The organism is Streptomyces eurythermus (assembly GCF_014649115.1).
GTDB classification, from domain to species: domain Bacteria; phylum Actinomycetota; class Actinomycetes; order Streptomycetales; family Streptomycetaceae; genus Streptomyces; species Streptomyces eurythermus.
In genome coordinates this window covers 1-109,822 of record NZ_BMSK01000003.1, presented here as the reverse complement: position 1 = coordinate 109,822, position 109,822 = coordinate 1, and the positions used below count along the sequence as shown (strand labels likewise).

General features: G+C 71.3%; 113 protein-coding genes, 1 tRNA gene, 1 rRNA gene and 2 pseudogenes (1 of these 117 cut by a window edge). 57 read left to right on the top strand and 60 right to left on the bottom strand.

Annotated elements, in window-relative coordinates; genetic code table 11:
* On the top strand, positions 1–1,890 hold the 3' portion of the coding sequence (locus IE251_RS05985; RefSeq protein ID WP_189751846.1) for a SpaA isopeptide-forming pilin-related protein. It extends 1,371 nt beyond the left edge of the window; the window shows 1,890 of its 3,261 coding nt (coding positions 1,372–3,261); the start codon falls outside the window, past its left edge; it ends in the stop codon at positions 1,888–1,890.
* A 66-nt stretch (positions 1,891–1,956) separates the two neighbouring features.
* Here the strand turns inward: IE251_RS05985 and IE251_RS05980 are convergent, their stop codons facing one another.
* Positions 1,957–2,457, bottom strand: a complete 501-nt coding sequence (locus tag IE251_RS05980; protein ID WP_189751845.1) for a hypothetical protein — start codon at positions 2,455–2,457, stop codon at positions 1,957–1,959.
* A 283-nt stretch (positions 2,458–2,740) separates the two neighbouring features.
* Between IE251_RS05980 and IE251_RS05975 the strand changes: the two genes are divergently transcribed.
* A complete protein-coding gene (locus tag IE251_RS05975) occupies positions 2,741–3,112 on the top strand; it encodes a beta/gamma crystallin domain-containing protein (protein ID WP_051815512.1) in 372 nt (123 codons plus the stop codon).
* 81 nt (positions 3,113–3,193) lie between these two features.
* On the top strand, positions 3,194–4,585 hold the full coding sequence (locus IE251_RS05970) for a M1 family metallopeptidase (protein WP_189751844.1): 1,392 nt from the start codon (positions 3,194–3,196) through the stop codon (positions 4,583–4,585).
* Positions 4,586–4,608: 23 nt separating this feature from the next.
* Here the strand turns inward: IE251_RS05970 and IE251_RS05965 are convergent, their stop codons facing one another.
* The 3 genes from IE251_RS05965 to IE251_RS05955 all read right to left on the bottom strand — a co-directional run bounded on the left by IE251_RS05965 (position 4,609) and on the right by IE251_RS05955 (position 7,485).
* Entirely contained in the window at positions 4,609–5,301 is a 693-nt protein-coding gene (locus IE251_RS05965) for a pentapeptide repeat-containing protein (RefSeq protein ID WP_189751843.1), read from the bottom strand.
* A 113-nt stretch (positions 5,302–5,414) separates the two neighbouring features.
* The gene (locus tag IE251_RS05960) at positions 5,415–6,821 is read right to left on the bottom strand and encodes an NAD(P)/FAD-dependent oxidoreductase (protein WP_189751842.1); all 1,407 of its coding nucleotides are present in this window, start codon (positions 6,819–6,821) and stop codon (positions 5,415–5,417) included.
* Positions 6,822–6,831: 10 nt separating this feature from the next.
* Positions 6,832–7,485 (bottom strand): rhomboid-like protein, encoded by a 654-nt coding sequence (locus IE251_RS05955; protein WP_189751841.1) that lies wholly within the window; start codon positions 7,483–7,485, stop codon positions 6,832–6,834.
* Here IE251_RS05955 and IE251_RS05950 point away from each other — a divergent pair.
* Entirely contained in the window at positions 7,484–8,395 is a 912-nt protein-coding gene (locus IE251_RS05950; protein ID WP_189751840.1) for an aminoglycoside phosphotransferase family protein, read from the top strand. The genes IE251_RS05955 and IE251_RS05950 overlap by 2 nt on opposite strands.
* Before the next feature lie 40 nt (positions 8,396–8,435).
* Here the strand turns inward: IE251_RS05950 and IE251_RS05945 are convergent.
* Positions 8,436–8,509 (bottom strand) — tRNA-Thr (locus IE251_RS05945).
* 207 nt (positions 8,510–8,716) lie between these two features.
* On the opposite strand from IE251_RS05945, the gene msiK reads away from it, so the two are divergent.
* From msiK to IE251_RS05930, 3 genes are all read left to right on the top strand, one after another.
* The gene (gene msiK / locus IE251_RS05940; RefSeq protein WP_189751839.1) at positions 8,717–9,853 is read left to right on the top strand and encodes a diacetylchitobiose ABC transporter ATP-binding protein MsiK; all 1,137 of its coding nucleotides are present in this window, start codon (positions 8,717–8,719) and stop codon (positions 9,851–9,853) included.
* A gap of 176 nt (positions 9,854–10,029) precedes the next feature.
* Complete coding sequence (locus IE251_RS05935) at positions 10,030–10,491, top strand: hypothetical protein (protein WP_189751838.1); 462 nt, start codon at positions 10,030–10,032, stop codon at positions 10,489–10,491.
* 126 nt (positions 10,492–10,617) lie between these two features.
* Positions 10,618–11,349 (top strand): nucleotidyltransferase family protein, encoded by a 732-nt coding sequence (locus IE251_RS05930; protein ID WP_189751837.1) that lies wholly within the window; start codon positions 10,618–10,620, stop codon positions 11,347–11,349.
* A 102-nt stretch (positions 11,350–11,451) separates the two neighbouring features.
* Here IE251_RS05930 and IE251_RS05925 read toward each other — a convergent pair whose 3' ends face one another.
* From IE251_RS05925 to IE251_RS05895, 7 genes are all read right to left on the bottom strand, one after another.
* A complete protein-coding gene (locus IE251_RS05925; RefSeq protein ID WP_189751836.1) occupies positions 11,452–13,143 on the bottom strand; it encodes a DoxX family protein in 1,692 nt (563 codons plus the stop codon).
* 150 nt (positions 13,144–13,293) lie between these two features.
* Positions 13,294–14,235: a 23S rRNA (guanosine(2251)-2'-O)-methyltransferase RlmB gene (gene rlmB, locus IE251_RS05920; RefSeq protein WP_189751835.1), complete on the bottom strand. Its 942-nt coding sequence runs from the start codon at positions 14,233–14,235 to the stop codon at positions 13,294–13,296.
* 88 nt (positions 14,236–14,323) lie between these two features.
* Positions 14,324–15,727 carry a cysteine--tRNA ligase gene (gene cysS / locus IE251_RS05915; protein ID WP_189751834.1) on the bottom strand — a complete coding sequence of 468 codons (1,404 nt, stop codon included), beginning with the start codon at positions 15,725–15,727 and terminating at the stop codon, positions 14,324–14,326.
* A 58-nt stretch (positions 15,728–15,785) separates the two neighbouring features.
* The gene (locus IE251_RS05910; RefSeq protein ID WP_189751833.1) at positions 15,786–16,190 is read right to left on the bottom strand and encodes a PPOX class F420-dependent oxidoreductase; all 405 of its coding nucleotides are present in this window, start codon (positions 16,188–16,190) and stop codon (positions 15,786–15,788) included.
* 56 nt (positions 16,191–16,246) lie between these two features.
* Positions 16,247–16,741: a 2-C-methyl-D-erythritol 2,4-cyclodiphosphate synthase gene (gene ispF / locus IE251_RS05905; protein ID WP_030779667.1), complete on the bottom strand. Its 495-nt coding sequence runs from the start codon at positions 16,739–16,741 to the stop codon at positions 16,247–16,249.
* Complete coding sequence (ispD, locus tag IE251_RS05900; RefSeq protein WP_189751832.1) at positions 16,731–17,483, bottom strand: 2-C-methyl-D-erythritol 4-phosphate cytidylyltransferase; 753 nt, start codon at positions 17,481–17,483, stop codon at positions 16,731–16,733. The genes ispF and ispD overlap by 11 nt, the downstream gene beginning before the upstream one ends.
* A gap of 279 nt (positions 17,484–17,762) precedes the next feature.
* Complete coding sequence (locus IE251_RS05895; protein WP_003953493.1) at positions 17,763–18,245, bottom strand: CarD family transcriptional regulator; 483 nt, start codon at positions 18,243–18,245, stop codon at positions 17,763–17,765.
* Positions 18,246–18,860: 615 nt separating this feature from the next.
* Here IE251_RS05895 and IE251_RS05890 point away from each other — a divergent pair.
* Positions 18,861–19,565: a copper chaperone PCu(A)C domain-containing protein gene (locus IE251_RS05890; RefSeq protein ID WP_189751831.1), complete on the top strand. Its 705-nt coding sequence runs from the start codon at positions 18,861–18,863 to the stop codon at positions 19,563–19,565.
* A 124-nt stretch (positions 19,566–19,689) separates the two neighbouring features.
* On the opposite strand, the gene phoP is transcribed toward IE251_RS05890, so the two are convergent.
* The gene (gene phoP / locus IE251_RS05885; RefSeq protein ID WP_465195177.1) at positions 19,690–20,361 is read right to left on the bottom strand and encodes a two-component system response regulator PhoP; all 672 of its coding nucleotides are present in this window, start codon (positions 20,359–20,361) and stop codon (positions 19,690–19,692) included.
* A gap of 5 nt (positions 20,362–20,366) precedes the next feature.
* Positions 20,367–21,662, bottom strand: a complete 1,296-nt coding sequence (gene phoR / locus IE251_RS05880; RefSeq protein ID WP_189751830.1) for a two-component system sensor histidine kinase PhoR — start codon at positions 21,660–21,662, stop codon at positions 20,367–20,369.
* A 238-nt stretch (positions 21,663–21,900) separates the two neighbouring features.
* On the opposite strand from phoR, the gene phoU reads away from it, so the two are divergent.
* The 3 genes from phoU (at position 21,901) to IE251_RS05865 (ending at position 23,270) form a co-directional block, all read left to right on the top strand.
* Positions 21,901–22,590, top strand: a complete 690-nt coding sequence (phoU, locus tag IE251_RS05875; protein WP_030779678.1) for a phosphate signaling complex protein PhoU — start codon at positions 21,901–21,903, stop codon at positions 22,588–22,590.
* A gap of 148 nt (positions 22,591–22,738) precedes the next feature.
* Entirely contained in the window at positions 22,739–22,897 is a 159-nt protein-coding gene (locus IE251_RS05870) for a hypothetical protein (protein WP_167346036.1), read from the top strand.
* Between the two features lie 124 nt (positions 22,898–23,021).
* Positions 23,022–23,270: an SCO4226 family nickel-binding protein gene (locus tag IE251_RS05865; RefSeq protein WP_189751829.1), complete on the top strand. Its 249-nt coding sequence runs from the start codon at positions 23,022–23,024 to the stop codon at positions 23,268–23,270.
* A gap of 10 nt (positions 23,271–23,280) precedes the next feature.
* Here the strand turns inward: IE251_RS05865 and IE251_RS05860 are convergent, their stop codons facing one another.
* The gene (locus IE251_RS05860) at positions 23,281–23,745 is read right to left on the bottom strand and encodes a nuclear transport factor 2 family protein (RefSeq protein ID WP_189751828.1); all 465 of its coding nucleotides are present in this window, start codon (positions 23,743–23,745) and stop codon (positions 23,281–23,283) included.
* 708 nt (positions 23,746–24,453) lie between these two features.
* Between IE251_RS05860 and IE251_RS05855 the strand changes: the two genes are divergently transcribed.
* Both IE251_RS05855 and IE251_RS05850 read left to right on the top strand, forming a co-directional pair.
* A complete protein-coding gene (locus tag IE251_RS05855) occupies positions 24,454–25,443 on the top strand; it encodes a ParA family protein (RefSeq protein WP_189751827.1) in 990 nt (329 codons plus the stop codon).
* Entirely contained in the window at positions 25,373–26,419 is a 1,047-nt protein-coding gene (locus tag IE251_RS05850) for a PIN domain-containing protein (RefSeq protein ID WP_229896651.1), read from the top strand. Before IE251_RS05855 ends, IE251_RS05850 begins: the two co-directional genes overlap by 71 nt.
* Before the next feature lie 36 nt (positions 26,420–26,455).
* Here IE251_RS05850 and IE251_RS05845 read toward each other — a convergent pair whose 3' ends face one another.
* Positions 26,456–27,553 (bottom strand): DUF1152 domain-containing protein, encoded by a 1,098-nt coding sequence (locus tag IE251_RS05845; protein WP_189751825.1) that lies wholly within the window; start codon positions 27,551–27,553, stop codon positions 26,456–26,458.
* Positions 27,554–27,626: 73 nt separating this feature from the next.
* On the opposite strand from IE251_RS05845, the gene IE251_RS05840 reads away from it, so the two are divergent.
* The 4 genes from IE251_RS05840 to IE251_RS05825 all read left to right on the top strand — a co-directional run bounded on the left by IE251_RS05840 (position 27,627) and on the right by IE251_RS05825 (position 30,402).
* Entirely contained in the window at positions 27,627–28,367 is a 741-nt protein-coding gene (locus IE251_RS05840; protein WP_189751824.1) for a GntR family transcriptional regulator, read from the top strand.
* A gap of 183 nt (positions 28,368–28,550) precedes the next feature.
* Positions 28,551–28,988: an ATP-binding protein gene (locus tag IE251_RS05835; RefSeq protein WP_030612306.1), complete on the top strand. Its 438-nt coding sequence runs from the start codon at positions 28,551–28,553 to the stop codon at positions 28,986–28,988.
* A 48-nt stretch (positions 28,989–29,036) separates the two neighbouring features.
* Positions 29,037–29,534 (top strand): hypothetical protein, encoded by a 498-nt coding sequence (locus IE251_RS05830; RefSeq protein WP_189752154.1) that lies wholly within the window; start codon positions 29,037–29,039, stop codon positions 29,532–29,534.
* A 70-nt stretch (positions 29,535–29,604) separates the two neighbouring features.
* On the top strand, positions 29,605–30,402 hold the full coding sequence (locus IE251_RS05825; protein WP_189751823.1) for a DUF1963 domain-containing protein: 798 nt from the start codon (positions 29,605–29,607) through the stop codon (positions 30,400–30,402).
* 225 nt (positions 30,403–30,627) lie between these two features.
* Here IE251_RS05825 and IE251_RS05820 read toward each other — a convergent pair whose 3' ends face one another.
* Positions 30,628–31,389, bottom strand: coding sequence for a phosphoglyceromutase (locus IE251_RS05820; RefSeq protein ID WP_189751822.1), 762 nt, complete (start codon positions 31,387–31,389; stop codon positions 30,628–30,630).
* 139 nt (positions 31,390–31,528) lie between these two features.
* On the opposite strand from IE251_RS05820, the pseudogene IE251_RS05815 reads away from it, so the two are divergent.
* Positions 31,529–32,836: pseudogene (locus IE251_RS05815) on the top strand (MDR family MFS transporter); the annotation flags it as partial.
* A gap of 101 nt (positions 32,837–32,937) precedes the next feature.
* Entirely contained in the window at positions 32,938–33,411 is a 474-nt protein-coding gene (locus IE251_RS05810; protein ID WP_030779717.1) for a carboxymuconolactone decarboxylase family protein, read from the top strand.
* Positions 33,412–33,707: 296 nt separating this feature from the next.
* On the opposite strand, the gene IE251_RS05805 is transcribed toward IE251_RS05810, so the two are convergent.
* On the bottom strand, positions 33,708–34,184 hold the full coding sequence (locus tag IE251_RS05805) for a DUF2000 domain-containing protein (protein WP_189751820.1): 477 nt from the start codon (positions 34,182–34,184) through the stop codon (positions 33,708–33,710).
* Here IE251_RS05805 and IE251_RS05800 point away from each other — a divergent pair.
* Complete coding sequence (locus IE251_RS05800) at positions 34,183–34,983, top strand: helix-turn-helix transcriptional regulator (protein ID WP_189751819.1); 801 nt, start codon at positions 34,183–34,185, stop codon at positions 34,981–34,983. The genes IE251_RS05805 and IE251_RS05800 overlap by 2 nt on opposite strands.
* Before the next feature lie 80 nt (positions 34,984–35,063).
* The gene (locus IE251_RS05795) at positions 35,064–35,687 is read left to right on the top strand and encodes a hypothetical protein (RefSeq protein WP_189751818.1); all 624 of its coding nucleotides are present in this window, start codon (positions 35,064–35,066) and stop codon (positions 35,685–35,687) included.
* Positions 35,688–35,705: 18 nt separating this feature from the next.
* Here IE251_RS05795 and IE251_RS05790 read toward each other — a convergent pair whose 3' ends face one another.
* On the bottom strand, positions 35,706–36,206 hold the full coding sequence (locus tag IE251_RS05790; RefSeq protein WP_189751817.1) for a type III secretion system chaperone family protein: 501 nt from the start codon (positions 36,204–36,206) through the stop codon (positions 35,706–35,708).
* Positions 36,199–37,533: a D-inositol-3-phosphate glycosyltransferase gene (mshA, locus tag IE251_RS05785; RefSeq protein ID WP_189751816.1), complete on the bottom strand. Its 1,335-nt coding sequence runs from the start codon at positions 37,531–37,533 to the stop codon at positions 36,199–36,201. Before mshA ends, IE251_RS05790 begins: the two co-directional genes overlap by 8 nt.
* 201 nt (positions 37,534–37,734) lie before the next feature.
* On the opposite strand from mshA, the gene IE251_RS05780 reads away from it, so the two are divergent.
* The 3 genes from IE251_RS05780 to IE251_RS05770 all read left to right on the top strand — a co-directional run bounded on the left by IE251_RS05780 (position 37,735) and on the right by IE251_RS05770 (position 41,378).
* Positions 37,735–38,529 (top strand): class I SAM-dependent methyltransferase, encoded by a 795-nt coding sequence (locus IE251_RS05780; RefSeq protein WP_189751815.1) that lies wholly within the window; start codon positions 37,735–37,737, stop codon positions 38,527–38,529.
* A gap of 194 nt (positions 38,530–38,723) precedes the next feature.
* On the top strand, positions 38,724–39,803 hold the full coding sequence (locus IE251_RS05775; protein ID WP_189751814.1) for a C40 family peptidase: 1,080 nt from the start codon (positions 38,724–38,726) through the stop codon (positions 39,801–39,803).
* Between the two features lie 270 nt (positions 39,804–40,073).
* A complete protein-coding gene (locus tag IE251_RS05770) occupies positions 40,074–41,378 on the top strand; it encodes a PP2C family protein-serine/threonine phosphatase (protein ID WP_189751813.1) in 1,305 nt (434 codons plus the stop codon).
* A 92-nt stretch (positions 41,379–41,470) separates the two neighbouring features.
* Here IE251_RS05770 and IE251_RS05765 read toward each other — a convergent pair whose 3' ends face one another.
* From IE251_RS05765 to IE251_RS05750, 4 genes are all read right to left on the bottom strand, one after another.
* Entirely contained in the window at positions 41,471–41,827 is a 357-nt protein-coding gene (locus IE251_RS05765) for a DUF2516 family protein (RefSeq protein WP_037655358.1), read from the bottom strand.
* Between the two features lie 95 nt (positions 41,828–41,922).
* Positions 41,923–42,522: a hypothetical protein gene (locus tag IE251_RS05760; RefSeq protein ID WP_189751812.1), complete on the bottom strand. Its 600-nt coding sequence runs from the start codon at positions 42,520–42,522 to the stop codon at positions 41,923–41,925.
* Between the two features lie 80 nt (positions 42,523–42,602).
* Positions 42,603–43,091 (bottom strand): helix-turn-helix domain-containing protein, encoded by a 489-nt coding sequence (locus tag IE251_RS05755; RefSeq protein WP_189751811.1) that lies wholly within the window; start codon positions 43,089–43,091, stop codon positions 42,603–42,605.
* Between the two features lie 131 nt (positions 43,092–43,222).
* Positions 43,223–44,080, bottom strand: coding sequence for a GNAT family N-acetyltransferase (locus IE251_RS05750; RefSeq protein WP_189751810.1), 858 nt, complete (start codon positions 44,078–44,080; stop codon positions 43,223–43,225).
* Positions 44,081–44,188: 108 nt separating this feature from the next.
* Between IE251_RS05750 and IE251_RS05745 the strand changes: the two genes are divergently transcribed.
* Positions 44,189–44,833 carry a DUF6461 domain-containing protein gene (locus IE251_RS05745; protein ID WP_189751809.1) on the top strand — a complete coding sequence of 215 codons (645 nt, stop codon included), beginning with the start codon at positions 44,189–44,191 and terminating at the stop codon, positions 44,831–44,833.
* A 101-nt stretch (positions 44,834–44,934) separates the two neighbouring features.
* Positions 44,935–47,328: an ATP-binding cassette domain-containing protein gene (locus IE251_RS05740; RefSeq protein ID WP_229896626.1), complete on the top strand. Its 2,394-nt coding sequence runs from the start codon at positions 44,935–44,937 to the stop codon at positions 47,326–47,328.
* Positions 47,329–47,381: 53 nt separating this feature from the next.
* Here the strand turns inward: IE251_RS05740 and IE251_RS05735 are convergent, their stop codons facing one another.
* The 3 genes from IE251_RS05735 to IE251_RS05725 are packed head-to-tail and all read right to left on the bottom strand — an operon-like array spanning position 47,382 to position 50,726.
* Positions 47,382–49,436, bottom strand: coding sequence for a HelD family protein (locus IE251_RS05735; protein WP_189751808.1), 2,055 nt, complete (start codon positions 49,434–49,436; stop codon positions 47,382–47,384).
* Between the two features lie 49 nt (positions 49,437–49,485).
* Positions 49,486–50,100, bottom strand: a complete 615-nt coding sequence (locus IE251_RS05730) for a TetR family transcriptional regulator (RefSeq protein ID WP_189751807.1) — start codon at positions 50,098–50,100, stop codon at positions 49,486–49,488.
* A gap of 35 nt (positions 50,101–50,135) precedes the next feature.
* Positions 50,136–50,726, bottom strand: a complete 591-nt coding sequence (locus IE251_RS05725; RefSeq protein ID WP_189751806.1) for an RsiG family protein — start codon at positions 50,724–50,726, stop codon at positions 50,136–50,138.
* Positions 50,727–50,884: 158 nt separating this feature from the next.
* Here IE251_RS05725 and dtd point away from each other — a divergent pair, with 158 nt between their 5' ends.
* Positions 50,885–51,310, top strand: coding sequence for a D-aminoacyl-tRNA deacylase (gene dtd, locus IE251_RS05720; protein WP_189751805.1), 426 nt, complete (start codon positions 50,885–50,887; stop codon positions 51,308–51,310).
* An 83-nt stretch (positions 51,311–51,393) separates the two neighbouring features.
* On the opposite strand, the gene ygfZ is transcribed toward dtd, so the two are convergent.
* From ygfZ to IE251_RS05690, 6 genes are all read right to left on the bottom strand, one after another.
* Entirely contained in the window at positions 51,394–52,359 is a 966-nt protein-coding gene (gene ygfZ, locus IE251_RS05715) for a CAF17-like 4Fe-4S cluster assembly/insertion protein YgfZ (protein ID WP_189751804.1), read from the bottom strand.
* 9 nt (positions 52,360–52,368) lie between these two features.
* A complete protein-coding gene (locus IE251_RS05710; protein ID WP_030792035.1) occupies positions 52,369–52,806 on the bottom strand; it encodes a Fur family transcriptional regulator in 438 nt (145 codons plus the stop codon).
* Positions 52,807–52,822: 16 nt separating this feature from the next.
* Positions 52,823–53,398, bottom strand: coding sequence for a heme-binding beta-barrel domain-containing protein (locus IE251_RS05705; protein WP_181794626.1), 576 nt, complete (start codon positions 53,396–53,398; stop codon positions 52,823–52,825).
* A 210-nt stretch (positions 53,399–53,608) separates the two neighbouring features.
* Positions 53,609–54,526: a hypothetical protein gene (locus tag IE251_RS05700; RefSeq protein WP_229896625.1), complete on the bottom strand. Its 918-nt coding sequence runs from the start codon at positions 54,524–54,526 to the stop codon at positions 53,609–53,611.
* The gene (locus tag IE251_RS05695) at positions 54,523–55,236 is read right to left on the bottom strand and encodes a hypothetical protein (protein ID WP_189751803.1); all 714 of its coding nucleotides are present in this window, start codon (positions 55,234–55,236) and stop codon (positions 54,523–54,525) included. Before IE251_RS05695 ends, IE251_RS05700 begins: the two co-directional genes overlap by 4 nt.
* Positions 55,237–55,313: 77 nt before the next feature.
* A complete protein-coding gene (locus tag IE251_RS05690) occupies positions 55,314–55,997 on the bottom strand; it encodes a hypothetical protein (protein ID WP_189751802.1) in 684 nt (227 codons plus the stop codon).
* A gap of 238 nt (positions 55,998–56,235) precedes the next feature.
* Between IE251_RS05690 and IE251_RS05685 the strand changes: the two genes are divergently transcribed.
* Entirely contained in the window at positions 56,236–56,598 is a 363-nt protein-coding gene (locus IE251_RS05685; protein WP_030792016.1) for a DsrE family protein, read from the top strand.
* Between the two features lie 16 nt (positions 56,599–56,614).
* Here IE251_RS05685 and IE251_RS05680 read toward each other — a convergent pair whose 3' ends face one another.
* Positions 56,615–56,878, bottom strand: coding sequence for a DUF3099 domain-containing protein (locus tag IE251_RS05680; protein ID WP_189751801.1), 264 nt, complete (start codon positions 56,876–56,878; stop codon positions 56,615–56,617).
* A 137-nt stretch (positions 56,879–57,015) separates the two neighbouring features.
* Between IE251_RS05680 and IE251_RS05675 the strand changes: the two genes are divergently transcribed.
* From IE251_RS05675 to besA, 5 genes are all read left to right on the top strand, one after another.
* Positions 57,016–57,753, top strand: coding sequence for an LmeA family phospholipid-binding protein (locus tag IE251_RS05675; RefSeq protein WP_189751800.1), 738 nt, complete (start codon positions 57,016–57,018; stop codon positions 57,751–57,753).
* A 220-nt stretch (positions 57,754–57,973) separates the two neighbouring features.
* Positions 57,974–58,081 carry an Ms5788A family Cys-rich leader peptide gene (locus tag IE251_RS42050; protein ID WP_348273507.1) on the top strand — a complete coding sequence of 36 codons (108 nt, stop codon included), beginning with the start codon at positions 57,974–57,976 and terminating at the stop codon, positions 58,079–58,081.
* A gap of 127 nt (positions 58,082–58,208) precedes the next feature.
* A complete protein-coding gene (locus IE251_RS05670; RefSeq protein ID WP_189751799.1) occupies positions 58,209–59,054 on the top strand; it encodes a sulfurtransferase in 846 nt (281 codons plus the stop codon).
* Between the two features lie 34 nt (positions 59,055–59,088).
* Positions 59,089–59,376: a DUF1416 domain-containing protein gene (locus tag IE251_RS05665; protein ID WP_030792004.1), complete on the top strand. Its 288-nt coding sequence runs from the start codon at positions 59,089–59,091 to the stop codon at positions 59,374–59,376.
* Between the two features lie 216 nt (positions 59,377–59,592).
* A complete protein-coding gene (gene besA / locus IE251_RS05660; protein WP_189751798.1) occupies positions 59,593–60,987 on the top strand; it encodes an L-propargylglycine--L-glutamate ligase BesA in 1,395 nt (464 codons plus the stop codon).
* A gap of 59 nt (positions 60,988–61,046) precedes the next feature.
* On the opposite strand, the gene besB is transcribed toward besA, so the two are convergent.
* The 7 genes from besB to IE251_RS05625 form a co-directional block, all read right to left on the bottom strand.
* Complete coding sequence (gene besB, locus IE251_RS05655; protein ID WP_189751797.1) at positions 61,047–62,603, bottom strand: L-2-amino-4-chloropent-4-enoate dechlorinase/desaturase BesB; 1,557 nt, start codon at positions 62,601–62,603, stop codon at positions 61,047–61,049.
* A complete protein-coding gene (gene besC / locus IE251_RS05650; protein WP_189751796.1) occupies positions 62,600–63,367 on the bottom strand; it encodes a 4-chloro-allylglycine synthase BesC in 768 nt (255 codons plus the stop codon). Before besC ends, besB begins: the two co-directional genes overlap by 4 nt.
* A 77-nt stretch (positions 63,368–63,444) precedes the next feature.
* A complete protein-coding gene (gene besD, locus IE251_RS05645) occupies positions 63,445–64,200 on the bottom strand; it encodes an L-lysine 4-chlorinase BesD (protein WP_189751795.1) in 756 nt (251 codons plus the stop codon).
* 347 nt (positions 64,201–64,547) lie between these two features.
* Positions 64,548–65,171, bottom strand: a complete 624-nt coding sequence (locus IE251_RS05640) for a histidine phosphatase family protein (protein ID WP_189751794.1) — start codon at positions 65,169–65,171, stop codon at positions 64,548–64,550.
* 91 nt (positions 65,172–65,262) lie between these two features.
* Positions 65,263–66,570: a hypothetical protein gene (locus IE251_RS05635; protein ID WP_189751793.1), complete on the bottom strand. Its 1,308-nt coding sequence runs from the start codon at positions 66,568–66,570 to the stop codon at positions 65,263–65,265.
* Between the two features lie 2 nt (positions 66,571–66,572).
* On the bottom strand, positions 66,573–66,827 hold the full coding sequence (locus tag IE251_RS05630) for a MoaD/ThiS family protein (RefSeq protein ID WP_030612461.1): 255 nt from the start codon (positions 66,825–66,827) through the stop codon (positions 66,573–66,575).
* 57 nt (positions 66,828–66,884) lie between these two features.
* Positions 66,885–67,745: an alpha/beta hydrolase gene (locus tag IE251_RS05625; RefSeq protein ID WP_189751792.1), complete on the bottom strand. Its 861-nt coding sequence runs from the start codon at positions 67,743–67,745 to the stop codon at positions 66,885–66,887.
* Positions 67,746–67,927: 182 nt separating this feature from the next.
* On the opposite strand from IE251_RS05625, the gene IE251_RS05620 reads away from it, so the two are divergent.
* The 6 genes from IE251_RS05620 (at position 67,928) to IE251_RS05595 (ending at position 73,479) form a co-directional block, all read left to right on the top strand.
* Positions 67,928–68,707: a response regulator transcription factor gene (locus IE251_RS05620; RefSeq protein WP_189751791.1), complete on the top strand. Its 780-nt coding sequence runs from the start codon at positions 67,928–67,930 to the stop codon at positions 68,705–68,707.
* A gap of 84 nt (positions 68,708–68,791) precedes the next feature.
* On the top strand, positions 68,792–69,814 hold the full coding sequence (locus IE251_RS05615) for a LacI family DNA-binding transcriptional regulator (protein ID WP_189751790.1): 1,023 nt from the start codon (positions 68,792–68,794) through the stop codon (positions 69,812–69,814).
* A 122-nt stretch (positions 69,815–69,936) separates the two neighbouring features.
* Positions 69,937–70,923: a S1C family serine protease gene (locus IE251_RS05610; protein ID WP_189751789.1), complete on the top strand. Its 987-nt coding sequence runs from the start codon at positions 69,937–69,939 to the stop codon at positions 70,921–70,923.
* Between the two features lie 46 nt (positions 70,924–70,969).
* Positions 70,970–71,197 carry a hypothetical protein gene (locus IE251_RS05605; RefSeq protein ID WP_189751788.1) on the top strand — a complete coding sequence of 76 codons (228 nt, stop codon included), beginning with the start codon at positions 70,970–70,972 and terminating at the stop codon, positions 71,195–71,197.
* Positions 71,198–71,287: 90 nt separating this feature from the next.
* Positions 71,288–72,022, top strand: coding sequence for a response regulator transcription factor (locus IE251_RS05600; protein ID WP_030612487.1), 735 nt, complete (start codon positions 71,288–71,290; stop codon positions 72,020–72,022).
* On the top strand, positions 72,019–73,479 hold the full coding sequence (locus tag IE251_RS05595; protein WP_189751787.1) for a sensor histidine kinase: 1,461 nt from the start codon (positions 72,019–72,021) through the stop codon (positions 73,477–73,479). Before IE251_RS05600 ends, IE251_RS05595 begins: the two co-directional genes overlap by 4 nt.
* 1 nt (position 73,480) lies before the next feature.
* Here the strand turns inward: IE251_RS05595 and IE251_RS05590 are convergent, their stop codons facing one another.
* A complete protein-coding gene (locus tag IE251_RS05590) occupies positions 73,481–74,350 on the bottom strand; it encodes a helix-turn-helix transcriptional regulator (RefSeq protein ID WP_189751786.1) in 870 nt (289 codons plus the stop codon).
* Positions 74,351–74,494: 144 nt separating this feature from the next.
* Between IE251_RS05590 and IE251_RS05585 the strand changes: the two genes are divergently transcribed.
* Both IE251_RS05585 and IE251_RS05580 read left to right on the top strand, forming a co-directional pair.
* The gene (locus IE251_RS05585) at positions 74,495–75,274 is read left to right on the top strand and encodes an NAD(P)H-dependent oxidoreductase (protein ID WP_189751785.1); all 780 of its coding nucleotides are present in this window, start codon (positions 74,495–74,497) and stop codon (positions 75,272–75,274) included.
* 75 nt (positions 75,275–75,349) lie between these two features.
* Positions 75,350–77,401: a pectinesterase family protein gene (locus tag IE251_RS05580; RefSeq protein ID WP_189751784.1), complete on the top strand. Its 2,052-nt coding sequence runs from the start codon at positions 75,350–75,352 to the stop codon at positions 77,399–77,401.
* A 52-nt stretch (positions 77,402–77,453) separates the two neighbouring features.
* On the opposite strand, the gene IE251_RS05575 is transcribed toward IE251_RS05580, so the two are convergent.
* From IE251_RS05575 to IE251_RS05555, 5 genes are all read right to left on the bottom strand, one after another.
* On the bottom strand, positions 77,454–77,813 hold the full coding sequence (locus IE251_RS05575) for a hypothetical protein (protein WP_189751783.1): 360 nt from the start codon (positions 77,811–77,813) through the stop codon (positions 77,454–77,456).
* Positions 77,810–78,160, bottom strand: coding sequence for a hypothetical protein (locus IE251_RS05570; protein ID WP_189751782.1), 351 nt, complete (start codon positions 78,158–78,160; stop codon positions 77,810–77,812). Before IE251_RS05570 ends, IE251_RS05575 begins: the two co-directional genes overlap by 4 nt.
* 148 nt (positions 78,161–78,308) lie before the next feature.
* Positions 78,309–78,524: a DUF397 domain-containing protein gene (locus tag IE251_RS05565; protein WP_229896624.1), complete on the bottom strand. Its 216-nt coding sequence runs from the start codon at positions 78,522–78,524 to the stop codon at positions 78,309–78,311.
* On the bottom strand, positions 78,521–78,724 hold the full coding sequence (locus tag IE251_RS05560) for a DUF397 domain-containing protein (protein WP_189751780.1): 204 nt from the start codon (positions 78,722–78,724) through the stop codon (positions 78,521–78,523). Before IE251_RS05560 ends, IE251_RS05565 begins: the two co-directional genes overlap by 4 nt.
* On the bottom strand, positions 78,721–79,545 hold the full coding sequence (locus IE251_RS05555) for a helix-turn-helix domain-containing protein (RefSeq protein WP_189751779.1): 825 nt from the start codon (positions 79,543–79,545) through the stop codon (positions 78,721–78,723). The genes IE251_RS05560 and IE251_RS05555 overlap by 4 nt, the downstream gene beginning before the upstream one ends.
* 120 nt (positions 79,546–79,665) lie before the next feature.
* On the opposite strand from IE251_RS05555, the gene IE251_RS05550 reads away from it, so the two are divergent.
* On the top strand, positions 79,666–79,953 hold the full coding sequence (locus IE251_RS05550) for a hypothetical protein (RefSeq protein WP_189751778.1): 288 nt from the start codon (positions 79,666–79,668) through the stop codon (positions 79,951–79,953).
* 369 nt (positions 79,954–80,322) lie between these two features.
* Here the strand turns inward: IE251_RS05550 and IE251_RS05545 are convergent, their stop codons facing one another.
* Entirely contained in the window at positions 80,323–82,104 is a 1,782-nt protein-coding gene (locus IE251_RS05545; RefSeq protein WP_189751777.1) for a bifunctional metallophosphatase/5'-nucleotidase, read from the bottom strand.
* A 171-nt stretch (positions 82,105–82,275) separates the two neighbouring features.
* Between IE251_RS05545 and mshD the strand changes: the two genes are divergently transcribed.
* The gene (gene mshD, locus IE251_RS05540; RefSeq protein ID WP_189751776.1) at positions 82,276–83,202 is read left to right on the top strand and encodes a mycothiol synthase; all 927 of its coding nucleotides are present in this window, start codon (positions 82,276–82,278) and stop codon (positions 83,200–83,202) included.
* 226 nt (positions 83,203–83,428) lie between these two features.
* On the opposite strand, the pseudogene IE251_RS05535 reads toward mshD, so the two are convergent.
* Positions 83,429–83,932: pseudogene (locus IE251_RS05535) on the bottom strand (RNA polymerase sigma factor); the annotation flags it as partial.
* Between the two features lie 610 nt (positions 83,933–84,542).
* Between IE251_RS05535 and IE251_RS05530 the strand changes: the two are divergent.
* The 3 genes from IE251_RS05530 to IE251_RS05520 are packed head-to-tail and all read left to right on the top strand — an operon-like array spanning position 84,543 to position 88,497.
* Positions 84,543–86,909 (top strand): RNA degradosome polyphosphate kinase, encoded by a 2,367-nt coding sequence (locus IE251_RS05530; RefSeq protein ID WP_373301972.1) that lies wholly within the window; start codon positions 84,543–84,545, stop codon positions 86,907–86,909.
* Entirely contained in the window at positions 86,890–88,020 is a 1,131-nt protein-coding gene (locus IE251_RS05525) for a CHAD domain-containing protein (protein ID WP_189751774.1), read from the top strand. The genes IE251_RS05530 and IE251_RS05525 overlap by 20 nt, the downstream gene beginning before the upstream one ends.
* A 39-nt stretch (positions 88,021–88,059) precedes the next feature.
* The gene (locus IE251_RS05520; RefSeq protein WP_189751773.1) at positions 88,060–88,497 is read left to right on the top strand and encodes an NUDIX hydrolase; all 438 of its coding nucleotides are present in this window, start codon (positions 88,060–88,062) and stop codon (positions 88,495–88,497) included.
* A gap of 274 nt (positions 88,498–88,771) precedes the next feature.
* Here IE251_RS05520 and IE251_RS05515 read toward each other — a convergent pair whose 3' ends face one another.
* Complete coding sequence (locus IE251_RS05515) at positions 88,772–88,957, bottom strand: hypothetical protein (RefSeq protein WP_189751772.1); 186 nt, start codon at positions 88,955–88,957, stop codon at positions 88,772–88,774.
* A gap of 109 nt (positions 88,958–89,066) precedes the next feature.
* On the opposite strand from IE251_RS05515, the gene IE251_RS05510 reads away from it, so the two are divergent.
* Entirely contained in the window at positions 89,067–89,927 is an 861-nt protein-coding gene (locus IE251_RS05510; RefSeq protein ID WP_189751771.1) for an SCO4651 family lipoprotein, read from the top strand.
* A gap of 117 nt (positions 89,928–90,044) precedes the next feature.
* Entirely contained in the window at positions 90,045–90,206 is a 162-nt protein-coding gene (locus IE251_RS05505) for a hypothetical protein (protein WP_189752189.1), read from the top strand.
* A gap of 25 nt (positions 90,207–90,231) precedes the next feature.
* Here the strand turns inward: IE251_RS05505 and IE251_RS05500 are convergent, their stop codons facing one another.
* Positions 90,232–90,540 carry a metal-sensitive transcriptional regulator gene (locus tag IE251_RS05500; protein ID WP_030791897.1) on the bottom strand — a complete coding sequence of 103 codons (309 nt, stop codon included), beginning with the start codon at positions 90,538–90,540 and terminating at the stop codon, positions 90,232–90,234.
* A gap of 215 nt (positions 90,541–90,755) precedes the next feature.
* Between IE251_RS05500 and IE251_RS05495 the strand changes: the two genes are divergently transcribed.
* Both IE251_RS05495 and IE251_RS05490 read left to right on the top strand, forming a co-directional pair.
* Positions 90,756–91,376, top strand: a complete 621-nt coding sequence (locus IE251_RS05495) for a DUF47 domain-containing protein (RefSeq protein ID WP_030791894.1) — start codon at positions 90,756–90,758, stop codon at positions 91,374–91,376.
* 7 nt (positions 91,377–91,383) lie between these two features.
* Complete coding sequence (locus IE251_RS05490; protein ID WP_189751770.1) at positions 91,384–92,382, top strand: inorganic phosphate transporter; 999 nt, start codon at positions 91,384–91,386, stop codon at positions 92,380–92,382.
* A 153-nt stretch (positions 92,383–92,535) separates the two neighbouring features.
* Here the strand turns inward: IE251_RS05490 and pstB are convergent, their stop codons facing one another.
* From pstB to pstS, 4 genes are all read right to left on the bottom strand, one after another.
* Positions 92,536–93,312, bottom strand: coding sequence for a phosphate ABC transporter ATP-binding protein PstB (pstB, locus tag IE251_RS05485; protein WP_030612576.1), 777 nt, complete (start codon positions 93,310–93,312; stop codon positions 92,536–92,538).
* An 83-nt stretch (positions 93,313–93,395) separates the two neighbouring features.
* Positions 93,396–94,442, bottom strand: a complete 1,047-nt coding sequence (gene pstA, locus IE251_RS05480) for a phosphate ABC transporter permease PstA (protein ID WP_189751769.1) — start codon at positions 94,440–94,442, stop codon at positions 93,396–93,398.
* Positions 94,439–95,443, bottom strand: a complete 1,005-nt coding sequence (pstC, locus tag IE251_RS05475; RefSeq protein WP_189751768.1) for a phosphate ABC transporter permease subunit PstC — start codon at positions 95,441–95,443, stop codon at positions 94,439–94,441. The genes pstA and pstC overlap by 4 nt, the downstream gene beginning before the upstream one ends.
* Positions 95,444–95,562: 119 nt before the next feature.
* Positions 95,563–96,690 (bottom strand): phosphate ABC transporter substrate-binding protein PstS, encoded by a 1,128-nt coding sequence (gene pstS / locus IE251_RS05470; RefSeq protein ID WP_189751767.1) that lies wholly within the window; start codon positions 96,688–96,690, stop codon positions 95,563–95,565.
* Between the two features lie 327 nt (positions 96,691–97,017).
* Between pstS and IE251_RS05465 the strand changes: the two genes are divergently transcribed.
* A complete protein-coding gene (locus IE251_RS05465; protein ID WP_189751766.1) occupies positions 97,018–98,580 on the top strand; it encodes an FAD-binding oxidoreductase in 1,563 nt (520 codons plus the stop codon).
* Positions 98,581–98,662: 82 nt separating this feature from the next.
* On the opposite strand, the gene IE251_RS05460 is transcribed toward IE251_RS05465, so the two are convergent.
* The 3 genes from IE251_RS05460 to IE251_RS05450 form a co-directional block, all read right to left on the bottom strand.
* On the bottom strand, positions 98,663–99,358 hold the full coding sequence (locus IE251_RS05460) for a phosphatase PAP2 family protein (protein WP_189751765.1): 696 nt from the start codon (positions 99,356–99,358) through the stop codon (positions 98,663–98,665).
* Between the two features lie 230 nt (positions 99,359–99,588).
* Complete coding sequence (locus IE251_RS05455; RefSeq protein ID WP_189751764.1) at positions 99,589–100,590, bottom strand: C40 family peptidase; 1,002 nt, start codon at positions 100,588–100,590, stop codon at positions 99,589–99,591.
* A gap of 114 nt (positions 100,591–100,704) precedes the next feature.
* On the bottom strand, positions 100,705–101,475 hold the full coding sequence (locus IE251_RS05450; RefSeq protein ID WP_189751763.1) for a trypsin-like peptidase domain-containing protein: 771 nt from the start codon (positions 101,473–101,475) through the stop codon (positions 100,705–100,707).
* Positions 101,476–101,855: 380 nt separating this feature from the next.
* On the opposite strand from IE251_RS05450, the gene IE251_RS05445 reads away from it, so the two are divergent.
* The 6 genes from IE251_RS05445 (at position 101,856) to IE251_RS05420 (ending at position 109,081) form a co-directional block, all read left to right on the top strand.
* Positions 101,856–102,164: a DUF8827 family protein gene (locus IE251_RS05445; protein WP_014673544.1), complete on the top strand. Its 309-nt coding sequence runs from the start codon at positions 101,856–101,858 to the stop codon at positions 102,162–102,164.
* Positions 102,165–102,335: 171 nt separating this feature from the next.
* Positions 102,336–103,181, top strand: coding sequence for a DUF8175 domain-containg protein (locus IE251_RS05440; RefSeq protein WP_189751762.1), 846 nt, complete (start codon positions 102,336–102,338; stop codon positions 103,179–103,181).
* The gene (locus IE251_RS05435) at positions 103,171–104,526 is read left to right on the top strand and encodes a hypothetical protein (protein ID WP_189751761.1); all 1,356 of its coding nucleotides are present in this window, start codon (positions 103,171–103,173) and stop codon (positions 104,524–104,526) included. Before IE251_RS05440 ends, IE251_RS05435 begins: the two co-directional genes overlap by 11 nt.
* On the top strand, positions 104,523–106,079 hold the full coding sequence (locus IE251_RS05430) for an SCO6880 family protein (protein ID WP_189751760.1): 1,557 nt from the start codon (positions 104,523–104,525) through the stop codon (positions 106,077–106,079). The genes IE251_RS05435 and IE251_RS05430 overlap by 4 nt, the downstream gene beginning before the upstream one ends.
* 14 nt (positions 106,080–106,093) lie before the next feature.
* Positions 106,094–107,506 carry an ATP-binding protein gene (locus tag IE251_RS05425; protein WP_189751759.1) on the top strand — a complete coding sequence of 471 codons (1,413 nt, stop codon included), beginning with the start codon at positions 106,094–106,096 and terminating at the stop codon, positions 107,504–107,506.
* A 12-nt stretch (positions 107,507–107,518) separates the two neighbouring features.
* On the top strand, positions 107,519–109,081 hold the full coding sequence (locus IE251_RS05420) for a type IV secretory system conjugative DNA transfer family protein (protein WP_189751758.1): 1,563 nt from the start codon (positions 107,519–107,521) through the stop codon (positions 109,079–109,081).
* Here IE251_RS05420 and IE251_RS05415 read toward each other — a convergent pair.
* Both IE251_RS05415 and rrf read right to left on the bottom strand, forming a co-directional pair.
* Positions 109,078–109,644: a GNAT family N-acetyltransferase gene (locus tag IE251_RS05415; RefSeq protein ID WP_189751757.1), complete on the bottom strand. Its 567-nt coding sequence runs from the start codon at positions 109,642–109,644 to the stop codon at positions 109,078–109,080. The genes IE251_RS05420 and IE251_RS05415 overlap by 4 nt on opposite strands.
* 82 nt (positions 109,645–109,726) lie before the next feature.
* Positions 109,727–109,822: ribosomal RNA gene (gene rrf, locus IE251_RS05410) — 5S ribosomal RNA — on the bottom strand; the annotation flags it as partial.

Here is a 109,822-nt window from a genome sequence, read left to right as displayed (position 1 = left end):
GAGGCCAACGCCGACGACGGCGTACAGACCACCGCCGCGAACACCCGCACCGAGGAACCCCAGCCGGTCACCGGCGAGGTCCGCGTCGAGAAGACCGACGCCGAGACCGGTGATCCCCTCGCGGGCGCCAAGTTCGAGCTGTGGGAGGAGACCAACGGCATCCCGGGCCTCCAGACCGGCGGCGCCACCCCCGACAGCCAGGTCGGCGGTGTGTGCACCACCGGCGCGAACGGCCTGTGCGTACGGACGGTGGAGACCGGCACGTACTACTGGCGCGAAACGGCGGCCCCCGACGGCTACGACCTCCCCGACCCGAACGTCTTCGGCCCCCTGGTTCTGACCGAGGCCAACGCCGACGACGGCGTGCAGATCACCGCCGCGAACACCCCCACCGAAGAACCCCAGCCGGTCACCGGCGAAGTCCGCGTCGACAAGACCGACGCCGAGACCGGAGCACCGCTGGAGGGCGCGGTGTTCGAGCTGTGGGAGGAGACCAACGGCACCCCCGGCCTCCAGACCGGTGGGCTCGACCCCGACACCCGCGTCGGCGGCACCTGCACCACCGGCACGGACGGCGTGTGCGCGCGGACGGTGGAGCCGGGCACGTACTACTGGCGCGAGACCGCGGCCCCCGACGGCTACGACCTCCCCAACCCCAACGTCTTCGGCCCCCTGACCCTCACCGAGGCCAACGCCGACGACGGCGTACAGACCACCGCCGCGAACACCCGGACCGACGAACCCCAGCCGACCACCGGCGAAGTCCGCGTCAACAAGATCGACGCCCAGACCGGCCGACCCCTCGCCGACGCCGTGTTCCAGCTGTGGAAGGAGACCAACAACACCCCCGGCCTCCAAACCGGCGGCGCCAACCCCGACACCCAGGTCGGCGGCACCTGCACCACCGGCACAGCCGGCCAGTGCACACGGACCGTCACACCCGGCACCTACTACTGGCGCGAGACCGCAGCCCCCAACGGCTACGACCTCCCCAACCCCAACGTCTTCGGCCCCCTGACCCTCACCGAGGCCAACGCCGACGACGGCGTACAGACCACCGCCGCGAACACCCGGACCGACGAACCCCAACCGACCACCGGCGAAGTCCGCGTCGACAAGATCGACGCCCAGACCGGCCGACCCCTCGCCGGCGCCGTGTTCCAGCTGTGGAAGGAGACCAACAACATCCCCGGCCTCCAGACCGGCGGCGCCAACCCCGACACCCAGGTCGGCGGCACCTGCACCACCGGCACAGCCGGCCTCTGCACGCGAACGGTCACACCCGGCACCTACTACTGGCGCGAGACCGCAGCCCCCAACGGCTACGACCTCCCCAACCCCAACGTCTTCGGCCCCCTCGTCCTGACCGAGGCCAACGCCGACGACGGCGTACAGACCACCGCCGTGAACATCCGGGCCGAGGAACCGGACACAGAGGGCACCCTCAAGATCAAGAAGACCGATGCCCAGAACGGCAAGCCCCTCGCGGGCGCGGTCTTCGAGCTGTGGAAGGAGACCAACGGAACTCCCGGCCTCCAGACCTCCGGCACCGACGCCGACACCCGCATCGGTCAGCGCTGCTCCACCGACGCCCGGGGCACCTGCACCTTCGACGACCTCCCGCTCGGCGAGTACTACGTGCGCGAGGTCGCCGTGCCCGACGGCTACCGACTGCCCGACGACCCGGTCAGCGGTCCGCACGAGCTGACCGAGGACAACGCAGAGGACGGCATCACCGTCCGGCTCGGCAACCGCCGCTGCGAGCCCGGCCACCACGGCTACGGCGACGACGACGGCTACGGACACTCCGGTGGCTACGGCGACTCCGGCACAGGCTGCGGAGCCCCGGACGACCACGATGACTCCGGCAAGGAGTACGGAGACAAGTAGCGGCACGTTCCAACGCGCCCCCTCCGGATGCCGTGAGCCGGAGGGGGCGCTCTCATGTCCGGCGCCCTACGGCACCCGGGGGAAGCGGGCCTGGAGGGTCCAGATCACCGGGTTCTCCGCCAGGTCCTCGTGCATGTCGGTGAGGTCCGCCAGCAGGTCGTGCAGGAAGTCCCGGGCCTCCCGGCGCAGTTCGGCGTGGGAGAAGGAGAGCGGGGGCTCCTCGGCCGGGGTCCAGTCGGAGGTGATGTCGACCCAGCCGAAGCGGCGCTCGAACAGCATCCGGTCGGTGGACTCGGTGAAGTCCAGCTCGGCCCGCTGCGGCCGGGCGGCCCGGGAGCCCATCGGGTCCCGGTCCAGTTGCTCGACGATGTCGCACAGCGCCCACGCGAAGTCCAGCACCGGCACCCATCCCCAGGCTGTGGACAGCTCCCGGTCGGTCTCGGTGTCCGCGAGATAGACGTCCCCGCAGAACAGGTCGTGCCGCAGCGCGTGCGCGTCCGCGCGCCGGTAGTCGGTCTGCGGTGGGTCCGGGAACCGCTGGGAGAGGGCATAGCCGATGTCGAGCACGGAGAGATGGTGTCACGCCGGTCCCCCCGGAACCGCTGTCGGCCCTCCCGGACACCCCCACGCCCACCTGGGACCACCCGCCGTACACCCCACGGCCCCGCTCCACCGGACCCATATAAAGGGAAGGCAAAGAACATCACGTGCCGTTCCTGGCCGACACAGCGCTGAGCCAGGATTGAAGCGCACAAGGGCCGACTGCCCGCCCGACAGGGCAGTTGCCTCACCGTTCGGGATGAACCCCGGCTCACGCAGCGTGCCCGACCCCTCAGGGAGATGTCACATCGTGCCCACCGCCAGGAAGACCACCCGGAACCTGTTAGCCGTAGCGTTACTGACCGCGGGCCTCGCCGTCGCGACTCCGGTGAACGCCGCGCACGCCATGAACCAGACGCCTTGCACCAGTGACGACTTGTTGCACATCTGGGGCCACTACAGCCGTCCGATCATTGTCGGCCCCAACGGGCCCTTCGAATACTGCGCCGCCAACGCGGGAACCATGAGTCTCGGAGCCGGCGCCTGGGTGGACAAGATCTCCACCGGGAACAACGACATCCAGATGAACGACGCCAACGGCTCCACCGTCAAGATCAGCCGCTGGAACATCGTGACCTACCCCACCCGGCCGCCGAACATCACGTCCATTCAGATCTTCTGAGGCGCCGACACGTTCAGCGGAGGCACGCCCCACCCGCCGTACGCCCCACCGCCGTACCCCCGCCCGCCTAAGATCACTGGCATGTCCAGATCCGTACGCCTTGTCCCGGCCCTCGCGTCGCTGCTGGTCCTCGCCCTGACCGGCACCGCGTGCGACGCCGGTGTCCGGGGCGCCCCGGGCGGCTCCGGTGTGGGCGACCCGTACTTCCCGAAGGCCGGCAACGGCGGCTACGACGTCGGGCACTACAGCCTCGCCCTGGACTACACCCCGGCCAACCGCCGGCTCACCGGCACCGCGGTCATCACCGCCCGGGCCACCCGGGACCTGTCCGCGTTCGATCTCGACCTCGCCGGACTGCACGTCGAGTCGGTCGACGTGGAGGGCGAGAAGGCCCGCTGGAACCGCACCGGGCAGGAACTCACCGTCCGCCCGCACACCGACCTCAGCAAGGGCGAGACCTTCCGCGCGACCGTCCGCTACTCGGGCACCCCGCGCACCCTCACCGACCCCGACGGCTCGAAGGAGGGCTGGCTGCCCACCGCCGACGGCGCCCTCGCGCTCGGCGAACCCGTCGGCTCCATGACCTGGTTCCCCGGCAATCACCACCCTTCCGACAAGGCGACCTACGACATCGCGGTCACCGTCCCCCAGGGCCTCAAGGCGGTCTCGGTGGGCGAGCAGACGGACCAGACCTCGAAGGGCGGCCGCACGACCTACCGCTGGCAGTCGGCCCAGCCCATGTCGAGCTACCTCGCCACCGTCGCCGTCGGCCGCTTCGACATCGCCCGCACCACCGGCCCCCACGGCCTGCCGGTCGTCACCGCCGTCGACCCCCGCCAGGCCCGCGTGAGCGCCGGCGTGCTCGCGCGGATCCCGGAGATCCTGGACTGGGCCGAGACCAACTTCGGCCCGTACCCCTTCTCCTCCGCCGGCGCGATCGTGGACCGACCCGGCGACGCCGGTTACGCCCTGGAGACCCAGACCCGCCCCGTCTTTCCCGGCCCGCCCGACGTCTCCACCCTGGTGCACGAACTCGTCCACCAGTGGTACGGCGACTCGGTCGGTCCCGCGTCCTGGCGGGACATGTGGCTCAACGAGGGCTTCGCGACGTACGCGGAGTGGCTCTACGACGAGGACCACGACGGACCCACCGCCCAGGAGACCTTCACCAGCCTCTACGAGGACGGCCCAGACGACCTCTGGGCCTTCCCGCCGGCCCGGCCGACGAGCGCCGCGCACATCTCCGACGCGCCCGTCTACCAGCGCGGCGCGATGGTCGTGCACAAGATCCGCCAGACCGTCGGCGACGACACCTTCTACGACATCGTCCAGGGCTGGGCCGCCGCCCACCGCCACGGCACCGCCGACACCGCCGACTTCGTCCGTTACGTGGAGCGGAAGGCCCCGGGCAAGGACTTCCGCACCATCTGGAAGGACTGGCTGTACGGGGACGGCAAGCCCGCCCACGCCTGAGGCCCCGCCACGTCCGCCGTGGCTCAGTCCGTCACCCGTATGCCCAGCTCCGCCGCCAGCAGCGGGGCCAGGTCCAGCAGCTGGCCCGTGCCGATCACCGCGCCGGACAGGCGGTCCAGGCCCCGGGCGATCTCCAGCGGCGCGGCACCGCGCAGATCGACGTCCGCCAGCGTCGCGCTGCCGAAGTCGGCCCCCTTCAGGGCGCAGTCGACGAACTCCACCCGCTCCAGCCGCGCCCCCGCGAAGTCCGGCTCGACCAGCACACAGGACTCGAACACGACGTCCTTCAGCCGGGCCTCGCGCAGATTCAGGAAGTCGATCTTCCCGCCCCGGACCACGACCCGCTCCAGCACCGCCCCGTGCATCTGGGTGCCGCCCAACCGCGCGTCGACCAGCTCGACATCGCGGAACGTGGACTCCGCGAGCCCGGTGCCGACCCCGCGCAGGCCGGTCAGGACCGAGTCCAGCACCCGGGCTCTGCCCAGCGCCGTCTCGTCCAGGACGCAGCCCGTCAGCGCGCAGTCCATGAACCGGGCGCCCCGCGCGTCCTGCCCGGCCAGGTCCCGTTCCCGGAACTCCAGCCCGTCGTAGTCCCCGTCCGGCTCCAGTGCGCCGCCGTCCCAGGGGGCCAGGGCCGGCAGCCGCAGCTCCGGCCGCCGCGCGCCCCGCACCGCCGTCCGGCCCCCGGGCCGGCCCTCCGTCGCTCGCCTCACCATGCCCCCCATGCTGCACCCCGCCACTGACAATCCGCCCGAGCTGCGGAAACGCCGGAATGTCAGAGGCGGCGAGGCGCCGTACGCCGGATCCGCGCAAGGAGACGGAGGCCCGGTCAGTGGCGGCCCGCCACCCGGTCCGCCAGGCGGGCCAGCCTCGAGGACCGGGTGTCCGGGTAGCGGCGTTCGCGCCGGTCGGCCGCGCGGTAGGTGGCGTACATGCCCTGCACGCCCAGCCAGCGGAAGGGCTCCGGCTCCCACTTGCGGACCCGGTGGCCGACCCAGGGCAGCTCCGTCAGCTCGGTCCGCCCGCCCTGGCCGGAGTCCTGCCGGACCAGGTCGCGCAGGGTGCGGGCGGCCAGGTTGGCGGTGGCGACGCCGGAGCCGACGTAGCCGCCCGCCCAGCCGAGCCCGGTGGAGCGGTCCAGCGTGACGGTGGCGCACCAGTCGCGCGGCACGCCGAGCACCCCCGACCAGGCGTGCTCGATCCGCACGCCCGCCAGGGACGGGAAGAAGCGGGTCAGGATCTCGCGCAGCGCCGCGACGGTCGCCTCCTGCGTGCGGCCGTCGTTGTCGGTGCGCGAGCCGAACCGGTACGGCACCCCGCGCCCGCCGAGCGCGATCCGGCCGTCGGCGGTGCGCTGCGCGTACATGTAGGCGTGCGCCATGTCGCCGAGGGTCTCGCGGCCCGCCCAGCCGATCGCCGCCCACTGCTCCTCGGTCAGCGGCTCGGTCGCGATCATCGAGGAGTTCATCGGCAGCCAGGTCCGCCGCTGGCCCTTGAGCGCGGCGGTGAAGCCCTCGGTGCAGCGCAGGACATAGGGCGCGCGGACCGTGCCGTAGGGGGTGACCGCGTGCTTGGGGCGGATCTCCGTCACCGGCGTCGACTCGTGGATGGTCACCCCGAGCGCCTCCACGGCCGCCGCGAGCCCCTTCACCAGCTTCACCGGGTGCAGCCGGGCGCCGTGCGGGGTCCAGGTGGAGCCGACCGCGTCCGCGACCCGGATCCGCTCGGCGGTCTCCCGGGCACCGTACAGCTCCCGGTCCGTCTCGCCGTGGGCCAGCTCGTGCGCGTGGAACGCCTTCAGCCGCGCCAACTGCGCCGGTGTGGTGGCCACTTCCAGGACACCGCCCTGGTGGAGGTCGGCGTCGATGCCCTCCGCGCGGGCGACCGCGACCACCTCGGCGACCGTGTCGTTCATCGCCTTCTGCAGCCGTACGGCGGCCTCGTGGCCGTGCAGCCGGGCGTACCGGTCCCGGCCCGCGATGCCGTTGTACAGCCAGCCGCCGTTGCGGCCGGAGGCCCCGTAACCGCAGAACTTCTGCTCCAGCACGGTGATCCGCAGGAACGGCGCCGCCTTCTTCAGGTAGTACGCCGTCCACAGACCGGTGTACCCGCCGCCGACGATGACGACGTCCGCGGACGCGTCCCCAGTCAGCGGCTCGCGCACCGCCGGGAGCCCGTCGTCCGCGTACCAGAACGAGACGCCGCCGTTGACGGCACTGCTTGCCGAGCTGTTCATGGCCGGGACGTTAACCCCTGAGCCCGGCCGGTGTCTCCTTCGGATTCCATGCTTTTCCCCGCCCCCTGACCAGCGGAAAGCAGGCCAGACCGGACAGCGCCGCGAGGAGGTGGCCGACGTCCGTGACGGTCGGGCCGGCGGCCAGCGGCAGCGCGAACACGGCGAGCACCGCCGCCAGATACCCGTACCGCCAGGGCACCGCGATCCGGTAGCCGAGCACCGCGATCACCCCGGCCAGCGCGTAACTGACCCCGATGTCCAGGGTGTCGACGGCGGTGAGCGGGGCGCGGCCCGTGCGGATCGCCGCCAGCAGCAGGGCCTCGCTCGCCAGCGACGCCGGCACATGGGCCAGCGCGCACACCGCCAGCCAGCGGGCCGTGCCCAGCCAGCGCTCGGCCGGCGCGTGGAACACCGTGTACAGGAAGGCGTACGGCAGCCAGTGCCCGCTCTCGATCCACATCGCGCTCGCCACCAGCACCCGCACGGGGTCGCGCGACAGCTCGTGCAGGTTCGTCGACCGGTGCCGCAGGAAGTTCTCCTCGAACTCGGGCGGCATGGAGTGCAGCGCGACGGTCGTGGCGAAGAGCACCGCCAGCCACACATGGGTGCCGGGAGCGCCGCGGAGGTACGCCCACACCCCGCGCAGGCCCCGGTTAATTCGCATGAACCGATTGACGCACGCCGGTATCGTCCGGGTCGTGATCGACATCCCCGGGGAACTGGCCGAAGCGCAGGAGATGTACAACGGGGCGGCGGGCAAGGCGTTCATCGCCGCGCTGCCGGACCTCGCGGCCCAGTTCATGGACCGCTGGGGGCTCCGCCTCGACGGGCCCTCGATGAACGGCGTCAGCGCCCTGGTGCTGCCGGTGGTCCGCGCCGACGGCGTCCGCGCGGTCCTCAAGCTCCAGCTGCTCGACGAGGAGAGCGAGGGCGAGCCGGTCGCGCTGCGCGCCTGGGACGGCGACGGGGCCGTACGGCTCCTCGACCACGACCCGGCCACCGGCACCATGCTCCTGGAGCGCCTGGACGAGACCCGGATGCTGGCCCACCTCGCCGACACCCGCGAGGCGGTCCTGGTCATCGCCCGGCTGCTGGCCCACCTGACGTCCTTCCCTGCCCCGCCCGGCCTGCGCCGCCTCGGCGACATCACCGCGCGCATGCTGGAGCGGACCCCCCGGGCCCTGGACCGCATCCCCGACCCCGAGGCCCGCCGGATCGTCGCCGACTGCGCCGCCGCCGTCCGCGAGGTCGCCGACGAGCCCGGCGACCGGCTGCTGCACTGGGACCTGCACGACGAGAACGTGCTGGCCGCCGAGCGCGCCGACTGGCTCGCCATCGACCCCAAGCCGCTGGCCGGCGACCCCGGCTTCGAGCTGTGGCCCGCCCTGGACAACCGGTACGAGGCGACCGAGGTCCGCTGGCGCTTCGACGCGATGACCGACGTCCTCGGCCTGGACCGGGCCCGGGCCCGCGCCTGGACCTACGGCCGGCTGCTGCAGAACGCCCTGTGGGACGTGGAGGACGGCCGCCCCATCGACCCCCGCCAGCTGGAGATCGCCCGCCTCCTGGCATGAAAAGGCCCAGGTGGGAGCGGATCCCACCCGGGCTTGCCGGAGCCCCCTGTCGGATTCGAACCGACGACCTTCGCTTTACAAGAGCGGCGCTCTGACCAGCTGAGCTAAGGAGGCGCGCACCTGGGTGCTCGTGCAGTGTACCCAGGTCTGGGGGTGGGCCTGTCGAAAATTTCCGCGAAGTTCACCGGGGCCGGGGTACTGACAGGGCCGGTGATCGCCAGGTAGCGTCTCGGTCCAGTTCACCCCGGTGGACTACACCAACCACCTTCCTACAACGGATCGTCCGGCACGTTCCTGCCGGTAGAAGGGGGCCCATTCACCATGGCCACAGTCACGTTCGACAAGGCGACCCGGATCTACCCGGGTTCCGACAAGCCCGCCGTCGACGCACTCGACATCGCGATCGAGGACGGCGAGTTCCTTGTCCTGGTCGGCCCGTCCGGTTGCGGCAAGTCCACCTCCCTGCGGATGCTCGCGGGCCTGGAGGACGTCAACGGCGGCGCCATCCGCATCGGTGACCGCGACGTCACGCACCTGCCGCCCAAGGACCGGGACATCGCCATGGTGTTCCAGAACTACGCCCTCTACCCGCACATGACGGTCGCCGACAACATGGGCTTCGCGCTCAAGATCGCCGGCGTGCCGAAGGCGGAGATCCGGCAGAAGGTCGAGGAGGCCGCGAAGATCCTCGACCTGTCCCAGTACCTGGACCGCAAGCCGAAGGCGCTCTCCGGCGGTCAGCGCCAGCGTGTCGCCATGGGCCGCGCGATCGTGCGCGAGCCCCAGGTCTTCCTCATGGACGAGCCGCTGTCCAACCTGGACGCCAAGCTCCGCGTCTCCACCCGTACGCAGATCGCCTCGCTCCAGCGCCGGCTCGGCATCACCACCGTCTACGTCACCCACGACCAGGTCGAGGCCATGACGATGGGCGACCGGGTGGCGGTCCTCAAGGACGGTCTGCTCCAGCAGGTCGACTCGCCGCGGAACATGTACGACAGGCCCGCGAACCTCTTCGTCGCCGGCTTCATCGGCTCCCCCGCCATGAACCTGGTCGAGGTCCCGATCACCGACGGCGGCGTGAAGTTCGGCAACAGCGTCGTCCCGGTCAACCGGGAGGCCCTGAAGGCCGCCGCCGACAAGGGCGACCGCACGGTCACCGTCGGCGTCCGTCCCGAGCACTTCGACGTGGTCGAGCTGAACGGCGGCGCCGCCGCGTCCCTGTCGAAGGACTCCGCCGACGCCCCGGCCGGCCTCGCCGTGTCGGTCAACGTCGTGGAGGAGACCGGCGCCGACGGCTACGTCTACGGCACCGTCGAGGTCGGCGGCGAGCCCAGGGACCTCGTGGTCCGCGTCAACAGCCGCGCCGTGCCGGAGAAGGGCGCCACGCTGCACGTCGTGCCGCGTCCGGGCGAGACCCACGTGTTCTCCACCTCCACCGGCGAGCGGCTGTCCGACTGACGGTCCACAGCCCCGGGAAGGGCCCCCGCGCGCTCGGCGTGCGGGGGCCCTTCCCGTGCGATGGCGGTCTCCGACGGGTGGTTCGTCAACCCGCTACCCGGAAATCCCCGCCTTCCCATCCCCCAAAGGAGTGACGCAGTGTCTCCTTGTCATTACCGGGCGCTACCCTCACACGCGTGAAGCACTCCACCACCCCACAGACGCGACGCGGCCACCGGGGCGGCCCTGCCCGCCGGATCGGCCGTACTCTCGCCCTCGTCCTGCCCGTCTTCATGGTGCTCTCCGGGACCCTCGCGGTCACCCGGGTCAACTGGACGGGCAGCCCCGCCGACTCGGTCCTGGCCGCCTCCGACGTGACGACGGCGGCGATCCCCGCCCGGACGGCCGCCCGCGCGCCCGAGGAGGTGCTCCGCGAGCAGCTCATGGGCGAACTCCAGCACAAGGACCCCGGCGCGGTCCTCACCCACCTCCAGCGGGCCGTCAACGGACGCCCCTCGCTCGCCCGGCACTGCTCCTCCATCGCCCGCGCCCTCGGTACGGCCGCGGTGCGCATCTACGGCGCCTCCCGCGCCCAGTCCTACGCCCGCCCCGTGTGCGACACGTCCTTCGCCACAGGCGTCCTGGCAGCACACAGCTGACCCGCACCACCGCGCGTACACCCGCGCACCCCCAGGCGTACCCGACCGACCCGGCCGGCCGGCAGCGGCCCCGCGCGGGCCGCTGCCGCCGCCACACCGCGCCGGGGCGCCACGTACAGTGCGGTCATGACCCATCCGAGCGCCGCGTCGCGCCCCACTCAAGCCGTGGTCCTGGCCGGTGGCCAGGGCTCGCGGCTGCGTCCGTACACCGACGACCGGCCCAAGCCGATGGTCGAGATCCCCGGCACGGGCACGCCGATCATCGGCCACCAGCTCACCTGGCTCGCCGAGGAGGGTGTCACGGACGTGGTCGTCTCGTGCGGCCACCTCGCCGACGTCCTGCAGAAGTGGCTGGACTCGGCCGACCTGCCCGTCTCCGTCACCACCGTCGTGGAGAGCGAGCCCCTCGGCCGCGGCGGCGGCCTGCGCTACGCCGCCGCGCATCTGCCCCACCCCGACCGGCCCTGGTACGCCACCAACGGTGACATCTGGACCCGGTTCTCGCTGCGGGACATGGCCGACTTCCACACCGAGCGGGACGCCGTCGCCACCCTCGCGCTGGCCCGGCCGCGCATCCCCTGGGGCGCGGTGCAGACCGACGGGTTCGGGCACATCACCGACTTCATCGAGGCACCGCCGTCCACGTTCGAGATCAACGCGGGCGTGTACGTGTTCTCCCCGGAGTTCGCCACGCTGCTGCCGGAGCGCGGGGACCATGAGCGCACGACGTTCCCCCGCCTGGCCCGGGAGCACAAGCTGGCCGGGTTCCCCATCCCGCAGGGGGCGTACTGGCGGGCCATCGACACGGCCAAGGACCTGACCGAGGCGGCCAAGGAGCTGGCGGCACTGAGCCGGTAGACCGCCGGCGGCACCAGCCGGCAGGCCGTACGCCGAACCGCTGGACCCGTACGGCGAAGGGGCCCTGTACCTCCCCGGTACAGGGCCCCTTCGGCGTTTCCGTCAGCCCAGCAGGCCGCCCACCAGGCCCGGCTGGCCGGTGGCCGTGCTGCCGCCGCCGTCCGACGTGCTGCCGGTGGTGCCGCCGCCGGTCGACGTCGTGCCGCCGGTGCCGGTCGTACCGCCCGTGCTGGTCGGGCCCGCCGTGGTGCTGGGGGCGCCGCCCGTCGGCGCGGACCGGCGGGGCGGGACCTGGCCCGTGGTGCCCGTGGTCTGGGTCGGGGCCGCGGTGGTGGCACCGGCGGTGGCACGGCTGGTGCCGGACGGGGTCGCCGCTCCGGACGGGCTCGTGCCGGCCGTGGCGCCCTCCGTCGGCGCGGCCGAGGGCGACGCGGTCTTCTTGGGCCGCTTGCCGGGCTCCTGCGGCAGCGGGGAGCCGGGCAGGTGGTTGCGGGGGGCCTCGCCGGGGCCGGGGACGACCACGCGCCCGGAGTCCCGGACCGCGCCGCCCAGCAGGGAGCCGATCAGCAGGGTCAGGCCGACGGTGACCGCCGTGATCAGCGCGCCCCGGCGCAGCACGTAGCGGCGCAGCTCCCAGATGTCGGAGCGCGGGCCGAGCCGCCGCCAGGCGCTGCCCGCGAGCCGGCCGTCCACGGAGTACACGGGGGCGCCGGCGATGATCAGCGGGGACCAGGCGGCCAGGTAGATGATGTCCGGGGCGTCGTAGGCCGGGACCGTCTTCCAGCTGACGGTGACGATCAGCGAGGCCGAGAGCAGCGCGCCGACGACCGCGGCCACGCGCTGCCAGCAGCCCAGGATGGTCAGGACGCCGACGACGACCTGGAGGAAGGCGATCACCAGGCCGGAGCCGACCGGGTGCTGGAGGGCGAACTGGCGCAGCGGCTCGGCCACGTCCCACGGGTGCAGGGTGTTGAGCCACTTCACCATGGAGCCGCGCTCGCCGCCGTCGAAGTAGACGGGGTCGCACAGCTTGCCCATGCCGGCGTAGATGGAGATGAAGCCCAGGAAGATCCGCAGCGGGAGCAGGACCACGCCCAGGTTCATCCGGCGGCCGGGGTAGTAGGCGTGCCGGGACGGGTCGTCGCCCTGGCGGCGGGAGGGCCGCGGGTCGTCGGTGTCCTCGTCGTGACCGGGGTCCGCCGGGTACGTCTCGTACGGCCCGGTGTCGGCCTCGGGGTCGTCCGGGGGGTCGTAGGCGCCGGTGACCGTGCGCATGTGCGGCAGCAGCCGGGTGGCGCCGGCGGCGTCGGGAGCGGTGCGCTGGTGGCCCACGACGGGGGTCTCGACGGTCTGGTCGAGTCCGGTGCGGGTGTCGGCGTAGCCGGTCTGGACGCGCGGGATGACCTGGGTGGCGCCGGCCTCGGGCTCGTCGGCGTGGCGGACGCTGCTGCCCCGCACGGCCTGGAGGAGCCGGTGGGCGCCGGTGTCGTCGGGGGCCGACCGGCCGCTCCAGACGACGGGGCGGCGGCGGCCGGCGGCGTCGGCCGCCCGGCCCGCCGTGCCCAGGACCGGCTTGCGGGCGGTCTCCTGGCCGGTGGCGTGCAGATGCCGGGTGATCCGGGGGGACTGGGTGCCCTTCGCCGACGCGCCCAACTGCACGCGGAAGCTGGCGTGATTGACGATGACCTGCGCCGGATCGCTCGGCACCTTCACCATGCTCAGCGCGGGAGCGTCGTCGAAACCCGACGAGCGGTCCCCCGTGGGTGTGCGGGGTGTTCTGGTGTCCACACTCATCTAACCGAGTGACGTGGTGTTAGGACACTGCTTTGACCGCCCGGATGTGTCCGGACCCCGTCAAAGCCGTGCCCACCGCCGTACGGCCACCCGAATCACCCCGCAAGGGTGAGGCCCTGGACGGGTGTTCAGCCCGTCCGGGGCCGTCGGTCAGCTCCGCCTGCGCGCGGCCTCGTAGAGCACGATCCCGGCCGCCACGCCCGCGTTGAGCGACTCCGCGCCGCCCGGCATCGGGATGCGCACGCGGTAGTCGCAGGTCTCGCCGACCAGGCGGGACAGGCCCTTGCCCTCGCTGCCGACCACGATGGCCACCGGGCCCGCGAGGGCCTCCAGGTCGCCGAGTTCGACTTCGCCGTCCGCCGCCAGGCCGACCACCGTGAGGCCGGCCTTCTTGTAGGCCTCCAGCATCCGGGTGAGGTTGGTGGCACGGGCGACCGGCGTCCGGGCCGCCGTACCGGCGGAGGTCTTCCAGGCGCCCGCGGTCATGCCGGCCGAGCGGCGCTCGGGGACGATCACGCCGTGGCCGCCGAAGGCGGAGACCGAGCGGACGACGGCGCCGAGGTTGCGCGGGTCGGTGACCCCGTCCAGGGCGACGACCAGCGGGTCCTCGCCCTCCTCGGCGGCGGCGTCGAGGAGGTCCTCGGGGTGCGCGTACTCGTACGGCGGGACCTGGAGGACCAGGCCCTGGTGGTTGAGGCCGTTGGTCATGCGGTCCAGCTCGGGACGCGGGGCCTCCATCAGGTTGATGCCGCCGCGCTCGGCGGCGAGCTGGAGGGCCTCGCGGACGCGCTCGTCGTTGTCGATGAACTGCTGGACGTAGAGCGTGGAGGCGGGGACGCCCCCGCGGAGCGCCTCCACCACCGGGTTGCGGCCGACGACCAGTTCGGAGGTCGACCGGCCGGCACCCCGGCGCTGCGGCGCCCGGACCTGCGCGCGGCGGGCCTTGGCGGCGGCGGCGCGCTGCTTGGCGTGTCCCTTGCGCATCTCGGCGGGCGGGGTCGGGCCCTTCCCTTCCAGGCCCCGGCGCCGCTTGCCGCCGCTGCCGACCTGCGCGCCCTTCTTGCCGGACATGCGGCGGTTGTTCGCGGCCATGAGTTACCTGTCTCCGTGAGGCGTCGTACGTACGTCTTATGCAGTGTGCCGCCCGGAGGGCCGGGCGGCACAGTCGATCAGTCGCGGGTCAGCGCGCGCCGAGGCTCCAGCGCGGGCCCTGGGGGCTGTCCTCGATGACCAGCCCGGACTCCTTGAGCTGGTCGCGGATGGCGTCGGCGGTGGCCCAGTCCTTGCGGGCGCGGGCCGACTCGCGCTGGTCGAGGACCAGGCGGACGAGGCTGTCGACCACGCCCTGGAGGTCCTCGCCCCGGTCGCCGCTCTCGCCGGCCCAGTGGGCGTCGAGCGGGTCGAGCCCGAGGACGCCGAGCATGGCCCGCACCTCGGCGAGCCGGGCGACGGCGGCGTCCTTGTCGTCGGCGGCGAGGGCGCTGTTGCCCTGCCGGACGGTGGTGTGCACGACGGCGAGGGCCTGCGGGACGCCCAGGTCGTCGTCCATCGCCTCGGCGAAGGCGGGCGGGACCTCGGCGGCCGGCTCGACGGTCTTGCCGGCCAGCTCGGTGACCCGCTGGACGAAGCCCTCGATCCGCGCGAACGCGGACTCGGCCTCGCGCAGGGACTCCTCGCTGTACTCGATCATCGAGCGGTAGTGCGGGGTGCCCAGGTAGTAGCGCAGCACGATCGGGCGCCACTGCTTGACCATCTCGCTGACCAGGACGCTGTTGCCGAGCGACTTGGACATCTTGTCGCCGGCCATGGTGACCCAGGCGTTGTGCACCCAGTACCGGGCGAACTCGTCGCCGTAGGCCTTGGCCTGGGCGATCTCGTTCTCGTGGTGCGGGAAGATCAGGTCGAGACCGCCGCCGTGGATGTCGAAGGCGCTGCCCAGGTACTTGTGGGCCATCGCCGAACATTCCAGGTGCCAGCCGGGACGACCGGGTCCCCACGGGGTCGGCCAGCTCGGCTCGCCGGGCTTGACCGCCTTCCACAGGGCGAAGTCGCGCGGGTCCCGCTTGCCGGTCTCCCCCTCGCCGGACGGCTGGAGCAGGTTGTCCAGCTCCTGCCGGGACAGCTCCAGGTACTGGGGGAAGGAGCGGACGTCGAAGTAGACGTTGCCGTCGGCCGCGTAGGCGTGCCCGCGGTCGATGAGGCCCCGCATCATCTCGGTCATCTCGGTGATGTGACCGGTGGCGCGGGGCTCGTAGGTCGGCGGGAGGCAGCCGAGGGCGGTGTAGCCCTCGTTGAACGCCCGCTCGTTCTCGTAGCCGATCGACCACCAGGGCCGGTTCTGCTCGTGGCTCTTGGTGATGATCTTGTCGTCGATGTCGGTGACGTTGCGGATGAACGTCACCTCGTAGCCGCGGTAGGCGAACCAGCGGCGCATGATGTCGAAGTTCAGGCCCGAGCGGATGTGGCCGATGTGCGGGGCCGCCTGCACGGTGGCGCCACACAGGTAGATCGAGACACAGCCCGGCTTGAGCGGGGTGAAGTCACGGATCTGCCGGGCGCTGGTGTCGTACAGGCGAATAGTCACCACTCCAGAGTAGTGGGCGCATGGCGATGCCATGCGCCTTACCCGGCGGAACTCCCTCTCAGAGCGATCCGACGACCTTGCGCGGCGTGATCCGTACGACGACCCGCTGGGCGTCGTCCTTCGACGCCGGGTTGAAGTCGGCGTAATCCTTGCCGGTGTACTTGCGGCTGAGTTCGTCGATGAGCTCCGCGCCGCCCTCGGTCGTCATCTCGGCGGTGCCGCGGATCTCGGCGTACTCGTACGGGGACCCGGGGTTCAGGACGACGACGGTCACCCGGGGGTCGCGCTCGATGTTCAGGTACTTGCGGCGGTCGACCGTGGTGGAGAAGAGGAGGTCGTCACCGTCGCGCTTCACCCAGACCGGGGACAGCTGGGGGCTGCCGTCGGGCTGGAGGGTGCCGACGACGATGAACACCTTGTCGTCGAGGACGGACTTGAGCCGGTCGGACAGTGCGGCGGACATGGGTACCCTCCGAGTCCAGGGATGACTGGTGATCGTGAGGGTACCCTGGCACGCCGTCAGCGCACCCGCACCACCAGGGCCGTCGCCACCGCCATCAGTCCCTCGTCCCGGCCGGGGAAGCCCAGGCCGTCGGTGGTGGCGCCGGACACCGACACGGGGGCGCCGGCCGCCTCGGAGAGGATCTTCTGGGCCTCGTCGCGGCGCTTGCCGATCTTCGGGCGGGGGCCGATCACCTGTACGGCGATGTTGCCGACGGCGAAGCCGGCCGCGCGCACGATCCGGGCGGCCTCGGTGAGCAGGGTGACGCCGGAGGCGCCGGACCACTCGGGGCGGCCGGTGCCGAAGTGCTGCCCGAGGTCACCGAGCCCGGCGGCGGAGAACAGCGCGTTGCAGGCCGCGTGGGCGACCACGTCGGCGTCGGAGTGGCCGGCCAGTCCGGGTCCCTCGCCCTCCCACTTCAGGCCCGCGCACCACAGCTCGCGGCCCTCCTCGAAGGCGTGGATGTCGGTGCCGATGCCGACCTGGGGAAGCGGCGGTGCCTCAGAAGCCATCGGTGAGCCTCCTGCGGGCCAGTACCGCCTCGGCGAGGACCAGGTCCAGCGGGCGGGTGACCTTGAAGGCCTCCTCGTGGCCGGGGACGGCCACGACCGTGAGGCCCAGCTGCTCGACCATGCTCGCGTCGTCGGTGACGTTCTCGGTGACGGTCTCGTGGGCGCGGACCAGGGCCGCCCGGTCGAAGCCCTGCGGGGTCTGGACGGCGCGCAGCCGGGCCCGCTCGGGGGTGGCGACGACCGGCTCCGGGTCGCCGGCCGCGGCGGCGGGCTCGACCTCCTTGACCGTGTCGGCCAGCGGCAGCGCGGGCACCACGGCGGGGGCGCCGTCGCGTACGGCCTCCACGACCGCGTCGACCGTCTCGACCGGGACCAGCGGGCGGGCCGCGTCGTGGACCAGGACGACGCCGTACTGCGGCGGCAGGGCGTCAAGGCCGAGCCGGACCGACTCCTGCCGGGACTCGCCGCCGGGGACGACCAGGAAGTCCGTCCTCTCGGGCAGCGCGTGCGCGTCGAGCAGGGACTTGACCTCGGCGGCGCCGTCCGGCGGGGCCACCACGATCACCAGGGAGACATGGCGGGACGCGGCGAGGGCGCGGACCGCGTGGATGAGCATGGGCGTGCCGCTCAGCGCGCGGAGCGCCTTGGGGGCGCCCGGACCGAGGCGCACGCCCCGGCCGGCGGCGGGAATCACGGCGGCGACGGGGGTCTGCGCGGGCGTGGGGCGCGATTCGTCAGACATCGGTTCCTGTCAGGTTTGTGTGCTCGACCTACGTGGGTATGGCCTTCAGGAGTGCCGGGCGCGACGCCTTGACCGGACCCTTTCCGTGACCCTGGTCGAGCCTTCCGCCCGGGCCCGGCACGCCGAGTATCGGGGGGTCGAACCACAGGCTTCCCGGGGTGCGCCCCGCAGGGACGAACATGCCGCAGCGCCCGGCGACAGGGTCAGTGTCAACGGGCACCGCGGCATTTCACTGCTGTGCTGGGCGTGCCGGAAGCGATGGTTCGCTGCCTCTGCGCGTCAGGAGGCGAGCACCTCGTCGAGCAGGGCCTCGGCCTTGTCCTCGTTCGTGTTCTCCGCGAGCGCCAGCTCGCTCACCAGGATCTGGCGGGCCTTGGCGAGCATGCGCTTCTCACCGGCGGACAGTCCGCGCTCCCGCTCGCGACGCCACAGGTCGCGCACGACCTCCGCGACCTTGATGACATCGCCGGAGGCGAGCTTCTCCAGGTTTGCCTTGTAGCGACGGGACCAGTTCGTGGGCTCCTCGGCATACGGCGCGCGCAGCACCTCGAAGACCCGGTCCAGTCCGTCCTGACCGACCACATCACGCACGCCGACGAACTCCGCATTGTCCGCTGGCACACGTACCGTCAGGTCACCCTGGGCGACCTTCAGCACCAAGTAGGTCTTGTCCACGCCTTTGATCTGGCGAGTTTCGATAGCCTCGATCAGCGCGGCCCCGTGATGGGGATAGACCACGGTGTCGCCAACCTTGAACGTCATGTGACAGGTACCCCTTCCGTGGCTATCCAGGGTAACACGGATACGGCGTCTTCTGAATGGCGTTTTCGCAGGTCAGGGCATATCTCAGGGCTTGACAACAGCAACCGGGACGTGCTGCGAGGGCCTCACGGAAGCGGGTATTCGCAGGTCGGAGGGGCTCTCCGGGCGAGGTGAAACGCGTACGTTACACGCCCCGGGAGGCCACTCCAAGTGGCAGAACATCCCGGTTTGTCCGCCCTCGGGAGTGCGACTTCCGCTACTCCGTTCGGTGCCCACAGGTGGATGTGAGACGAATCCGAAATTGATCACCGGTCCCCGGACGGGCGCGCCGTGATCAATTTCGGGGGCGCGGCGCATTCCATCACGGAAATTTCGCGACGGTCGCCGAGAGGCGCGCACCGTCGCGTTATACGAATGGCAGACGAGCGCCTTCCCAATGTGACCGGCAGGTCACTTGTGCCCGCCGGGGTACCCCCACCTGGAGGGATGGACGGTGCTTGGGGGAGGGTCGGGTGCGGTGGCCCGGGAACGGCTCGGTAGCCTAAGGCCGCTGACAGACACTTAGGGCGGCTTTATAAGGGGAGCCGCCCGCGCGTTCAAGGAGTTGCCGCCGCCGTGAGCAGCAGCCTTCGACGCGGCGCCCTCGCCGCCTCCGCCATCGCATTCTCGATCGCCTCGCTCGCCGCCTGCGGCGCCGGCAATGACTCACAGACCCTGGAGATCAAGCCGGACAACGCGGCGACCAGCGTCGGCGCCATCAAGATCCAGAACGCCTTGGTCATCACCCAGCCCGACCTGAAGTCGACGGGTCCCGCGGTGATCTCCGCGACCTTCTTCAACTCGGGCGACACCGCCGAGACCCTGGAGTCCGTGACCCTCGAGGGCAGCGGCACGTCCGCCGACCTGAAGCCGGCCAAGGGCAAGAACGTGACCGTCCCCGCGGGCGGCTCGCTGGTCCTGGGCGGCAAGGGCAACGCCACCGCGACGCTGCCCAGCGGCCGCGAGGCCGTCAAGGACGGCGACGCCCAGAAGGTCACCTTCACCTTCAGCAAGACCGGCAAGGTGAGCCTGAGCGCCTTCGTGGTCCCGGCCACCAGCTACTTCGACAAGTGGGGTCCGTCCGAGGTCCCGTCCGGCAAGGCGTCGGCGCCGGCCTCGGCGTCCAAGTCCGGCGCGCCGGGCGCGAACCCGTCGGTGAGCGGCAAGCCCGAGAAGGGCGGCGAGCCGGTGAAGAGCGGCGAGCCGACCCCGTCGGGCAGCGCCTCCGGTGAGGCCGTCACCCCGAGCGACTCGGCCTCGCAGTCGGCCGCCGGTCACTGACCGTCGTAGACACACGCCGAGCCGACGGCCGCCGCAAGGCCACCGCCGAGCCGACGTGACGCCGAAGGGCGGCACCCCGTATCCCGGGTGCCGCCCTTCGGCATAGCCGCGTACCCGTCGCGGCCTACGGCTCGAACTTGTAGCCCAGCCCGCGCACCGTCACCAGGTAGCGCGGCGCGCCCGGGTCCGGCTCGATCTTGGCGCGCAGGCGCTTGACGTGGACGTCCAGCGTCTTGGTGTCGCCCACGTAGTCGGCGCCCCAGACGCGGTCGATGAGCTGCATGCGGGTGAGCACCCGGCCCGCGTTGCGCAGCAGCATCTCCAGCAGGTCGAACTCCTTCAGCGGGAGGTCGACCTTGGAACCGGCGACGGTGACCACGTGGCGGTCGACGTCCATGCGGACCGGGCCCGCCTCCAGGGCGGCCGGGGCGACCTCCTCCGGCTCACCGCGCCGGCGCAGCACCGCGCGGATGCGGGCGACCAGCTCCCGGGAGGAGAACGGCTTGGTGACGTAGTCGTCGGCTCCTATTTCGAGACCGACGACCTTGTCGATCTCGCTGTCCTTCGCGGTCACCATGATCACGGGGACGTTGGAGCGGCCGCGCAGCTGGCGGCAGACCTCGGTGCCGGGCAGGCCCGGCAGCATCAGGTCGAGGAGGACCAGATCGGCGCCGTTGCGCTCGAACTCGTCCAGACCGTCGGGACCGGTCGCCGCGACGGCGACCTCGAAGCCCTCCTTGCGGAGCATGTACGACAGGGCGTCGGAGAAGGACTCCTCGTCCTCGACGACGAGCACACGGGTCACGGAAGGACCTCCGGAGCGGGAAGCGAAGCGTACGGGGATGAGTCGATGGGGCCGGCCTCGTCGTCGAGGCCGGGGTGCTGCTGTGCGCGGTCGCGGGCCGCGCCCGCCTCCGGCAGCCTGAGGGTGAAGGTGGAGCCCTGGCCCTCGGCGCTCCAGACCGTGACCTCCCCGCCGTGCGAGGCGACCACGTGCTTGACGATCGCGAGACCGAGACCGGTGCCGCCGGTGGCGCGGGAGCGGGCCGGGTCGACCCGGTAGAAGCGCTCGAAGATGCGCTCCTTGTCCTTCTCGGAGATGCCGATGCCCTGGTCGGTGACGGCCAGCTCGATCATGTCGCCGCCGGGCGCGGAGACCCTGCGGGCGGCTATGCCGACGCGGGTGCGGGCCGGGGAGTAGTTGACGGCGTTCTCGACCAGGTTGCCGAGGGCGGCGGCCAGCTGTCCGCGGTTGCCCCACACGTGCAGATCGGCGATGCCGTCGTCGCGTCGCCCGCCCTGATCGGTCCCCTCGGGCGACCACACGTTCGAAGCCATCGTGATCTGCTTGGTGCCCGCCTGGTGGCGGCAGCGGTCGATGGCCTCGGCGACCAGCTCGTCCACGCGGACGGGCTCGGCGTCCTCCAGCGGGTCGTCGTTCTGCACCCGGGAGAGGTCGATCAGCTCCTGGACCAGGTTGGTCAGGCGGGTCGCCTCGATCTGCATCCGGCCGGCGAAGCGCTGTACGGCCTCGGGGTCGTCGGAGGCGTCCATGACGGCCTCGGAGAGGAGGGAGAGCGCACCGACGGGCGTCTTCAGCTCATGGCTGACGTTCGCCACGAAGTCGCGTCGTACCGCCTCGATCCTGCGGGCCTCCGTCAGGTCCTCGACCAGCAGCAGGACCAGGCGGGAGCCGAGCGGGGCCACGCGCGCGGAGACCGCGAGGGCCTCGCCGCGTCCGGTGCCGCGCCGGGGGAGATCCAGTTCGACCTGGCGTATCTCCCCGTCCCTGCGGGTGTCCCGGGCCATCTGGAGCATGGGCTCCACCGAGAGCGTGCCGCCGCGCACCAGCCCGAGGGCGTACGCGGCGGAGCTGGCCTTGACGACGGCGTCGGCCTCGTCGAGGACCACGGCGGAGGAGCGCAGCACCGACAGCACGGTGTCCACGCCGGGCGGGAGTACGGGATCGGTATGCAAAGAAGTCCTGGTCGGTCGCTTCTGGTCGCGTTCGCTCCAGCGGAACGCCAGCATGGCGATGACACCGGTGAGCACCCCGGCGATCGCTGCCGCTGCGGCGACCGCCGCGTTCACGTCCATGGCTCCAGGTTAGGCATGGGGTACGACATGCCCACAGCCGTCCGGGTGCGACCTCGAACACTCGTCGCCCAGAGTTCACCTTGGAGCCAGCATCGGTTCATTTGGGGTGGCGGAAAAGGACGCGTACGGGGCACAGCGTGGAACGTGGGGCACGTACCGCCGGTTTCGCCAGGGGGCGCACGTGTGATGTGACGGCCCCCGAGATCCCCGGACGACCACGCACGAGAGGGAACCCACAATGCGGGACGCGTACCACGAGGAACTGGACTCGATCGGCGACGGACTGGTGGAGATGGCCCGGCTGGTCGGGTCGGCCATCGGGCGCGCCACGACCGCGATGCTCGACGCGGACCTGAAGCTGGCCGAGAGCGTGATCGAGGCCGACCAGAAGGTGGACGAGCTCCAGCACGACCTGGAGGCCCGGGCGATAGCCCTGCTGGCCCGGCAGCAGCCGGTGGCCACGGACCTGCGGATAGTCGTCACGTCGCTGCGGATGTCCGCCGACCTGGAACGCTCCGGCGACCTCGCCCAGCACGTGGCGAAGCTGGCACGGCTGCGGTTCCCGCAGCGGGCGGTCCCGCAGGACCTGCACGCCACCATCCTGGAGATGGGCCAGCTCGCGCAGCGCCTGATGGCGAAGGCGGCCGAGGTGATCGTGACCAAGGACGTCGACCTCGCCCTCCAGCTGGAGCAGGACGACGACGAGATGGACCTGCTGCACCGCACCCTCTTCCAGCACCTCATCGACGACCGCTGGAAGCACGGCATCGAGACGGCGGTCGACGTCACACTGCTGGGCCGCTACTACGAGCGGTACGCCGACCATGCCGTTGCCGTGGCCAAGCGGGTGGTGTACCTGGTGACGGGCGAGCACGCGGACGAGCTGCAGCCGGACATCCAGGCGGTCACGGGGGTGGAGGGCGCGTAGCCCTCCGGGGGTTCCGCAGGGGTTCGGGGCCTGCGCGTGGACGGAGGGCCGGCGTGGCCGAACGCCTCCGTGCGCCGTTGATGCGCCCGGCCGAATGGGCATGAAATGGGCGAGGGCATCCCTGCCCCGAGGTATTAGGAGGGGACCCATGGCCGAATCCCTTGGCAGCACCACGCCCGACCCCACGCAGGAGCGCGAGACCGAGCAGCCCGCCGAGATCAGGAGCCTTCCGCTGGTAGCCGCGTGCGGCTGCGGCTCGGGCTGCGGCTGTGGGTGCCAGTCGGGCAACCCCTGCCAGTGCGGCTGAGCGACGACCGGGGCCGGCGCGAACACGCTTCGCGCCGGCCCTCCGCCGCTCCGGGTGCCCACCCCGCCGACGGGGCGCAGCATGGAGATGCGGAAAGCGCCGGGCGGGAAGGAGGCGCGGGATCATGGCCAGATTCATGGACATCCACCGCGGCATGCAGGGCATCACGGCCGACCAGCTGATGGCGGCCCACCAGGCCGACCTCGCCATCGAGCAGGAGGAGTCGGTCCACTTCGCACACGCGTGGGCGGACCCGGAGTCCGGCACGGTCTACTGCCTCTCCGAGGCCCCGTCGGCCGAGGCGGTCCAACGCGTCCACGAACGCGCGGGGCACCGGGCGGACGAGGTACATCCGGTGCCGTTCGAGGTCTGACCCCGTCGTCTCACTGATCCGGGGCGCATGCCTCGGCGATCGACAGACTGTTCTCGTAGAGGTGGTGCCGGACGATCCGCCCGTCCTCCACGGTGAGCCGCAACGCGAACGGCCCCTCGAAGGACTTGCCCGTGGCACGCACGGTCCCCGACAGGTGCCCCATCAGGACGGCGTCGGCCCCGTCGACAAGAAAGGCGTCGACGGAGGCCCGCGCGTCCTCGGGCACGGTGTACTCCATCAACTCCGAGAACTGGGCGGCACATTCGACACCGGTGCGCCTCGGCCGGATCCAGGGCACGCCCGGATTCTCGGCGAGCATCCAGTCGACTTCGTCGGCGAACAGCTCCACGAGTCGCGCGGTGTCCCCGGCGAGTCGGGCGGCGAGGAAGTCCTGGACTATGGCGCGGGTGACCTCGGCGTCGGAGCTAGGGGTGGCAGCTGAACTCGCCGTGCTGACGCGGGCCTTGTCGAACATGAAGCTCTCCTCACGACTGCGGGCCGGCTTCCCGGCGGGGGCCCGGATCGATGGGTTCGACCCTGCCAGGGTTGGAACGGGGCGGTCGATTACCCGGGAGGTAATGCGCAGCCAACAGCCACAGGATGACGGCCAGCATCTGGAGGACCATGGCGGTCGGCTACTTCGTGCGGAGGAGAGTGACTTGACGGACGGCATCGCGGGCGGCCGTTCATGGGTCCGTGGTCGCGTGTGGTGACAAAACGGCCCTCGTAACAACTAGAAGCTGCCGATCGCCGGTTACGCATCCACGACTCAAGTGAGTCCGCAAGTCGTTCGGCACCGACACCAGTCGGATCCTCGGTCCACGTCGATTCCCCTCAGGCCGATGGCTCAGGTCACTAGGACTCGGCACTTCCGTGCCACCACGGGAGAGAGGTGGTTCCCGCGCACCGTGCCCGTGACTGCGGCGGTTCGCGTGTCGGCGAGTGGCTGAAAACTGTGGGCAACTCTCTGTCCCGTCTCCAAGACAGCTCAGCCTGATCTTCTCTTTCTGGAGGTCGGCATTCCTGTCACCGGGGCACCAGCCGGTAGGCCCGGGCACTCCTCCTCGGCTCGGCCAGCCAACTGTTGCCCGCACTCCCCTCACTGGGTCAGATCCACCCCACGCTCTTCATTAAGCAAGAGAGATCCGCTAGGGTGTCACCCCCAGGACTTCGGAGAAAATGCGTGAAAATTGTCTCTTTCTTTAACCACAAAGGCGGGGTTGGCAAGACTACCCTTGTCTACAATATTGGCATCGCTTTGGCCAAGAAAGAACGAGTACTCTTCATTGATGCGGATGCTCAAGCAAATTTGACCAGCGCGGCAATTCCCGTCACAAATGTCGAATCACTCTTTGACACGGGAAAAACTATCTATTCTTGCCTTCGACCTGTAGTGGAAGGGTCGGGCGCACTGGAAGTGGTCGACCCGGTGCAGATTAGGAAGAATGCATGGATCCTTCCGGGTGATATCAGGCTGAGCGATTACGAAGAGTTCGCTCCTACAGGCTGGACAGAAGCTCTCGCCGGCATGCCGCGAGGATTTCAAGTGAGCACCGCCTTTTATCGGCTAATTCGAGAGACGGCATCCTTGGTCTCAGCGGACTATGTTTTTGTAGATCTCGGCCCGAACGTCGGGGCCTTGAACAGAAATGTAATAATCGGATCGACAGGATTTGTCGTCCCTCTCGCTCCCGACCTGTTTTCCCTGACCGCCCTCCCTAGCGTGGGAAAGAGCGTAGCGAATTGGATCGAAGAATGGGATACGGCCAAAAAGTCGGCAGAGAGGAGGGGGCTAGAATTCGATTTCGAACTCCCCCCGGGGCTTCCAAGTCCACTCGGTTATGTAAGTCAGCAATTCACCGTCTATCGCGATCAGCCCGCTGAGGCATATAAACACTGGAACGACCGAATGCCTCACGCCTATGAATCAGGAATCGTTGAAGCGTTGAAGCGGGTAGGGTCTCTACCTCCGTCGGGAGCAGCTTCCATTGGCGAGGTTCCCAACCTGTCAAGCCTTGTCCCTATCGCACAGAGAACACACAAAGCCGTGTTTGAGCTGAACGGCAGCGAGGCCCGGGGCGCCCACTACACGCGTGCCCGAAATGCAATCAACCTCTTTACTTCTCTTGCTGATCAAATTTCCTCGCGAGCTGACGAAGTTTCAGACAGGTGAAGAAACGATGCTTATTGTGCTGGACGCGAACCTGCTGCCGCGTCAAGGGAGGCTCCACAGTGTCGCGATCTCTACGCTACTTCGTGTTGCCGCAGCTCTTGATTCACAAGTCGCCATAACAAGCATCGTGCTTGCTGAATCCATTAATGCTAGGCGCCAAGATGCCGAAGAGGCACTTGACCGACACGGAAAGGCACTCTCCGACTTGTCAAAATATTGCCAGGTAGATTCTTACTACGTTCCATCACTGGATGCCATAGTCCAGCAGTGGGAGAAACAGCTGAGGGATACCTTTTTAATCCTAGAGCTAGATGGAAACGATGCCAAGGAGGCCCTAGAGCGAGAGGCTGCAAGGCAAAAGCCAGCTAAGGCTAACGGAACAGGCGCTCGCGACTCTGCTATTTGGCTTTCCGTCAAGAGAAGACACCTCAATAATCTCGATAGTACCCACTTCGCCTCGAACAATACGAATGACTTCGGCACAAAAAAGGGGGACCCTTCCCTTCACCCTGAATTGGCAAGAGAATTGGGCAGCCGCACTAGCGACTTCCACTATCACACAACGATCAACTCGGTAATCGACGCACTGTGCTCCAGTGTACAGATAAAGCTGATGCCGGAATCATTCCCTGAAGAGCTTTCACTGTCAATCATTGAACAAGTGATTGAACATGAAGACCTAGCCGAATTCCCGGACTTCTCAAACCGTAGCCCTGAAGACTTCGGCCCTATCGAGTCGCTGAAGTTGTCGGACATTAAGGTGCGCAGTGCCTACTCTGTTTCCGGAGTGACTGTTGGATTCGCGACAGCCTATTTCGACATGCCGCTCGCACCAGAAGTGCACGCAGCACTGGGAACCGCTGTTTCTGGCAGGCTAGGAGGGTGGTTCGAGGTGGCGGATAGCGAGAGAGTTATCCAGTTCGATGTCACCCTCCTGCGAGAACTGGCATATCAACATGAGGATCCGGCCGAGTGAGATGCGGATCGTTTGGCAAAATGCCATCTCGTCACGTCATCGCAGTGACGCCACGATGCGCCACAACGGCGCGTCGTTGTATCCCAAACCGCTGTTGATGAGTAGTTGGCATAGGGCATTGCGCTCGGTGCCATCAACATTCAAGGTCTCCGTGATACGGCGGAACGTCGTGTGGGTTACTCCGCGGCTGCGAGCCCTGACCTCAAAGCGGGCGAGTTGATGAAGCACGGACTCAGCGTCAAGCTTTGCCGGTGAACGGTCGTTTAGTCGCTTTGCCTTGTCACGCTCGTAGTCGACCTCCGAAAAACCGCAGATCTCGCGGCTGTGCGTCTCAGCCTCGTCCAGCGTGGTGGTGGCCATGAGGGCGAGGGCCAAGTTGTTGCGGCTCAACGCCTCACCCAAGTCGATCTCGTAGACCCTCGGAGCCTCGTCCGTGAGGGGCACTGGGAGGCCGGCGTCTCGAATTTCGCAGGTGCCTCGGACTCCCCGAGCTGTCGCGGCGAGCATCGCCGTGGCCTCGGAGGGGTGCCACTCCAGGATCGAGCTGATCGGTTCGACGTCCTTCGCTGTGAGGGTGTGTACCAGAGGGCCGAGGAGTGGGCGCAGTTCGTCCGGAGGTAGTTCGCCGTCCAGGCCGGGGCCGGCGATCAGGAGGCGTACGGGGGCGTTCACCTGGGAGGCGGCGGCCAAGGCGAGGGCGTCGGCGAGTGGACTCTTCAGCGTTGGCTCGTCCCCTCGCGCGAGGATGTCGCCGCCCACGTCCAGAAGGTCGATCGACACTGGTTCCAGGTGGCTGATCAACTCCTCCAACTGGCACGTGATCCCTACGGTGCCTTGGCCGGGATCCAGGAGCGCGAAGGTGTGCGGGAGCGCGGCAGCGAGAAGTGGGAGCGTGGATCCCGCCGGTGCGATCGGACGGGCCTCGGCCGGCACTGCTGAGACGGTCGGGGTAATCGGGCGGAGGCCGGTGAAGTCGCGGGCACCTCGCGGACCCGGTACCGGGTCGATGAGCAAGCGGTCCCAGGCGTACGTGAGGATCACCCCGGGTTCCTCGTCGCCGTACAGGGCGGCGTGCAGCATGGCGGCGGCTACCGCGTCGCCTCCTCCTCCGGCCGCAATGATCAACCGCTTCATGCCATCCAGCGTACGAGTTCGACGCTCACCCTATAGTGGCCAAAGGCCATAGCCACTTTGACAGGGAGGACGCATGCCTCAGATCGAGGAGGCACAGCCGAAGTATCTGCAGATCGCGCACTACATCCGCGACCAGATTCTTCGGGGTGACCTGCGGCCGGGGGACGAAGTCCCCTCGGAGCGGCAACTCGCGGCTGACTGGAACGTGTCCAGGCCGACCGCCGCTCGCTCACTGGAGGCCCTGAGCCATCAGGGCCTGGTCGAGAAGCGGCAGGGTTCGGGGACGTACGTCCGAAGCCTCGAAGTCAACCGGCGGGCGCGCGAGTTGTACGGCCGCGCCCGGCAGACCGGCAAGATTTACACGCCTGGTGAGTACGCGGTCATCACGTCGGCCGGCTGGCTGGAGGCCCCGGACTACGTCGCCGAGGCGCTGGGTCTGGGCAAGGATCGCCAGGCCGTGCACCGACGCCGCGTGACCAACAATCAGGACGGGCCCATCACGTTGTCCACCTCGTGGTTCGCTCCGGATGTCGGCCGAAAGGCGCCGAAGCTCATGGATCCCGAGCGGATTCAGGAGGGGACACTTCTGTACGTCGAAAATGTGACGGGACGGCGGGCAAGCTACGCCGAAGACCGCGTGTGCGCCCGAACCGCGACGGACGAGGAAGTGTCCGACCTTCAACTGGAGTCTGGTTCAGCCGTGTTGGTCGTACATCACGTCGTCTTCGATCTTCAGGACCGGGCTCTGGAGTTCGCCGAGGCCACCTACCCGCCGGAGCGCTGGGCGTTCGAACAGGGTTACCCACTGACTTAACCCTCGAGTGAGTTACTCCGAAGCGCTTGCACAGCACAAGTGGCCAATGCCACTATCCAGCAAGTGGCATTGGCCACTTGCTGGATAGTGGCAACGCGGGTCGGCACCAGGTGCAGCCGGGACCATGCCACGTCGAAGCGGCAGCGCCTCAGGCTGCCGACGGCACTCAAGGAGTGAGCGCTGATGATGTACACGGTCGATCGCGACCCGTCCCCCGAGTCGCCCCGGCTCGGAGCGATGACCCTGCATCCCGTTCCCGAGTCCGTACCCCGGGCCCGGCGCTGGTTCCAGAAGTTCATCGCGCCATACCAACCGGCTTGCTCTGTCGACGACTGCACGCTGATGATCTCCGAACTGGTGACCAACGCCATCCTCTACGGCCGGTCGGACGACTCGTGGCTGGTACGAGTGGAGTGGTTCCGCGAGGAGACGACGCTCCGAGTCGACGTGCACAATCCGGGCTTCCCCGTGAACGTACGACTCCGCCACCCCGACGCGGACGAGGCGCATGGAAGGGGTCTGCTCCTGGTCGACGCAATCGCTCACTCCTGGCGGTCAGGCCCGAGTGACTACGGCGGTACCGTCGTGTCGTTCGTGATGGCCGACGCATGGCCCGACTGACCTTCTTGATGCGACAGTTGCCGATCCTCAACGAGGAGGACCATGGCCGTGATGACCATCGCGGTGACCGGCCACATGGACCTGACCGAAGACACCATCCCCCTGGTCCGTGCCGCGCTGGACGACTTGCTGAAGCCGTACGCCTACGGCGGTGACCTCGTCGGAATCTCCTGTATCGCCAAGGGCGCCGACTCCCTGTTCGCCGAAGCCGTCCTCCGCGCCGGCGGGCGGTTCGCCGTCGTCATTCCCTCGCGGGACTACCGCCGGAAAAAGGTCAAGGCCGACCATGCGGCTCTCTTCGACCGGCTCGCCCAGGCGGCCGACGGGGTTCTCGTCCTCCCCGACCAAACCGTCGACCGGCAGGCCTACGATGCCGCCAGCGTCGTGCTCCTCCGGCGTACCGACCGGCTCGTTGCCCTACGGGACGGCACGCCGCCCAGCGGGAAGGGCGGCGGTACCGCCGACACCGTGGAGGAGGCGCGGGCCGCAGGCATCCCCGTATCCGTCGTCTGGCCGGCCGGGCCAGCCCGTCGGAGTGTCGGGTGACCACTCCATAGGCAGCCCCGGTACGCACAAGTCCGCTGCGTGCGGTCCGGATGGTTGGCAAGATCCTTACATGCAGTTCGACGATCCAGGCAGCTTGAACGACGCGTGCATCCAGCGGCTCGGCGAGAGGGCCGGTCGGCAGTTTGCTGCCATGGCGCGCCGCGGCTTTCGGCTGATCCGCTCAAGCGAGAAGGCCCGAGCAACCGGTCAGTGTCGGCTTGGGGGCCCTGCCCTCCTCGAACCGGAGACGCTCTGGCCCGAACACAACGGCGTTCCGCTGTCCCTGCACGCCGTGCTGGACACGGAAGCTCTCGCTTCCTGGCTGGGCACGGAACTGCCCGTACGACCCGGCCTGCTCAACTTCTTCTACCTGGATCCGGACTTGCCATACGAGGAGTACCGCAAACTGGACCTGTCCGACTCTGGGACATGGCGCGTCATCCCCGCCGACCCGGCACATGCGGTCATGGTGACCGCCCCCCGACCAGCGAGAAGTTACGGGGCGACGCCGGTCCACGCAGCTGAGGTGATCATGCTGCCCGACTGCTGGGACGTCGAGGACGATGACGTGGAGTTCGACAGAGGCCGGCACTGGGGAGCGGCATCACTGATCCTGAGCGAGATGGGAGATCTCGACGGAAACACCGCCGGCAGTCACTGTGCCTTCGGTTGGCCGGACACGTCGTACACGCTGAAGGTGTCGTCTCGCGACGCCGACGGCCCGGCCGTCCATCTGCTTCAGCTGGCCGAGGACACCGAACTCGGGTGGGGCTGGGGTGACGCTGGAACGTTGTATTTCACGATTCCGGCCAAGGCACTCGCGGCTGGCGACTTCGGCAAGGTCGTGGCACAGGTCCTCTGCTGCTGACGCGCAGAGCAGCAGATCATCGCTGGAACCGCACCCACGGTAGGGCCCCGTCCGGCACCACTGCCTCCACCGTGGTTCCCCGGCATTCCCTTGAGCGCCTGGCTGCCGCGCTGCTCGGGGCCGTCCGTGGCATCATCGCGCCTCACAGTCCGGGGAGCGTCCAGAGGCAGCGAAAAGCCCCCTCCCCACGGAAAAACCGCAGGCAGGGGGCCCTCTACAGCTCTGTTACTTCTTCTTGCCCTGGTTCTTGACCGCCTCGATGGCCGCTGCGGCCGCCTCGGGGTCCAGGTACTTGCCGCCGGGGGTGACCGGCTTGAAGTCGGTGTCCAGGTCGTAGGCCAGGGGGATGCCCGTCGGGATGTTGAGGCCCGCGATGTCGGCGTCGGAGATGCCGTCCAGGTGCTTGACCAGGGCGCGCAGGCTGTTGCCGTGGGCGGCGACCAGGACCGTGCGGCCGGTCAGGAGGTCGGGGACGATGGCGTCGTACCAGTAGGGGAGCATCCGGATGACGACGTCCTTCAGGCACTCCGTGCGCGGGCGCAGCTCCGGCGGGATCGTCGCGTAGCGCGGGTCGTGGGCCTGGGAGAACTCGGAGTCGTCCGACAGCGGCGGGGGCGGGGTGTCGTAGGAGCGGCGCCAGAGCATGAACTGCTCCTCGCCGAACTCGGCGAGCGTCGCCGCCTTGTCCTTGCCCTGGAGGGCGCCGTAGTGGCGCTCGTTCAGGCGCCAGGAGCGGTGGACCGGGATCCAGTGGCGGTCCGCGGCCTCCAGCGCCAGCTGGGCCGTGCGGATCGCGCGCTTCTGGAGGGACGTGTGGACCACGTCGGGCAGGAGACCGGCGTCCTTGAGAAGCTCGCCGCCGCGGACTGCCTCCTTCTCGCCCTTCTCGTTCAGGTTCACGTCCACCCAGCCGGTGAACAGGTTCTTCGCGTTCCACTCGCTCTCGCCGTGGCGGAGGAGGATCAGCTTGTACGGTGCGTCGGCCATGGTCCTGAGCCTACCTAAGGAAAATCCGGGATGGGACTCGGCCAGCCCTCGGCCACACCTCACCACCGGCTCTCGATTGACATGTTCCGCTAATTGAGTGGCGGGGCCGTCCCGGCGCTCGTAAGGTGTCCTCGCTGGTTGGGACACTTACAGCTGTGGGGGGACCTCGATGTCGTCAGGCCGTGTCGGACGTGCCGTCCGGGAGTCCGTCTCCGGGCTGCCGCGCGAGTTCTGGTGGCTGTGGACGAGTACGCTCGTCAACCGGCTCGGCGCCTTCGTCGCCACGTTCATGGCGCTCTACCTCACCCTCGACCGCGGCTACTCCGCCTCGTACGCCGGTCTCGTCGCCTCGCTGCACGGGCTCGGCGGGGTCGTCTCCTCGCTGGGCGGCGGAGTGATGGCGGACCGGCTCGGCCGTCGGCCCACGCTGCTGATCGCGCAGAGCGCCACCGCCGTCTCCGTCGCGCTGCTCGGGTTCATGACCCACCCGGTGGCCATCGCCGGTGTCGCCTTCCTCGTCGGCATGGCCTCCAACGCCTCCCGGCCCGCCGTGCAGGCGATGATGGCCGACATCGTGCGCCCCGAGGACCGGGTGCGCGCGTTCTCCCTCAACTACTGGGCGATCAACCTCGGGTTCGCCGTCTCCTCCACGGCCGCCGGGTTCATCGCCGAGTTCAGCTATCTCGCCGGGTTCCTGATCGAGGCCGGCATGACTCTGGCCTGCGCGGTCGTCGTCTTCGCGAAGGTGCCCGAGTCGCGGCCCGCGCCCACGGCCCGGCAGGCGGGGCCGGAGGTCGGCCTCGGCACGGTGCTGCGCGACGGGCGGTACATGGCCGTCGTCGGGCTGTCCTTCCTCGTCGCCCTCGTCTTCCAGCAGGGCTCGGTCGGGCTTCCCGTGGCCATGGGGCGGGCCGGGTTCTCCCCCGCCGACTACGGCCTGGCCATCGCCGTCAACGGCATCCTGATCGTCGCCCTGCAGATCCCCGTCACCCGGTTCATCGAGCACCGCGACCCGCGCACCCTGCTGGTCGTCTCCTCGCTCCTCGCCGGGTACGGCTTCGGGCTGACCGCCTTCGCCGGGTCGGTCGGCGTCTTCATGCTGACCGTGTGCGTGTGGACCCTGGCCGAGATCGTCAGCGCCCCGACCCAGACCGGCCTGGTGGTCCGGCTCTCGCCGGTGCACGGCCGGGGGCGCTACCAGGGCGTGTACACCCTGTCCTGGTCCGTCGCCGCGCTGGTCGCCCCGCTGATGGCGGGCGCGGTCATCGACCGTCTCGGCGCGGGCTGGCTGTGGGGCCTGTGCGCGGTGGTGGGGACGGGGGCCGGCCTCGGGTACGGCGTGCTGATGCGCCGGCTGCCGCCGGAGCGGCCCGTCGGTACCACGGCTGCGGCCACGGCCGGCACGGGGGCGGCGGCCGGAGCGGGGGCCGACGTCCCTGCCGCCTGAGCCGCACCCGGTGAGACCCACGTCACACCCACCCGTGTCACATCCCGGCGTTCGCGTCCGTCAGTGAGGTGGAAGCAGCCACTACCCACCAGGAGCACACCATGGACGCTCGCCTCAACCTCTTCGCCAACCCGGTCATCGGCAAGGTCATCCGTCACTTCAACGCCGCCGGGCAGGCGCTCGCGGAGTCCTCGCTGCCGGCCGCCACGCAGGAACTGGTGAAGATCCGCGCCAGCCAGATCAACGGCTGCGGGTTCTGCACCGACATGCACACCAAGGACGCGGCGGCGGCCGGGGAGAGCGCCACCCGGCTGCACCTGGTCGCGGTCTGGCGGGAGGCCACCGTCTTCACCGAGGCCGAGCGGGCCGCGCTGGAGCTGGCGGAGCAGGGCACCCGGATCGCCGACGGCTCCGGCGGGGTCCCGGACGAGGTGTGGGCGAACGCCGCCCGGCACTACGACGAGGAGCAGCTCGGCGCCCTGGTCGCCCTCATCGCCCTGATCAACGCCTACAACCGCGCGAACGTCATCGTCCAGCAGCCCGCCGGCGACTACGTGCCCGGCATGTTCGGCTGAGCACGAGCCGGACACCGGCCGAGGCCCGCTCACTGGTGCGCCCACGCGCTGCCGGCGCGTTCGGCCGGGCACGCTCACGGAGGCGCCCACGCGCCGCCCGGAGGTCCGGCCATCGCGCCCTCACGGCTGCGGCCCGGCAGGTCCGGCCGTCGTCCGCGCACGGGTGCGCCCACGCTCCGCCCGGAAGGTTCCGCCGAGGCACGCTCACGGGTGCACCCCCGCGCCACCAGGCAGGTCCGGCCATCGCCCGCTCACGGGTACGCCCGCTCCGCCCGGCAGGCTTTGCCGAGGCCCGCTCACGGATGCATCCGCGCGCCCTTCAGGACCTTGTCCACCGCGTTCTTCGGGCCGTACACCGCGAGTCCCACCAGGTCCAGGCCGTCCGTCGGGACGGCCCGGACCGCCGCGCGGTTGTCGCGGTCGTTGCCCGTGGCGAACAGGTCCGAGGTGAACACCGCGCGCGGCAGGGCGCGGCTCAGCGACCTGCCGTGGGCCGCCTTCAGGGTCTCCTTCGCGCCCTCGAAGACCAGCACGGGCTGGCGGAACATCGGCAGGTACGGCACGGCGTCCGCGTCCTCGTAGGGCTCCCCGATCACCTCGGGGGAGGCGGTGCCCAGGCCGCTGACCAGGAAGGCGGTGACGTTCAGGCGCTGCCAGGGCTCCAGGTCCTCGCGCAGCAGTACGGCGATCTTCGTGTCGAAGCGGAGGGGTTCGGTGTTCATGGACCGAGACTCGCCTCCGGAGCGCGGCCGGGTCTTGTACGTTTTTTGCATGGCCGCCGGTCAGGACCTCGTCACCGCGTGGCGCCCCGTGGTGCCGGGCGTCACCGAGGTCTTCCACGCCCGCTTCACCGAGTACGCCTATCCGATGCACGTCCACGACGCCTGGACGCTGCTGATCGTGGACGACGGGGCCGTACGGTACGACCTCGACCGGCACGAGCACGGCACCCCGCACGACACCGTGTCGCTGCTGCCGCCGCACGTGCCGCACAACGGCTCCCCCGCCACACCGGGGGGTTTCCGCAAGCGGGTCGTGTACCTCGACGCCGGCCGGCTCGGGGAGGAGCTGATCGGTCCGGCCGTGGACTCCCCCGATCTGCGGGATCCCGTGCTCCGGGTGCGGGTCGCCCGGCTGCACTCCGCGCTCGCCCGGCCCGGTGACGAACTGGAGGCGGAGAGCAGGCTGACGCTGGTCGCGGAGCGGCTGCGGCTCCACCTGCGGCCGCGCGCCGGTGCTCCGCGCCGGTTCCGGGACCCGGTACTGGCCCGTCGGCTGCGGGAGTTGCTGGACGCCCGGGTCGTACCCGGCGTCTCCCTGGAGGAGGCCGCGCGGTCGCTGCACGCCCATCCGGCCCATCTGGTACGGGCGTTCAGCGGTGCGTACGGCATCGCGCCGCACCAGTACCTGACGTCCCTGCGGGTCGGGCGGGCCCGGCGGCTGCTGCTCGACGGGGTGCCGCCGGGCGAGGTCGCGCCCGCCACCGGCTTCTACGACCAGGCTCATCTGACCCGGCACTTCCGGAAGTTGGTCGGCGTCACCCCGGGGCGCTACCGCGGCAGCGCCCGCTGAGCCCCGGGGACGCGCGGCGGTGTGTGAAGGGTTCGGCGGAAGCCTCCCGTCCGCCGATCACCGATGGTTAGCCTCCCCGCATGGCTGACACACCTGAAGCACAGGACACACAGACCTCCGGTGAATCCCCCGTAGCCACCCGCGCGTTGCGGCTCAGACGCGTCTCGGTCGCCGTCGCGGGTGCCGCGGCCCTGGTCGCCGTCGGCGTCGGCGTGGCGCTCGCGGCCCCTTCGGACGAGGCCCCCCGTCAGGGACGCGGCGTCGCGGCCACCGTCCCGCCGGACTCGGACACCGGGGGCACGTCCGGCGGCGTCATCTCCTCTGGCGGCACGTCGACCGACGGCGGCACGTCCGACGGCAGTTCGTCCGACGGTGGCAGTACGTCCGACGGCGGCAGTACGTCCGACGGCGTCCCGGAGGACGGCTCCGTCGCCGGCTCCGGCAGCACCGGCGGTCTCGTCGACGGGGGCAGCACCGGCGGAAGCACCGACGCGGGCGCCGACGGCGGCACCGAACCGAACCCGGGCGATACCGGCTCCACCGGGACGGCGGGCCTGGAGGAGCTGAACCGGCGCATCACGGAGCTGGACAAGAAGGTCGACCAGCTGCCGACCAAGAAGGAACTGGCCGATGCCCTGCGGGCGTTCGCCGACGAACTCGACCACGGGGCCGGGACGCCGACCCCTTCGCCCGAGCCGTCCTGAGCCCCCGGGCCGATCCGGTCAGCCCTCCGGGCGTTCGATCAGGTGCGTGAACGCCGCCAGGTTCCCGGTGGACTCGCCGCGGGCCACCCGCCAGGCGTACTCCTTGCGGATCGAGGAGGCGAAGCCCAGCTCCAGCAGCGTGTTGAAGGCGCCGTCGGCCGCTTCCAGGACCTGGCCGAGGAGGCGGTCGACCTCGTCCGGGGTGACCGAGGCGAGCGGCAGACGGGCGGTGACGTAGATGTCGCCGAGGCGGTCGACGGCGTAACTCACGCCGTACAGCTTGAGGTTGCGCTCCAGCAGCCAGCGGTGGACACCGGGCTCGTTCTCGTCGGGGTGGCGGATGACGAAGGCGTTCAGCGACAGGGAGTGGCGGCCGACGAGGAAGGAGACCGTCGTGGACAGCTTGCGGGTGCCGGGGAGGCGGACGACGTAGTTCCCGGGCGCGGGGCTTTCCCACTCCAGCTCCGCGTCCTCGAAGACGCCCTCCAGGACCTGCCCGGCCTTCTCGACATCAGCCATGGTGGGAGCGTACGCGACGGCGGTGGGACTGGGTCGCGGCCGTGTAGACGTCGGCGGTGGCGGCGGCGGCCGTGTCCCAGCCGAAGGACTGGGCGTGCCGGGCGGCGGCCCGGCCCATGCGCTCGGTGAGGTCGGGGTGGTCGGCGAAGCGGCCGAGCACACGCGCGTAGTCGGCCGGGTCGTGGCCCTGGACGAGGAAGCCGGTCTCGCCGTCGCGCACGGCCACCGGCAGACCGCCGACCGCGGCCGCGAGCACCGGCGTGCCGGCGGCCTGCGCCTCGATGGCGACCAGGCCGAAGGACTCGCTGTGCGACGGCATGACCAGCACGGACGCGGCCCGGAACCAGTCGGCCAGCTGCTCCTGCCCGACCGGCGGCCGGAACCGGACCACGTCGGTGATGCCCAGCCGGGCCGCGAGCTTCTGCAGCCCCTCCGGTTTGGCGAGCCCGCTGCCGCTGGGGCCGCCGACGACCGGGACGACCAGCCGGGAGCGCAGTTCGGGGCGGTGCTCCAGCAGCACGGCCACGGCGCGCAGCAGCACGTCCGGCGCCTTCAGCGGCTGTATGCGGCCCGCGAAGAGCGGGACCAGGGCGTCCTGGGGCAGGCCGAGGCGGGCGCGGGCGGCGGCCCGGCCGTCGGCGGCACAAAAGCGCCGGAGGTTGACACCGGGGTGGACCACGGCGACCTTCGCGGGGTCGGCCGCGTAGTGCCGGACCAGTTCGCCGGCCTCCTCCTCGGTGTTGGCTATGAGCCGGTCGGCGGCGGCCACGATCTGGGTCTCGCCGATCACCCGGGCGGCGGGCTCGGGGGTGTCGCCCTCGGCCAGGTTGGCGTTCTTGACCTTGGCCATGGTGTGCATGGCGTGCACCAGGGGAACGCCCCAGCGCTGGGCGGCGAGCCAGCCGACGTGCCCGGAGAGCCAGTAGTGGGAGTGGACCAGGTCGTAGTGGCCGGGGCGGTGGCCGGCCCACGCCTGCATCACCCCGTGGGTGAAGGCGCACAGCTGGGCCGGGAGGTCCTCCTTGGCCAGGCCCTCGTAGGGGCCCGCGTCGACGTGCCGGACGAGGACGCCGGGGGCCAGCTCGACGGCGGGGGGCAGGCCGCCGGTCGTGGCCCGGGTGAAGATCTCGACCTCGATGTCGATCTCGGCGAGCCGCTGGGCCAGCTCCACGATGTAGACGTTCATGCCGCCGGCGTCGCCGGTGCCGGGCTGGTGGAGGGGGGAGGTGTGCACGGAGAGCATGGCGACCCGCCGGGGTCTGCGGTACAGCCGGAGCCGGGAGGCCGACGGGGAGCGTCGCCCGAGCCTGCTGACGTACTGGCTCACGTGGCGGACCTCCTTGATGCGGGCATGCCGTAGGAGGGCCCACCTGCGCCCTCCCCAGGACTCCAACAGCGCGCGGGTGCCCTGCCATTTCCCGATCAAGCGGCTTTGCCGAATCATTACCTTTTATCGCTCAACGGTTCGATTACGGGCCGCGTCGGCCGGGTCGGTTCCAAAGGAGCGGCGCCCCTTACCCTCGTACCCATGAGAACCCCCGCAGCGTCCCGGCCGGTGGGCACGGTGACGCGCGGGACCACCAACCCCAACCGGCTGCGCCGCATGGACCGCTGGATCGCGGCCACGCACGGCGCCGCACTGCGCCGCGCGAGCGACCCCCTGGCCGTCGACCTGGGCTACGGGGCCGCGCCCTGGACCGCCGTGGAGCTGCTGACCCGGCTGCGCACGGCGGCGCCCCGCACCCGCGTGGCCGGCGTCGAGATCGATCCCGTACGGGTCGCGGCGGCGCGGCCCTACGAGCGCGAGGGCCTGGTCTTCCGGCACGGCGGCTTCGAGGTGCCAGTGCCCGGGCGGCCGGTGCTGATCCGGGCCGCGAACGTGCTGCGCCAGTACGACGAGGCCGAGGTCGCCCCGGTGTGGCGGCAGCTGTGCGCGCGGCTCGGCCCGGGCGGGCTGCTGGTGGAGGGCACCTGCGACGAGATCGGCCGCCGGCACGTGTGGGTGGCGCTCGGCCTCGAGGGCCCCCGCACGGTCACCTTCGCCGCCCGGCTGGGCTCCCTCGAGCGCCCCTCCGACCTGGCCGAGCGGCTGCCGAAGGCGCTGATCCACCGCAACGTGCCGGGCGAGCCGGTGCACGCCTTCCTGCGCGACTTCGACCGCGCCTGGGCCGCCGCCGCGCCCTACGCCTCCTACGGCGCCCGCCAGCGCTGGATGCGCGCGGTGCGGGACCTGACCGCCGACTGGCCGGTGACGGACGCCCCGGCCCGCTGGCGGCAGGGCGAAGTCACCGTGGCCTGGGCGGCGTTGGCACCGGCGGGCTGACGGCCGGACGGACACGCGCGCCGGGGAACGCTTCCCGCGTCCCGTTCGTCACACCGGCGAGGCGATCACCGTCCCCGGCGGCCCGCCGGGGGCATCCGCTGCCCGACGGCCCCTGTCGCTTTGCGCGCGACCGTGGCACGATCCCTCAGACGACCGTAAGTTACTGACGGTAAATCAGTTTGGGGGAAACAGGTATGGGTTCGGGCAAGCGCGGCCTGCTCACGGCCGCCCTGACCGTGGTCTGCGCGGTGACCGTCCTCGCGGCACCCGGCACGGCGTTCGCCGCCCCCGCGCCGATACCCACGCCCACACGGACACCGGCCCCGACTCCCCTGCCGGACAAGGACCTCGAGGAGGTCCGCGCCGAGCTCGACAAGCTCTACCACGACGCTTCCGTGGCCACCGACGCCTACAACGCGGCCGAGGAGAAGGCCGAGAAGCAGTCCGCCGAGATCGTGGAGCTGGCCCGGAAGATCGACCAGGGGCAGCGGCGGCTGGACGAGCTGAAGGACCGGGCGGGCGCGGCGGCCCGGGACCAGTACCGCACGGGCGGCCTGTCCTCCACCGCCCGGTTCCTGCTCACCGACGACCCGGGCCGCTTCCTCGACGGCACCGGCCGGATGCTCCAGGGCCAGCGGGCGGCGACCGGGCTGGTGGCCGACATGTCCCGCACCCAGAAGGAGTTGCGGGCCTACGCCGACGACGCCTCCGCGCAGTGGAAGCGGCTGGAGGTCAACCGCAAGGCCAAGGCCGCCGCCAAGAAGAAGATCGAGGAGCAGATCGACGCGGCGGAGAAGCTCCAGTCCCGGCTGGAGAAGGAGGAGAAGGAGCGCCTCGCCGAGCTGGAGCGGGAGGCCGCGCGGAAGGCGCAGACCGCCTGGCTGGACACCGGCGTCCTCAAGGACGCCCACGACCAGGCCTCCGCGCCGGGCGAGAAGGCCGTGAAGTTCGCCACCGCGCAGCTCGGCAAGCCGTACGTGTGGGGCGCCGAGGGCCCGGACTCCTTCGACTGCTCCGGCCTGACCTCCCAGGCGTGGGCCGCGGCCGGGCACCCCGTCCCGCGCACCTCGCAGGAGCAGTGGCGGCAGCTGCCGCACGTGGACGTCAAGGACATGCGCCCCGGCGACCTCGTCATCTACTTCGACGACGCCAGCCATGTCGCGCTGTACATCGGCGACGGCACGATCATCCACGCCCCGCGCCCCGGCCGTACGGTGACGGAGGCGGGCGCCGGTTCGATGCCTATCCTCGGCGTCGTACGACCGGACGCGTGACGGGCGCCGCACCCACGCGGCGCCCCGGTGACCCGCGTCACGTGACCCACCGCACGGCCAACTCCCGCCGGACGTGAGCTTCGTCATCCCGGGCGGTCCGCCACCGTGTCCAACTGCGGTACGGAACGCGGCATATGACGACCGCGGGCGGCGGAGCGACCCGGCTCACACCATTCCGCCGGGGCGGTCCCAGCCGCTATGGTCACCGGTCGGTGGGTCGAGACCCTCGATGCCGCCGTGCCCTCGGGGGGAGGGAAGGAACCCAAGACGATGCCCGTACCCGTACCGCGGCAGAGAGCGATCCCGGCCGTGGAGAGTGGTCAGGCGCAGGCCCCGCAGACCGTCGGCGGCCCCCTCAAGGAAGAGGCGCACCGCGCCGCCACGCCCGCGCACGGCACCGGCGCCGCCACTCTCACCCTGCTGCTGATCGAGGACGACCCGGCCGGCTCGCCGATCGTGCCCGACCTGCTGGACTCGGCCGGCAAGCCGATCCGCGTGCGCACCGCCCGCAACCTCACCGAGGCCGAGCGGCTGCTCACCGACGACGTCCACTGCATCCTGCTGGACCTGGCGCTCCCGGCGCCGGGCGGCGACGACACCGACGACGAGCTGGCCGTGCTCCGGCACGTGCTGCGGCTCGCGCCCCGGCACGCCGTGCTCGCGCTGACCGCCTCCGGCGACGCCGAGCGCGGCGCCGAGGCCGTGCGCGTGGGCGCCCAGGACTATCTGTTCCGGGACGAGCTGGACGGCCGGCTGCTCAGCCGCGCCATCCGCTACGCCGTGGAGCGCAAGCGTTCCGAGACGGCCGAGCGGCGGCTCGCCGAGGGCCGGCTGCGCGCGCAGGAGAACCGCCGTCTGGAGCGCGGACTGCTGCCCACCCCGCTGCTGGACGGCTCCTCGCTGCGGTTCGCCGCCCGCTACCGGCCGGGCCGCTCCCGGGCCCTGCTCGGCGGCGACTTCTACGACGCCGTCCGCACCCCGGACGGCACCGTGCACGCCATGATCGGCGACGTCTGCGGGCACGGCCCGGACGAGGCCGCGCTGGGCGTGGAGCTGCGCATCGCCTGGCGGGCGCTGACCCTGGCCGGGCTGTGCGGGGACGAGCTGCTGAACACCCTCCAGCAGGTGCTGGAGCACGAGCGCGCCGACGAGGAGATCTTCGCGACGCTGTGCACGGTGGACATCGCCCCCGACGGCCGCCGCGCGGGCCTGTGCCTGGCGGGTCATCCGGCGCCGCTGATCGCCCGCCCCGGCCGGGCGCCGCGGCTGCTGCCCTACGAGAACAACGGCCCCGCCCTCGGCCTGCTGCCCGGCGCCCGCTGGCCCCGGATGCAGGTGGAGCTGGGCGCCGAGTGGAGCCTGATGCTCTACACCGACGGCCTGATCGAGGGCCGGGTCGGCGTGGACGGGGAGCGGCTCGGGCAGGACGGCATGGTGGAGATGATCCGCCGGCAGCTGGCCGAGGGGCTGCGCGGGGAGGAGCTGCTGCGGGCCGCGGTGCACGAGGTCCGGGAGCTGAACGGGGGCGAGCTGACGGACGACGTGGCCGTGGTGCTGCTGGACCGGGCGGCGTAGGGGCTCCGCCGCGGGGCCGGCGCGCCGTTGCCGGGTGCGGGTGGAGAGCGGCGAACGGCCCCGGCGCCCCGCGGGCGCCCTTCGGGTCGCCGCTACCGGCCGCCGTTCCACGGCCCGTACGGACCGTCGCTGCTGCTCCCCCGGCCGCGGCGGCCCCAGCCGCGGCCGCCGCCCACCTGCTGGAGGGCGGGGCGGACGTCGACGAGGTAGACGATGCTGGCGACCGCGCCGGCGATCGGCAGGATGGACAGGATCGAGAACAGGTAGCTGACCACGAGCGCGATGCCGAGGATGATCAGCCAGAAGACCTTGTTCTGCTTGTCGGCGGCGCGGAAGGCGTCCTCCCGCCGGAAGGCGGCGTCGAACAGCCCGACCGCGGCCAGGGCCATGAGGATGATCTTCAAGATGCCCATGAACCCCGCGAAGCCCAGCATCAGCATGTCGCCCACCATCCGTTGATTCGCGAACCCCTGCTACGCCGCCACCGTACCCATAGAACGGGCCGGACACCCCCAAGGTGCCCGGCCCGTGACCGTCCGGCCGGTCACTCTCCCTTGGCCGACGGCGTGGTCTTCTTCGCGGTGGTGGTCCTGCGGGCGGCCGGCGCCTTCTTCGCCGCGGGCTTCTCCTCCGCGGCGGGCTCGGCCTCCGCTCCGGCCGGCTTCGGCTCGTCGTCGCGGACCTCGACCGGCTCCGGCTTGCCCTCGACGGCGATCGCCAGCTCCTCGATCTCCTCGGCGGCCTCGCCGCGCCAGGTCTTCACGGCCTGTTCGCCGTGCTCGGCGACCTTCTCGTAGGTCTCGCGGGCCTTGACGGCGTACTCGGCGGCGACGCCGACCCCGCGCAGGGCGAGGTCCTGGGCGGTCTCGCCCAGCTTCTTCACGTCGAGGGCGCCGATGAACTCGCCGACCTTGGCCTGAAGGGTCGCCTGCGCCTCCTTGGCGCGGGAGGCGGCCTTCTCCTGCACGGCCTTGGGGTCGGTGTTGCGTACGGCGTCGATACGGGCCGGGGCCTCGGCGCGCAGCTGCTCGACCAGGGCCGGCACCTTCTTGGCCTGCTGAAGCGCCAGGTCGGCGGTGCCGGCGGCGAAGTAGAGCGGGGTCGGGTCGCTGAGGGTCTTGCGCAGGTCGTCGGTGATGGCCATGGTGGTGATCCTCCCGGATCGGATTCGCGTTCGGCTGGGTTGACGAGGTCCGCGGCGGGCGTCCGAGCCCTGGTCCGGCTTTATCCGGCCGTCCGCCGCCGGCCTGCGCCGGTGTCGCTTCCGGCGGCATCGCCTCCGCCGGGCGTACTGCTGCCGCCGCCGGTCGCCTGGTCCGCGGTGCCGTCCCCGTCCCGCGCCGGCCCGGCCGCCTCTCCGGTCCCGAATCCGTTCTCCTTGCGGAAGGACTCGTAGATCTGGAGCAGCACCTGCTTCTGCCGCTCGTTGAGCGAGGGGTCGGCGAGGATGACGGCGCGCGTCTCGGCCTCGTCCCGGTCCCGCTCGGCGTCGAGGATGCCGGCGCGGACGTACAGCGTCTCGGCGGAGATGCGCAGGGCCTTGGCGACCTGCTGGAGCACCTCCGCGCTGGGCTTGCGCAGTCCGCGCTCGATCTGGCTCAGGTACGGGTTGGACACCCCGGCGGCGTCGGCGAGCTGCCGCAGCGACAGCTGGGCGTTGCGCCGCTGCTCGCGCAGGTACTCACCGAGATTGCCGACGTTCAGCGATGCCATGCCTCCACCTTGCCCGCCCTCGCTAACTTTTGCAAGCACCCGCTTGCAAAAGTGTGTCGCGCCCGGCGGGCGGGAGCGGACGACCGGGTGATGAGCCGGGTGCCGGGCGGGCTGGGGGGCCGGGTCCGGTCTCACGTGAAGTCGTGCACCGTGAACTCGGCGACCGGGTCGTAGCCGAGGCGCTGGTAGAGCGCGGTGCTGGTGGGGTTGGCCGGGTCCGCGAACAGGACGACCGTGTGCGCGCCCGCGGCCAGCGCGGCCCGGCCCACCTGCGCCGTCACCGCGCCCGCGTAACCGCGACCGCGCAGGGGGGCGGGCGTGTAGACGGGGTCCACCCGCACGTGACCGGCGACGATCGGGGTCGCGCCGGCCATGGAGACGGGTGTGCCGTCCGGGGTCTCCCAGAAGGTGAAGCGCTTGGCGGCGAAGCGGGTGGCGGGCCAGTCGGCGTCGTCCGCGGGGAAGTCCTCCCCGACGTCCGCCGTGAACGCGCGGCACCAGCGCACGAGGTGCTCGTGGTCCCGCTCGCCGACGGCCCGGGCCCGGCCCTCCGGGTGCGGGTCCGGCGGGGCCGGGGTGCCGAGCCGGTACAGCCGGACCCGCTGTGCGCGCAGGGCCGGGGTGGCGCCCGTGCGCCGCCGCCACGCCTCGGCGAAGGCCGCGGAGGTGTGCTGCTCGGCGCTGACCCCGGGGAGGACAGGGCGGAGTCCGGCCAGCCGGGCGGCGAGGCTGTCGGCCTGCTCCGGGGTGAGGACGGTGGGGCTCAGCAGACCCCGCGCCCCGCGGTGGAAGGCGGCACGGACCTCGCCCGACTCCTCCAGGTATCCGAAGAGCGGAACCGTGGACGAGGGCGGCGAGGGCGGCGAGGTCCGGGACGCGGTCACCGTCAGCGCCATGGTGTGCAGATCCGGGCGCGAGCGCAGGAAGTCCCCGGCCCGGGCGAGGAAGGCGTCGACGTCTTCGGTGAGGTGCCAGTCATCCGGTCGCATGCCGGAAACTTCCGCCGCGCGCCCCGCCCCAAACCCGCCCCGCCCCACCTCTCCGGGCCGGGCCGGACCGGAGAAGGAGTGTCAGTGGCATGCGCGAGGATCTCCCCCATGACCACGACGACCGCCGCCGACTACACCTGGTTCGAGGAGCGCTTCCCCGACCTCGCGGAGGCGTACTGCTTCACGCTGGTACGCGGCCTGCGGCCCGCCGAGCTGCTGGACCGCCTGGCCGGGCGCGCCGAGCCCGCGCTGACCGGCGCGTACGCGGTGGTCGAGGCCGCCTTCGACCTCGCCCGCGCGTCGGACGGCGGGCGGCAGCTGCTCGCCATGACGTCCGTCGGTGCCTGGACCCTGCTGATCGAGCCCAACGGCTACACCGGCGTCACCGAGGACCGGGCGCTGCCCGCCTCGGCCGGGACCCGCTGGGTGTCGCACTTCGTCAACATCAACGGCCTCGACGCGTTCCTGTGGGCCGAGGACACCGTGCGGCGCCTCTGGTTCGAGCCCGGGTTCCCCGACGAGCGCTGGGGCACCACGCCGGACGAGCTGCTGGACGCGATGCACGGCGCCGGCTTCCGCTTCGGGGACGCCGAGGTAGCCGAAGACGACGGGGTAGCCGAGGACGACGACCCCGGGACCGACCTGTCCGCACCGGCCGCCTTCGCCCTCGCCGAGCACCTGACCGGCGTCGCCGTCACGCCGGAACTGCTGGAGAGGACCACCTTCACCTGCGGCAGCGTCGGGACCCGGTGATCCGGGCGGCACGCCGGGCTCCCGTAACAGGGTCAGGAATGGAGAAGCGGGCGGGCGGGGCGCGCCGCTAGCGTGGCGGGGGTTTCACGGACGGAGAGGCGATGAGCATGACCACGAGGACGGACGACGCGCCGGTGCAGGCGCCGCACGCCGCCGACAGCCACGAGCTGATCCGGGTCCACGGCGCACGGGAGAACAACCTCAGGAACGTCACCGTGGAGATACCCAAGCGCCGGCTGACGGTGTTCACGGGCGTCTCCGGCTCGGGCAAGAGCTCCCTGGTGTTCGACACCATCGCCGCGGAGTCGCAGCGGCTGATCAACGAGACGTACAGCGCGTTCGTCCAGGGGTTCATGCCCACCCTGGCCCGGCCCGACGTGGACGTGCTCGACGGGCTGACCACCGCGATCATCGTGGACCAGCAGCGCATGGGCGCCGACCCGCGTTCCACGGTCGGCACCGCCACCGACGCCAACGCGATGCTGCGCATCCTGTTCAGCCGGCTCGGCACCCCGCACATCGGCTCGCCCAAGGCGTTCTCCTTCAACGTCGCCTCCATCAGCGGGGCCGGCGCGGTCACCGTGGAGCGCGGCGGGAAGCAGGTGAAGGAGCGCCGCGAGTTCAGCATCACCGGCGGCATGTGCCCGCGCTGCGAGGGCCGGGGCACGGTCACCGACATCGACCTGACGCAGCTCTACGACGCGGACAAGTCCCTCAACGAGGGCGCGCTCACCATCCCCGGCTACAAGCCCGGCGGCTGGAACCACCGCCTCTACACCGAGTCCGGCCTCTACGACCCGGACAAGCCGGTCCGCACCTTCAGCAAGCAGCAGCTGGACGACTTCCTGTACCGCGAGCCGACCCGCATGAAGATCGCGGGCATCAACATGACGTACGAGGGCCTCGTCCCGCGCATCCAGAAGTCCATGCTCGCCAAGGACCGGGAGGCGATGCAGCCGCACATCCGGGAGTTCGTGGACCGCGCGGTCACCTTCACCACCTGTCCGGACTGCGCCGGCACCCGGCTCAGCGAGGCCGCCCGGTCCTCGAAGATCAAGGGGATCAGCATCGCCGACGCCTGCGCGATGCAGATCAGCGACCTGGCCGCGTGGGTGCGGGAGCTGGACGAGCCGTCCGTGGGGCCGCTGCTCGCCTCGCTGCGCGACACCCTCGACTCGTTCGTGGAGATCGGCCTCGGCTATCTCTCCCTGGACCGGCCCGCGGGCACCCTCTCCGGCGGCGAGGCGCAGCGTACGAAGATGATCCGCCATCTCGGCTCCTCGCTGACCGACGTCACGTACGTCTTCGACGAGCCGACCGCCGGTCTGCACCCGCACGACATCCGGCGGATGAACGACCTGCTGCTGCGGCTGCGGGACAAGGGCAACACGGTGCTCGTGGTGGAGCACAAGCCGGAGGTCATCGCGATCGCCGACCATGTGGTGGACCTCGGCCCGGGCGCGGGTACGGCGGGCGGCACCGTCTGCTTCGAGGGCACCGTCGCCGGGCTGCGCGCGGCCCGTACGCTCACCGGCCGCCATCTGGACGACCGGGCCGCGCTGAAGGACGAGGTGCGCGAGCCGTCCGGCGCGCTGGAGATCCGCGGCGCCACGACCCACAACCTGAAGGGTGTCGACGTCGACCTCCCGCTCGGGGTGCTGACCGTGGTGACGGGGGTGGCGGGTTCCGGCAAGAGTTCGCTGGTGCACGGGTCGGTGCCGGCCGGCGCGGGCGTGGTCTTCGTCGACCAGGCCCCGATCCGCGGTTCGCGGCGCAGCAACCCGGCGACGTACACCGGGCTGCTGGAGCCGGTCCGCAAGGCGTTCGCCAAGGCCAACGGGGTGAAGCCGGCGCTGTTCAGCGCGAACTCGGAGGGCGCCTGCCCGGCCTGCAACGGCGCCGGAGTCGTCTACACCGACCTGGCGATCATGGCCGGGGTGGCCACGACGTGCGAGGAGTGCGAGGGCCGGCGGTTCGACGCCTCGGTGCTGGAGTACCGGCTCGGCGGCCGGGACATCAGCGAGGTGCTGGCGATGACGGTGGAGCAGGCCGAGGAGTTCTTCGGCAGCGGTGAGGGCCGTACCCCGGCCGCGCACCGGATCCTGCGGAACCTGGCCGACGTGGGCCTCGGCTACCTCACCCTCGGCCAGCCGCTCACCACGCTGTCCGGCGGCGAGCGGCAGCGGCTGAAGCTGGCCACGCACATGACCGACAAGGGCGGGATCTACGTCCTGGACGAGCCGACCACCGGCCTGCACCTGGCCGATGTGGAGCAGTTGCTCGGCCTGCTGGACCGGCTGGTCGACGCGGGCAAGTCGGTGATCGTCATCGAGCACCACCAGGCGGTCATGGCGCACGCGGACTGGATCATCGACCTGGGTCCGGGCGCCGGCCACGACGGCGGCCGGATCGTCTTCGAGGGCACCCCGGCGGAGCTGGTCGCGGCCCGCTCCACGATCACCGGCGAGCACCTGGCGGAGTACGTCGGCCGCTGAGCCCGTCCGGGTCCCGGAACGGCGTACGCCGGCCGCTGAGCCCGTCCGGGGTCTCAGAACGGCAGCGGGCGGGCGTGCACCACGTCCAGGCGGGACACCGCCCGGGTCAGCACCACGTACAGCCGGTGCGCGCCCCGCTCCTCCGCCTCCGCCACGGCGGCCGGTTCCACGGCGACGACGTGGTCGTACTCCAGGCCCTTGACCAGGCTCGCCGGGACGACGGCCAGCCGGGCGCCGAGCGCCTCGGGGCCGGCCGCGGCCAGGCCGGCCCCGGTCAGGGCCGCCCGTACCCGGCCGGCGTCGGCGTCCGCCGTGATCACGCCGACCGAGCCCTCCCGGGCGAGGGCCTCGCGGACGGCGGTCACGGTGGCGGCGAGCACGTCCTCGGCGGGCCGCAGGGTCAGCTCGCCGTCGGCGCGCAGCGAGGTGGCCGGGGGGACGGCGACACCGAGGCGGGCGAGCAGCCGGTTGGCCAGGTCCAGCACGGCGGCCGGCACCCGGAACCCGGTGGTCAGCGGCACCACGGCCGCGTCCGGCCGGCCCAGGTGACGCAGTTGTACGGACCAGTCCCGGGCGGCCCACGGGGTGGTGCCCTGGGCGAGGTCGCCGAGGACGGTGAGCGAGCCGAAGGCGGCCCGGCGGGCGATGGCCCGGCACTCCATCGGGGAGAGGTCCTGCGCCTCGTCCACGACGATGTGACCGTAGCCCTCGGGGTGTTCGATCAGCCCGGCCAGCTCGTCCAGCAGGACCAGGTCGGCGGCGGACCAGCGGGCGGACCTGTACGAGCGGGGCGGGCGCGGCCACAGCAGCGCCGCCTGCTCCCCGGGGTCCAGCAGGCCGTCGGCGGCGCGCGCCAACGCGTCGGCGTCGGTGAGGAGTTCGGCGAGCACCTCCTCGGGGCGGACCTTCGGCCACACCGCGTCGAGCCGCGCGGTCAGCGGCCGGCACCGTTCGACCCGGCGGACCCAGGCGGCGGGCAGCACCCCGGAGCGCCGTTCGGCCTGCTCGCGCAGCCGTCGTACGACCCGGGTGCGCACCCGTTCCCGCCCGACGGCGTACGGGGGTTCCTCGGCGCGGACCCCGGCCACGATGCCGGCCAGTTCCCCGGCGGACACCCGCCAGCGGTAGGAGCCGTCCGGCACGGCGAGGTCGGTGACGCGGTCGGTGGTGACCCGTGCGTACAGCGCCCGGCGCAGCACCTCGGCCATGCGCGGGTCGTGTTTGACGGCGGCCGTGGGCAGCGGGTCGGTGCCGGTGACCGGGTGGCGGGCCAGCTCGTCCAGCAGGGTGCTCTGGCGGTAGCCCTTGTCGGCCGTGCCGCGCCGGGCGGTCTCGCCGAGCGAGGGCAGCACCTCGGCGATGTACCGCAGGAAGGTCGGGTTGGGGCCGAGGATCAGCAGGCCGGAGCGCTGGAGCCGCTTGGGGTGGGTGTAGAGCAGGTACGCGGCCCGGTGCAGGCCGACGGCCGTCTTGCCGGTGCCGGGCGCGCCCTGCACGCACACCGAGTCGGTGAGGGCGGCGCGGACCAGGTCGTCCTGCTCGGGCTGGATGGTGGCGGCGATGTCCCGCATGGGTCCGACGCGGGGCCGCTCGATCTCGCGGGCGACGATGTCGCTGGTCCGTGCCTCGCCCCGGCCCAGGTGCTCGTCCTCCAGCGCGGTGAGGTCGGTGGCCTCGCCCCGGCTGCCCGGGGCCCAGCCGAAGCGGCGGCGCACCTCGACGCCCTGCGGGTCGGTGGCGTCGGCCTGGTAGAAGGCGCGGGAGACGGGGGCCCGCCAGTCGACGACGAGCGGCGGGGCGGCCGGGTCCTCGGTGATGCGCAGCCGGCCCACGTGGTAGCTCTGCCCGCCGTGCTCGGGGTGGCCGTCGGCGAAGTCGAGCCGGCCGAAGAACAGCGGGCCGGGCGGCAGTTCGCGCAGGGCCTTGGCCTGGCTGCGCAGCCGGTAACCGAGGACTTCGGCGTCGGCTCCGGAGGCGGAGACGTCCTCGCCCGTGACGACCTGTTCGGCGGCGCCGTCGACCATCGCGGCGAGGGCGGCGCGGCAGGTGTCGTGGTAGGCGCGCTCGGTGTGCAGGGCTTCCGTGAGGGCGGGGTCGGTCGACGTCATGCCGCCAGCGTACGACAAAACGTTACCGAGTTAAATTTCTTACCGAGTCTCAGCGGTCGGACCGCAGCTCCGGCAACGCCTCGGCCAGCCGCCCGAACGCCCGCTCGGCCGCCCGCACGGCATCCGGCGCGACGACGCCGACCGGCTCGCCCGCCGCGATCCGCCGCCAGTTCTCCAGGGCGAGGACCCGCTGGACGGCGATGATCTGCCCGGCGGCCAGCCGCGCCTCCAGATCGCCGCCGAGCGCCTCGGCGAGCGCCGCCTCCGACCGCTCCTGATGGGCGTAGGCCCGCGCCACCAGGGAGGGGGTGCCGTAGAGCAGCCGGTGGAAGGCGAGCACTTCGGGGTGGTCGTTCAGACCGGTCACCGGGTCGCGCCGCTCGAGTCCGGCCACGAAGTGCCGGCCCAGCGCGGCCACCGGATCGGCCGCCCCGGCCACCACCCGGGCCGCCTCCGTCTCGTGGTCCGCGATCCGGTGCAGGACCAGGTCCTCCTTGGCCGGGAAGTACCGGAAGAGGGTCGGCTTGGAGATCCCGGCCGCGGCGGCGACCTCCGCCACCGACACCGCGTCGAAGCCCCGCTCCAGGAACAGCCGTACCGCGATGTCCGACACGTCCTGGTACATCCGCTGTTTCTTGCGCTCGCGCAGACCCATCTCACCCATGGTGGGGAGCCTACGCAGACCGGCCCCGGCCGCGCTCAGGCCAGCAGGTCGTCCACTTGGGCCTCGCCCTCCCGGTACCGGCGCGCGATCTCCCCGCTGCAGTCGTCGGCGGTGCGCTGGAGCCGCTGGCGGCAGCGGGACACCTCCTGCTCGTAGCGGACCAGACGGCCCATGGCGGCGGTCAGCTCCGGGTCGGTGCGCGCCGTCAGGTCCGACAGCTCCACCTCGGCGAGCATCTCCGCGGCCAGCCGCCCGTACTCCTCGTTGTGCGGGGTGCCGAGCGTGACATGGCGGGCCGAGGACCGCTGCCGGGCCGGGGCGTCCTTCAGGATCTCCGCGAGACGGTCGACCACGGAGCCGTCGGCCGGCGCCGGCACGGACACCCGGCCGCGCCGCCCCAGCTCGGCGCGCAGGATGTCGATACGGCCCTGGAGCAGCCGCCGCACATAGCTGAGGTCCGCCTCGTCCCGCTGGGCGTCCCGGCGCAGGGCGCGCAGCTCGGGCAGGCTCAGCCGGGCCAGGCCGGGCTCGCCGGACCCGGGCTCCAGGGGGTCTTCGGTGCGCTGCGCGGGCGACCGGTGCGTCCCCTCGGTCCCCAGCCGCCCGCTCGTGCTCGGTGTGCTCATCTGCGTGACCGTCCCCTCGACCGGCGTGTGGGAAGCATCGTGCCACCCCAACCGACCGCTATGTGACCGAGAGCCCCCGAACGGCCCCAGATGGGGGGTAACGGATCCATATTGGTCCCCGTGCGGGCGGCGGCGGGACACCGGGCATGATGGGCGGCATGCGTGCGGTGGTACAGAGGGTGGACGGCGCGAGCGTCGTCGTGGACGGCGAGACGGTCGGCGCGATCGAGGGCGAGGGGCTGTGCGTCCTGGTGGGGGTGACCCACGAGGACACCAAGGAGAAGGCGGCCCAGCTCGCGCGCAAGCTGTGGACGATCCGGATGCTCCAGGACGAGCGGTCGTGCAGCGACACCGGGGCGCCGCTGCTGGTGATCAGCCAGTTCACCCTCTACGGCGACGCCCGCAAGGGCCGCCGCCCCACCTGGAACGCGGCGGCCCCCGGCGACATCGCCGAGCCCCTGGTCGACGAGGTCGTGGCCCAACTGCGCGCCTTGGGCGCGACGGTGGCGACGGGCCGCTTCGGCGCGCAGATGAGGGTGAACCTGACGAACGACGGGCCGTTCACGGTGCTGCTGGAGATGTGAAGCGCCCCGAAGGGGCGCGGGGCTGTGTCCGATATGCGGCTCCGCCGCGTGGGCGCGAGCAACCACAACGGCGCCGCACCCGGCTACGGCTCGACCACGACCTCCTGGGCAGCCGCCGTCTCTCCGGCCAGGAGCCTGGCGTCGACCGGTACGTTCCGCTTCACCAGCGCCAGCGCCACCGGCCCCAGCTCGTGATGGCGTACGGACGTCGTCACGAACCCGACCTTGCGGCCCTCGGGCCCCTCGTCGGCGACCCGGATCTCGGTTCCCGGCACCGGCAGGTGCACCTCGCTGCCGTCCAGGTGCAGGAAGACCAGCCGGCGCGGCGGCTTGCCCAGGTTCTGCACGCGGGCGACCGTCTCCTGCCCGCGGTAGCAGCCCTTCTGGAGGTGCACGGCCGTACCGATCCAGCCCAGCTCGTGCGGAATGGTCCGGTGGTCGGTCTCGAAGCCGAGCCGGGGCCGGTGCTGCTCGACCCGCAGCGCCTCGTAGGCGAGCAGCCCCGCGGCGGGGCCGTGCGACGCGGCGAAGGACTCCAGCTCCGCACGGGGCAGGAACAGATCACGGCCGTACGCCGTCTCGCGTACGACGACCCCGTCCGGCACCTCGGCGATGGAGCCGGCGGGCAGGTGGACCACGGCGATGTCGGCGGTGCGGTCGGCGACCTCGACCCGGTAGAAGAACTTCATCGACTCCAGGTACGCGATCAGCGCGTCCTGGGTGCCGGGTTCGACGTGCGCCCAGACGGTCGTACCGTCGTCCACCAGATACAGCGCGTGTTCGATGTGCCCGTGCGCGGAGAGGATCAGGGCCTCGGTGGCCTCGCCCGCGGGCAGTTCGCTGACGTGCTGGGTGAGCAGCAGATGCAGCCAGCTCAGCCGGTCGTCACCGCTGACGGTGACGACACCGCGATGCGACAGGTCGACGAAACCGGTGCCGTCGGCGAGGGCGCGCTGCTCGCGGAACAGGTCGCCGTAGTGGGCGGCGACACCTTCGTCCACACCCTCGGCGGGGACTGCGCCGGGCAGGGACAGCAGGGGGCTCTTCATGACGCAAGCCTACGACGTGGTACTTGAACCCTTCAGGGAGCAGTCCCGGCACCGGCCGAAGATCGCGAAGTGCTTCATGTCGGTGTCGAACCCGAACTGCTGCCGCAGCTTGGCCGTGAACTCGGCGGCCACCTCCACGTCCGCCTCGATCACGTCCTCGCAGTCCCGGCACACCAGGTGCAGGTGGTGGTGCCGGTCGGCGAGGTGGTAGGTGGGCGCGCCGTGCCCCAGATGGGCATGGCTGACCAGGCCCAGCTCCTCCAGCAGCTCCAGCGTCCGGTAGACGGTGGAAATGTTGACCCCCGACGCCGTCTTCCTCACTTCCACGAGGATGTCGTCGGGGGTCGCGTGCTCAAGGGTGTCGACGGCTTCGAGGACAAGCTGCCGCTGCGGCGTCAGCCGGTAGCCGCGCTGCCTGAGATCACTCTTCCAGTCGGTGCTCACCACACCGACGAGTCTAGGACTACTTGAAGAAAGCGATGCCGTCGTCCGGCATGTCGTCCGGGAGGGCCTTGGCCCAGCGTTCGACGTCCTCGGGGGTGACGACCTTCTTGAGCTGGGCCGACATGTAGGGGCGCAGCGGAACCTCGGGGGTCTGCTTCTCGCCCACCCACATCAGGTCGCTCTTCACATAGCCGTACAGCCGCTTGCCGCCGCTGTACGGAGCCGAGGCGGGGGTGCGGGCGACGGCGTCCGTCACCAGGTCGATCTGCGGCTTCTTGTCGGCCATCTCGCCGTACCAGATCTCGATGACACCGTCGTCGCGGGTCATCGTGACCTCGACCTTGCGGTCAGCGTCGATCCGCCAGAAGCCGGTCTCCGACTCCAGCGGGCGGACCTTGTTGCCGTCCTTGTCCAGCACCCAGGTGTGGGAGCGGTACTCCAGGAAGTCCCGGCCGTCGTGGGTGAAGCTGACCTCCTGACCGAAGTTGCACTTCTCCGAGCCGGGGAAGTCGTGCACGCCCGCGCCGGCCCAGTTGCCGAGCAGGAAGGCGAGCGGGACAAGGTCCTTGTGCAGGTCGGACGGGATCTCGATCATGAGCGGAGGCTTTCCTAGAGGGGGGTCAGCGCTGGCCCTGGTACAGCTTCTTCACGGTCAGACCGGCGAAGGCGAGCACGCCGACGCAGACCAGGACCAGCAGGGTTTCGAAGAAGATCTCCACGGGTGCTCCTTGAGCGAGGGTGGGCATACGACAGAGCCGGAGCCCAGCTTACGCGGCCGGGCCCCGGCCCTCCTGAGGAGGTCCGCTCAGCTGAGCAGCTCCGTCTGCAAGGTCACCGTCTGCCGGAACGGAACGGCGTCCACCCCGCCCTTCCGGGTCTGGGTGATCACCGCGATGGTGTCCCCTGCCGAGAAGTACGCCTGCCGCACCTGCTCGGCGCCGTACGGTTCGGTCTCCGTGTACGGGAAGAGGGTCACGCCCTTCATGTGGGCTCCCGGCGGAAACGTCTCGTCCAGTGCGTAGTACTCGGCACCGCGCACCGGGTAGGCGGGCGCCCCGGTGTTGGCGAGATCTCCGGCCAGCAGGGTCTCGGAGACGGCGGCGGTGCCGAACCGCAGCAGCCGGATCGTGGTGCGGGTGCCGTCCGGGGTGGTCCAGCCGCGGCCCGCGATGTGCCGCAGACCGTGGTCGGTGAGCTTCTGGGCCAGCTCCCGGCGCTTCTCCACGTCCGCGTAGTCGGCGAGGAAGTCCTTCACCGGCACCCACCCGTCCGTGCCGCGCGCTCCCGGTTCCACCGTCGCCCCGCGGGGCGCGGGCAGCACCAGCGCGCGCAGGTCGGTGTAGTGCGTGCCGGCGTGGTTGCCGGCTTCGAGGGGGCCGGGGCTGCCGGGCGGCAGTGGCGGCCGGACCAGCTCCGGGTAGTCCCATCGGCCGTCGGAGGCGGTGGCCAGGCCCGGCAGGTCCGTCCGCTCCATCCGGCTGATCCCGTACGCCGTCCCGGCCCCGACCAGGCAGAACACGGCCGCGACGGCGGTCCACCGCAGCGCCGCCCGCAGCGCCCTGCGGTCCTTCCGCACGGCGGCGGGCGGCGGCGGAACGGCGGGCAGCGGCGACCGGCCGGGCACCGTCTCGGGCGCGACCGCCTCGGACACCATGCCCTCGGACGCGACCGCGTCCTGCGGGACCGGCTGCCGCAGGGCCGGTCGCTGTGTCTGCTCGGTCATACGGCCTTCCCCGGGTCCTCGATGCGGTCGAACTGGGCGGCGACCATGTCCGCCGCCTCCTGCCGGTCCAGCGGCCCGGCCGCGGTCGTGGTGGTGAGGACCAGGACGTCTCCGACCGAGCCGGAGCACACCATCGCGCCGAGCCCCTCATCCGGGTCGGCCGGCGGCAGGAAACACGCGGCGTCGTCCTCGTGCCCCTTCACGGCCGGGCCCTCGCGCAGGGACCCCACGGATCCCAGGAGCCGTCGCCGGAGAGCGGCTTCGGAGTCCGCTGCCGGCCGGCCCGCCATCCGCACCAGCACAACCTGCGCCGTGAACTCCTCGCCGGACTCGGAGGAGGCCCCGGCGGTGCTCGCGTAGCTGCGCATCGCGATGCCCTTGACCGGTTCCCGGTCCAGCCGGCGCTCCAGCAGCAGCCGCTGGGACCGGGGCAGCCCGGCCAGCGACCGCTTGCGCTGGGCGGTCGCCTGGGCGCCGGTCAGTTCGGCGTCGGAACCGAATTCGTTCATGTCCGGGCCGGGCGCGTACCGCCCTTCTTCGTAGGGCAGCAGCAGCGTGCTCATCCCGGTGTCCTTGGCGGGCTTGCCCACCGACGCCTTGGGCAGCCGCCAGGTCGCGGCGCCCGGGTCGCGGTCGGCGCCGTGGACGACGACCGCGGTCCAGCTCACCCCCGCGACGACGGCGAGCGCCACCGCGGCACCACCCAGCATGGGGCCGATACGGCGCCGAGGGCGCCCGGGGGCGGGCCCGGCCGGTTCAGGAGCGGAGTTCTCGGGGCTTTCCGTCGTCACAGCCGCTCCATCTGCCGCTTCGCCAGGTCCATGATCGCCTTCTTCGGGACCGGCTTGGTGTCGTTGATCCAGACCTGCACGGAGACGTCCCCGCGCCACGCGTGCGCCCGTGCCTGGTACACCTTCACTCCGTCGCGGGTCCGGGGCATGCGGTACGTGTACGCCTTGCCGTCGCCCGTGCCGGGTATCGCCCAACTCTCGGCGTCGCTGTCGCGTCCGGCCCAGCCGTAGCTGTCCTCCGCCTCGTCCCGGGCGCCGAGCACCTCCTCCTGCCGGAACTGCAACAGCCGGACCTCGACGGAGCGGGTGCCGCCCTCGATCCAGGCGACGGCGGCGGCACGGCGGAACTCCGCTTCGAGCAGCCAACCGTAGCCCCCGGCCGGGTTGTTGTACGTCTCCGCCAACTGGGCCAGGCTCATCCAGCCGTCCTCGCCCACGAACCCCGCCGCGCGCGCCCCGTCCGGTTTCTTCAGCAGCAGCCGGCGCAGGTCACCATCGGTTCTGACCTTGCGGTCCCGCGCGACGGGCAGGGGCGCGGAAGCCTTTCCCGCGGCCTGCTCCAGCCTCGGCTGGGACAGCGGGGGCAGCTTGGTGGGCTCCCGGCCGGCCTGGATCTGGTAACCGGCGCAGAGGCCGGAGATGAGGCCGAGCACGGCGGCGCCGAGCAGGAGCGATGGCATCCGCCCCCGTCGCCGTACCGGCTCTAAGCCGGACCCGTCCGGGCCGGCCGGACCGTCCGGGGCACCGGTGTCCGCCGGCTCCGCACCGGTGCCCGCCGACTCCGCACCGGGTCTCGCGTACACGTCCAAAGGACTCCCCCCAAGGGATACAAGGAAGCGCGGCTTCCGTGGCCGCGCCGTCACAGCAAGACTCATGGCATGCACAGGCAGTTGCGGGCAAGCGGATTACGATTCGGGCATGGCGAAAAAGCTCGTTATCAAGGTGACGGCCGGTGCGGACGCTCCCGAGCGGTGCTCCCAGGCGTTCACGGTCGCCGCCGTGGCCGTGGCCAGCGGGGTCGACGTGTCGCTGTGGCTGACCGGGGAGTCGTCGTGGTTCGCGCTGCCGGGGCGGGCGGCCGAGTTCGAGCTGCCGCACGCCGCGCCGCTGCCCGACCTGCTCGAGTCGATCCTGGCGGCCGGGCGGATCACGCTGTGCACGCAGTGCGCCGCGCGCCGGGAGATCACCGAGAAGGACGTCATCGAGGGCGTACGGATCGCGGGCGCGCAGGTGTTCGTGCAGGAGGCCCTGGGCGACGACACGCAGGCGCTCGTCTACTGAGGCACCGGGGGGCCGCTCACGGGCGCGGGCGCTTCTTGCCGTCCAGTTCGTCCCACCACTCGTCCGACTCCGGGTCGCCCGAGGGGTCGTCCCACCAGCGGTCCTCCGGGCCCCGCCGGTTGGCGACCATCGCGGCGACCGGCGGGATGACCATGGCCACGACGCACAGGCCCACGGCCGCGGGCACCGACCAGATGCGTATGACTCCCCAGGCCAGGACGAAGAGGCCGATACACGTCCCCATCATGGCGAAGTAGATGTGCCGTCGCCGGGCGTACATAGCTCCAGAGTAGGTCCGGCCGGCCCTGTCACAACTGATCCACAATTTCCCGGCGGCCGGGCCCGGCGGGGTTACCGTGGCGTATCCGTAACCGTCGCCCGTCACCGCCGCCACCACCACCGACCCGGGGGAACCCCATGCGAGGCCTGCGCATACTGCTGATCGTCGTCGTGATCCTGGGCGCGCTGTTCGTGATCGCGGACCGGGTCGCCGTCCACTTCGCCGAGGGCGAGGCCGCGGACAAGCTGAAGGCCAACGAGCAGCTGACCACGACCCCGGACGTGGACATCAAGGGCTTTCCCTTCCTGACCCAGGTCGCGGGGGGTTCCCTGGACGACGTCGAGGTCGGGATCAAGGAGTACGACGCGGCCACCGGCGACGCCGGCCGGACGATCCGGGTCGAGGACCTGAAGGCCCATATGAAGGGCGTGGAGTTCTCCGGCGACTACAGCTCCGCCACCGCGGCCACCGCGACCGGCACCGGGACGGTCTCCTACGCGGAGCTGCTGAAGACCGCCAAGCCGGAGCCGACCGAGGTCGCCCCGGGGGCCAGTGCCCGGGTCACCGGGCTCTCCGACGGCGGCAACGGGAAGATCAAGGTGGCGGTGGAGCTGACCGCGCCCGCTCTCGGGATCAAGCAGACGGTGTCCGTGCTCAGTTCGGTGAGCGTGGTGGACGGCAAGGTCGAGGTGCACGCGGACTCGCTGCCCAGCCTGGCCGGCGCCGCGATGGCCGAGGACCGCATCCGCGCGATCACCGACTTCCAGCAGGCCATCGACCAACTGCCCGGCGGGATCAAGCTGGACAAGGTGCAGGCGGCGCCGGAGGGCGTCGAGATCAGCGTGAAGGGTTCGGACGTCCGGCTGGCGGGGTAGGCACCCCAGCGCCCACCCGCCCGGAATCCGGGGATGGACAGCGGGCGTCCGACTGGCGAGACGGGTGCGTCCGCACCGTAGCCACAGCCGAGTGCGCGAGCGTCCGGCGGCCCTTCCGGGGTCGGCCGGGCGCTCTTCTTGTACCGCCATTCGGACGATCGCGTCTCGCTATATGACACACCGGTGACAGGCCCGTCCGGTCGTCCCTACGATCGGCCCCATGCGGTATTCGACGAGCGTCCTCCAGCCGCGGGGACAGGCGGATCTCACCAAGCGGCGGGCAGTGGACCTGTGCCGCGTGGCCGCCATGCTCTGTCGCCCCTTCTGAGCGGAAGCCCCCGGCTCCCGCGTCCCTCATCCGCCCTGCCTCAGGGCATCCGTGTGCCGCTCGGGCACCGAGCGCACCCCTTTCCACCCCGCACGCCCCGCCGCGACTGCCCCGGAGGAGAAAGAGCATGAGCCGCAGCGACGTCCTGGTCGACGCCGACTGGCTCCAGGAGCACCTGGACGACCCGACCATCGCCATCGTGGAAGTGGACGAGGACACGTCCGCCTACGAGAAGAACCACATCAAGAACGCGATCCGCATCGACTGGACCAAGGACCTCCAGGACCCGGTCCGCCGTGACTTCGTCGACCAGGAGGGCTTCGAGAAGCTCCTGTCGGAGAAGGGCATCGCCAACGACCACACGGTGGTCCTCTACGGCGGCAACAACAACTGGTTCGCGTCGTACGCCTACTGGTACTTCAAGCTCTACGGCCACGAGAGCGTCAAGCTCCTCGACGGCGGCCGCAAGAAGTGGGAGCTGGACGCGCGCGAGCTGGTGGCCGGCGACGAGGTGCCGCAGCGCCCGCGGACCGAGTACAAGGCCAAGCCGCAGGACACCTCGATCCGTGCCTTCCGCGACGACGTCGTGGCGGCCATCGGCGCCCAGAACCTGGTCGACGTCCGCTCGCCCGACGAGTTCTCCGGCAAGCTGCTCGCCCCGGCCCACCTGCCGCAGGAGCAGTCGCAGCGTCCCGGCCACGTGCCGACCGCGAGGAACATCCCGTGGTCGAAGAACGCCAACGACGACGGCACCTTCAAGTCGGACGAGGAGCTGAAGGCCCTCTACACCGAGGAGAACGTCGACCTCGCCAAGGACACGATCGCCTACTGCCGCATCGGTGAGCGCTCGGCCCTGACCTGGTTCGTGCTGCACGAGCTGCTGGGCGTGGAGAACGTCAAGAACTACGACGGCTCCTGGACCGAGTACGGCTCCCTCGTCGGCGTGCCGATCGAGCTCGGCGCCAACAAGTAAGCCCGCCCCCCTCTCAACCCCTCAGGAGTACGACATGTGCGGAGCGAAGGCCGGCGGCCCGGACGCCTCGGCGATCAAGCCCGGTGAGACCACGATCCAGGGTCAGGTGACCCGCGACGGCGAGCCGGTGACCGGTTACGTCCGGCTGCTGGACTCCACCGGCGAGTTCACCGCGGAGGTGCCCACCTCCGCGACCGGCCAGTTCCGCTTCTACGCGGCCGAGGGCACGTGGACGGTGCGCGCCCTGGTGCCGGGTGCGACCGCGGACCGTACGGTCGTCGCCCAGAAGGGCGGGCTCGCGGAGGTCGCCATCGCGGTCTGAGCGGGCCGGCCGGGCTCGTACCGGCAGGACTCACAGTGACGGCTGAAGGGCCGCATCCCCGGGGTTGGACGCCGACGGGGGTGCGGCCCTTCGGCATGCGTCCACCTGTCGCGAAAAAGCGTGAAATTGATTATGAGATGACAGGGCGCATTCCAGCCACCACCGGAACGGGCGATTCCACTACCATTTCCCGGTCGCCACCCCTAATCTCCCCGTATGGCAGATTCCGGTTACACACAGATCCTGATCTACGCGCTCAACTACGCCGATCGCATGCTGGAAGAGGTGCCGTATCTGCGTTACTCCGCCGAGCGGAGCCTGGGTTTTCTGTGGAGCCTTCGCGACCCGGACGAAAGGGCCGTCGTCGTCACCTCGGAACCCGTCGACCCCTACACCCTCGAATATCATTTCCGGGACGTTTTCGGTTTCGACGACCGAATGATCGAAAGCGTGCGCGACCGGCTGACCCTGCTCACCCCGGGCGCCCGCCGCCCCCGCCCCCTGGACGACCTGGTCCTCGGCGACGACGGACTCGTGGCCACGCTGCGGGACGCCGTCGGCAAGACCGCGCGGGCCGACATCGTGCACTTCATGGCGTCCGAGGCGCTGGACGAGCTGGCCCGCAGGATCGGGGCCGGCCTGGACGAGGGGCACGCCTCCCTGGCCGCCCGCTGGGGCAGCAAGGCGGGCAGCAAGGAGATCCTGCTGCGCGCCGGGGTGCCGGTGCCCGGCGGCGGGGCCGAGGCGCTGCGCGGCGAGGCCGAGGTGGCCGCCGCGATCCGCCGGCTGGCCGGCGGCCCGGACCGGCCCCGGCACGTGCTGGTGAAGGTCAGCGCGAGCACTTGGGCGGCCTCGGTCGGCAATGTGCTGATCGACTGCGAGAAGTACGCCCGGACCGGTGACCTGCTCGGCTCCGCCGAGGTCCTGCGGATGTCCGCCGACGAGTTCCGCCGGGAACTGGCCGGCGAGGGCGTGATCGTGGAGGAGTTCCTGGAGGGGGTCACCTCCTCCCCCAGCGGCCAGGGGTACGTCACCGCCGATGGCACGGTGAAGGTGCTCGCCTGCCACGACCAGGTGCTCTCCGGGGGCCAGTACTGGGGCTGCCGGTACCCGGCGGAGGAGCGGTGGCGGCCCGCCCTCGTGGACGCGGTGGACCGGACGGGCGCGGTGCTCGCCTCGCTCGGCCACCGGGGCAGCTTCGGCGTGGACTTCGTGATCGCCGGGGACCGCGGGCCGCTCGCCGTGGAGATCAATCTGCGCAAGGTCGGCCCCAGCCATGTGCTGCGCTACGCCGAGGCCCTGGTCGGCCGGGACGTCGGCGCCGACGGACGGCTGCGCCGGCCGGACGGACAGGCCATGTGCTACGTGCACGGACGCATCCTCGACCCCGAGGCGCTGGGCCGGCTCGACCCGCGGACCGCGGTGGCGCGGCTGCGCGCCGAGGACCTGCTCTACCGCCGGGACCGGGGCGAGGGCGTCGCGCTGCACGTCCTGGGCGCGCTGAAGACCTGCGGCTTCGTGGAACTGACGGCGCTGGCACCTACGTTCGACGCGGCCGAGCGCTACACCGAGGCCGCCCGGTCGGCGCTGCTGCGGCCCGCCGAGGCATGACGGCGGGGCGGGTCCCCGGGCAGCCGGGGACCCGCCCCGCCCTCTCCCTCCGGCGCCGGTCAGTCGGGGCGCAGGGCCCGCTCGAAGGTCTCCGCGATCAGCTCCGGCGGCTCGGTGCCGACGGAGACCCGCAGCATGTCCCGGTGCAGCCCCCGCTCGCGCAGCGCGGCCCGCCCCGCCGGGGTGGTGAGCAGGTCGTAGTGCGCGATGAAGACCTGCGGGGACGCCATGGTGAACTCCGCGCCGAAACTGGGCCCCTTGGCCACCGCGAGCCGGTCGTAGACCAGCTCCAGGGGGACCTTGAGATCCACCATCAGCAGCCCGCCGGGCCCGCCGGAGTCCCGCGCCACCTTCCGGTAGTTGGCGGCGGACCGGGCATCGAGCGCCCAGCCGATGTCCCGGACCACGTCCGGGTGGCGCTCCAGGCACTCGGCGAGGGCCAGGGCGTTCGCGTTCACCCGCGCCATCCGGTCCGCGTAGCCGCGGATCCGGGCGGCCACCCGGGCCGTGTCCCGGCGGTAGGGCTCGTCGCCGTACCGCGGCAGCACTCTCAGCAGGTCCGCCGCGAACGGCGAACCGGGGGCGACCACCACCGCGCCCGTCAGCACGTCCGCCGACCCGGTGGCGTACTTGGTCAGGCTCTCGCAGACCACGTCGGCGTACGGCACCACGTCGACGTTGTGCGGGGTGGCGATCGTGGCGTCCACGACCAGCGCGCAGCCGGCCCGGTCGGCGATCTCGCGCAGCGCCGGCAGGTCGGGCACGCCCATCCCCGGGTTGCTCGGGACCTCCGCGATGATGCCGGCCAGTTCGCCCGCGTGCGCGGCGGCCACCCGGGCGACCTCCGCCAGGTCGAAGGGGTCGGGCACGGTGGTGTGCTCGGCGTCCACGACCTTCTTCTCGAACAGGTGCATGGTGTCGAAGAAGATCCAGCCGAGCTGGAGCCAGCGGCGCCGGCCGCTGTCCCGCTGGATCTCCGTGATCGCCTCGACGGCCGCCGCCACCGCGTTCATGCCGCTGTTGCGCAGCGCCACGTACCGCGGTCCGGGCACGCCGTAGGCCCCGGCGAGGACCTCCGCGACGGCCCGCGCGGGCGAGTCGTCCGCCGTCTCCTCGGGCTGCCGGCCGTCGATCAGGCCCGCGTCCCACAGCACGTCCTCCGCCTGCCGCGAGGACAGATGGCCGCCGGTGTGCATGACGTGGGCCCGCGCCCGCGCGGCCCCCGGCCCCCCGGCGGGCAGCCGCACCCCGGACAGGCCGTGTCCGCCGAGGGTGACGTCGCGCGCGGCGCCCGGCGGCAGGCCGGCGTACGCCGCGGCGGCCCGCGCGGCCCGCGCCGAGCGGGTGAGCAGCAGCGTCCCGTCCCGCTCCCCGCCCGCGTCTTCCCGGGCGGCCAGCTCCGCCACCCGGACCACGTACGGGTGGGGGCGGAAGCGCGGGTAGCCCCAGGAGATGCGGCTCAGGGTGGCCGCGTCGTTCGACTCGTACCCGATGACCGACGCCACGTCGGGGATCGAGACGGACACCGAGTGCACGGAGCCGGGGACGGGCCGGCCGGCGGCGATGTGCCGCAGGCCGTCGGCCGACCCGGTGGTGCCGGATACCGCTTGGCTCATGCGTCGAGGCCCACGAGCCGCTGCACGCCGTCCCAGTAGTCCTCCACCAGCCCGAGGAACTCGTAGGCGCCGGCCTCGAACTCGGCGCGGGTGGCGGGCGAGTGGACGTAGGGCGCGATGGCGTTGAAGACGGAGTTGCTGTGCCCCACCTCGACGTCGATGTGCAGCTGCCAGAAGTGGCGCAGGTCGTCGTCGTAGCCCTGGTTGCGCAGCCCGTCGTTGATCTTCGACACCATGATGGACGACATGGTCTCGTCGGCGTACAGCGCGCCGAGGGCCTTGTGGATCGGCGACTCGGTGTACAGCACCCGGATGCCGTCGTTGAGCCGCTTGGTGACCTCCAGCGGCTCGTAGGCGTCGAGGTGCTCCTTGTCGATGCCGATCCGGGCGAGGAAGTCGGCGAAGAGCGTGGAGTGCGTGACCTCGCCGCCGACCTCGTCGGCGACGTTCAGGATGATCTCCCGCAGGATCATCTCGTCCCGCGTCTTGACCGCCATTCCCGTGATGTAGAACGGGAGATAGCGGAAGAAGTAGTAGCACTCGCTGTACATCAGGCGCTCCTGCTCGGGGGTGAGCGCCGTGGTGCGGTAGGCGTTCAGGTACGGGTGCTCCACGCCGCGGTGCGAGGCGATTTTCGCGAGCACGCCGTCCAGATAGTCCTTGATCTCCGGGTCCTGTACGGCGATCCGCCGGCGGATTCCGGGCTCCACGTTGTCGAAGTGGTCCGTCAGCGGCTTGGTTTCCGGGGTGTTCAGATCGGTCATGGTGATCCCTCGTCGCGGGGGAAAGCGGGGGAAAGCTCTGCTTCAGGCCCTTGCCGGGCCGCGGGTACGGTGGCCGGTCAGTCCTCCAGGGCGGCGGCCGCCGGCACGTCGGCGTCCTCCCACCAGCGGTCGTCGCCCTGCAGCTCGCGCCGCAGGTCCCGCTCGCCCGCCCAGGTCATGTTCAGGATGATGCGGGTGGCGTCCTCGCGCAGCGGCACCGTGCGGTGGAGCGTGGTGTCGGTGCGCAGGAAATACACGTCGCCCGACTGGAAGTGGTACGTGTGGATGGGATTGTCGACGAGATACTGGTGGATCCGCGGATCGGACTTGTCCCACTCCGTGTGCGGTACGCACTGGAGCATGCCGCCGATGTCGATGGGCGGGGCCTGAAGCACCCAGATGAGGGCGAAGCTGAAATCGCCCCAGTGCCAGCCGTGCGTGTCCCCGCTCCGTTCCTGCCGGGTGATGAGGAATTCCTCGTCCGCCTTGGGGCAGGGGTGCAGTTTCTCCCCGGCTATGCGCTCCAGCGCGCCGAGCAGTTCCGGATTCGCGTAGACCGAGGTGACCAGCTCGCTGTTGCCCGCGATCGTCTCGCTCTGCACCACGGACATCGAGCGGCGGGTGTATCCGGTGGTCTGGAGGCGGAGATCGCGCCGCTCGGCGTATTTCTCCAGCAGCCGGTCCGCCTCCGCCCGCACGCTTTTGCGGACGTCTTCCCGAATCAGATCGGTGACGGTGACGATGCCGTACCGGTGGTAGTGATGCGCCAAACGGCGCAGTGCGCCTTGCTCCAGGGAATTGACGACGGTGCTTTCCTGCCCATTGCTGCTCACGTTGATCTCCCATGCTCGGCTGGGGATTTCGTGCTCGGCGAAGACGACGCGCGTCTGGGCCCGGCGAAGACTCCTGAAGAGGCTAGATAGGCCCCAGAGCCTGATCAACGGGTGCTGAATCGAAAGGTGCGATTTACGGCCAAGAGCGTCTACCGGAACAGAAACGATCAGGGAAAACGCAGGTCGGCGGACCGGTGGCGGTGCTATGGATCACCGGGGGAATTCACCCGGATCGCCGGCCGGTCCGCACAGTCGGCACCGCCCGGGGCGGAAGGGGCCGGTGTGACCGGGTTGATTGGCCCGATGCGTCCGGCCCCATATGCCGAGGGCAAGGGCCCGGTCCCGGTTCAGACGCGCAGCTCAGGAGCGAAGCCGGTCCAGCGCAGATCCGTGGGCAGGTGCCGCATGTCGTTCGAGACGAGGACGGCGGCGGGCCGGCCCGGCGCGTAGCGGATGACCGTGAGTGCCGCGTTGGCGTGGTTGAGGCCGAGCCAACGCCACTTCGGTGCCCGCATGGCGTCCCGGACGAGCCAGGCGACCAGAAAGTTATGGGTGACGACGAGTTCGTGCCGGTCCTCGTCGGCTGCCACCGCCCCGGTGAACAGCTCCAGGGCCCGGCGGGCCAGCGCGGGTCCGTGCTTGCGCTCCTCGTCGGTGGCTCCCTCGAGGAAGCGGAGACAGAAGTCCGCCGACTCGGCCGGCAGCTCGTCCCTCTCCGGCAGGTGGGGCACGTAGTCGCCGGCCGCTTCCGAGACGTGCAGCGGGACACCCTTCAGGTGCTCGCCGATCAGGCGCGCGGTCTGTTCCGCCCGTGGCAGAGGGCCGTGGTGAACAGCGGTGAAGGGGACGTCCCGGAGGCGCCGGCCGAGCAGTGCGGCTTGCCGTCGGCCGCGCTCCGTCAGTCCGCTCTCGTCCGGGAGTGCCTCGCCGTGCCGGGCGAGATACAGGTAACGGGTGGCCGTGCCGGTCATCTCGTATTCCTTCGCGCCCGCCAAAGATCTTGTACAGCGACGGACGCCGCCCCCTGAGCCCCGGTTCCCCGGTTCTCAGGGGAGACGGGTTCTAGCCCAGCGCGCGGCCCAGCACCCACACCACGGGGGCCGCCGCCGACAACGGCAGGGCGACGCCCGCCGTGAAGTGCACGAAGCGGGACGGGTAGTCGTAGCTCGCCACCCGGTGGCCGATCAGCGCGCACACCCCGGCCGCCGCGCCGAGGACGGCGCCCTTGGTGCCGAGGCCGGTCATGCCGCCCACCACGACGCCCGCGCCCGCCGCCGCGAGCAGTCCGGCCACGACCCGGGCCGGACCCGGCAGCGGCAGGGCACGGGCCACGACCGCCGCCGCGACGGCCGCCGCACCCACCGACACCTCGTGGGAGCCGGCGGCCAGATAGCCGGTGGCCAGCACCGCGAGGGCCGCCGAGACCACCGTCGCCATCAGGCCGTACATCCGCTCGTCCGGCGAGGCGTGCGAGCGCAGCTGGAGCGCGAGGGAGAGCAGGACCCACAGGCCGAGCGAGCCGAGGATGGCCACCAGGGCGTGGTCGCGGCCGGCCGCCAGGACCGCCACGTCGGCCGTCAGCGCGCCCGCGAAGGCCAGCGCGATGCCCTGCCGGGCGGGCCACATGCCGTTCAGCCGGAACCAGCCCGCGGCCGTCACCGCCTGGAGCACGACCAGGGGTACCACCAGGGCGTACGACGCGATGGGCGCCGCCGCGGCCAGCAGCAGGCCCAGCAGCGCGGTGAGCGCCGCCGGCTGCATGCCGGGCTCGATGATCGGGGACCGGCCCTCCAGGCGGGCCCGCTGGGCGTCGGTGATCCGCGCGTTCCCGGCGAGGGTGGCGGGGCCGTAGGCGGGCTCGTCGGAGGGGCCGGCGGAGCCGGTCGCGGGGGGAGCGGGGGGTACGGAGGCGGCCGGGGCCGGCGCCGGTGCCGGGGCGGGGGCGGGGGCCGGCTCGGGTTCCTGCACCGGCGGGTACGCCCCGTACGAGCCGCCGTACGAGCCGCCGTACGAGCCCGTATGCGCCCCGGTGTGCGCCCCTTCATACGCTCCCGCGTACGGGTCGGCGTACTGCTGGGGCTGCTGCGGCTGGGGCTGCGGCTGCTGATAGCCGGGGTTCTCGTAGTACCCCTGCGGCTGCTGGTACCCCTGCTGCTGATACGCCTGCTGCTGCTCCTGCCGCGGCAGGTACGACGTCTCCTCCGCCGGCACCGCCGCGTGCGTCTGGGTCTCCCAGGTCTGGCCCTGCCACTGCTGGGTCAGCTCGGGGTCGTGGCCGTACTGCTGCTCGTGTCCGGGCCACTGCTGCTGCGGCTGCTGATAGGGGTCGTAGCCCTGGTGGGGGCCGCCCTGGTACGGCTGCTCGGTCATGCTCACCCTCCTGCGAACGGCGGGAGCACCTCGACCGTGCCGCCCTCGGCCAGCCGTACCGTCTCATGCGCGCGGGTCCCGACGGGGTCGCCGTCGACGAGGAAGGAGCAACGCTGGAGCACGCGGGTGAGTTCGCCGGGGTGGCGCTCACGGACGGCGGCCAGCGCGCCGGCCAGCGTGTCCGCCTCGTACGGCTCCTCGGCGACCTCGGCCGCGGCCTTGGCGGCGGCCCAGTAGCGCACCGTGACCTTGGGCATCTGAATCCTCAATCGACGGCAAGAAACAAGAAAAAGTCAAAGACAGTGTGAGTCAGGCTAGCCCGCCGCGGACACCGCCCAGTCCGCGATCCGCGCCACCAGGGCGTCGTCCGCCGCGTGCTCGGCGTGGCCCATGCCCGCCTCGATCCACAGCTCGCCGTGGCCGCCGGCCGCCTCGGCGAGCATCCGGGGGTGGTCGAGCGGGAAGTAGCCGTCGCGGTCGCCGTGCACGATGAGCAGCGGTGTCGGGGCGATCCGCGGGACCGCCCGCACCGGGGAGAGCGGGACCGGGTCCCAGTCGCGGTGGTGGATGCGGGTGCGCAGGCCGTAGCGGCCGACCAGGCGGCCCTCGGGGCGGGTGACCAGCCAGTGCAGCCGGCGCATCGGGGCCGTGCCCCGGTAGTACCAGCGGGCGGGCGCGCTCACCGAGACCACGGCGTCCACCGTGCCGGGGCGCAGCGCCGCGTGCCGCAGGACCACCGAGCCGCCCATGGAGAAGCCGACGGTGACCACGCGCGCGTGCCCGAGGCGGCGGGCCCACTCCACGGCGGTGTCGAGGTCGAGCACCTCCTTGTCGCCGACGGTGGACCGGCCGCCGGAGCGTCCGTGGCCGCGGAAGGAGAAGGTGACGACCGCGCCGTGGTCGCGCAGCACGCCGGCCACCCGGCGGACGTGCGGCCGGTCCACGTCCCCGGTGAAGCCGTGCGCGATCACGAACACCAGGTCACGGGAGGGCGAAGAAGAGGCTGCCAAAGGGTCGGCAAAAGCTTCGTATACGGCGGCGCCCGGATCGTATACGGATTCGATCGGAATGCCGTCGGCAGTGCGCAGAAAAGTCCGTATAGGACCGCCTCCGCCCGTCTCACTCTTCGGACGAACGGTGGAACGCGCCACATCACCTGCCGGTCGGTTGCTCATGTGGGCTATTCTGCTGGGCAGAGGACTCGGGCAGCGTAGCCCCCGGGTCCTTTTGTGCTTTCGGAAGCGTTGTATACGAAGCGGGAAACCTCAGGTGACCGCGGGTGTACGGGGCCTTCGGGATCGCAGAGCAGTGCCCGTCCGCACAGCGTCCTCGCAGGGACCGAGGAGGAACCAGACATATGAGTTCTCTGCTGCTCCTGACCAACGCCCTCCAGCCGTCGACAGAAGTACTGCCCGCCCTCGGCCTGCTCCTGCACAACGTGCGGGTGGCCCCGGCGGAGGGCCCCGCGCTGGTCGACACGCCGGGTGCCGACGTCATCCTCGTCGACGGCCGCCGCGACCTGCCCCAGGTGCGCAGCCTGTGCCAGCTGCTGCGCTCCACCGGACCCGGCTGTCCGCTGATCCTCGTCGTCACCGAGGGCGGTCTCGCCGCCGTCACCGCGGACTGGGGCATCGACGACGTCCTGCTCGACACCGCCGGTCCCGCGGAGGTCGAGGCCCGGCTGCGCCTCGCCATGGGCCGCCAGCAGCTCGTCAACGACGACTCGCCGATGGAGATCCGCAACGGCGACCTGTCCGTGGACGAGGCCACCTACTCCGCCAAGCTCAAGGGCCGGGTCCTGGACCTGACCTTCAAGGAGTTCGAGCTGCTCAAATACCTCGCGCAGCACCCCGGCCGGGTCTTCACCCGCGCCCAGCTGCTCCAGGAGGTGTGGGGCTACGACTACTTCGGCGGCACCCGGACCGTCGACGTGCACGTACGGCGGCTGCGGGCCAAGCTCGGCCCGGAGCACGAGTCGCTGATCGGCACCGTACGCAACGTGGGTTACCGATTCGTTACCCCCGAGAAGACCGACCGGGCCGCCGACGAGGCCAAGGGCAAGTCCGCCCGGGCAAAGTCGGAGGATGCGGACGCAACCGCCGTGCCGGCCGGCGCCGAGGTGCACGCCGAGGCCTGACCGGCCCCGCGGCCCGGCCCCGCACGCCTGGCCACCTGGTGATACGCCCTGCCCAGGAGGGGTCAATCCGCGTAGACTCCGCGCGTGGCCAAGGTGACTCGGGATGACGTGGCACGGCTGGCTGGGACCTCCACCGCCGTCGTCAGTTATGTCATCAACAACGGACCCCGGCCGGTCGCCCCGGCCACGCGCGAGCGCGTCCTCGCCGCGATCAAGGAACTGGGGTACCGGCCCGACCGGGTGGCGCAGGCCATGGCGTCCCGGCGCACCGACCTCATAGGGCTGATCATCCCGGACGCCCGGCAGCCGTTCTTCGGCGAGATGGCGCACGCGGTGGAACAGGCCGCGTCCGAGCGCGGGAAGATGGTGCTGGTCGGCAACACCGACTACATCGGCGAGCGCGAGGTCCACTATCTGCGCGCCTTCCTCGGGATGCGCGTCTCGGGCCTGATCCTCGTCTCCCACGCGCTGAACGACCTCGCCGCCGCCGAGATCGACGCCTGGGACGCCCGGGTGGTGCTGCTGCACGAGCGGCCGGAGGCCATCGACGACGTGGCCGTGGTGACGGACGACCTCGGCGGCGCCCAGCTCGCGGTGCGCCACCTGCTGGAGCACGGCTACGAGTACGTGGCCTGCATGGGCGGTACGGCCGAGACCCCGGCCGTCGGCGACCCGGTCTCCGACCACGTCGAGGGCTGGAAGCGGGCCATGTCGGAGGCCGGGCTGCCGATCGAGGGCCGGCTGTTCGAGGCGCCGTACAACCGCTACGACGCCTATCGCGTCGCCCTGGACATCCTCTCCGGGCCCCGGCGCCCCCCGGCGATCTTCTGCTCCACCGACGACCAGGCGATCGGCCTGCTGCGGGCCGCGCGCGAGCTGCGCATCGACGTGCCCCGGGAGCTGGGGGTGGCCGGGTTCGACGACATCAAGGAGGCCGCGCTCGCCGACCCGCCGCTGACGACGGTGGCCTCCGACCGGTCGGCGATGGCCCGGGCGGCGGTCGACCTGGTGCTGGACGACGGGCTGCGGGTGGCGGGATCGCGCCGGGAGCGGCTGAAGACGTTCCCGTCACGACTGGTGGTCCGTACGAGCTGCGGGTGTGTCTGACCCGCAGCGATCCCCTCTTCGGCCCCCTGCGGTGCCCGTCTTTATATCGGGCAAACACGGTTCTGCCGGGCTTCTCAGCGTGCACTCAGGAAGCTCTCATGGTCACGGGGGACTCTTGTGACATGACCGAGAGCCAGGGCACTTACGAGCAGCCGTACCCTTCCTCCCCCGCCTCCCCCGCGCACGCCGAGTGGCCGCCCCCGCCGCCGTACCGGCCGGGGCCGCAGCCGGAGCCGGGGAAGAAGCGCAGGCGCGGACCGGTGGCCCTGCTCGCGGCCGTCGCGATCGTGGCGGCGGCGGTCGGCGGCGGCACGGCCTACACCGTGCAGGAGCTGACCGGCAAGGACGCCACCACCGCCGTCGGCGCCCCCGCGGTACCGACCGCCAAGCGCGGTGACGTCGCCGCGATCGCCGCCGCGGTCAGCCCGAGCGTGGTCGAGATCAACGCGACCCTCGCGGGCGGCTCCTCCACCGGCGCCGGCGTGATCATCAGCTCGGACGGCGAGATCGTCACCAACAACCACGTCGTCTCCGGCGCCTCCTCGGTGAAGGTGCGCACCAGCGACGGCAAGAGCTACACCGCCGAGGTGCTCGGCACCGATGCCTCCAAGGACCTCGCGCTGATCAAGCTGCGGGGCGCCAAGGGGCTGAAGGCGGCGGCGCTCGGCGACTCCGACGCCGTGCGGGTCGGCGACCCGGTCGTGGCCATCGGCTCCCCCGAGGGCCTGACCGGCACGGTGACCAGCGGCATCGTCTCCGCCCTGAACCGCGACGTCACCGTCTCCACCGACGAGAACCAGGGCCAGGACCAGGGCGGCGACGACCAGTGGCCGTTCCGGTTCGGCGGCCGCGAGTTCAACGGCGACACCGGCTCGTCCACCACCACCTACAAGGCGATCCAGACCGACGCCTCCCTGAACCCCGGCAACTCCGGCGGCGCGCTGTTCGACGCGAGCGGCCGGGTCATCGGCATCAACTCCGCGATGTACTCGTCCGGTTCGCAGGCGTCCTCGTCGGCGGAGGCGGGCAGCATCGGCCTCGGCTTCGCCATCCCGGTCAACACCGTCAAGTCCGACCTGGCCGCACTGCGGTCGGGCGGCACCAGCTAGACCACTCACGCGCCCAGCCGGCGCACGAGTCAGCAAGGAGCAGGTCATGATCAAGCACGTTCCGCACCGCATGGCCGAACGCGGCCCCGCCGGCCTCACCCTGGCCCTGTCCATCGTGTCCGAGCTGCATGTCCCCGTTCCGGCACCCCGCGCCCCCGAGGTGGCGACCCGGGCCGTGACCCCGGTGCCGCAGCTGATGGGCCTGCGCACCTCCGCCGCCCGCCGGCACCGCCGCAAGGTCCCGCTGCACCGGCTGAGCACGGTCCGGGCCTGACCGGCCCGCGCGTCCCTCACCGGCCCGCGTGACGTGGCACGCTGAGAGACGTCCGCAACCGTCCCACCGCACCCCGAGGAACCGCGAGCGATGAGCCCCGCCGAAGGCGACCGTGACCCCCAGCGCATCCTGATCGTCGACGACGAGCCGGCCGTGCGCGAGGCCCTGCAGCGCAGCCTGGCCTTCGAGGGGTACGACACCGAGGTCGCCGTCGACGGGGCGGACGCCCTGGAGAAGGCGGGCGCCTACCGGCCGGACCTGGTCGTGCTGGACATCCAGATGCCCCGCATGGACGGCCTGACCGCGGCCCGCCGCATCCGGGGCGCGGGGGACACCACCCCGATCCTGATGCTCACCGCCCGCGACACGGTCGGCGACCGGGTGACCGGCCTGGACGCGGGCGCCGACGACTACCTGGTCAAACCGTTCGAGCTGGACGAGCTGTTCGCCCGGATCCGGGCGCTGCTGCGCCGCAGCTCGTACGCGGCGGGCGTGTCCGCCGAGGCCCGGCAGGACGAGGCGCTCACCTTCGCCGACCTGCGGATGAACCTGGCCACCCGGGAGGTGACCCGGGGCGAGCGGCCGGTGGAGCTGACCCGCACCGAGTTCACCCTGCTGGAGATGTTCATGGCCCATCCGCGCCAGGTGCTCACCCGGGAGCAGATCCTGAAGGCGGTGTGGGGCTTCGACTTCGAGCCGTCCTCCAACTCGCTGGACGTGTACGTGATGTACCTGCGCCGCAAGACCGAGGCGGGCGGCGAGCCGCGCCTGGTGCACACGGTGCGGGGCGTGGGCTACGTCCTGAGGCAGGGCGGCGCCGAGTGAAACGTGTGCTGCGCCGGTACCGGGCGCTGCCGATCCGGGCCCGGCTGGCGATGCTGGTCGCGGCGGCGGTGGCGTTCGCGGTGGCCGCGGTGTCGATGACCTGCTGGTTCATCGTGGAACGCAAGCTGTACGACCAGGTGGACGACGATCTGCGCAAGTCGCTGAAGAACACCACGCAGCCCGACCAGGTGCTGCTGGCCCTCGCCCGCTGCACGGACACCCCGCCGTCCGACAACCCGTTCCGGGACAGGTACTCCCAGGTGGTCACCGAGGACGGCAAGGTCTGCCTGTTCGGGGGCGCCTCGGTGAAGATCGATGTCACGGAGGCCGACAAGTCGGAGATCCGGAACCTGGACGTCGGCACGCTCTACTTCCGCAACGGCACCGACAGCGAGGGCAACGACGTACGGGTGCTCACCCGGCCGCTGCTGGCCACCGCGTCCTCGACCGGCGAGCGCGGGCCCAACGTGGGCGTGCTCATCGCCATGCCGCTCAAGAGCACCCAGCAGAACCTCAACGACCTCGCGCTGATCCTGCTGCTGGTGTCGGCCATCGGGGTGCTCGGCGCCGGCGCGGCGGGGCTCGCGGTGGCGCGGGTCGGGCTGCGGCCGGTGGACCGGCTGACGGAGGCCGTGGAGCACGTGGCCCGTACCGAGGACCTGAGCGTGCGCATCCCGGTGGAGGAGGACAGCGAGGACGAGGTGGCCCGGCTGTCCCGGTCGTTCAACTCGATGACCGCCTCGCTGGCCAGTTCCCGGGACCTCCAGCAGCAGCTGATCGCCGACGCCGGCCATGAACTCCGTACGCCCCTGACGTCGTTGCGGACCAACATCGAGCTGCTGACCCGCAGCGAGGAGACGGGCCGGCCGCTGCCGCCCGAGGACCGCAAGGCGCTGCTCGCCTCGGTGAAGGCGCAGATGACGGAGCTGGCCGCGCTGATCGGGGACCTCCAGGAGCTGTCCCGCTCGGAGGGGCAGCGCGGCGAGCGGGTGCAGGTGGTCTCCTTCCGGGACACCGTGGAGGCGGCGCTGCGCCGGGCCCGGCTGCGCGGCCCGGAGCTGACGATCACCGCCGACCTGGACCCCTGGTACGTACGGGCGGAGCCGTCCGCGCTGGAGCGGGCCGTGGTCAACATCCTGGACAACGCGGTGAAGTTCAGCCCCGAGGGCGGCACGGTCGAGGTGGCGCTGCACGAGGGCGTGCTGACCGTCCGCGACCACGGTCCGGGCATCCCCGAGCAGGAACTCCCGCACGTCTTCGACCGGTTCTGGCGCTCCCCCAGCGCCCGCGCCCTGCCCGGCTCGGGTCTCGGCCTGTCCATCGTGGCCCGTACGGTCCAGCAGGCGGGCGGCGAGGTCACCCTGGCCCGCGCCGAGGGCACCGGCACGGTGGCCACGGTCCGCCTGCCGGGCGCGCCGACCCCGCCGCCGGAGGACCCTCAGACGGCGGCCTGCTGAGTCAGGCCCCGTCCGCCGCCTGCTCCGTCCGGTCGGCGACCGGGGCACCCGGGGCTTCCTGGGCGGTCGCGCCGAGGCTGGCGAGGAGCCGCAGGTTGTCGTGGGCGGCGGTGCCGGGGGCGGCGGACTGGACGATCAGTTCCGTGCCGGTGACGTCCGGGAGGGCGAAGTTCTCCTGGTGCAGTTCCAGGTGGCCGACCGCCGGGTGGTGGTACGCCTTGCGGCCGTGGGTGCGGGTGCGGACGTCGGCGCGCGCCCACAGCTGCCGGAAGCGTTCGCTGTGCATGGCGAGTTCGCCGATGAGGGCGGCCAGTTCCCGGTCGCCGGGGCAGCGGCCGGCGGCCAGCCGCAGATGGCCGACGACGTCGAGGGTGCAGTTCTCCCAGTCGGCGAACAGCGCCCGTCCCTCCTCGGTCAGGAAGAGGTGCCGGGCGATGTTCAGGCCCTCGGCCGGCCGGCTGTAGATCATGTCGCCGAGGCGGTTCGCGGCCAGCACGGTCAGCCGGTGGTCGATGAGGAACGCGGGGGCGTCGGTGATCAGTTCCAGGACCCGCAGCAGCTCGGGGCGCGGCCGTGCCGAGGTGGCCCGCCGGGGCTCGCCCACCACCCGGCGGGCGAGCCGGTGCAGATGCTCGCGCTCCACGTCGTCCAGGCCGAGGACCCGGGCGAGCGCGTCGAGGACCTGCACCGACGGCTGCCGCGCCCGGCCCTGCTCCAGCCGGACGTAGTAGTCGACGCTCACCCCCGACAGGTGCGCGACCTCCTCGCGCCGCAGCCCGGTCACGCGGCGGCGGGAGTCGGGCCGGATGCCGACGCTCTCGGGGCGGACCCGGGCTCGCCGTGTGCGGAGGAAGTCGGCCAGATCGTCCATCGCTCCAGTATCCGCGCGGAACGGCCCGGCTGGGTGGCCCCGCCAGTACCAGGAAGTCCGGTCCGACGGAGGAGGCGCCCCTGAATCGCGCCGCCGGATCCCGCCAGGATCGAGGGCATCCCGACCCGAGGAGCAGGAGCAGTCATGAAGGTCTTCATCGTGCACGCCCACCCCGAGCGGCGGTCGCTGAACGGCGCGCTCACCGACATCGCGGTGGAGACGCTGACCGGCGCGGGGCACGAGGTGCGGGTCAGCGACCTGTACGCGATGGGCTGGAAGTCCGAGATCGACGCGGACGACTTCGCCGGTGCCGCCTCCAGCCCGCTGGACGTGGTCCACGACTCCGGCCGCGCCTACGAGTCCGGCGCGCTGTCCGCCGACATCCGGGCCGAGCAGGAGAAGCTGCTGTGGGCGGACACCGTGATCTTCCAGTTCCCGCTGTGGTGGTACTCGATGCCGGCGATCCTCAAGGGCTGGGTGGACCGGGTGTTCACCTACGGCTTCGGGTACGGCGTCGGCGAGCACAACGAGGTCCGGTACGGCGACCGCTTCGGCGACGGCACCCTCAAGGGCAGGCGCGCCATGCTGTCGGTGACGGTCGGCGGCCCCGAGTCCCAGTACTCCGACCGCGGTATCAACGGTCCCATCGAGGACGTGCTGTTCCCGATCCAGCACGGCATCCTCTTCCACCCCGGCATGGAGGTGCTGCCGCCGTTCGTTCTGTACCGGACGGTACGGATGGCTCCCGAGGTGTTCGCGGACGCGGCCGAGCAGTGGAAGAAGCGGCTGCTGACCCTGGAGGACACCGACCCGGTCCCGTACCGCCGCCAGAATTACGGCGACTACGAGATGCCGTCGATGCGGCTGCGCGAGGGCCTGGAGCTCCCGGGCCGCACGGGCTTCGGCCTCCACACGGCCGGCTGACCGCCCGGCAACCTTTCCGCGTCCCGCGGCGACTCCGGTGTGGCACCCCCACACGGACCACATCTGGAGTCGCTCATGAGCACTCGCACTCCCCGTCACCGCAGGAGCCGTGCCGCGTTCGCGGCCGGGCTGCCGCTCGCGCTCGCGGCGGCGGGCGGACTCGGCTACGGCCTGCTCGGCCCCGGCGGTTCGTCGGGCGCCTCGGCCGCGACCGCCGTACCGGCGTGGGCCACGCAGGCCGCCGACGGGTTCGCCTCGGTGAACGCGCTCGGGCAGAACGGCACGTACGGCGGGCGCGGCGGCGAGATCGTCACCGTGAAGACGCTGGCCGACCTGGAGAAGTACGCCACCGCCGACAAGCCGTACATCATCGTCGTGGCCGCCGCGATCACGATGGACCCGGTCGGCAAGGAGATCAAGGTCCGGTCGGACAAGACCATCATCGGCTCCGGGACCTCGGGCCAGATCGTCGGCGGCGGGTTCTTCCTCGGCGAGGGCGTCCACAACGTGATCATCCGGAACCTGACGATCCGGGACGCGTACCAGGGCGTCTGGAACGACAAGGAGCACGACTACGACGGCATCCAGATGGACGGCGCCCACCACGTCTGGATCGACCACAACGACATCCGGCACATGGCGGACGGGCTGATCGACAGCCGCAAGGACACCACGTACCTGACCGTGTCCTGGAACCGGCTCGGCCAGGAGAACAAGGCGTTCGGCATCGGCTGGACCGAGAACACCACGGCGGACATCACGATCCACCACAACTGGATCCGCGAGACCGAGCAGCGCAACCCGTCCACGGACAACGTGGCCCACGCCCACCTGTACAACAACTACCTGGTGGACGAGCCGGGCACGACGATCACCTCCTCCTACGGCAACTACGCGCGCGGCAACACCAACATGTTGCTGGAGAACTCGTACTTCCAGGGCGTCAACAACCCGGTGATCAAAGACGCGACCGCGACCCTCGTCCAGCGCGGCAACGTCTTCTCGGGCACGAGCGGCCGCAACGAGAGCGGGGGCACGGGCGGCTCGTGGGACCCGAGGAGCTACTACGCGTACACCCCGGACAAGGCGGCGGACGTCCCGTCGGTGGTGAAGTCGGGCGCGGGCCCGCGCGGTTCGCTGGGCACGAGCACGACTGTCGCCAAGGCGGCGGCGACCACGCTGACCGTGGCCAAGGACGGCTCGGGCCAGTACACGACCGTCCAGGCGGCGGTGAACGCGGTCCCCGCGAACAACGCGTCCCGAGTGGTCATCGCGGTGAAGCCCGGCACGTACCGGGAGACGGTCAAGGTCCCGTCGAACAAGCCGCACGTCACCATCCAGGGCACGGGCGCCAGCCGCAAGGACACGGTGATCGTCTACAACAACGCGTCCGGCACGCCGAAGCCCGACGGCTCGGGCACGTACGGCACCGGGGGCAGCGCGACCGTGGCGGTGGAGGCCGACGACTTCCAGGCGCGCAACCTCAGCATCACGAACGACTTCGACGAGGCGGCCCACCAGGACATCGCCCAGCAGGCGGTGGCCCTGCGCACGGCGTCCGACAAGGTGTTCCTGGACGGGGTGATCGTGACCGGCGACCAGGACACCCTCCTCCTGGACACGGCGTCGAAGGACCGCCTCGGCCGGGTCTACATGACCAACTCCTACGTGATCGGCAACGTCGACTTCATCTTCGGCCGGGCGACGGCGGTGATCGACAAGTCGGTGATCACTCTGAAGAAGCGGTGGAACGGCACGTCGGCGGGCTACGTCACAGCTCCTTCTACGGCCGCGAACCGCAAGGGCATCCTGATAGCCAACTCGACGGTTTCGGGGGACGTCTCCGACCGCACGTTCTACCTGGGCCGCCCCTGGCACGCCGGCGGCGACGCGACCCTGGACCCGCAGACCACGGTCCGCAACACGTCGTTGAGCGCGGCGATCAAGACGACTCCCTGGACCGACATGAGCGGCTTCTCCTGGAAGGACGACCGCTTCGCCGAGTACAAGAACACCGGCGCGGGCGCGGGAGCAGCGAGCACGGACCGCCCCCAGCTGACCGACGCGCAGGCCGCCGACCAGGAGATCGGTGACTGGCTGGGCGACTGGACTCCTTCGGCGTCCTGAGGTTTCGGGTACTCCGGCCGCCGCGTGGTCCTGCGGAGCGGCGGCCGGGGTCCTACTCCTCCGTTGGCGGCGCCTCAGCCGGTTCAGTGCCCAGCCAGAAGAGTTCCTCCACCACGATCTGCGGATCTTCCATCCGCCGTACAAAGACGTACCTGAGCCAGCCGTTCCCGTCGTCGAAGAAGCACATGTGGCGCCCCTTGGGGTCGGAGGACCGGTCCGGCAGCACCTTCATGCCGTCGGGGAGATCAGCGTCCGCTTCGATACCCCGGAAATACGGATCCTTCGCCGTGACCAGTTCGGCGCGCACGGCGTAGACCATGTCTCGTGCATGTGCGGGTAGCGCTTCGAGCTCGGCCAGAGCACTGAGCCGCCAGTCCATCTGCCAGGGCGGCCCCATGAAACCTTCAGTCACTCCCCGGGCTCCAGCTCTCGCACCCGGTAGTAAATCTTCGACGCCTCTTCGAGGAGAGCCTTGGCCTCGTTGATGTCAGTGCACTCGTACGCTGCTCGGTGCTCGAGTTCACGTACGTGTGCGTCCAGCTTGGGGTCACGGGCGATGGCGTACGCCCCCCACCAGCGAGTCATAAACGCTTCCGCAGGAGTCGGGTCATACGCGTCAGCGATCGCCCACTTCCAATGCTCCTCGAAATCGGGGAGAAGATCGGGCGTGTGCTGGGCAATGGCCTGGCGCAGCGCACTGGGGGTCCGCTCGGGCATGGGAGGGATGATCGGATCGCGGTCGCTGGCGTGGGTGGCCATGATCGATGTCCTCCTTCGACGCGTCGTGTCTACGACCATAACCGCCTGGGCACCTTCCGCATTGGTAGTTCGTACCCGGTCGTCCATTCGACCGGGAGACCAACCATGTGGGGCTACGCGACCCGACACGCAGAACTTCCGCCCCACGTCACCCGAACGTGTGCCCGCCCCTCCCGCGCTTGATCCCGTCCACGAACCCGACCCAGGAAGCGGCCGAGAGGACCAAGGGCGGGGAGGCGGGGGTTTTGCTGTCGCGGACGGGGACGAGGTGGGGGTAACCGTCCGCAACTTCTACGCAGTCGTTGGCGCCGCCTTCGCTGTAGCTCGACTTGCGCCAGGAGGCGGTGGACAGGTCGGGGGTCACAGGGACTCCTTCACACCGGCTACGAACGCGGACCAAGACGCGGTGCCGAAGATCAGGGCGGTGCCTGCGGGGACCTTGCTGTCGCGGACCGGGACGACGCCGGGGTAACCGTCCGCCACCTCAACGCAGTTGTTGTCTCCGCCGTCGCTGTAGCTCGACTTGCGCCAGGTGGCGGTGCTGAGGTCGAGGGTGCGGTTCATGATCCGTGCTCCTCCAGTACGTCCCTGATGAAGGCGAGCGAGTCCGACGGGGACAACGCCATGTCTCGGAGGCGATCGTAGGACAGTCTGTGTCGCAGAACACCGTCTGGTTCCTCGGTCAACTCGCCCCGCGTGCTGCCTTCTACGTAGGCAACACCACTGGCGTCCTTCTGCCACAGCAACGTCAGCGACGCATGCATGTGGTGATGCAGCCCGGCGGCGAAGGGCAGCACCTGAAGCGTCACGTTAGGCAGCATCGCGACGGACTCTATGCGGATCAGCTGCTCTTTCCAGGTCTTCTGCACGGCCGCGGGACGCCGGAACGCGTACTCGTCCATGATGATGCGGACGCTGGGCTCTGGCTTCTGCCACAACAGGTACTGCCGTCCGACTCGGGCCGCGACCTGCTCCTCGATCCAGTCGTCCCCCTCCAGCATTGTCTGGGGCCCGGACAGCACCTCCCTGGCGAAGTCCTCGGTCTGAAGAAGCCCAGGCACTCCAGGCGAGAACTTCCACATGATCCTGGCCGTAGCCTCCAGCTTCATGAACTCCTTGTACTGGTCCTTGAAGGCGTCCAGGCGCGCAGCCTTCCAGTGGCCGACCAGCAAGGAACCCGTGCCGTAGTAGCTGTCCAGGTCCTCCATCACCGTCACCTTGGACAGGCGCTCGCCGGACTCCAGGCGGCTCAGGTAGCTCTTGTCGTAGCCGGTGTCCTCGGCCAGTTGGCCCAGGGACTTGCCGGCCTTGTCGCGCAGCACCTTGAGGGTCTGTCCGAGGATGGCCCGTCCGGACACCGGCCCCGGGTCAACGTTCTCGCCCACGTAACCCCTCCCTGTTGTCCCTGCTCACGGACAACACAGCAGCTCTTCCGCAGCGTACTCGCCGTCCGTGACGATCGTGGCACGAACCGTAATCGTCACCACCCACAACGGAGACTTCTCATGGCCGAGTTGCGCCTGCTGCCCTGGACGAGCCCCGAGGGCAAGCCCTGCTACCTCAGTGCGGACCACGACGACAGCCGGCTGTCCCGGCTCGCCGACGACGTGGAGGCGGCGCAGCTGCGGTCGGGCGAGCAGGTGCTGGCCGGCGCGAGGGCCGTGCTCGCGGACCGGGCGGCGGGTGAACGCGCCGTACGCTTCGCGCTGACGCGGGCCGGCGAGTCCCTGGAGGAAGTCCTCCGCATCGCCCACAGCAGGGGCGCCCGCATCCCCGCCGCGTACGAGCGCTGACGCGTCGTGCACGCCCGGCCCCCCGCCACGGTCTACCGTGGACTCCCAGGCACCCCCACCGTCCCAGCCGGAGAAGAGAGCGCGATCATGGCCCACGAGGCGTGCGACTCTGCAGCGGCTCCCCGACTGGCTGAAGACCTTCGAGCGGGACTGGCTGAGCGCGGCGGCGGAGCTCGACACACGAGCAGGCCCAGGTGAGCGCGTACTCGATCAGGTACGTGGAGCGTGCGGCCCGGCGCAGAGCGTTCACGGGCGGCTTCATCACCTACATCGTGTCGAACCGGCACGTGGTGATCAACGTGATCGACCTGGTCGCCCTCCGGCCTTGTCCACAGCTGTGGACAAGGCCAGAGGAAGAAAACGCAGGGCCTACTTGGTGATCGTGATCCGGTTCGCCGCCGGAGGCGCGAGCGGGGCCGACGGCGTCGAGTTCGCCGTCAGGTACTTCACCAGGGCCGCCAGATCATCCGTGCCGACCAGGGGGTTCTTGCCCTGGCCCAGGGACGGGAAGCCGTCGCCGCCGCCCGCGAGGAAGGCGTTCATGGCGACGCGGTAGGTGGCCGCCGGGTCGATGGGCGCGCCGTTCAGGCGGATGGAGTCGGTGACCACGCGGTCCGCGCCGGACTTCGTGAGGTCCAGGGTGTAGGTGAGGCCGGCCGAGGGCTGGAGGATCCGCGGGGCCGCCTCGTTGGGGCCGCTGACCTGCTCCTTGAGGGCCTGGACGAGCTGCGCGCCGGAGAGGTCCACGAGGTTGACCGTGTTGGAGAACGGCTGGACCGTGAAGCCCTCGGCGTAGGTGACCACGCCGTCGCCCTCCGCGCCCTTGGCCGCGTAGGTGAGGCCCGCCCGGACGCCGCCGGGGTTCATCAGCGCCAGGCTGGTCCTCGGGTCGAGCTCACGCCCGTAGGCGAGCTGCGCGTCGGCCACCAGATCGCCCATCGGGGACTCGGTGCCGGTGTTGCCGATGTCGCCGGAGATGTAGCCGATGGGACGGTTGCCGATCGGCGCGGCCAGGGTGTTCCACTTGCCGATCAGGTCCGTGATGTCCTGCGCCTTGGGGACGTCCCGCGTGACCACGTGGTTGGCGGAGTTCACCGCCGTCCGCACGATGTCACCCGTCCGGCGGTCGTACGTGAGCGTGGTGTCGGTGTACAGGCGGCCGAAGGAGGACGCCGACGTGACCATGCGGGGGCGCCCCGACGGGTCCGGGACCGTGCAGACGTACGCCTGGTGGGTGTGCCCGGTGACCAGCGCGTCCACCGCCGGGGTCACGTTCTTGGCGATGTCCACGATGGGGCCGGAGATGCCGTCGCCCGCGCCCGGCGAGTCGCAGTCGTAGTTGTAGGAGCCGGAGGCCGGGTAACCGCCCTCGTGGATCAGGGCCACGATGGACTGCACGCCCTGCCGCTGGAGCACCTTGGCGTACTTGTTGATCGTCTCGGTCTCGTCCTTGAAGGTGAGGCCCTTGACGCCCTCGGCGGAGACCACGCCCGGAGTGCCCTCCAGGGTGACGCCGATGAAGCCGATCTTGACGCCGTTCTTCTCCCAGACCCAGTAGGGGCTCAGGACCGGCTTGCCGGTCTTGTCGTCCTGAACGTTCGCCGCCAGGTAAGGGAAGTCCGCGCCCTCGAACTCCTGGTCCGTGTAGCAGCCGTCCTTGGGGTGGCAGCCGCCGTTCTGGAGACGGGCCAGTTCCCGCGCGCCCTCGTCGAACTCGTGGTTGCCGACCGACGTGACGTCCAGATCCAGCTTGTTCAGCGCCTCGACGGTGGGCTCGTCGTGGAACAGGCCCGACAGCAGCGGGGACGCGCCGACCAGGTCGCCGCCGGCCGCCGTCACCGAGTACGGGTGGCCCTTGCGGGCCTGCCGCAGGTGGGTCGCGAGGTACTCGACCCCGCCCGCGTCGATCGTCTTCGTCGTGCCGTCCGGCTGGAGTTCGGTGACCCGGCCGGAGGAGCCGGACGGCGGCTCCAGGTTGCCGTGCAGGTCGTTGAACGACAGCAGCTGGACGTCCTGGTAACGGGAGGGGCGGTGGCTTTCGTGCGCGTCCGCCGGGAGCGCGGTGGCCAGCGCCGCCGCCGTGGCGAGACCCGCCGCGGACGCGAGGAAGGCGTAGGTACGGCGTCTGGTGCGCCGGGGTACGGCTGACATGGAACCCCCCTGTGGGTCGGCTGTGGTGCTCGGCGCAGCCTAAAGTCAACGCGCGTAGAGAGACAGGGGGTTCAGGTCACAACCTGGTTTCCCTTCGACACCGCCCGCCCCCGCTGCCTTCGCCGCCGGTATGCCGGGACTTCGCCCCGGGCGCCCCGTACTCTCGTACGCATGAGCAGCGACGACACCGTACGGGGCTTTTCCGCCCGCTCCATCGAGACCCACTCCGCGCTCACCCCGGACCAGGGCGAGGCCGTGCTGCGCCTGCTCGGCGAGGCCGCCCGCGCCGACGGGCAGCAACCGGTGTCCGAGCAGGGCCGGCTGCACCTGCGCGGCGGCTCCCGCGAGGGCGTCTCGCATCTGCTGCTGACGGTCGGCGGCGAACTCGCCGGCTACGCCCAGCTGGAGGACACCGACCCGGTGGAGCCGCCGGCCGCCGAACTCGTCGTCCACCCCGCGCAGCGCGGACACGGGCACGGGCGGGCCCTCGGCTCGGCCCTGCTCGCCGCCTCCGGCAAGCGGCTGCGGGTGTGGGCGCACGGCGGACACCCCGCCGCCCGGCACCTCGCCCAGGTGCTGGGCCTGACGCTGTTCCGGGAACTGCGCCAGATGCGACGGCCGTTGACCGACCTGGAGCTGCCCGAGCCGGTGCTGCCGGAGGGCGTGAGCGTGCGGACCTTCGTGCCCGGCAAGGACGACGCGGCCTGGCTCGCGGTGAACGCCGCCGCCTTCGCCCACCACCCGGAGCAGGGCTCGCTGACCCAGCGGGACCTGGACGACCGCAAGGCCGAGCCGTGGTTCGACCCGGCCGGGTTCTTCCTCGCCGAGCGGCGCGGGGAGCTGATCGGCTTCCACTGGACCAAGACGCACGCCGAGGAGGGCCTCGGCGAGGTCTACGTCCTCGGGGTGCGCCCCGGCGAGCAGGGCGGCGGCCTCGGCAAGGCCCTCACCACGGTCGGGCTGCGCCACCTGGCCGCCCAGCAGCTGCCGACCGCGATGCTCTACGTCGACGCCGACAACAAGGCGGCGGTGACGGTGTACGAGCGGCTGGGCTTCACCGTCCACGAGACCGACCTGATGTACCGCACGGAGACGTGAGCACCGCGTCAGTCCGAGCGCCGGGGCCTTGGCGACCGGCGCCGGAAGGGGCGTCGCAGCGGCTCGTGGAGGGTCCCCAGCCACACCGCGCCCGCCGCCGCCAGCAGCCAGGCCCAGTGGTCGTGGGCCGTGGCCCAGCGGGGATCCCCGGCGGGCACGAACAGGGGCCAGTCGTCCGGCAGCAGCAGCGGGGCGAGCAGGGCGGCGGCCAGCAGCGCCGTGGCCGCCGGCCGGCCCGGGTGCGGGTCGTCCGAATCCCGAGCAGGTCGGCCGCCTCCTGGGTGGTCAGCCCGTCGATGACCGTCGCCTGGAGCACCGCCCGCAGCTCCGGGGAGAGCCGGACCAGCGCGCCCGCCAGGTCGCCGTGCTCCACGCCCGCCAGCACCCGGTCCTCGGCGGACACCTCGTCCCGGTGGCGCAGCCGGGCCAGCGCCTGCCGCAGCCGGCCGCGCGCGCCGTCGCCGCGCTGGGCGTCCACCAGGCGGCGGGAGCCGATGCGCCACAGCCAGCCGGCCACCTCGCCCTCCTGGCGGTAGCGGGCCTTGCCCCGCCAGATCGCGAGGAAGGTCTCCTGGACGATGTCGTCCACGACCCCGGCGTCGGCGCAGCGTCCGCGCAGCCGCGCGGTCAGCCACGGCGCGTACCGCCGGAACAGCTCCTCGAAGGCGTGCCGGTCGCGGTCCGCCGCGATGGCCCGCAGCAGCTCCGCGTCGCTTCTCGTCTCGCTCACATCTCCTCATCGGACGGGACCCGCCGAACGGTTCACACCGGTCACGATCGGCTTCCGGACCTTCCCTCCCGCCCCGCGTGGACCACCCAGGAGAGCAGACGGGCCCCGGTACGGAGAGCACCGGCCGCCCCTGCCCGGACGGGCGGCGGCCGCCGGGGCCGGAGCCCGGGCCCGAGAAGCAACGGGTCACGCCCGGGCCGAGGAGCGACGGGCCGCGGCCGGCTCGGAGCTCCGGGACGGGTACGTGTACGGCCCGTGCGCTTCGGCGGGGCCGCCGGAGCCCGCTCCCGCCGGCCGGATCCGTCCACACCGTGCGCGCGACCGGGGCCGCGAAGAGACGGGCGGACCCGGGCGAGCACCGGGCCGGGGAGGGCGCCGGGAATCGCCGCACACCGGGGCCGGGCCGAGGAGCGAGGAGCCGGGACCGTGCACGGGGAGCGACGGGACGGGGACGGGGCCGAGAAGCGGATCGGGGCTGCCCCGCACCCGCCCCACCGCTCCCACGGCCGGCCGTCCGGCCTCGGCCCGCCCCCCTTCGGGCCGCTCCCCGCTATCCCACACGTCATGTCGCCGTAACCATTGATTCAGCCTGGCTTGCGACGCTCGGCCAATGACACCCGTCGTGCCAGAGCCTTCGCCGCCCCCCGAGGGGCCCGCCGCGGGCAGCGGAACCGTGCGGCTCCCGCCCGCGCGTTCCGACGCGCCCGTGTCACCCGCGGCGGGGAAGAATGGGTTCATGAGGCAGCACGAGACCCAGGCCGAGGCCCCGCACACGCCGCAGCCCCCCGTGGGCTCCCTCGCCGCGCACCGGCAGCGCGCCGTGTCCACCGCCGTCTCCGGTCTGGCGCCCGACCTCGACGCGGACCTCGACGCGTACGAGGAGACCCAGGCCGTCGGCGCCCCCCTGCCCCAGGGACGTTTCCTCGACCGCGAGCGCAGCTGGCTGGCCTTCAACGAGCGGGTCCTGGAGCTGGCCGAGGACCCGGACACCCCGCTGCTGGAGCGCGCGAACTTCCTCGCCATCTTCGCCAGCAACCTGGACGAGTTCTTCATGGTCCGGGTGGCCGGCCTGAAGCGCCGCATCGCCACCGGGGTCGCGACCAAGTCCGCCTCCGGGCTCCAGCCGCGCGAGGTGCTGGAGATGATCTGGGCCCGCTCCCGGGAGCTGATGGCCCGGCACGCCGCCTGCTACCACGAGGACGTCGCCCCCGCGCTCGCCGAGGAGGGCATCCACCTGGTCCGCTGGCAGGAGCTGACGGAGAAGGAGCAGGCCCGCCTCTTCACGCTGTTCCGGAACCAGATCTTCCCCGTCCTCACCCCGCTGGCCGTCGACCCCGCGCACCCCTTCCCGTACATCTCCGGGCTCTCGCTGAACCTGGCCGTCGTCGTGCGCAACCCGGTCAGCGGCCACAAGCACTTCGCCCGGGTGAAGGTACCGCCGCTGCTGTCCCGCTTCCTGGAGGCATCCCCGGGCCGCTACGTCCCCATCGAGGACGTCATCGCCGCCCCCAACCACCTCGAAGAGCTGTTCCCGGGCATGGAGATCCTGGAGCACCACGCCTTCCGGATCACCCGCAACGAGGACCTGGAGGTCGAGGAGGACGACACCGAGAACCTGCTCCAGGCCCTGGAGAAGGAACTCATGCGGCGCCGCTTCGGCCCGCCGGTGCGCCTGGAGGTCGAGGAGTCCATCGACCGCGAGGTGCTGGACCTGCTGGTGCGCGAGCTGAAGATCTCCGAGGCCGAGGTGTACCCGCTGCCCGGCCCGCTGGACCTCACCGGCCTGTTCCGGATCCACTCGCTGGACCGGCCGGAGCTGAAGTACCGGAAGTTCATCGCCGGCACCCACCGCGACCTCGCCGAGGTGGAGTCGGCGTCCCCGCCCGACATCTTCGCCGCCCTGCGCGCCCGGGACGTGCTCCTGCACCACCCCTACGACAGCTTCTCCACCTCCGTGCAGGCCTTCCTGGAGCAGGCCGCCGCCGACCCGGACGTCCTCGCGATCAAGCAGACCCTGTACCGGACCTCCGGCGACTCGCCCATAGTCGACGCGCTCATCGACGCCGCCGAGTCCGGCAAGCAGGTCCTCGTCCTGGTCGAGATCAAGGCCCGCTTCGACGAGCACGCCAACATCAAGTGGGCGCGCAAGCTGGAGGAGGCCGGCTGCCACGTCGTCTACGGCCTGGTCGGGCTGAAGACCCACTGCAAGCTGTCCCTGGTGGTCCGCCAGGAGGGCGAGGTCCTGCGCCGCTACAGCCACGTCGGCACCGGCAACTACCACCCGAAGACGGCCCGCCTCTACGAGGACCTCGGCCTGCTCACCGCGGACCCCCAGGTCGGCGCGGACCTCTCCGACCTGTTCAACCGGCTGTCCGGCTACTCCCGCCGGGAGACCTACCGCCGGCTGCTGGTGGCACCCAAGTCGCTGCGCGACGGCCTGGTCTCCCGCATCCACAAGGAGATCCAGCACCACCGCGCGGGCCGGCCGGCCTTCATCCGGATCAAGGTCAACTCGATCGTGGACGAGGCGGTCATCGACGCCCTCTACCGCGCGTCCCAGGCGGGCGTGCCGGTGGACGTATGGGTACGCGGCATCTGCGCGATACGCCCCGGTGTGACCGGCCTGTCGGAGAACATCCGGGTCCGCTCCATCCTCGGCCGCTTCCTGGAACACTCCCGGGTGTTCGCCTTCGGCAACGGCGGCGAACCCGAGGTGTGGATCGGCAGCGCCGACATGATGCACCGCAATCTCGACCGCCGGATAGAGGCCCTGGTCCGGGTCGTCGACCCCGGCCACCGCGCAGCCCTCAACCGGCTGCTGGACACCGGCATGTCCGACACCACCGCCTCCTGGCACCTCGGCCCGGACGGCGAGTGGACGCGGCACGCGACCGACGGGGACGGCGGGCCCCTGCGCAACGTCCAGGAGATGCTCATAGACGCCCGGAGGCGCCGGCGTGGCACAGCAACACCTTGACCAGACGGACCCCACGGCCGAGGCGGTGGCGGGGGACGCCCTCGCGGACTACCTGCGCGCCCAGGCCACGGAGTTCCTCCGCGCCCTGCGCCTGCACCGGGAGACCGGCGGCAACGGCGGGAGCACTCCCCCGCGCGCGGGTACGGGCGGCGCGGGCGACGGCACGCGGGAGTCCGTCGACGCGGCGCGCGCCCTGCGCCGCTCGGCCCGCCGCATCAGCGGCAGCCTGCACACCTTCCGCCCGCTCCTCGACCCCGACTGGTCCGAGGAGATCCGCCCCGAACTGGCCTGGCTTTCCGGCACGCTGGGCCTGGAGCACGCCTACCAGGCCCGCCTGGAGCGGCTGCTGCTGGCGCTGCACCGGTTGTCCGGGGTGACCGCGCTGCCGGTGCAGACGGTCGACGCGATGGCGGTCGGCGGCCGTGTCCTGCCCGGGAAGACGGCGAACCCCGGCGGGCCGGCGTACGCCACGGCGCCGACGGAACGCGGCACCCTCACCGTCGGCGCGGCCAAGGCCGGTGCCCTGCTGGAACGCCAGCTGACCCTGGCCCGGACCAGGGCCCACTCCACGGCGCTCCAGGCCCTCGGCTCCTCCCGCTTCCACGCGGTGGCCGACAAGGTCGCCGTGCTGGCCAGCGAGGTCCCCCTCACCCCGGCCGCGCCCGGCACCGAGCTGGGCCCGCTGGCCGCCGCCGCGGAGGAGCGCCTCACGGACGCCGTGGCCGCGCTGCCCCTGGTCACCGCCGGCCACCCCTACAACGCGGAGGCGCTGGTCCACGGCCTGTCCCCGGAGCCGTCCCCGCATCCCCAGGACGGCCCCTGGCACCAGGTCCGGCTGCTGCTGCGGCTGTACCGGTACGCCCGCGAGGTGCTGCACGGCGGTGACGCCCCGCTGGACGTACGGCTGCTGACGGCCGGGCAGGCGCTGAACCGGCACCGGGACGCCTCGGAGGCGGCAGCGGCGGCGGCCCAGGCGGCCCGTACGCCCCGGATCACCCCGGCCACCGCCTACGCCCTCGGGGTGCTCCACGCCGACCAGCGGCACGAGGTGGAGGCGGCCCGGTTCGCGTTCCAGCAGGCCTGGCAGAAGCAGACCGTCACCGCGCCCTGAGCCGGAAGGAGTCGCGCCCTGAACCGGAAGGAGTACGGCGTGCCCGACAGCGTGGTCCAGGCGGCCGGCTGCGTCCTGTGGCGCCGTTCGCCGCTCACCGGCGCCCTGGAGGTCTGCCTGGTGCACCGGCCCAAGTACGACGACTGGTCGCACCCCAAGGGCAAGCTGAAGCGGGGCGAGGACCCGCTCGCCGGGGCGCTGCGCGAGGTCGCGGAGGAGACCGGGTACACCGCCGATCCCGGCGCGGAGCTGCCGGCCGTCTGCTATTCGGCCGACGGCCGCTTCAAACGGGTGCGGTACTGGGCCGCCGAGGCGGTTTCCGGCCACTTCACACCGAACGACGAGGTCGACCGCGTCCTGTGGCTCGCCCCGGCCGCGGCCCGCACCCGCCTGACCCAGCCCCGGGACCGGGAGCTGCTGGACGCGCTCGCCCCGGCGGACCATGGGGAACGACGGGACCGGGACCAAGCGGACTGAGACCAGGCCCTCCCGGCGGGACCACGGGCACCGGCGAGAACGCCGGCACCGAGCCCGCGGCCTCCCGCCCGTCCGGGAAGGACGAAGGCGACCGAGGGACCCCGCCCGGCCTCGGCCGCCGAAGACGACAGGACGGCCGGCACGCGAGGCCGAACCGCTGCCCCCCGGCCCGGCCGGTCGGGGAAGGGCACAAGGCCGACATGGTCCAAACCGCGGCCTCCCGCCCGGACCCGGAGGCCGGGGAAGACCGGGCGGCCGAGGTCACCCCGGGCGGTCAGCCGGCCGCCGTGTGGGTTTCCGCGTCCGTGCGGGCCTGGCTGCGGGCGCGGCGGGCGGGGCCGCGCCAGCCGCAGGTGCAGCGGGCCACGCAGAAGCGGCCCTGTTCGGTCGTCGTGGTGCGGTGTTCCTGCCCGGACCGGGCGTGCTCCGGCCCGTCCTGCTGCGCCGAGGTGAGTGCCACACCGGCCACCGTACCGAGCGCGCGGCCGGCGTGACGACGCCTGCCAGCCGTCGTTATCCGGACGACAGGGGGCCCGTGACGGACACTCCGGCTTGGGGGTAGGCAGGCGATGGATCGGCGGCAGCACAGGCGCGCGGGCAGGACGGTCGCCGCGACGGTCATCCTCCTCGGCCTCGCGGCGGGCGCCTGCGGCTGTTCCGGCAGCGGGGCCGCCGCCGAGGACGTCAAGGGCGCGGACGACCCCCTGGGCGCGCTGCACCGGGCCGCCCGGGCGCTGCGGGACGCGGGCAGCTCCAAGGCCGGCACCTCCATGGAGATGGCCACCGGCGGCACCCGCGTCACCATCCGGGGCCGGGGCGTCTACGACTACCGCCGCCGCCTCGGCCGGCTCACCGTGATGCTCCCCGCGGACCCCACCGGCGCCGCCGGACACCGGCCCATCACCGAACTCCTCACCCCCGGCGCGCTGTACATGAAGAACCGGGGCGCGGGCGTGCCCGCCGACAAGTGGGTGCGGGTGGAGACCGCGACGCTGTCCGACGGCAATCTGGTCACCGGCGGCGCCACCGACCCGTACGTGGCGGCGGAGCTGCTGCGCGGGACCCGCGAGGCGACCTTCGTGGGCCGTACCGAGGTGGCCGGGACGGCCGTACGCCACTACCGGGGCACCGCCGATCTCGGCCACGCGGCCCGGTACGCCTCGGCCGGGAACCGGGCGGCGCTGGCCGCGGCGGCGAAAGGGTTCGCCACGGCCCGGGTGCCGTTCGACGTCTACCTGGACGACCAGGGCCGCATCCGCAAGCTCCGGCAGCGCTTCAGCTTCTCCAACGGCCACGCCAGGGCCACCGTCGCGGTCGCCTCCACCCTGCTGCTGTACGGCTTCGGCACGGCGGCGGACATCCGGCTGCCGGCCCCGGCGGACATCTACACGGGCCGGGTCGCCGGGGACGAGCCCGGCGAGAGCGGCTGATTCCGGCCAGTCACTAGTACCAGACGTCCCTTTGTAAGTAGCCCGTCCGTGCCATGCGCGGGGTGCGGGCCACTGCCTACCCTAGGAGGCGGTGACGGCAGGGAAGAGGTGAGGCGGGTGGCTCCGGTCGGCGGCACGGCGGTTCAGGACCACGTGGCCCTCGCCGAGATCGAACTCTGCGGAGAGCTGATCATCGCGGCCTCGGCCGCCGAGGACCGGCTCAGCCTGGAGAGCATCGACGAGGTGCTGCGCGTCGCCGAGGAACGCGATCCGGCCTGAGCCCGGCCCGTACCGCCCCCGTCGCTCAGGTGCGCAGCAGGCGGGCGATCGCCTTCGTCGCCTCGTCCACCTTCGCGTCGATCTCGTCGCCGCCCTTGAGGGCCGCGTCCGCCACGCAGTGCCGCAGGTGCTCCTCCAGCAGCTGGAGCGCGAAGGACTGCAGGGCCTTGGTGGAGGCGGAGACCTGCGTGAGTATGTCGATGCAGTAGGTGTCCTCGTCCACCATCCGCTGCAGACCGCGGATCTGCCCCTCGATGCGGCGCAGCCGCTTGAGGTGCTCGTCCTTCTGCTTGTGGTAGCCGTGCGTGGCGCCGGCCTCGGTCGTCGTCGTCATCGCGGGCCTCCGTCTCGGGACGAGCTGCGGACAAAAGGGATAGATACCCCTACTGGGTATATGGTAACGAACTTTGCGGGGTAAGGGGGCCTTCGTACGCCCCTGTGCTCATCACCGCGCCCGATGGGCGACACTGGGATGCGGCCCGTTAGCCGTGGCCGGATGATGCGCCTAGCATCAGCCTGACCGAAACCGAAGCACCCCGAGGACCCCACGTGCGCTTTCGTCTGACCCCCAGGGAGACGAGCTTCTACGACATGTTCGCCGCGTCCGCGGACAACATCGTCACGGGCTCGAAACTCCTGATGGAACTGCTCGGGGCGGACCCCTCCGCCCGGGCCGAGATCGCAGAGCGTATGCGGGCCGCGGAACACGCAGGTGACGACGCCACGCACGCGATCTTCCACCAGCTGAACTCCTCGTTCATCACGCCGTTCGACCGGGAGGACATCTACGCCCTCGCCGGTTCCCTGGACGACATCATGGACTTCATGGAGGAAGCCGTCGACCTGGTCGTCCTCTACAACGTCGAGGAACTACCCAAGGGCGTCGAGCAGCAGATCGAGGTCCTGGCCCGCGCGGCGGAGCTGACGGCCGAGGCCATGCCGAACCTGCGCACCATGGACAACCTCACCGAGTACTGGATCGAGGTCAACCGGCTGGAGAACCAGGCCGACCAGATCCACCGCAAGCTGCTCGCCCACCTCTTCAACGGCAAGTACGACGCCATCGAGGTGCTGAAGCTCAAGCAGATCGTGGACGTCCTGGAAGAGGCGGCGGACGCGTTCGAGCACGTGGCGAACACGGTGGAGACCATCGCCGTCAAGGAGTCCTGAGGCGTCGATGGACACCTTCGCCCTGATCGCGACCGTAGGCGTCGCGCTCTTCTTCACGTACACGAACGGCTTCCACGACTCCGCGAACGCCATCGCCACCTCGGTGTCGACGCGGGCGCTGACCCCGCGGGCGGCGCTCGCCATGGCGGCCGTGATGAACCTGGCCGGCGCCTTCCTGGGCTCCGGCGTCGCCAAGACGGTCAGCGAGGGCCTGATCGAGACCCCCCAGGGCTCGACGGGGATGGGCATCCTCTTCGCGGCCCTGGTCGGCGCGATCGTCTGGAACCTGGTCACCTGGTACTTCGGCCTGCCCTCGTCCTCCTCGCACGCCCTGTTCGGCGGCATGGTGGGAGCGGCGCTGGCGGGCGGCACGGATGTGCTCTGGGGCGGGGTGGTGGAGAAGGTCGTCATCCCGATGTTCGTCTCCCCCTTCGTCGGCCTGATCGTCGGCTACCTGGTCATGACGCTGATCATGTGGCTGTTCCGGCGGTCCAACCCGCACAAGGCCAAGCGGGGCTTCCGCATCGCCCAGACCGTCTCGGCCGCCGGCATGGCGCTCGGCCACGGTCTCCAGGACGCCCAGAAGACGATGGGTGTCGTGGTGCTGGCCCTGGTGATCTCCGGCCACGAGACGTTCGGCGACCCGATCCCGGTCTGGGTGAAGATCGTCTGCGCGGTGATGCTGTCCCTGGGCACGTACGCCGGCGGCTGGCGGATCATGCGCACCCTGGGCCGCAAGATCATCGAGCTGGACCCGCCGCAGGGGTTCGCGGCCGAGGCCACCGGCGCGTCGATCATGTTCACCACCGCGTTCATCTTCAAGGCGCCGATCTCCACCACCCATGTCATCACCTCGGCGATCATGGGCGTGGGCGCGACCAAGCGGGTCAACGCGGTCCGCTGGGGCGTGGCCAAGAACATCGTCCTGGGCTGGTTCATCACCATGCCGGCCGCCGCCCTGGTCGCGGCCCTGGCCTTCGGCATCGTGAAGCTGGTGGCCCTGTAGGGCCCCCGCCGCCCCTGTAGACCCCGCCGGACCAACGGCGACGGGCCCGCCCCCGGGAGCTGGGGGCGGGCCCTTCCGCGTCCTCGCGGTGGCACCGCCATGCAGCACCGCGAGGGGTCCGTTCCGTCCCGGCGGGCCGGGGCGGGGTGCCGGTCAGCCGAAGCGGCCGGAGATGTAGTCCTCCGTGGCCTGGACCGACGGGTTGGAGAAGATCCGCTCGGTGTCGTCGATCTCCACCAGCCGGCCCGGCTGGCCCACCGCGGCCAGGTTGAAGAACGCCGTACGGTCCGAGACCCGCGCCGCCTGCTGCATGTTGTGGGTCACGATGACGATCGTGAACCGGTCCTTCAGCTCGCCGATCAGGTCCTCGATGGCGAGCGTGGAGATCGGGTCCAGGGCCGAGCACGGCTCGTCCATGAGCAGCACCTTCGGCTCGACCGCGATGGCCCGGGCGATGCACAGGCGCTGCTGCTGGCCGCCGGAGAGCCCGGAGCCCGGCTTGTTCAGCCGGTCCTTGACCTCGTTCCAGAGGTTCGCGCCCTTGAGCGACTTCTCGACGATGTCGTTCAGCTCGCTCTTCTTGTAGTTGCCGTTCAGCCTGAGGCCCGCCGCCACGTTGTCGAAGATCGACATCGTGGGGAACGGGTTCGGGCGCTGGAAGACCATGCCCACCTCGCGGCGCACGGACACCGGGTCGACGCCGGCGCCGTACAGGTCCTCGGCGTCCAGGAGCACCTTGCCCTCGACGCGCCCGCCGGGGGTCACCTCGTGCATCCGGTTCAGGGTGCGCAGGAACGTCGACTTGCCGCAGCCGGAGGGGCCGATGAACGCCGTCACCGAGCGCGGCTCGACCGTCATCGAGATGTCCTCGATCGCCTTGTGGGAGCCGTAGTAGGCGGTGAGCCCGCTTACGTCGATTCGCTTGGCCATGTCTGCTTCACTTCCAGGAAATTCAAGCTCGGTCGCTGTGGGGCCGCGTCGGCGGCCGGCCAGGCGGCGGTGGCCGCGGCGGGTCAGCGCGGGGTCTTCCAGCGGGCGATGCCGCGGGCCACCAGGTTGAGGATCATCACGAAGGCGATCAGCGTGAGGGACGCCGCCCAGGCGCGGTCGTACGCCGCGTCGCCGCCGGCGGCGTACTGCTGGTAGATGTACAGCGGCAGCGAGGCCTGGGCGCCCTCGAACGGGTCGGTGTTGATGAAGGGGTTGCCGAACACCAGCAGCAGCACCGGCGCGGTCTCGCCCGCGATCCGGGCGATGGCGAGCATGACGCCGGTGGTGATGCCGCCGATGGCGGTCGGCAGGACCACCTTCAGGATGGTCCGCCACTTGGGCACGCCGAGTGCCAGGGATGCCTCGCGCAGCTCGTTCGGGACGAGCTTGAGCATCTCCTCGGTGGAGCGGACGACGACCGGCATCATCAGGATGGCCAGGGCCAGCGAACCGGCGAAGCCGAACGGGTCCAGCTCCAGGATGAGCATCAGGCTGAGGATGAACAGGCCCGCGACGATCGACGGGATGCCCGTCATGACGTCGACGAAGAAGGTCACCGCCTGGGCGAGCCGGCCGCGCCCGTACTCGACCAGGTAGACGGCGGTGAGCACGCCGATCGGGGCGCCGATGAGGGTGGCGAGGCCGACCTGCTCCAGGCTGCCGATGATGGCGTGATAGATGCCGCCGCCGGTCTCGGTGTCGGCGACGATGCCCATGGAGTGGGTGAGGAAGTGGACGTCGAGCACCTTCACGCCGCGCGAGACGGTCGTCCACACCAGGGAGACCAGCGGGACGACGGCGAGCAGGAAGGCGACCCAGACCAGCGAGGTGGCGACCCGGTCCTTGGCCTGCCGGCGGCCCTCCACCCGGGCGGCGACGCCGTAGGTGCCGAGGACGAACAGGATCGCGGCGATCAGCCCCCACTGCACCTCGCTGCCCAGGCCGGCGCCGAGGCCGATGCCCACGGCGACGGCGACGGAACCGGCGGCGATCGCCCAGGGGGACCACTTGGGCAGGCGGGCGCCGCTCAGCGACCCGCCGCGCTTGTCGGTGACGGCTGCGGTGCTCATGCGTTGGCCCCCGAGTACTCCTTGCGGCGGGCGATGATCGCACGGGCCGCGCCGTTGACCAGCAGGGTGATGACGAAGAGGACCAGGCCGGAGGCGATCAGCGCGTCCCGGCCCTGCTCGCTGGCCTCGCCGAACTTGCTGGCGATGTTCTGGGCGAAGGTGCCGCCGCCGGGGTTCAGCAGGCTGGCGTGGATGTCGTAGTCCGGGGAGAGCACGGTGGCCACGGCCATCGTCTCGCCGAGGGCGCGGCCGAGGCCGAGCATGGACGCGGAGATCACACCGGAGCGGCCGAAGGGCAGGACGGACATCCGGACGACCTCCCAGCGGGTGGCGCCGAGGGCCAGGGCGGCCTCCTCGTGCATCCGCGGGACCTGCCGGAACACCTCACGGCTGACGTTGGTGATGATCGGCAGGATCATGATCGCCAGCAGGATGCCGACGGCCAGCATGGTGCGCGGAGCGCCCTCCTCCCAGGAGAGGATCCCGGTCCAGCCGAAGTAGGTGTCCAGCCAGCCGTACAGGCCGCGCAGGTGCGGCACGAGGATCAGGGCGCCCCACAGGCCGTAGACGATGGACGGCACGGCGGCGAGCAGGTCGATCACATAGGCGATCGGGCCGCTCAGCCGGCGCGGGGCGTAGTGGGTGAGGAACAGCGCGATCGCGACGGCGACCGGGACCGCGATGACCATGGCGATCACCGAGGAGACGATCGTGCCGAAGGCCAGCACCGCGATGCCGAAGCTCGGCGGGGTGAGGTTGGTGTTCCACTCGAAGGTGGTCAGGAAGTTCCCGTGGTCCCTGCTGATCGCGAGGGAGGCGCGGTAGGTGAGGAAGACCGCGATCGCGGCCATGATCACCAGCAGCAGGATGCCGGAGCCGCGCGACAGGCCGAGGAAGATGCGGTCGCCGGGCCGGGTGGCGCCACGGGCCGCGCGCTTGCGTTCGGTGAGCGAGGGCGGGGAGGCGGAGGGAGGAACGTCTGTCGTCGTCGATATGTCCATCGGGTTCTCCGGTCTGCTAAGCCGCGGCCCCCGCCGGGGGCGCGGCTCATGGCGGCGGTGCACCGGACGGTGCGGCCCGGCCCGGGCGGGCGCGCCGGGCCGCACACTCACGGATCAGGTCAGCTCAGGCCCTCGATGGTGGTGCGGACCTTGGCGATGATCTCGGCGGGGATGGGGGCGTAGTCGTTCTGCGCCAGCACCTTCTGGCCGTCCTCGCTGGCGATGTAGCGCAGGAACGCCTTGGTGGCGGGCAGGGAGTCGGCCTTGTTGCCCTTGTCGCAGACGATCTCGTAGGTGACCAGGGTGATCGGGTAGGCGCCCTCGGCCTTGGTCTTGTAGTCGAGCTGGAGCGCCAGGTCCTTGCCGGTGCCGATGACCTTGGCGGCGGCGATGTCCGCGGTGGCCGACTCGGTGGACGGCTTCACCGGGGTCTTGGCGCCGGTGTCGATGGCGACGGTGTCGATGCCCTTGGCGAAGGACAGCTCGAAGTAGCCGATCGCGCCGGAGTTCTGCTTGACGCCCTGGGCCACGCCGGCCGAGCCGGAGGCCGCCTGGCCGCCCTGCGCCTGCCAGGCCTTGCCACCGGAGTACTTCCAGTTCTCGGGCGTGGTCGCGAGCAGGTACTTGGTGAAGTTGTCCGTGGTGCCGGAGTCCTCGGAGCGGTGGAAGGCCTGGATCTTCAGGTCGGGCAGCTTCGCGCCGGGGTTGAGCTTCTTGATCGCCTCGTCGTTCCAGTTCTTGATCTTGCTGTCGAAGATCTTGGCGATGGTCGGGGCGTCCAGGACGAGGTTGTCCACGCCGGGGACGTTGTAGCCGAGGGCGATCGGGCCGCCGACCATGGGCAGGTCGATGCCCTGGCCGCCGTCGCAGACCTTCTTGGAGGCGGCGACCTCGTCGGGCTTCAGCGCGGAGTCGGAACCGGCGAACGCGATCTGGCCCTGAGTGAAGGAGGTGACACCGGCACCGGAGCCGGCGCCCTTGTAGTTGATCTGCACCTTGCAGGCCGGGGAGAAGACCTTGGTCCAGGCGTCGATCGCGTTCTTCTGCGCCGAAGAGCCGTCCGCGAGCAGCTGGCCCTTGGCGTCGTCGCACTTGACGGAGCTCGCGTTCGCGGCGGCGGAGGAGCCCCCGTTGGCGTTGCCTTCGCCGGTGTCGTCGGAGCCGCACGCCGTCAGGGCCAGGGCGCTGGAGACGGCGACAGCACCGAGAGAGAGGGCGCGCAGCCGGTTCTTGCGCTGAAGCTTCACTTTCGGGAGTCCTTCCAGGAGCCGCCGCGATCGGCGGCGCGCGAGGTAAGTGGGTGCGGTGCGCGCGAGCGCAATCCATGCCGCACTCCGCACCGGGTACGGCCGAAATTAGGCAGAACAGGTGAAGCCGCCGATGGCCAGAAATGAACGCAGAGTGAACCCCTGCCGTCGGCCCGGTTAGGTCACGGAATGCTCACGGGGAGAGCACATAGAGGTTCCGACGATTTGTCGCACGAACACCCGTGCGCCGTTCCTCACCCGTTCGGCGGAACCCCGTGACGCGCGGCGCCGTCTCGTTCCACAGGAGCCGAGGAAAGGGCGACGGACATGGAACGGCGTACGTTCATCTCGGGCGGCGCGGCCGCCCTGGCGACGACCGCGCTCACCGCGTGCGGAGCGGGCAAGGACTCCTCCGCGCCCCCCGCCTCCCTCACCGGCGCGACCTCCCTCGCCGCCCTGCGCACCACCGGACCGGCCGGGGCCGCCGCCAACTGGACGGCCCTCGCCCGGGACCTGGACGGCACCCTCGTCCGGCCCGGCGACGCCACCTGGAAGACCGCCCACCAGCTCTACAACACCCGCTTCGACGGCCTGAAACCGGCCGCGGTCGCCTACGTGGCGCACACCGCCGACATCCGCACCACCCTGGCGTACGCCCGCGCGCACGGCGTCAAGGTCGCCATCCGCAACGGCGGCCACTCCTACGCCGGTTACTCCTCCGGCGACCAGCGGCTGATCATCGACGTCTCCCGGCTGAACCGGATCCGGGTCAGCGGCGGCCAGGCCGTCGTCGGCGCCGGCGCCAAACTCATCGACGTCTACCGCGCGCTCGCCGCGAAGGGCGTGACCATACCCGCCGGCTCCTGCCCCACCGTCGGCGTCTCCGGCCTGGTGCTCGGCGGCGGCCACGGCGTCGCCTCCCGCGCCTACGGCCTGACCTGCGACAGCCTCACCCAGGCCACCCTGATCACCGCCGACGGCACCCAGCTCACCGCCGACACCGGCCACCACGCCGACCTGTTCTGGGCGCTGCGCGGCGCGGGCAACGGCAACTTCGGCGTCGTCACCGAGCTGCACTTCAGGACCCACACCGCGCCGCAGGCCGTCACCGCCCATCTGACCTGGCCCTGGTCCAAGGCCGCCAAGGTGCTGAAGGCCTGGCAGGAGTGGGGCCCCTCCCAGCCCGACGAGATCTGGTCCTCCCTGCACCTGGCCTGCTCACCGGGCCGCACCCCGACCGTCTCCGTCTCCTGCTTCTCCCTCGGCACCTACGGCGAACTGCAGAACGCCGTGGACCGCCTGGCCCACCTGGCCGGCGCCAGCGCCCGCTCGGTCTCGCTGCGCCGCCGCGGCTACGAGGAGGCCATGGAGATCTACGCCGGCTGCTCCTCCTTCGCCACCGACGCCCAGTGCCATCTGCCGGGCTCCACCCCGGGCCGCTCCCCGCAGGGCCGGCTCGGCCGGGAGACGTACGCGGCCCGCTCCGACTTCTTCGACCGCTCGCTGTCCACCGCCGGCGTCCAGACCGTGCTGAAGCAGATCGCCGCGGTCCGCGGCGGCGCCGGCAGCATCGCCTTCACGGCGCTCGGCGGCGCGGTCAACCGGGTCTCCCCGACCGCCACCGCGTTCGTCCACCGCCGCTCGCGGATGCTGGCCCAGTACATCGCCTCCTGGGGTGCGGGGGCCTCCGGCACGACGGCCCAGACCTGGCTGACGTCGGCGCACAAGGCGATGGCCCCGTACGCCTCCGGCGCGGCCTACCAGAACTACACCGACCCCACGCTGAAGAACTGGAAGAAGGCGTACTACGGGGACGCGGCGGCGCGCCTGGACAAGGTGAAGAAGCAGTACGACCCCAAGCGGTTCTTCTCGTACGCACAGGGGCTGTAGAACCCGTCAGGGTTCAGGAACGGGAACGGGCCGGCCCCCGCCGAGGAGGAGCCGGCCCGTTCCCGCTTTCCCGCCTTCCCGCCTACGCGGCCAGGTCCCGCTCCCCGGCCTCCGCCGAGCGGCGCGCGCCGGGCAGCACCGGGACGTCCGGCGCCGTCCGCCGCCGTACGAGCCAACCCACCCGCGGCGAGCGCTCCACCGCCCGCATCAGCGGGGTGAGCAGCGCCATGGCGAGCGGGGACAGCAGCAGCACGACGGCCGTACCGAGCGCGAAACCGCCCACGACGTCCGTCGGGTAGTGCACGCCCATGTAGACCCGGCAGAAGCCCTCCAGCAGGGCCAGACCGATGCCGACGAGGCCGAAGCGGCGGTTGGCGACGAAGAGGCCCACACCGAGCGCCATCGTGAGCGTCGCGTGATCGCTGACGAAGGAGAAGTCGTCCTTGCCGGAGACCAGGACGTCCAGGCCCTGATGGTCCCGGAACGGGCGGGGGCGCTCCACGAAGCCCCGTATCGGGACGTTCACGAGGACCGCGAGGCCCGCCGCGAGCGGCGCCCACACCAGCGCGGCCACCGACGGCGCCGCCTCCTCGCCGCCCCGGCGCCGCACGCCCCACCAGCACCACAGGACCAGCAGCACCATGGCGAGCAGCAGCCCGTACTCGCCGACGAACTCCATGACCCGGTCGAACCAGTGCGGCGCGTCCTTGGCCAGGCCGTTGATGTCGTAGAGCAGGTCGACGTCGGGGTTCGATCCGGATTCGGCGAGTACAGCCATGGTGCTGCGGCCCCTTCGTCGTTCGTCCGGACGCACCGGGTGTGCGTCGCTCCAGCCCCCCGTGGTTCGTAGATCCGCTTCCGCTGCATTCCCGCACTGACGTCCGCTCGGCTACGTCAACAGGAACGCACGGGCACCATGAATACGTTCCACTCTCCACTGAATGATCACGCAGACGTTATCGAAGAGAGACTCGTCAGCGCAGCTCAGGGGGTAGCTTCACGCATCGTTCACACGGTGGTGGGAAGTGCCTGCGCGCCCTCCTCCGTCACCCGTGTCGCGCCGAAGTAGTCCGGGGTGTCGATCGGGTCGAAGCGGATCACGGCGCCGGTGCGCGGGGCGTCGATCATGTACCCGCCGCCGACGTAGATCCCCACGTGCCGGATGGCCCGCGAGTCGGTGAGGTCGTCGGAGAAGAAGACCAGGTCACCGGGGAGCAGTTCGTCCCGCGAGGGGTGCGGCCCGGCGTTGTACTGGTCGTTGGCCACACGGGGCAGCTTGACCCCGACCTTCTCGTACGACGCCTTGGTCAGCCCCGAGCAGTCGAAGCGCCCGCCCTGCTCGGGGGTGCCGTTGCCGCCCCACAGGTACGGCGTGCCGAGCCGGCTCTGCGCGAAGGCGATGGCACCGGCGGCCTGCCGGGTGGGGTCGAGCCGGCTGACCGGCGCGGCGAAGCTCTTCTCCAGGCTGCGGATCCGCTTGACGTAGTTCCGCGTCTCGCTGATGGCCGGCACCCCGCCCGCCCGGATCACCCGGTAGGCGCCCGCGTTGTAGGCGGCGAGCATGTTGTCGGAGACGTCACCGGGCACGTCCTTGACGTACTTGGCCAGTTCGCAGTCGTACGAGGCCGCCGACGGAATCGCGTCGTCCGGGTCCCAGATGTCCCGCTTGCCGTCACCGTCGCCGTCGATGCCGTGCGTCGCCCAGGTGCTGGGGATGAACTGCGCGATACCGCGCGCGTCGGCCGGGCTGACGACGGTCGGGTTCCACCCGCTCTCCTGGTACAGCTGCGCGGCGAGCAGCGCGGGCGAGAGCGCCGGGCACAGATTGCCCCACCGCTGCACCAACGACTTGTAGGCGGCCGGCACCGCCCCCTTCGCCAGCCCCCGGCTCCCCGAGGTCACCCCGTTGACCAGGTTCCCGGCCACGATGTACACACCGACGACCAGCAGCATCACGAAGCTCACGCCGAGCGCGCCGGCCGCCCCACCGATCACCCATGACTTCCGCACGGTTCAACTTTCCCCCATGACAGGCCGTTCGAAGACCCCTTTCTCATGATGTGGCGTCATTTCACGGTGCGGCCCGCGCACATGGGGCTCCGCGGCGGCCTTCCCGGGCCCCGGTCAGGAAGGCCCGGCCGCCTCCTCGTACAGCTCCGCCGCCACCCGCCCCAGCACCACGCTGTACGACGTCCCGGCCGTGCTGCCGCCCTCCTCGTGACCGCCGAGGACCCCGACGATCTCGTGATCCCCGTTGACCCAGGGGCTGCCGCTGGTGCCCCCGGTGAAGTCGGGGCAGTCGACGCGCTGTTGGGTACGGCTGTGCCGGGCCGGCTTGTCGGTGCAGGTGATGGGGACCTCGCGGGAGCCCGGGTACCCGGTGACGGTCACCCCGGTCGCGCCGGTGGCCACGCCGGGCGTGAACCGGTAGGCGCCCACCACGTCCTCCACCCGTCCCCCGTCCCGCCCGGCGACGGTGGCGAAGGCGAGGTCGCTGTCCTCGTCCCGGTCCCGGACCCACCCGTCGGGCAGGAACCGCCGCGTCACCCTCCACACCCCGTACGGCGCCCGCCCGGCGCGGTAGCCCGGCACGAACACCAGGTCGCGCCCGGGGTCGTCCAGGCAGTGGGCGGCGGTGACGATCAGGTCGCCGTGCGGGCTGTGCGCCACCGACGCGGTGCAGAAGTGACCGCCGGCCGGACGGCCCGCCCCGTCCGCGGCGAACAGCGCGCCCACCCGCGCGCTCCACCGGTTCGCCGCGGCGTCCACGGTGACCCCGAACGGCCCCGGCCCGTCGTCGGCGGCGGCCACGGAGGCCGAGGTCAGCGCGAGCAGCACCACCGCGCCGAGCAGCGCGGGCCGCGAGGTGGCAGAACGGCGTGAGATGCGCTTCATCGGGACCGAGTCTGACCGTCAAAGGTGGGAACGAAACCCCGAGTTGCCTGAGATCTCCCTGTGAATCGGCGCACCCGGGCGACCCCGTCCGCCGCCCCGCCCGTGAGAACATCGACGCGACGGCTCACCCGACCGGCCGTCAAAGCCGCGCAGGTCGTAAAGGGGGTCAACGACGGAGCCGCACACCAGGTTCCGCTCCGACCTCATTGCCCGGGGTGACCTGCCGTGATACACAGAGTGACGATAGGCGCCACCTAGACGAAACCCGCCAGTGAATGACGCCAAGTCGACATACGTTGGCGACGTTGTCGGCGACAATGAGGCCTGACCTCTGCGCCCGCAGGGGCTCGCGGAACTACCCACCAGGGGCGGTGACTTACATGCTCTTTGCGGCCGACAAGGGAGACATCAACACCATCATCGGCGGGATCGCTCCGGACTGGGGCCCCTTCGGCAGCCTGGGCAACGAAGCCAAGGTGATGATCGAGGTGGTCATGGCCGTGGCCATCCTGCTGTGCCTCGGCATCGCGGTATGGGGGGCGGCCAAGCAGCGTATCGGCGCCACGGCCCTGCGGGACACGTTCAGCGCGGAGCAGGGCAAGGGCCTGATCATCGCCGGCCTCACCGGGGTCTTCATCATCGGCTCCCTCGGCACACTGTTCACCATCGTGTACGGCATGGCGGTGTAACCCCACGCGTCCCGGGCACGCCCGGCCACGGCTGTCCCCTCCACCCCACCCACCCGTCGTGCCCACCGGCTGAGGTTGCGTTTCCCTGATGTCGAGTCACCACACCGCGCCCGCGCGGGAACCAGCACGGCTACCGTCGTATGTCTACGAGGTGGAGGGGGCGTACGCGGCATGAGTCCCGGAGACGAGCAGGGTTACCGCGACTACCAGGGCTACGGCGACCACCCGGAGCCCGGCCAGACCCGGACCCGCCTCCCCGACCCCGACCCCTACGGCGGCGCCCCCCGCCGCCCCCAGCGCTCCTCCTCCAGAAGCCTGATCACGGTGGTCGGCGTGGTGGTCCTCCTCATCGCCGCCATCGCCTTCGCGAACCGGGGGGGCGGTGACGAGAACACCACCGCGTCGACGAAGACCAACCAGCCGAAGGCCGCCGCCACCGCCCCCACCGGAACCAAGCCGCTCACCACAACCCCCGGCACCATCCCCTCCGGCTTCCCCCACACCACCCAGGGCGCCCAGAGCGCGGCGGCTAACTACGCGGTGGCACTGGGGTCGGCCGACATGTTCGTCAAAACCCGCCGAGACGCCATCCTGCAGGCCGTCATGACCCCCTCCCGGGCCGCCGAGTCCGGGGCGGCGTTCGACAAGGCGTACACCCCTGCCTTCGCCAGGTCCCTCGGTCTGAACGACGACGGCACCGCTCCGAAGGGCTACACGTTCGTGTCCCGCACGAGCCCCATCGGCACGAAGGTCACCGAGACCACGGACAACACGGCAACGGTCGAGGTCTGGTGCAGCGGCTTGCTCGGTCTCGCGGGCGAGAATTCCACGAACCCGGTCACCAACAGCTGGTTCACCATCACGATGAAGCTCGATTGGGTCGCCGGCGACTGGAAGATCGCCGCGCACTCCCAGAAAGAGGGCCCGGCGCCCGTCCCCGGCGACGACAGGGCCTCCAGCTCCGAAGAGATGTCGAAGGCCGTCGATGAGTACGGAGGGTTCACCTATGCCCGCTAACCGCCGCGTACTCACGCTGGCCGGCGCGGTCGCGACCATTCAGACGGCTGTGATCCTCACGACCGCCCGCGCCTTCGCCGCCCCCACGCCTACGCCCACGGATCCGTCCTCGCCGTCCCCGACGCCCACGAAGAGCGCCGGCGTCTGTGACCTGGTCCCCGGCGCCGCCCGGGACCAGTGCGAAAGGGAGAACGGCTCCTCCGGCACCTCCCCCTCCGGCCCCGGCAACCCCCTCACCGACACCCTCGACCCCCTCTCCTCGCTGGCCAAGGGATGCGCGGACGCCGCCTCCTGGACCGTCGACAAGCTCAGTAAGGCCGTCAAGGAGACGGCCACCGTCGACTTCACGAATCAGGCGTTCCTGAAGCAGTACGCGATCGTCTTCGCCGCCTCCACCATCCTGACGCTTCTGCTGTGGCTCCTCGCCGTGGCCAAGCGCGCGGTGCGCGGCGTGCCGCTGACCACCGCGATCACCGAAGCCGTCGGCTTCCTCTGGCTGACTGTGCTGGCCTCCGCCTTCACCCCGCTGATCCTGTACACCGTCGTCTCGGCCACGGACAGCGTCACCGACGTCCTCGCGAAAGCCACCGGCGACCAGGCCGACACGTTCTTCGGCACCTTCTCCGGCGCCCTGAAGAAGGGCAACGACATCGGCGGCGGCCCCATCATGCTGATCGTCGTCTCCCTGGTCAGCATCCTCGCCGCCGGCGTCCTCTGGCTGGAGCTGGTCATCCGCGCCGCCCTCCTCTACGTCGGCGCCCTCCTCGGCACCGTCGTCTACGCGGGCCTCGTCGACAAGAACCTGTGGGGCCACGTCCGCCGCTGGGCCGGCATCATGATCGCCGTCATCCTCGTGAAACCCGTCATCGTGATCGTCCTCGGCCTGGCCGGCGCCCTGTCCGGCGACAACGGCCCCGACGCCTTCTCCGCCGTCGTCTCCGGCCTCGCCATCATCCTGCTCGCCATCTTCGCCAGCGCGATGATCTACCGCTTCGTCCCCGGCTTCGGCGACGAGATCGCCAGCGGCCGCAACAACCGCATCATGCAGGGCGCGGAGAGCAAGGCCGCCGCCGTCATCAGCTCCCCGGCCACCCTCGTCGCCCAGGGCATCAAGACCCACAGCTCCCGCGCCGACAGCAACGCCGCGGCCGGCCAGTCGAGCAGCACCCCGCGCCAGGCCAACCCCGCCTCCGGCGGCGTCGCCGCCCACAGCAGCCGTACCCCGGCCGGGAACGGCGGCGGAACCGTCCCCTCCGCCACGCCCGCGCCCCGCGCGTCCAGCCCGGTGAACACCCCGCACGCCAGCAACACCCGCAACAACCGCTCGGGAGGTGAAGGGCGTTGACGACCGAGTCCCATCTGTCCCATCCGGTCACGCCCCGCCGTACGTATCTCATCGGCCGCGCCCGGCCGAACGCGATCATCGGCCGCAACCGTGAATCCGGCGAGATCGCCCTGATCATCGCCGGCGCGTTCCTCGGCATGATGTGCGGCCTCCTCGTACCGGTCCTGCCCCTGCGGATCGCGCTGCTCATGGGCTTCCCCCTGCTCGCGCTCGCCGCGGTCTACGTGCCGTACAAGCACCGCACGTTCTACAAGTGGTTCGAGATCAACCGCTCGTACAAGCGCACCGTCAAGCGCGGAGCCGTCTACCGGTCCAGTGCCATGGAGGCCGGCACCCGCCTCGACGGCCGGGAGATCGAGGTCGGCCCGCCGCCCGGCATCGGCCGCATCACCTGGCTCGCCGCGCCCTTCGGCCCGGACGAGATCGCCGTCCTGCTGCACGCCGACCGCAAGACGGTCACCGCCGCCATCGAGATCGAGGGTCCCGGCGTCGGCCTGCGCGACTCCGAGGACCAGGAGGCCCTGGTCGACCGCTTCGGCACGCTGCTCAAGCACGTCGCCAACGGCGACGGCTTCGTCACCCGGCTGCAGATGCTCGCCCGCACCCTGCCCGCCGACCCCGACGCACACGCCAAGGACGTCGCCGTGCGCGGCGACGAACGCGCCCCGGACTGGCTCCAGCACTCCTACGACCAGCTCCAGTCCATGGTCTCCACCAGCAGCGAGCAGCACCGCGCCTACCTCGTCGCCTGTATGCACTACAGCCGGGAACTGGCCGCCGAGGCCCACGCCATGGCCCGCGCCGCCCGCACCCGCGGCGGCAGGGTGGACCGGGACGCCGGCCTCGCCGTCGTCATGGCCCGCGAGCTGACCGACATCTGCTCCCGGCTCCAGGAGGCCGACATCCGGGTCCGCCAGCCGCTCGGCCAGGGCCGGCTGGCCTCCCTGATCCACTCCATGTACGACCCGGACCACCCCATCGACCACATCCAGGCGATGACCCAGCGCAACGCCTGGCCGGCCGAGCTGGACGCCGTGGAGCCCACCTACCTCCAGGCCAAGACCCGCGAGTCGTCCACCCGCGCCCCCTGGTGCCACGCCACCGCCTGGGTGAAGGAGTGGCCGATGACCCCCGTCGGCGTCAACTTCCTCGCCCCGCTCCTCGTCCACACCCCGGACGTCATCCGCACGGTCGCCGTGACCATGGACCTGGAACCCACCGAGGTCGCCATCGAGCGGATGCTGACCGAGAAGACCAACGACGAGGCCGAGGCCTCCCGCGCCGCCAAGATGAACCGGACCGTCGACCCCCGGGACATCGCCGCGCACAACCGCCTCGACCAGCGCGGCGAGGACCTCGCCAGCGGCGCCGCCGGCGTCAACCTGGTCGGCTACATCACCGTCTCCGCCCGCTCCCCGGAGGCCCTGAACCGCGACAAGCGGACGATAAGGGCCTCCGCCGGCAAGTCGTACCTCAAGCTGGAGTGGTGCGACCGAGAGCACCACCGCGCCTTCGTGAACACACTTCCGTTCGCCACCGGCATCCGAAGGTAGGGGCTGATTCTCCGATGCGGGATCCGCTGTCCGTCCTCACCGAGGCCTTCACCTCCTTCCTCTTCGGGAAGGTGGAGACGACCCGGCCGCCGGTGCGCACCTCCACGGGCCAGGCCCAGGCGGTCTACCTGCCCACGGCCGCGCCCGGCCTCGGCGACTCCGGCGTCATCATCGGCCGCGAGGTGTACTCCGGGAAGGGCTACATCTACGACCCCTTCCAGCTGTACGGCCAGCAGCTGCCGGCCCCGCACTGGCTGGTCCTCGGCGAGTCCGGCAACGGCAAGTCGGCGCTGGAGAAGACGTACGTCCTGCGCCAGCTCCGGTTCAGGGACCGCCAGGTCGTCGTCCTGGACGCGCAGGGCGAGGACGGCGTCGGCGAGTGGAACCTGATCGCCGAGGAGCTGGGGATAACCCCCATCCGGCTCGACCCGACGGCCGCCCTCGACCACGGCATCCGGCTCAACCCCCTGGACCCGGCGATCACCACGACCGGGCAGCTCGCGCTGCTGCGGACCATCATCGAGGTCGCCATGGGCCACGGCCTGGACGAGCGCGCCGGCTTCGCCCTGAAGGTCGCGCACTCCTACGTCAACGAGACGATCACCGACCGCCAGCCGGTCCTCTCCGACATCGTGGAGCAGCTACGGCACCCCGAGCCGGAGTCGGCGGAGGCGATGAACGTCGCCATAGACGACGTACGGGCGTGGGGCCTGGACGTCGCCCTGGTCCTGGACCGCCTCGTCGACGGCGACCTGCGCGGCATGTTCGACGGCCCGACCACGGTCGGCATCGACCTCGACGCGCCTCTGATCGTCTTCGACCTGTCCCACATCGACCGCAACTCCATCGCCATGCCGATCCTCATGGCGATCGTCGGCGTGTGGCTGGAGCACACCTGGATCCGCCCCGACCGGAAGAAGCGCATCTTCCTGGTCGAGGAGGCCTGGCACATCATCAACAGCCCGTTCGTGGCCCAGCTGTTCCAGCGGCTGCTGAAGTTCGGACGCCGGCTCGGCCTGTCCTTCGTGGCGGTCGTCCACCATCTGTCCGACGTGGTCGACGGGGCGGCGGCGAAGGAGGCGGCGGCCATCCTGAAGATGGCCTCGACCAGGACGATCTACGCCCAGAAGGCGGACGAGGCGAGGGCCACCGGCCGGGTCCTGGGCCTGCCCCGCTGGGCGGTCGAGATCATCCCCACGCTGACGCCCGGCATCGCGGTCTGGGACGTCAACGGCAATGTCCAGGTGGTCAAACACCTGGTCACGGAGACGGAACGGCCGCTGGTCTTCACCGACCGCGCCATGACCGAGTCCTCCAGCGACCTCGCGATCGACGACGCCCTGCGCGCGGCCGAGCTGGAGGCCGAGCGGCGGGCGGCGGCCTTCGTGGAACAGCACCTGGGCGACTCCGAGTCGACGGTGGCCTAGAGGGAGTACAGCGTGAGACCGGACGATCACCGTGACATCCGCCGGGAGCGCCAGGGCGGCATCCCCGACGGACTGCTGATCGGCATCCTCGCGTTCCTCATCGGCATCACCGTCCTGGTGTGGTCGGCCACCGGCCTCGCGGCCCGGTTCGCCCAGGGCGCCTGGCCGGAGGGCGTCACCTTCACCCGCACCCCCCTGGCCATGCGTCACCTCATCAGCCGGCCCCACGACCTGCCCGGCGCCTGGCCGGACACCCCGCCGGGCCAGCTGTCCGGCTGGGGCCTGTTCTGGGGCCTGTTCCTCGGCCAGCTGATGATCCTCTTCGTGCTCACCGTGTTCGCGCTGAGCACGGTGGCCCGCTGGCGGGCGGCCAGGCTACGCCGGGCCACGGCGGCCCGGGACACCCCGCGACACCCCGCGCAGGCCGAACCGCGGTACGAGGCCCAGGGCCCGCGGTACGAAGCCCAGGAGCCGCGGTACGAGGCCCGGGGGCCGCGCCACGCCGTTCAGGAGCCCCGCCACAACGTCCCCGAGCCACGCCACGAGGTCCCTGTGCCGCGCGCGGAGCCCCTGCCGGCGGAGCCCGTGAGCGCGCCGGCGGCACCGGCGCCGTCGGCCGCCCTGGCTGCCGACGGCGACCGGGCGGGCGGCCGGGAGAAGGTCCTCCTCGCGCCCCGGGAGGCCCGCCAGACGGCCGCGGCCCAGGCCGTACGGGACGCGGAGGGCCCCGTCGTCCTCGTCACCTCCAACCCGGCCCTGTGGGCGGAGACCAAGGACACCCGGGCCAAACTGGGCCCCACCCTGCTCTACGACCCCACGCACCTGTGCGACACCCCGGCCCGACTGCACTGGTCCCCCACCGCGGGCTGCGAGGACAGACAGACGGCCCTGCACCGGGCGACGGCCCTGCTCGCCCCCGTACGGCCCACCGCGCGGATCGACCAGGCGGTGGCCGACACCGCGACGACCCTGCTGCGCAGCTATCTGCACGCCGCCGCCCTGGAGAACCGCACCATCCGGCATGTGCACCGCTGGGCGCAGGGCACCCAGGTCCAGGACGCCGTCCGCACCCTGCGTACCCACCCCAAGGCCGCGTCCGGCGCCGCCGGCGAGCTGGAGGCGGCACTCACCGCGCACCCGGAACGCCGGGACGTCGCCCAGGAGTTGACCAGCAGGGCCCTGTCGGCGCTGTTCACGGTGAACATCCGGGAGGCGTGCACCCCCAACCGAAGCGATGCCCTCGCCCTGGATTCCTTCGTCCATGAAGGGGGCACGCTTTATATGGTCGGTGCATCCATCGAGGACCCACGGAGCAACCCGGGCGCGATGCCGCTCCTGACGGCCCTCGTCTCCAGCGTGGTCGAGCGCGGCCGGCGCATGGCCGAACGGTCATCCTCCGGTCGGCTCGACCCACCACTCATCCTGGTCCTGGACGACATCGCGGCCGTGGCCCCGCTCCCCGAGCTGCCGGACCTGCTGGCCACCGGCGCCGACCAGGGCCTGCCGACGCTCGCCCTGCTCCGCTCCCGCGAACAGGCCCGCGCCCGCTGGCCGCACCAGGAACTGCCCGTCTAGGCCGGCCGTTCCAGGACGAACTCCAGCTCGTTGGCGCTCTCGTCCTTGGAGAAGACCACGACGAGACCGCTGGGCGCGAACCCGATCCTCCGGTAGGCCGTCTGGGCACGGAGGTTGTCCTCGTGGACGAACAGCCGCACCCGCTCGGCATCCTGCTGCCACGCCCAGGCCAGGCCGGCCGCGAACAGTGCCTCGATCAGTCCGTTGCCCCGGTGTTCGGGCCGTACGAAGACGCCGGCCGCGTGCCCCTGCCGTCGCTCGACCGGGTTCCCGGCCCAGTCCTGGGTGCCGGGCTCCTCCATGAGCACGGTGACGGAGCCGGCCCAGGCCCCGTCGGGGGCCTCGGCGATGAACTGTTGGGCGGTCGTGGAGCCCTCGCCGGAGCCGACGGCCCGGTCCTGCCAGAAGGAGTCGGGCTTGCTCGCGGCCTCCTCGTAGGTCTCCAGGAAGGCGAGGTGCGCGACCGGGTCCCGCAGCGCGTCCAGCCGCAGCTGCCTCACCCGCTCCCAGTCGTCGGGGCGTATGGCACGAACGACATAGTCGTTCCTGGTGACAGCGGTCATGCGGCCACCGTAATCCACATCTCCCGGCCCGGAAAAACAGAAAACCCCCGCACCGTGAGGTGCGGGGGTTTTCTCAAAAATTGTTCGGCGGCGTCCTACTCTCCCACAGGGTCCCCCCTGCAGTACCATCGGCGCTGTGAGGCTTAGCTTCCGGGTTCGGAATGTAACCGGGCGTTTC

Excerpts from the sequence above, each read along its gene's own strand:
- IE251_RS05970 (WP_189751844.1), top strand. The coding sequence starts at position 3,194 with ATGTCCAGATCCGTACGCCTTGTCCCGGCCCTCGCGTCGCTGCTGGTC.
- IE251_RS05965 (WP_189751843.1), bottom strand. The coding sequence starts at position 5,301 with ATGGTGAGGCGAGCGACGGAGGGCCGGCCCGGGGGCCGGACGGCGGTG.
- IE251_RS05960 (WP_189751842.1), bottom strand. The coding sequence starts at position 6,821 with ATGAACAGCTCGGCAAGCAGTGCCGTCAACGGCGGCGTCTCGTTCTGG.
- IE251_RS05950 (WP_189751840.1), top strand. The coding sequence starts at position 7,484 with ATGAACCGATTGACGCACGCCGGTATCGTCCGGGTCGTGATCGACATC.
- IE251_RS05955 (WP_189751841.1), bottom strand. The coding sequence starts at position 7,485 with ATGCGAATTAACCGGGGCCTGCGCGGGGTGTGGGCGTACCTCCGCGGC.
- msiK (WP_189751839.1), top strand. The coding sequence starts at position 8,717 with ATGGCCACAGTCACGTTCGACAAGGCGACCCGGATCTACCCGGGTTCC.
- IE251_RS05930 (WP_189751837.1), top strand. The coding sequence starts at position 10,618 with ATGACCCATCCGAGCGCCGCGTCGCGCCCCACTCAAGCCGTGGTCCTG.
- IE251_RS05925 (WP_189751836.1), bottom strand. The coding sequence starts at position 13,143 with ATGAGTGTGGACACCAGAACACCCCGCACACCCACGGGGGACCGCTCG.
- rlmB (WP_189751835.1), bottom strand. The coding sequence starts at position 14,235 with ATGGCCGCGAACAACCGCCGCATGTCCGGCAAGAAGGGCGCGCAGGTC.
- IE251_RS05910 (WP_189751833.1), bottom strand. The coding sequence starts at position 16,190 with ATGTCCGCCGCACTGTCCGACCGGCTCAAGTCCGTCCTCGACGACAAG.
- ispF (WP_030779667.1), bottom strand. The coding sequence starts at position 16,741 with ATGGCTTCTGAGGCACCGCCGCTTCCCCAGGTCGGCATCGGCACCGAC.
- ispD (WP_189751832.1), bottom strand. The coding sequence starts at position 17,483 with ATGTCTGACGAATCGCGCCCCACGCCCGCGCAGACCCCCGTCGCCGCC.
- IE251_RS05895 (WP_003953493.1), bottom strand. The coding sequence starts at position 18,245 with ATGACGTTCAAGGTTGGCGACACCGTGGTCTATCCCCATCACGGGGCC.
- phoR (WP_189751830.1), bottom strand. The coding sequence starts at position 21,662 with ATGGACGTGAACGCGGCGGTCGCCGCAGCGGCAGCGATCGCCGGGGTG.
- phoU (WP_030779678.1), top strand. The coding sequence starts at position 21,901 with ATGCGGGACGCGTACCACGAGGAACTGGACTCGATCGGCGACGGACTG.
- IE251_RS05870 (WP_167346036.1), top strand. The coding sequence starts at position 22,739 with ATGGCCGAATCCCTTGGCAGCACCACGCCCGACCCCACGCAGGAGCGC.
- IE251_RS05865 (WP_189751829.1), top strand. The coding sequence starts at position 23,022 with ATGGCCAGATTCATGGACATCCACCGCGGCATGCAGGGCATCACGGCC.
- IE251_RS05860 (WP_189751828.1), bottom strand. The coding sequence starts at position 23,745 with ATGTTCGACAAGGCCCGCGTCAGCACGGCGAGTTCAGCTGCCACCCCT.
- IE251_RS05850 (WP_229896651.1), top strand. The coding sequence starts at position 25,373 with ATGCAATCAACCTCTTTACTTCTCTTGCTGATCAAATTTCCTCGCGAG.
- IE251_RS05845 (WP_189751825.1), bottom strand. The coding sequence starts at position 27,553 with ATGAAGCGGTTGATCATTGCGGCCGGAGGAGGAGGCGACGCGGTAGCC.
- IE251_RS05840 (WP_189751824.1), top strand. The coding sequence starts at position 27,627 with ATGCCTCAGATCGAGGAGGCACAGCCGAAGTATCTGCAGATCGCGCAC.
- IE251_RS05835 (WP_030612306.1), top strand. The coding sequence starts at position 28,551 with ATGATGTACACGGTCGATCGCGACCCGTCCCCCGAGTCGCCCCGGCTC.
- IE251_RS05825 (WP_189751823.1), top strand. The coding sequence starts at position 29,605 with ATGCAGTTCGACGATCCAGGCAGCTTGAACGACGCGTGCATCCAGCGG.
- IE251_RS05820 (WP_189751822.1), bottom strand. The coding sequence starts at position 31,389 with ATGGCCGACGCACCGTACAAGCTGATCCTCCTCCGCCACGGCGAGAGC.
- IE251_RS05810 (WP_030779717.1), top strand. The coding sequence starts at position 32,938 with ATGGACGCTCGCCTCAACCTCTTCGCCAACCCGGTCATCGGCAAGGTC.
- IE251_RS05800 (WP_189751819.1), top strand. The coding sequence starts at position 34,183 with ATGGCCGCCGGTCAGGACCTCGTCACCGCGTGGCGCCCCGTGGTGCCG.
- IE251_RS05805 (WP_189751820.1), bottom strand. The coding sequence starts at position 34,184 with ATGCAAAAAACGTACAAGACCCGGCCGCGCTCCGGAGGCGAGTCTCGG.
- IE251_RS05795 (WP_189751818.1), top strand. The coding sequence starts at position 35,064 with ATGGCTGACACACCTGAAGCACAGGACACACAGACCTCCGGTGAATCC.
- IE251_RS05790 (WP_189751817.1), bottom strand. The coding sequence starts at position 36,206 with ATGGCTGATGTCGAGAAGGCCGGGCAGGTCCTGGAGGGCGTCTTCGAG.
- IE251_RS05780 (WP_189751815.1), top strand. The coding sequence starts at position 37,735 with ATGAGAACCCCCGCAGCGTCCCGGCCGGTGGGCACGGTGACGCGCGGG.
- IE251_RS05775 (WP_189751814.1), top strand. The coding sequence starts at position 38,724 with ATGGGTTCGGGCAAGCGCGGCCTGCTCACGGCCGCCCTGACCGTGGTC.
- IE251_RS05770 (WP_189751813.1), top strand. The coding sequence starts at position 40,074 with ATGCCCGTACCCGTACCGCGGCAGAGAGCGATCCCGGCCGTGGAGAGT.
- IE251_RS05760 (WP_189751812.1), bottom strand. The coding sequence starts at position 42,522 with ATGGCCATCACCGACGACCTGCGCAAGACCCTCAGCGACCCGACCCCG.
- IE251_RS05755 (WP_189751811.1), bottom strand. The coding sequence starts at position 43,091 with ATGGCATCGCTGAACGTCGGCAATCTCGGTGAGTACCTGCGCGAGCAG.
- IE251_RS05750 (WP_189751810.1), bottom strand. The coding sequence starts at position 44,080 with ATGCGACCGGATGACTGGCACCTCACCGAAGACGTCGACGCCTTCCTC.
- IE251_RS05745 (WP_189751809.1), top strand. The coding sequence starts at position 44,189 with ATGACCACGACGACCGCCGCCGACTACACCTGGTTCGAGGAGCGCTTC.
- IE251_RS05740 (WP_229896626.1), top strand. The coding sequence starts at position 44,935 with ATGAGCATGACCACGAGGACGGACGACGCGCCGGTGCAGGCGCCGCAC.
- IE251_RS05735 (WP_189751808.1), bottom strand. The coding sequence starts at position 49,436 with ATGACGTCGACCGACCCCGCCCTCACGGAAGCCCTGCACACCGAGCGC.
- IE251_RS05730 (WP_189751807.1), bottom strand. The coding sequence starts at position 50,100 with ATGGGTGAGATGGGTCTGCGCGAGCGCAAGAAACAGCGGATGTACCAG.
- IE251_RS05725 (WP_189751806.1), bottom strand. The coding sequence starts at position 50,726 with ATGAGCACACCGAGCACGAGCGGGCGGCTGGGGACCGAGGGGACGCAC.
- dtd (WP_189751805.1), top strand. The coding sequence starts at position 50,885 with ATGCGTGCGGTGGTACAGAGGGTGGACGGCGCGAGCGTCGTCGTGGAC.
- ygfZ (WP_189751804.1), bottom strand. The coding sequence starts at position 52,359 with ATGAAGAGCCCCCTGCTGTCCCTGCCCGGCGCAGTCCCCGCCGAGGGT.
- IE251_RS05705 (WP_181794626.1), bottom strand. The coding sequence starts at position 53,398 with ATGATCGAGATCCCGTCCGACCTGCACAAGGACCTTGTCCCGCTCGCC.
- IE251_RS05700 (WP_229896625.1), bottom strand. The coding sequence starts at position 54,526 with ATGACCGAGCAGACACAGCGACCGGCCCTGCGGCAGCCGGTCCCGCAG.
- IE251_RS05695 (WP_189751803.1), bottom strand. The coding sequence starts at position 55,236 with ATGCTGGGTGGTGCCGCGGTGGCGCTCGCCGTCGTCGCGGGGGTGAGC.
- IE251_RS05690 (WP_189751802.1), bottom strand. The coding sequence starts at position 55,997 with ATGCCATCGCTCCTGCTCGGCGCCGCCGTGCTCGGCCTCATCTCCGGC.
- IE251_RS05685 (WP_030792016.1), top strand. The coding sequence starts at position 56,236 with ATGGCGAAAAAGCTCGTTATCAAGGTGACGGCCGGTGCGGACGCTCCC.
- IE251_RS05680 (WP_189751801.1), bottom strand. The coding sequence starts at position 56,878 with ATGTACGCCCGGCGACGGCACATCTACTTCGCCATGATGGGGACGTGT.
- IE251_RS05675 (WP_189751800.1), top strand. The coding sequence starts at position 57,016 with ATGCGAGGCCTGCGCATACTGCTGATCGTCGTCGTGATCCTGGGCGCG.
- IE251_RS42050 (WP_348273507.1), top strand. The coding sequence starts at position 57,974 with ATGCGGTATTCGACGAGCGTCCTCCAGCCGCGGGGACAGGCGGATCTC.
- IE251_RS05670 (WP_189751799.1), top strand. The coding sequence starts at position 58,209 with ATGAGCCGCAGCGACGTCCTGGTCGACGCCGACTGGCTCCAGGAGCAC.
- IE251_RS05665 (WP_030792004.1), top strand. The coding sequence starts at position 59,089 with ATGTGCGGAGCGAAGGCCGGCGGCCCGGACGCCTCGGCGATCAAGCCC.
- besA (WP_189751798.1), top strand. The coding sequence starts at position 59,593 with ATGGCAGATTCCGGTTACACACAGATCCTGATCTACGCGCTCAACTAC.
- besB (WP_189751797.1), bottom strand. The coding sequence starts at position 62,603 with ATGAGCCAAGCGGTATCCGGCACCACCGGGTCGGCCGACGGCCTGCGG.
- besC (WP_189751796.1), bottom strand. The coding sequence starts at position 63,367 with ATGACCGATCTGAACACCCCGGAAACCAAGCCGCTGACGGACCACTTC.
- IE251_RS05640 (WP_189751794.1), bottom strand. The coding sequence starts at position 65,171 with ATGACCGGCACGGCCACCCGTTACCTGTATCTCGCCCGGCACGGCGAG.
- IE251_RS05635 (WP_189751793.1), bottom strand. The coding sequence starts at position 66,570 with ATGACCGAGCAGCCGTACCAGGGCGGCCCCCACCAGGGCTACGACCCC.
- IE251_RS05630 (WP_030612461.1), bottom strand. The coding sequence starts at position 66,827 with ATGCCCAAGGTCACGGTGCGCTACTGGGCCGCCGCCAAGGCCGCGGCC.
- IE251_RS05625 (WP_189751792.1), bottom strand. The coding sequence starts at position 67,745 with ATGAGCAACCGACCGGCAGGTGATGTGGCGCGTTCCACCGTTCGTCCG.
- IE251_RS05620 (WP_189751791.1), top strand. The coding sequence starts at position 67,928 with ATGAGTTCTCTGCTGCTCCTGACCAACGCCCTCCAGCCGTCGACAGAA.
- IE251_RS05610 (WP_189751789.1), top strand. The coding sequence starts at position 69,937 with ATGACCGAGAGCCAGGGCACTTACGAGCAGCCGTACCCTTCCTCCCCC.
- IE251_RS05605 (WP_189751788.1), top strand. The coding sequence starts at position 70,970 with ATGATCAAGCACGTTCCGCACCGCATGGCCGAACGCGGCCCCGCCGGC.
- IE251_RS05600 (WP_030612487.1), top strand. The coding sequence starts at position 71,288 with ATGAGCCCCGCCGAAGGCGACCGTGACCCCCAGCGCATCCTGATCGTC.
- IE251_RS05590 (WP_189751786.1), bottom strand. The coding sequence starts at position 74,350 with ATGGACGATCTGGCCGACTTCCTCCGCACACGGCGAGCCCGGGTCCGC.
- IE251_RS05585 (WP_189751785.1), top strand. The coding sequence starts at position 74,495 with ATGAAGGTCTTCATCGTGCACGCCCACCCCGAGCGGCGGTCGCTGAAC.
- IE251_RS05580 (WP_189751784.1), top strand. The coding sequence starts at position 75,350 with ATGAGCACTCGCACTCCCCGTCACCGCAGGAGCCGTGCCGCGTTCGCG.
- IE251_RS05570 (WP_189751782.1), bottom strand. The coding sequence starts at position 78,160 with ATGGCCACCCACGCCAGCGACCGCGATCCGATCATCCCTCCCATGCCC.
- IE251_RS05560 (WP_189751780.1), bottom strand. The coding sequence starts at position 78,724 with ATGAACCGCACCCTCGACCTCAGCACCGCCACCTGGCGCAAGTCGAGC.
- IE251_RS05550 (WP_189751778.1), top strand. The coding sequence starts at position 79,666 with ATGGCCGAGTTGCGCCTGCTGCCCTGGACGAGCCCCGAGGGCAAGCCC.
- IE251_RS05545 (WP_189751777.1), bottom strand. The coding sequence starts at position 82,104 with ATGTCAGCCGTACCCCGGCGCACCAGACGCCGTACCTACGCCTTCCTC.
- mshD (WP_189751776.1), top strand. The coding sequence starts at position 82,276 with ATGAGCAGCGACGACACCGTACGGGGCTTTTCCGCCCGCTCCATCGAG.
- IE251_RS05530 (WP_373301972.1), top strand. The coding sequence starts at position 84,543 with ATGACACCCGTCGTGCCAGAGCCTTCGCCGCCCCCCGAGGGGCCCGCC.
- IE251_RS05510 (WP_189751771.1), top strand. The coding sequence starts at position 89,067 with ATGGATCGGCGGCAGCACAGGCGCGCGGGCAGGACGGTCGCCGCGACG.
- IE251_RS05500 (WP_030791897.1), bottom strand. The coding sequence starts at position 90,540 with ATGACGACGACGACCGAGGCCGGCGCCACGCACGGCTACCACAAGCAG.
- IE251_RS05490 (WP_189751770.1), top strand. The coding sequence starts at position 91,384 with ATGGACACCTTCGCCCTGATCGCGACCGTAGGCGTCGCGCTCTTCTTC.
- pstB (WP_030612576.1), bottom strand. The coding sequence starts at position 93,312 with ATGGCCAAGCGAATCGACGTAAGCGGGCTCACCGCCTACTACGGCTCC.
- pstA (WP_189751769.1), bottom strand. The coding sequence starts at position 94,442 with ATGAGCACCGCAGCCGTCACCGACAAGCGCGGCGGGTCGCTGAGCGGC.
- pstC (WP_189751768.1), bottom strand. The coding sequence starts at position 95,443 with ATGGACATATCGACGACGACAGACGTTCCTCCCTCCGCCTCCCCGCCC.
- IE251_RS05465 (WP_189751766.1), top strand. The coding sequence starts at position 97,018 with ATGGAACGGCGTACGTTCATCTCGGGCGGCGCGGCCGCCCTGGCGACG.
- IE251_RS05460 (WP_189751765.1), bottom strand. The coding sequence starts at position 99,358 with ATGGCTGTACTCGCCGAATCCGGATCGAACCCCGACGTCGACCTGCTC.
- IE251_RS05450 (WP_189751763.1), bottom strand. The coding sequence starts at position 101,475 with ATGAAGCGCATCTCACGCCGTTCTGCCACCTCGCGGCCCGCGCTGCTC.
- IE251_RS05445 (WP_014673544.1), top strand. The coding sequence starts at position 101,856 with ATGCTCTTTGCGGCCGACAAGGGAGACATCAACACCATCATCGGCGGG.
- IE251_RS05440 (WP_189751762.1), top strand. The coding sequence starts at position 102,336 with ATGAGTCCCGGAGACGAGCAGGGTTACCGCGACTACCAGGGCTACGGC.
- IE251_RS05435 (WP_189751761.1), top strand. The coding sequence starts at position 103,171 with ATGCCCGCTAACCGCCGCGTACTCACGCTGGCCGGCGCGGTCGCGACC.
- IE251_RS05425 (WP_189751759.1), top strand. The coding sequence starts at position 106,094 with ATGCGGGATCCGCTGTCCGTCCTCACCGAGGCCTTCACCTCCTTCCTC.
- IE251_RS05415 (WP_189751757.1), bottom strand. The coding sequence starts at position 109,644 with ATGACCGCTGTCACCAGGAACGACTATGTCGTTCGTGCCATACGCCCC.